Here is a 115,343-nt window from a genome sequence, read left to right on the forward strand (position 1 = left end):
TGACCTGCCCCCACGATTAGATACAACACTCAGTTAGTAACGTCGGAATCTTCATTCTCAGAATGACCCTTTCTCCAGCCCGCTGCAAATTCAGACGGTGTCTGATAATTCAGCGTGGAGTGCGGGCGGCATTCGTTATAATCCTGCCGCCAGTCATTAATAATTTTCCTGGCATGAACGATATCGCTGAACCAGTGCTCATTCAAACATTCATCGCGAAATCGTCCGTTAAAGCTCTCAATATATCCGTTCTGCGTTGGCTTGCCCGGCTGGATTAAGCGCAACTCAACACCATGCTCAAAGGCCCATTGATCCAGTGCACGGCAAGTGAACTCCGGCCCCTGGTCAGTTCTTATCGTCGCCGGATAGCCTCGAAACAGTGCAATGCTGTCCAGAATACGCGTGACCTGAACGCCTGAAATCCCAAAGGCAACAGTGACCGTCAGGCATTCCTTTGTGAAATCATCGACGCAGGTAAGACACTTGATCCTGCGACCGGTGGAAAGTGCGTCCATGACGAAATCCATCGACCAGGTCAGATTGGGCGCCGCCGGACGGAGCAGCGGCAGACGTTCTGTTGCCAGCCCTTTACGACGTCTTCTGCGTTTTACGCCCAGGCCACTGAGGTGATAAAGCCGGTACACGCGCTTATGATTAACATGAAGCCCTTCACGGCGCAGCAACTGCCAAATACGACGGTAGCCAAAACGCCTGCGCTCCAGTGCCAGCTCAGTGATGCGCCCTGATAAATGCGCATCAGCAGCCGGACGGTGAGCCTCATAGCGGCAGGTCGACAGGGATAAACCTGTAAGCCTGCAGGCACGACGTTGCGACAGACCGGTCGCATCACACATCAACATCACGGCTTCCCGCTTCTGGTCTGTCGTCAGTACTTTCGCCCAAGAGCCACCTGAAGCGCCTCTTTATCCAGCATGGCTTCGGCAAGCAGCTTCTTGAGTCTGGCGTTCTCTTCCTCAAGCGACTTCAGGCGCTTAACTTCAGGCACCTCCATACTGCCATACTTCTTACGCCAGGTGTAAAACGTGGCATCGGAAATGGCATGCTTGCGGCAGAGTTCACGGGCGGGTACCCCAGCTTCGGCTTCGCGGAGAATACTGATGATCTGTTCGTCGGAAAAACGCTTCTTCATGGGGATGTCCTCATGTGGCTTATGAAGACATTACTAACATCGGGGTGTACTAATCAACGGGGAGCAGGTCAGTAGGCGTCTCAAATCCTATTTGGATTATGAAAATGCGCTAGGTGACGGCATAGGAGTGGGCTATGGCCAAAGTTATCAGCCCTGGCTTAGAGCTCAGGACGTTAAATCCCGTGGAAACCGTTCGATAGTCTTTGGCCTTAAGACGTTTCGAAACCATCATCTCCTTTCTTCTGTCGAAAGTAACTTTTTCTATCTGGCTGAGTTTAATGACTCGGTGATTGATATCCGGGAACAATTCCCACTCTTTCCTCTCCGGCTTACCCAACAAATAGCAAATCATCTACATTTTCAACATCCTATGGTGAGGGGAGTAAGAGGAGTACCTGTCGAAGTTCTGAATGTTATGACAACCGATTTTTTACTGACCTTGAGAACTCCTGAAGGCGGACTTCGATACAAAGCTATAGCAGTAAAACATAACGAGAGCATACCTGAACGCGAAGCCCAAAAACTTGAAATAGAGAGGATGTTTTGGCAGTTGATTGATGTTGAGTTTCAAATTTATGTTGGCTCGGAACTCAATAACGTCGTCGGTAAAAATATTTGCTGGGCTACTTCTGTATTAAGAGATGGTTCTGAATTTTATGATAAATATCCTCTTGATAAAATCCTATGGAAGCTTAAACCAGATGTTTATCCCATAGTAGGACTACGTGCAATGATTTCATCAATCTTTAGGGTAGATGCACAAGAAGCGATGATGTTATTGCAGGCAATGATTGGATTAAAAATGATAAATGTTGATTTATCATATCCAATACTCGAAACCGGTCTGATAAAGATAATTTCCAATGACCACTATATAGGACTGAACGCAAATGGATATTATTAGGAATTCAGTCTGGCTCTCTCAAGGCACTGATTTGCTTGCAGAGGGACTTTACCGTGTTTTGGATTTTGACAGAAAGGTCGATTTGTTAATTTTGTTTAAAATAAAATCAGAAAGAACGGGTAAGCCAATCCCTTTCTCATTTTCAATGTTTAAATATTATATTGAATCAAATAGCATAACTTGTAAAGATTATATATATCCTTCATATATGTTAGTAGATGAGAAAGAATTAACAGATAAAGACAGAGGAAGGCGAGATGAAAATTACAATATCATTAAAGATCTTGTAGATGACAGAATGTTTCTGTTCGACTATGCATTACATAAAAAGTCGCACCTTTTAATGGATTACTCAAGAAATAAAAAAATATCACAATATACTATCAGAACGCTTCTGGCGTTGTATTGGCGACATGGGCAGGATATTTATGCATTGCTACCCGCATTCTCGAACTGTGGCGCCGCTGGGAAAAGTAGAATCAAACATGAAATTAAACTTGGGAATTCCAAAAAAAACAGAGCATTACCTAATGAACGATCACGTGTTTTCATTCTTAATGAAAGAGATATAAATAATATTAGAAAATCTCTCATTACGTATCATTATAAAGTTAACGGAGATACGATAAAGAAAACATTAGAGAGACATATTGATTTGTATTTTAGGGATGAAATTAAAACAGCAAACCTAGAAAATAGAGCTCCATATGTTCCTTCTTTAAAACAATTTTCATACTGGAATAAAAAACTCTTCACTAAAGATTTCTCGATAAATAAGAAGAACACGAAAAAAGAAATAGACCTCAAAATGCGGGCGCTTTTAGGTAGTGTGGCTAATACAACTGTTTTGCCGGGTGATGTTTTCGAAATAGACTCAACTGTCGCTGATGTACATCTTATTTCGAGTTTAAACAGACGAAAAGTCATTGGGCGTCCTACTATTTATACAGTGGTGGATCGTGCAACAAGAATGATTGTTGGCCTTCATGTTTCTTTATACCATGCTTCATGGCGAGCCGCCCGACAAGCGTTAGCAAATTGCTTTATGCCAAAAAAAGAATATTGTAGATTATTTGGAATCTCTATTACTGATGATGATTGGCCTTGTTCTCACATTCCATTAACATTGATGTGTGACAACGGGGAGATGATTGGTCTTAAACCTCAGGAAGAGATGACCCCCCTGACAAAACTTGAGTTTGCGCCAGTCGGTAGAGGCGACAGAAAAAGCATTGTTGAACGCTGTTTCGGCATTCTGAATGATGAGGTTATTCATAGGCTTATTGGAACAACACGAAGGGGAAAGATTGTTAAAGGAGAGCCAACACCGCAATCCAGGGCTTGTTTAACGATTCAGGAGGTCACGTCTTTACTGATTCGGGAGATACTTGCACATAATCAGAGAACGTATGAGGAACTGGCTTATATCAATCCCTTACTGATTGAAAATGATCTCGTAATATCACCAAAAAATAGTTGGATGATAAGCTTAAAGCACGGGAGATTCAGCGCAAGAGCCGTTGGGGCCGACGAAGTGATCGCACGATTGTTAATCCCTGTGAACGCTAACATTACCGCCGGTGGGATTCAGTACAATAATCTTTTTTATGAATGTGATCCTGAAATTGCATCAGGTGTCAGAGTATTTGGAAGAACCACTTGTGAAGCAAGAATAGATGACAATTGCGTAGATTATATATATGTAAGATTTGACAAAAATAGCATTTTCAAAAAACATTACCTACTTAAGAAAAGAGATGTATTTAAAGGGAAAGCTCATCTTGATACAGATGTAATGGCTGATTGGGTAGATACTCAAAAAGAAATTAATTTATTTACTCTGGATTCGCTCAGCAATATCAATAATAAAGATGAATTTAACAGGAAAGGTAACGAAAGATTAAATGAAATATACGAATCTCGCCGGGTACATGGTAAAGATATTAAAAAGAACAGGAAAAATGAACTTGATTCATTAGGGCGAACTCATGTTGCTAATGGAAGATCTGAACCCCTACTTCCTTCATCCAGTAATGTTCTGCTTTTGCCTGGCCGGGAGGAGAAACAAAGATGGTTAAAAGGTAAGAAGAAGACTGAGGACGCAGAATAATGAACCTTATACGGCGCGTTTCAGCGATATATAAAGAACAGGAGTTACCTGAGTATCGTGGCAATCCCTTAATTGAAGCACTTCCTGAAGCGCTTACGGAAGATGAAGTACTTCTGGAAATGAGTTATTTCCCCGAAATTGACGAAAAAATCCGCTGGACTGCCCCGGCGAATGTTAGAGAGCAGTATGTCGAACGTATAAAGAAATTCCGTTGCCCTCAAACCAATCTTATCCAGGCTTATAAGATGATCTTACGGGCACTTAGGGAAAGCTATGCAGCTCGTAATCCTTTAAAAAGCGGAACAATTCAATATCTTCATTACTATGGAAATGAGCGTCCTGATATTGAGCCAGAAAGTGGATATTTTAAATCCCAGGCTGAAACTATTACGATAGTTGGAATGAGTGGTTCTGGAAAAACTACCATGATTGAGCAAGTCATGGATCATTTCCCTCAGATTATAGAACACAGCAGCTATAAAGGAGTTTTTCCCGGCTTCAGTAAGCAAATTGTATGGGTAAAGATTAATTGTCCATACAATTCAAGTGTGAGAGACCTTTGTGAAGAGATTTTACAAAAATTAGATGATGCAATTGGTATTGAACGAACTACACCTGAGATTAGAAATGGTGCTCTGGCTCGCCAGATTGCACAAAGAATTAAATCATCATTTTTGGGTATCCTTGTTATTGATGAAATGCAGAGGCTTAAATTTTCAAGAACCGGGGGTGAGAGTAAGTTGATTGATTTTTTACATGAAATTGTAGATTCCATGGGGGTATCTATGGTTTTTTGTGGAAATCATCCTTTTGACGAGACGCTGACAAAGAAAATGAGAATTGCCAGGCGGGCAGAGTCTGGTGGTTACATGAAAATTAAGAATGTTAGATACGATTCACAAGACTGGCAATCGTTTATTCATTATTTATGGCCATTACAATGGACAAATGTTGAAACTCCATTAAATGATGAGTTAAACGAAAAATTATTCATTTTATCTAAAGGCAATATTGGATTGGCTCAGATGATTTATCGGGGGGCACAATTAAAGGTTATCGGTAGCGGCAATGAAATCATCACTGGCGCAGTCTTGTCGGCCTCTGTACCGGTACTCGTGAGTCATACGGAGGAATATAAGGATACTCCACTCCCGGGGGCCGCGACTGAAGATGAGGAAGCTAAATGGCTCTCTGCATCTAATGAGGGTGATGCTTCGGCTAAAATCATGGCAGAGAAGTCCCTAAAGTCTTTGATCCCTGGGGATATAGACAGGCCACAGCACAAGGAATTCGTAGGAAAAATAGACGAGGTTTTGCGCAATTTCGACGAGAAAATACTGTCTCTTGACCACGATCTTGTTATCAACAGAACAGCTGAAAAGAAAAATACCTACGATGCTCTTCAGCGTTGCGGGCTTATAAATATAGATCCACTTAATAAATTGTAATGAGGTAACAGTTCGTAACGGTCAAAGAGAGGTGTGGGAAATGAGAATGTTGCCTGTTTTGCCTGATGAATCCTTGTTCAGCCGGTTTTGTCGGACAACTACCGTGTACGGTATGTCCCCATCTTCTCTGTTAACGATCATTTTCAACAAACCTGATATGAACGTCCATCCAATTCTCAATTCAGGATTAAAGGCTATTTCTCTTCATACATCCGAAAGTGCAGATCAGCTCTGGCATGAACAGACTTTACTCCCTCTTTTTGCCTGGGCACTACCAATCAGTCGTAATGAAATTATGGATTTCAACACGACCCCTGCCAGGCTTAATCGATTGTGCCGCCTTAGTAATTTTTCACTAGGGCAGCGCACACTATTGAAGTTTTGCCCGGTTTGCGCTCGTGAAGATACTTTTCATTATGGTGTTACTTATTGGCATCTGGCGCATCAGCTTCATGGGGTTACAACCTGCCATCGGCATCCGGTAGCGCTTGAAAGCATCCATGTCCCTTCTTCACCGCACATACGTATTGGACTGATGCCTCCTGTTTCGTATACAGAACAACTTAGCAATGAGATAGACTTCGATTTTGCTAAGTTTTGTTATGAGTCCCTAAATATAATCAGAAGAAAAGATATTACACACCCCAATTACATGGATGTACTTAAAAAGTTGAATTTATTATCATTGGATGGAAATTTAAAGAAAAATGTATTCTACGCACATGTTTATGCTAAGTGCCAGTTATTTGGGGAGGGTTCATCGGGACTTATACCAACATCCCTAACTGATTATCATTACTGGGAGCCTATACTCAAAGACAAATGTTGTCAGCATCCCACAAAGCATCTTTTGCTTTGTTATTGTTTGTTAAATACTTGCTGGCCAACGTATGCAGGAAGTCGTACTAATAAAAAGAAAGAAATCTTTAAAAGTCATAAGAAATACAGTTTTCATATAGTTGAAAATAATACTAGTGTTAGCAACCTTGGGAAGGAATTTAGTCGCAGCAGATGTTACATTAAAACACTTATTTATAAAAAATACCTGAGGGCGTTTAAGCGAAACACAAAAATTAATATATTCACTGAATTGCTTATCAAGTCTATGGCTGTAAGGGGGTTTAGTCTGGCATCCATAGCTGAGAAAAACTCATTATCGGAAGGAGCTGTATCCTCTGTAATTTCATCTTGTTACGGTTTATGCTCATGGCGTAAAAAATGTAAAAAAGATTCTTTAAGACGGCGTCATAAGCAGAAAATATTAAGATTTATACATAATCAATCCGTTTCTATAACACGAAAGTTAGTCAAAGAAAGTTGTTATGCAAGTTTCTATTGGCTAAATAAACATGAATGTGACTGGCTTAATTCCTGTCTTCCTAAAACAATACGATGCTATAAAAATAAAAGAGTAGACTGGAGCGAGAGAGATATTATCTCATCATCATTAATAAATGATGTTTTATCTCAGGGGCAGTACTCGATGTCACTTACAAGTCTAGATGCTTTACTGGGAGGGCATGGCTGGCTTTTGAAATACAGAGATAAACTACCAATGACAATGATACTTCTCAGAAAAATGGAACTAATTAAATAAGAGGGAGTTATATGGTTTACGAAAATGAATTGTGGCACAGTTTTCTTCTGCGTTCACAGATAATGTATAACTTATCCAATTGCAGGAACATAATATCAAAGCATGGCGCACTAAGGTACGATGCCTTTCCTCGTTTCGAACTGATTGATATGTACAAATTGCATAGCTTGCAGGATATATATGACATTCTTGCCACTAGAAATGGTTATATACTAACTTCCAATATAGTGTCGTTATCTTCTGGTGTTTACGGGTATTTTAACGCTGTTGAAGATGCCTGTCGGAAAAATTTTCACATAACTAATTCATATCCATTGGTAAACATCTCAAACATTCGTTACTGTCACAAATGTATTGTTGAAGATATACACTCTAAAGGTATTGGTTATCTGCGTCATAGATGGTTGTTTGAATCTAAATGTGCAGTTCATAGTACCAGTTTATATGAGGTTTGTTTTGATAACTATTTGAATGCAGTGAAAGGACTTAGTGACTTAATTATAAGTGGAATAAATCCTCATGGTTATTGTTCCCTTGTGGTTGACGTTTCAAACCCTTTCAAAAATCCAGTGTATATATTACCATGTGCACGTAATAAAATTTTAAAATGGATTTCGGACAATAAAAATATGCTGATTTACTTTCTCTTTGATCTCTTCAAATGTAAGTCGCATTCAAGTTTATCTAAGGTTATCGAAGTCAAGATAATGCATGATAGATATATTTCTGCGGTGTTCAAGATGTTAAGTGAAGTTAATTTTTGTAATTTCAACTCATTTATTTCTGATATTTTTGAGGACGTAAGTTATGCCTCTATCGGACTTGATGATTATTCTGTTAATGTGCATTTTCTCAGGCTAAGGGCTGCAGATTGTAAATTTTGCCAGTTGAATGGTAAATATTTTTGCTCACTTTACAATGTAAAACTTCTTCGCTAATTTCACTTCATTTATAAAATACTAAGAAAGCTAGTTAGATAAGGTTTTATATTTTGACTGGGGCAGGAATAAATTATCACTCATAGAGTTTCCCTGGGGGTTACCACCTGTGTATGATGCCGGTTAGCAACAACGTCTAAAAGACCTGCGATCACGTGGGTCCCTCTCCAGCAAAGGGGCAAGGGGTGCTATATAACGGTGTACTGCTTACCCAATACGGCCTTGTATTTGAAAGATGCCGCATCTTGGCAAGATTCGTATTACAGCCTATAGTCTGTTAATGAGCATTACAGCCTATATGCTGTAAATCCCTGCGTTATGCTTGTTAACCCGTCGATACGGAAGGTCACTTATGAACACTCAATACGCTTTGAAGACTTTGAATCAGTTACGTCCTGTTTTAATCGGCTTTCGCAAAGCCAATGGACTGACGCAAAAAGATGTTTCTGAACGTTTGGGTATAACACAGCAAACTTATGCCCGACTAGAGGCCAACCCTGCAAGTGCGGGTTTTGAGCGTTTGTTTAGGGTGTTCAGCGTCCTTGGAGTGGAGATCGTACTTTCATCCAGGGAACCATTGTCAGATGCAAAGCCCGAATACGGAGCTATGCACAATTATTCTTCACTTCCAGCCAGGCGGGAGAAATGGTGACGCCTGGCGCTTCCCGGTCTAATTTTTCTTCAACAAGATTAACCCCTTAGCGGCCTGAAGTATCAGGTTGCGATAGAGCCTTTCATTTCTTCTGTTATGTTAAATACACCATTTTGAGCTATTTCGCTCGGCCTTAAATTATCTCTTCATTCTTCAGTGAAAATTTTATGTCGATCACATTATTGATGAATTTAGGAAATAATCCGTAAATGAAAATCTATCTTCTTTTAAATTCATCAGTGTCAGTAGCAAATATTACGCATAAAAGAATGGTTATTATTATCATTTAAATTATAAAGCTCATGAGTCAATTCCAAAAAATATAATAAGCATTGAAATCATTACCCGTGATTCTGGAGTTTTAACTTTGCCATGTAACCAACCACAAGTTAGTTTCCGGTGTTTTGAGGGGCAGTAAAGTTCTGAAAGCGCGACCAGATCATAATCCCGAAATGTCGTTAAGATATTCTGAATAACGGTTATCCCTGCTTGTTGGCAGGCATTTGAAAATATATTTTGTATTCAGGTTGCAGCAAAACGCTTTCTTACACACAGGACTTCATATGCGGCTCAGAAAATTAAAACTGAAAAACTTCAGAGGCTACAGAAACTCTACTGAAATCATTATTGATGAAAGCATGACGGGTATTGTCGGTCGTAATGACTTTGGGAAATCAACGCTTCTGGAAGCGCTGGCTATTTTTTTTGAAACAGAAGGAATGAAGGCTGACAAGAATGACATGAACTGTTTCAGCCTAAGAGAAGGGGACGGCCGTTTTGAAATAGCCTGTGAATTTGATGACCTGCCCGATTTTATCATGATCGACGACAGGGTGCAGACCACGCTCGCCTCAGAACATCTGCTGAATGAGGACGGCAATTTTGAAATCGTCAAAACGTTTAAAGCAACGACCTCAGGAAAACCGGAGCAGACCTGCATCCGCTGCATCCACCCGGATGAGGAGCCCCTGAGAAATTTACTGGGCATGAAAATTTCTGAGCTCAAGGCGGTGGGAAAAGAAGTTGAAAAAAATGTGGCGGATAAACGCACTGCATCGTTATGGCGTCAGGCCATCAGGGAAGCCGCAGCCCCCTATACCTGTTCGGAAATTATGCTGGATGTCGATAAAGAGTTCGGAACCGACACAAAATCATTATGGGGTAAGATCCTCGATTTGCTGCCCACGTATGCGATTTTCAAAGCCGACAGGGAAAGCAGCGACGGGGATTCCGAAGCTAAAAACCCCTTACAGCAGGCCGTAAAAGACGCTCAGGCTGCGCTGCAGGACAAAATTACAGCGCTGGAAAATGAGATTCAGGACAGCGTCCTGGATGTCGCACAGAGAACGCTGGATAAATTACGTGAAATGGCCCCCGAACTCGCCAGTGAACTGACTCCACGATTTAAGGAGAAACCCAAGTGGACCTTCAATTTCACCCTGGACGGGGAAAATGGCATCCCCATCAATAAGCGCGGCAGCGGGATAAGGAGGCTTATCCTGTTGAATTTTTTTCGGGCTGAGGCTGAAAAGAATGTCGCGGGGACGCCCAGAAATGTGATTTATGCCATAGAGGAGCCTGAAACGTCACAGCATCCGAACTATCAGATGATGCTGATGAAAGCGTTACTGGCACTGGCAGGCCAGCCGCACCGTCAGATTATCGTCACCACCCATGTCCCGGCGCTGGCCGGATTAATCCCTGTCGAAGGCGTACGTTATGTTACCCGAAATGAGGCGGGTGAACCCGTAGTAAAAATGCCGGATGACGCAGTGCTGAAGGAAGCCACTGAAAGCCTGGGGGTGCTGCCAGAGACCGGTATGGAAAGGGCGCAGGGGATTGTTCTGGTAGAGGGAAAGTCGGATGTTACTTTCCTGAGGCATGCGGCCAGTTCATTAAAACAGTCAGGTGCGCTGCCAGCCTCTCTGGAGGACGTGAAAATAGTGCCAGTCCTCATAGGAGGGTGTGGTAGCGTCAAACACTGGGTTACATTGAATCTGGCCAAAGATCTGGGGCTTCCCTGGTGCGTATTTCTGGACTCCGATATTGGGGGAGACCCTGCACAGGTTCTGTCCATCCAGAAGCGTAAAAAAGAAGTAGAGGAGGCCGGTAAGGTATTTTTCGCTACGCGCAAACGTGAGATAGAAAACTATCTGTGCCCGGATCTTATCGAGGAAATTACTGGTGTAGCCGTCACGTTTACGGACACCTGTGACGCTAAAAAAATAATCGGCCGGGCTGTGGGAATGAAACCCGATAATGTACTAGATAAATTCTGGCCTCAGATGACATCAGAAAGAATCATCTCAAGATCAACCTATCATGACGGAACGCAGGAGAGAAGCGAGCTGGTTGAGATCCTGAGCGACATTGTATCCATGACGAGATAATGTATTAAATAAGCATCTCAGGTGCATATATTCCGGTCCTCAACAAAGGACCGGAGTACAGAGTAGTAAAAACCCGAAATTAATCGGGTTTGAATTATATAAAGATTAACCGACTCCCGCGCCCAGGAACGATGTAAAATCACGCTTGTCGTGACATTTCTACAATGTTTACTTTTGACTATCAAGCCATTTATTCATCTGCTCAATTTCACCTTTTTGAGCTTTAATGATGTCCTGCGCGAGCTTTCTCATTTTCGGATCTTTTCCGTATTTGAGCTCGGTCTCAGCCATTGCTATTGCCCCTTCATGGTGCGCTACCATGCCTTTCGCAAAAGCCTTGTCGGGATCGGACTCATTTACGGCAGCCATCATTTTGTCATGCATGTCTTTCATGCCAGCCATATATTCCTGTGACGAAGCCGAGGTAGACATATCAGTCATTTTCATTTCTGAATGTTCTGCTGAAATCGCTGGCAGGGATAACATTAATACTGCAAATAAAGTGTTTCTGGCTTTCATAAAAAATATCCTTTTAGCGTTGATGCCCGTTAACTGTAGCAGAATCTGATAAAAATGCCCCCTGTAGGGGGCAAAGATGTTGCCATATATCCGGTTACGGAAAAATCTATCAAGGAAATAAGGACAGCACAGATACTTCCCTCGCCGTCAGCCTGCACTGAGCATGCGACGATGCGCTTCGGCCATGGCCTGATGTGGGCCAGACTGACCGTTATTCATAAATTCATGGGCAACTGCAGCTCTTTCATGCTCATTCATTGCCGCTAATGACTTCGACGGCCCGGTAGGGGAAACGGTCTGACTTCCCATCATCCTCTGATGACTTTCCACCATTTTCTGGTGCGCATCCGCCGACCCGTTCGTCATGGTTTCATGAGCAATAATGGCCTGTTCATGCTGGTCCATACCGGCCATACGAGGTGCAGTCCCCTGGATCCCGACAGGAGCCGCAGCAGACTGCATCTGGTGAGCAGGTGCCTGTGCATTGTTGACCCGCTCATGGATATTCACGGTTTCAGTGGCCCAGGCCGAAGAAATTAAGCCAAAGCCCAGCAAGGATGCTAATACGATATTTTTCATGATAACTCTCCATTTCTTAATTAGTGATGTCCGGGGGAGTACAACCGGTGTTTTCAGTTCCATAACTGAAACAGGTTCGGAAGTGTTTATTTCTCCGGGAGGGGACTGGATATTCATTTCCTGGCGTCCACTGACGCCGGATATTGATAAAGCAATCCAGCCTTCCTGATAAGTTGCACTAATTATATCGAATGGCTTCTGTTTGCTGCATGTCAGGCTAATGACATCTTTGTCATTTAAATCTTTATTCCCAGCACTGGGTGTCCGGAATCATTTTCTCCAGTCTGGGCACGGATAAGATAAAACGCGTTGAGTGTACGTCCGATTCCACCTGCACTCTTCCGTGATGTGCTTCCACGATTGACTTCACAATCGCAAGGCCGATGCCGCTGCCTTCTCCTTTTCGTTGTCTGGACGGATCCACCCGATAAAAACGGTCAAACAACCTTGATAAATGCTCTTCAGGGATTGGTTTCCCCGGATTTTCAATCACAAGGTCAAAAAAGCTCTCCTGCTCTCTTATTGAGACGGTGATTGCCTGTCCCTCTGGGGTATAACGCAGGGCGTTGGATAACAGATTATTGATCGCTCTTCTGAACATTTGTGGATCTCCCTCAACCAGGCAGGGCATCCCGTTAAATTTGAGCATAATATTGCGTTCTTCGGCCCAGGCTTCGAAAAACTCGAAGACTTTCATGACTTCTGCTCTGAGGTCAAACCGAACCCTGTCAGGTATCAGCTGATTATTGTCCGCCTGTGCCAGGAACAGCATGTCGCTGACCATTTTGGTCATCCGGTTATACTCTTCAAGGCTGGAATAGAGGACATCCTCAAGTTCCTTCTGCGTTCGATCCTGACTCAGAGCGATTTCAGTCTGCGTCACCAGATTGGTGATGGGTGTTCTGATCTCGTGCGCGATATCGGCAGAGAAATTGGCCTGGCGGGTAAAAACATCCTCAATCTTTCCAATCATATGATTGAACGAGATAACCAGCTGCTCCAGCTCAATGGGAACGCGTGTCGGTTCCAGCCGCGCATCAAGATTCTCGGAGGTGATGTTTTTAATGGCATTGCTGACATTACGAAGGGGCAGGTGCCCCTGACGGACAGCAATGCGAATGATCAGAACAATCAGCAGGCTTATCACGACGGCAATCGCAATCAGATTTTTTTTCAGCGCATCGAGGTAATGGAGATGGAAATTAATGGAGAGGCCAGTCAGCATGACATAGTTCTGCTGTTTGCCCTGAAATGTCGCCTGGCCAGAGGAGGCGATAATCCGGTACGTTTCCATCTTCATTCCGGACCCGGTATCCATCGCTCTCGCAGTATCCTCCACCGTCCAGAGAAAGACATCCCGTGCGCGGCTGTGCTCGCTAAAATCGGCTGAATTCACGGCCGGGCGTAGTGCTGCCCCCTGCGCAGAGCTGTACAGCACCTCACCCCGGGGATTGAGGAGCAAAAGGGCAACGTTGCGGTAGCTGGCGATCGATTCCTTTATTTTGCTTACTTTTTTTTCATCCGGATCTGCCGGGGACTGGAGTATACGGCTCAGTGTGGTGCTGATTTGTTGCAGATCGCTGACATCCTGCTCGGCAAAATGCTTTTCAACAGAATGCAGCATAAACCAGGTGAAGGCGATAAACGCCAGTATTGTGGACAGGCTGATAAAAAAGGTCAGCCGCAGAGCGAGTGAGAAAGGTCGTCTGGACGGTTTGCTATGCATCCGGGATCTCCAGCATGTAGCCCACGCCCCGCACTGTCTGGATCAGTTTTGTCCCGTAATCGTTGTCTATTTTAGCGCGGAGTCGCTTTACTGCGACATCAATCGCGTTAGTGTCGCTGTCAAAATTCATGTCCCAGACCTGAGAGGCAATCAGGGAGCGGGGAAGAACTTCTCCCTGATGGCGAATGAAGAATTCCAGCAGGCTGAACTCTTTACTGGTGAGCACAATGCGGTTCCCGGCGCGGCTGACTTTTCTGGATACGAGATCAACCGAGAGGTCAGCCACTTTAAGCTGGCTTTCCGTGATCATCGTGTTTCCCCGCCTGAGGAGGGTTCTTACCCGGGCGAGCAGTTCAGCAAACGCAAAGGGCTTCACCAGATAATCGTCCGCACCCAGCTCAAGTCCTTTGACCCTGTGTTCAATCGTGCCAAGGGCCGTCAGCAGTAATACCGGCATCCCCTTTCCGGCACTGCGCAGCATACGGATGATATCCCAGCCGTTTACATCAGGCAGCATGATATCCAGGATGGCTAAATCATACTCGGCTGTCATGGCAAGATGATATCCGGTCAGACCATTATCAGCGTGATCCACGACGAACCCCGCCTCTGTCAGCCCCTTGCTGAGATATTCACCTGTTTTAATTTCGTCTTCAACGATTAATATTTTCATCATGCTCCCCGGCTGGCTGCTAATGTCATTTTATTGCGCCCACGATCGTTATCAACGGATTACAGCAAAAATGACAACATTGTCATTATCCTGTCACCCGGCAAACAGAGAGCGTTCGGTAAAGTATCCCTATCAATACTCTGGACTTCGTTTGAACCATTTACCAGGTCTGCCTGTACGAGAAGCGTTATGTTCAAATTAAAATTACTCAGCATCAGTACCATATTCATCCTGGCTGGTTGTGTTTCTCTGGCACCTGAATATCAGCGTCCGCCAGCTCCGGTTCCCCAGCAGTTTTCATTGTCTAAAAACAGTCTGACGCCTGCGGTAAACAGCTATCAGGATACGGGCTGGCGAAACTTTTTTGTCGATCCCCAGGTCAGCAGGCTGATCGGTGAAGCCCTGAATAATAACCGTGATTTGAGAATGGCTGCCCTGAAGGTTGAAGAGGCTCGGGCCCAGTTCAACGTCACGGATGCAGATCGTTATCCCCAACTGAATGCCTCATCCGGGATCACATACAACGGTGGTCTGAAAGGTGACAAGCCGACCACACAGGAGTACGACGCGGGTCTGGAGCTCAGCTATGAGCTCGATTTTTTTGGCAAACTTAAGAACATGAGTGAGGCTGATCGCCAGAACTACTTTGCCAGCGAAGAAGCCCGTCGTGCCGTACACATCCTGCTGGTCTCCAACGTTTCACAGAGCTATTTCAGCCAGCAACTGGCGTACGAACAACTCCGTATTGCGCGGGAAACGCTGAAAAATTATCAACAGTCTTATGCATTCGTTGAGCAACAACTGGTGACCGGGAGTACGAACGTTCTGGCGCTTGAACAAGCCAGGGGGCAAATCGAAAGTACCCGCGCCGAAATAGCCAAACGAGAAGGCGATCTGGCTCAGGCAAACAATGCCCTGCAACTGGTGCTGGGAACGTACCGCGCAGTTCCGTCAGAAAAAGGGATTAAAGGTGGGGAGATCGCACCAGTAAAATTGCCACCAAATCTGTCGTCACAAATATTGCTGCAGCGTCCGGATATTATGGAAGCGGAATACCAGTTGAAAGCGGCTGATGCCAATATTGGCGCAGCGCGAGCGGCTTTTTTCCCGTCCATTACCCTGACCAGTGGTCTCTCCTCAAGCAGTACGGAGCTGTCCAGCCTCTTTACGTCAGGAAGTGGAATGTGGAATTTTATTCCTAAAATTGAAATTCCTATATTTAATGCTGGCAGGAACAAAGCCAATCTGAAGCTGGCTGAAATTCGCCAGCAACAGTCCGTGGTTAATTACGAACAAAAAATTCAGTCAGCCTTTAAGGATGTTTCCGACACGCTTGCGCTGCGCGACAGCCTTAGCCAGCAACTTGAGTCACAGCAGCGTTATCTTGATTCACTTCAGATAACTCTACAGCGTGCCAGAGGATTGTATGCAAGTGGTGCTGTCAGTTACATCGAAGTGCTGGATGCAGAACGTTCCCTCTTCGCGACGCAGCAAACCATTCTCGATCTTACCTATTCCCGACAGGTTAACGAAATTAATCTGTTTACCGCGCTGGGTGGCGGTTGGGTAGAGTAAATTTATTCAATTAATCAGGAAATTAAAATGCGTAATTCACTTAAAGCCGTTTTATTTGGTGCCTTCTCTGTCATGTTTTCTGCCGGTCTTCATGCTGAAACACATCAGCATGGCGATATGAATGCTGCCAGTGATGCTTCGGTACAGCAGGTTATCAAGGGCACCGGTATCGTTAAAGGCATTGATATGAATAGTAAAAAGATTACCATTTCGCACGAAGCAATCCCGGCGGTGGGCTGGCCTGCAATGACCATGCGCTTCACTTTTGTTAATGCAGACGACGCTATCAATGCCCTGAAAACCGGCAACCATGTCGATTTCTCGTTTATTCAGCAGGGCAATATCTCCTTACTCAAAAGCATTAACGTTACGCAATCCTGATTAACAGTCCGGAGCGAATACATCCAGTGCGCCTGAACATTCATTATGGGATTACTGTGAATGAATAATCGTGCGCATATGCCAGGTGTTTTGATTTTTCAGCGAGAAATTGTATGGCTTCTTTAAAGATAAAATATGCTGCAATAATTATCAGCAGCCTCATAGCAGGGGGGCTGATATCGGTTACTGCCTGGCAGTATTTAAACTCATCACAAAAAACAGTACCAGCAGAACAAAAGGCACCGGAGAAAAAGGTACTTTTCTGGTATGACCCTATGAAACCGGATACCAAATTTGATAAACCCGGAAAATCGCCTTTTATGGATATGGACCTTGTGCCGAAATATGCTGATGAAAGTGGCGATAAAAGCAGTGGCGGGATCCGTATCGATCCAACTCAGGTTCAGAATCTGGGATTAAAAACGCAAAAAGTCACGCGAGGAATGCTGAATTATTCTCAGACAATCCCGGCTAATGTCAGTTACAACGAATATCAGTTTGTCATTGTGCAGGCGCGTTCTGACGGTTTCGTCGAAAAAGTGTATCCCCTGACGATTGGCGATCATGTGAAGAAAGGCACTCCGCTTATCGATATCACCATTCCTGAATGGGTTGAGGCACAAAGTGAGTTTCTGCTGTTATCCGGTACAGGCGGTACGCCAACCCAGATAAAAGGGGTTCTGGAGCGACTTCGTCTGGCTGGTATGCCGGAAGAGGATATTCAAAGGCTGCGTTCAACCCGCACAATCCAGACCCGTTTTACCATTAAAGCACCTATTGATGGTGTCATTACTGCATTTGACCTGCGCACCGGCATGAATATTTCCAAAGATAAGGTGGTGGCTCAGATTCAGGGGATGGACCCGGTCTGGATCAGCGCTGCAGTGCCAGAATCTATCGCCTATCTGCTGAAAGATACGTCGCAGTTTGAAATTTCGGTACCGGCTTATCCGGATAAAACATTCCATGTCGAAAAATGGAACATTCTTCCCAGCGTGGATCAGACAACCCGCACGCTTCAGGTCCGCCTCCAGGTTACTAACAAGGATGAGTTTCTCAAGCCGGGCATGAATGCCTATCTCAAACTGAATACCCAAAGTCAGGAGATGCTGCTGATACCAAGCCAGGCCGTTATCGATACCGGCAAAGAACAGCGCGTGATTACTGTTGATGATGAAGGCAAGTTTGTGCCGAAACAGATCCACGTTCTGCATGAATCACAGCAACAGTCCGGCATTGGCTCCGGTCTTAATGAAGGCGATACCGTGGTGGTCAGTGGCCTGTTCCTCATTGACTCCGAAGCCAATATTACGGGCGCGCTGGAACGTATGCGCCACCCTGAAAAAACAGAAAACAGTATGCCAGCAATGTCTGAGCAGCCTGTAAATATGCATTCAGGGCACTGAGGAGACGACGATGATTGAATGGATTATCCGGCGCTCTGTCGCCAACCGTTTCCTGGTCATGATGGGCGCACTGTTTCTCAGCATCTGGGGCACATGGACGATAATTAACACGCCGGTCGATGCGCTGCCTGACCTGTCAGATGTGCAGGTCATTATTAAAACCAGCTATCCCGGACAGGCTCCGCAGATTGTAGAAAACCAGGTCACCTATCCGCTTACCACCACCATGCTGTCCGTACCTGGCGCAAAAACCGTGCGTGGCTTTTCACAGTTCGGTGATTCGTATGTGTATGTCATTTTTGAAGACGGGACCGATCTGTACTGGGCCCGTTCGCGCGTGCTGGAATACCTGAATCAGGTTCAGGGCAAACTGCCTGCGGGTGTGAGCTCTGAAATCGGTCCGGACGCCACGGGAGTGGGCTGGATATTTGAATATGCCCTGGTCGATCGCAGCGGAAAACACGACCTTTCAGAACTGCGTTCTTTGCAGGACTGGTTTCTGAAATTTGAACTGAAGACCATCCCGAACGTGGCTGAGGTAGCCTCGGTTGGTGGCGTGGTGAAGCAGTACCAGATTCAGGTCAATCCGGTAAAACTGTCCCAGTATGGGATCAGCCTGCCCGAAGTGAAACAGGCTCTTGAATCGTCTAACCAGGAGGCCGGTGGTTCATCCGTTGAAATGGCCGAAGCGGAGTATATGGTCCGTGCCAGCGGTTATCTTCAGAGCATTGATGATTTTAATAACATCGTCCTGAAAACAGGTGAGAACGGCGTGCCGGTTTATCTGCGGGATGTTGCCCGCGTGCAGACCGGGCCCGAAATGAGGCGTGGTATTGCCGAGCTGAACGGCCAGGGAGAAGTCGCTGGCGGCGTGGTGATCCTGCGGTCGGGTAAAAATGCGCGCGACGTTATCACGGCAGTGAGGGATAAACTGGAGACGCTGAAGGCCAGCCTGCCGGAAGGCGTTGAAATCGTGACCACCTACGATCGCAGCCAGTTAATCGACCGGGCGATTGATAACCTCAGTTCCAAACTTCTGGAAGAGTTTATCGTGGTGGCCATCGTCTGTGCTCTGTTCCTGTGGCACGTACGTTCTGCCCTGGTGGCGATTATCTCTCTGCCGCTTGGCCTGTGTATCGCCTTTATCGTCATGCACTTCCAGGGACTGAACGCCAATATCATGTCGCTGGGAGGGATAGCGATTGCCGTCGGTGCGATGGTGGATGCCGCCATTGTGATGATTGAAAATGCGCACAAACGGCTTGAGGAGTGGGATCATCAGCATCCGGGTGAGCAGATTGACAACACCACCCGCTGGAAGGTGATTACCGACGCCTCCGTGGAAGTGGGACCCGCGTTGTTCATTAGCCTGCTGATCATCACCCTGTCCTTTATTCCTATCTTTACCCTGGAAGGGCAGGAAGGTCGTCTGTTTGGCCCGCTGGCATTCACGAAAACGTACTCCATGGCGGGAGCGGCCGCACTGGCCATCATCGTCATTCCTATTCTGATGGGATTCTGGATCCGGGGGAAAATTCCTGCAGAGACCAGTAACCCCCTGAACCGGGTGCTGATCAAAGCGTATCATCCTTTGCTGCTGCGGGTCCTCCACTGGCCAAAAACAACCCTGCTGGTTGCGGCCTTGTCCATTTTCACGGTTATCTGGCCACTGAGTCAGGTGGGCGGTGAATTTCTGCCGAAGATTAACGAGGGCGATCTGCTGTATATGCCGTCGACCTTGCCTGGCGTCTCTCCGGCAGAAGCTGCAGCGCTCCTGCAGACAACAGACAAGTTAATCAAAAGCGTTCCTGAAGTGGCTTCTGTATTTGGCAAGACCGGTAAAGCAGAGACCGCAACGGATTCCGCGCCGCTCGAAATGGTGGAAACCACGATCCAGCTCAAACCTGAGGATCAGTGGCGTCCCGGCATGACAATTGACAAGATTATTGATGAACTCGACAGGACAGTCCGTTTACCGGGTCTGGCAAACCTCTGGGTGCCGCCTATCCGTAACCGTATTGATATGCTCTCAACCGGGATCAAAAGCCCGATAGGTATCAAAGTGTCCGGGACTGTTCTGTCCGATATCGACGCGACGGCGCAGAGTATCGAGGCGGTAGCCAAAACCGTGCCTGGCGTGGTGTCTGTCCTGGCTGAGCGACTTGAGGGCGGGCGCTACATCGATATCGATATCAACCGGGAGAAAGCCTCCCGCTACGGGATGACGGTAGGTGATGTCCAGCTGTTCGTCTCTTCAGCAATCGGAGGTGCTATGGTGGGTGAGACAGTTGAAGGGGTGGCCCGGTACCCTATTAACATTCGCTACCCGCAGGATTACCGGAACAGTCCGCAGGCGCTGAAACAGATGCCGATCCTGACCCCGATGAAGCAGCAGATCACGCTGGGCGATGTCGCGGATATTAACGTCGTTTCTGGACCAACCATGCTGAAAACCGAAAATGCCCGGCCAGCCAGCTGGATTTATGTTGATGCCCGCGGCAGGGACATGGTGTCGGTGGTTAACGACATTAAGACGGCCATCAGCGAGAAAGTGAAACTGAGACCGGGAACCAGTGTGGCATTCTCCGGACAGTTTGAACTGCTTGAGCATGCCAACAAGAAACTGAAGCTGATGGTGCCGATGACGGTGATGATCATTTTCATCCTGTTGTATCTGGCATTCCGCCGGGTTGACGAAGCCCTGCTGATCCTGATGAGCCTGCCGTTCGCCCTGGTTGGCGGAATATGGTTCCTGTACTGGCAGGGCTTCCATATGTCAGTGGCGACCGGAACCGGGTTTATCGCCCTGGCCGGGGTGGCAGCAGAGTTTGGCGTGGTCATGCTGATGTATCTGCGTCATGCCATTGAAGTGCACCCGGAATTGTCCCGTAAAGAGACGTTCACACCGGAAGGTCTTGATGAAGCCCTTTATCATGGTGCCGTGCTGCGTGTCCGGCCGAAAGCCATGACCGTGGCGGTGATCATCGCGGGTCTGCTGCCGATACTCTGGGGAACCGGCGCAGGTTCAGAAGTCATGAGCCGTATTGCGGCCCCCATGATTGGCGGGATGATCACAGCTCCGCTGCTGTCCCTGTTCATTATTCCTGCCGCCTATAAACTCATCTGGCTGCGCAGACATAAAAAGAGCGTGTCATAACCCTGAAAGGACACCCCTGCGGGTGTCCTTTTGCATAAATTCACCCTGACGTCAGGGTTTACATCGATAACATACAGAGGTGAGTATGAAAAAAATAATTTTAATGGCCCTGGCTTTTGGCCTTTCACTTCCGGCAATGGCAGGTGAAAAAGTAATAGACATGTACAAGTCTGAAAACTGTGGTTGCTGTTCCCTGTGGGGCAAGGCGATGGAAAAGGACGGGTTTGAGGTACGGACCCACGTCATGAATGATCAGGCTCTGTCAGCCCTGAAAGAAAAATATGCTGTTCCTGCTGAGCTGAGAAGCTGTCATACCGCAGTTACTGGTAATTTGATCATTGAAGGTCATGTGCCTGCCACAACGATACATAAGGCAATGCAGTCTGGTTCAGGGATTTATGGCCTTGCCACCCCCGGTATGCCTGCGGGAAGCCCGGGAATGGAGATGGGGGCCCGTAAAGAGGCTTACGATGTTATCGCATTCTCTCCGGAGGGCAGTAAAAAGATCTTCCAGCGAATCGAATAGTCAGCGGAACGGCTGATAACGGGACGTCGGCAGCAGGCACTCCTGTGCCGGCGACATTCGTGGTAATCGCATCCATGACATACCCTGAAGACAGAAAATGCTTCAGGCATGCATAAGGAGAGTTACTGTGAAAAATGACAATGTAGTGCAACACAACAACCAGACTGCTTCTGAACAGACATTATCCCCGGACGAGAGCCACGTATTGCATAAGGTGAGAGATCCCGTGTGCGGGATGGCATTCCTGCCCGACAAGGCGCACAGCAGCATTCGATACCAGGACCATCAGCTTTATTTCTGCTCTGCCAGCTGTGAGAGTAAATTTACAGCCCATCCCGACCGTTATCTTACCGAAGATGCCAGTGAACATTCCCACCACCACCACGATCACCACGAAGTCAGCCCAGACCAGATAAAACAGCCTCACCATCAGGCGGAGAAAGATATTTCTGAAGGTGTGTGGACATGTCCGATGCACCCGGAGATACGCCGCAGTGGTCCCGGAAGCTGTCCTGTCTGTGGAATGGCACTGGAACCGCTCGTAGCCACGGCATCGACGGGGCCGAGTGATGAACTTCGCGACATGACAAGACGCTTCTGGCTGGGGTTGTTGCTGGCGTTTCCGGTTCTGATACTCGAAATGGGATCTCATCTGTTTCCCGCCTTGAGGAATACAGTACCGCCACAATACAACACATGGCTGCAACTGCTTCTGGCCTCTCCAGTCGTGTTGTACTGCGGCTGGCCATTCTTCGCCCGGGCCGGAATGTCGTTGCGTAACCGCTCCCTGAATATGTTTACCCTTGTTGCAATGGGGACCGGCGTAGCCTGGGTTTACAGCGTCATTGCAACCGTCTTCCCCTCCTGGTTTCCTGCATCGTTCAGAAACATGGATGGCCTGGTGGCCGTTTATTTTGAAGCCGCAGCAGTAATTACGGTGCTTGTTCTGCTGGGACAGGTTCTTGAACTGCGGGCACGGGAACAAACCTCAGGTGCCATTACTGCGCTTCTGAACCTTGCCCCCAAAACAGCCAGGCGGCTGGATCATGACGGTCATGAAACGGATATTAATGCAGAAGATGTCCTGCCTGGCGATAAGCTCCGCATCAGACCTGGAGAGAGTATTCCGGTCGACGGTATCGTGGTCGAAGGCAAAACAACTGTTTATGAATCGATGGTGACCGGGGAGTCTATGCCGGTTACCAAAAAAGAGGGTGAACCTGTCATTGGGGGGACGATTAATCAGACAGGTAGTCTTATCATCCGAGCAGAGAAAGTCGGTGATGAAACGATGCTCTCACGAATTGTTCAGATGGTCGCTGATGCACAGCGTTCGCGAGCCCCCATCCAGAGAATGGCTGACAGCGTTTCAGGCTGGTTTGTTCCTCTGGTGATACTTATCGCGGTTGTTGCTTTCGTGATCTGGTCTGTCTGGGGGCCCGAGCCCAGGATGGCGCACGGTCTGATTGCGGCTGTGTCGGTCCTGATTATTGCCTGTCCCTGCGCGCTGGGGCTGGCCACGCCGATGTCGATAATGGTGGGGGTGGGCAAAGGAGCCCAGGCCGGGGTGTTAATCAAAAATGCCGAAGCCCTTGAGCGTCTTGAAAAAGTGGACACGCTGGTTGTCGACAAAACAGGCACGCTCACGGAAGGTTCGCCTACGGTGACAGGAATTATCAGTCTCAGTCCGGGTGGGGAAGCCTCTCTTTTGCGTGTAACGGCCGCAGTGGAAAAAGGCTCGCAGCATCCGCTGGGTATGGCAGTCGTCAGAGCAGCACAGGAAAAGGGGATCGCAATACCCGCAGTCACTCATTTCGATGCGCCGTCGGGTAAAGGTGTCACAGGCGATGTCGAAGGTCAACGGATTGTTATTGGTAATGAACTGGTTATGCAGGAAAACAGTATCGTTGTTGATAATCAAAAGGCCGTTGCGGATACGTTGCGGATGGAAGGCGCTACCGTTATCTATGTGGCCACGGACGGGGACCTTGCAGGCCTGATAGCTATTTCGGATCCCGTGAAAGCAACCACGCCGGATGCACTTAAAGCGTTGCGTCAGGCGGGGATCCGCATCGTTATGCTCACCGGGGATAACCAGCTTACCGCTGAAGCAGTCGCACGGAAACTGGGAATAGATGAGGTTGAAGCCGGGATTCTGCCGGATGGCAAAAAAGCAGTGATAACCCGACTGAAAGCGTCTGGCCATGTGGTTGCGATGGCCGGAGACGGTGTGAATGATGCCCCGGCGCTGGCAGCGGCTGACGTGGGAATAGCCATGGGAACGGGTACAGATGTGGCAATTGAAAGTGCCGGAGTCACCCTTCTCAAAGGCGACCTGATGATACTGAACAGGGCCCGTCATCTGTCAGAGATCACCATGAAAAATATCCGACAGAATCTGTTTTTTGCATTTATCTACAACGCACTTGGTGTGCCGGTGGCTGCAGGCCTGCTTTATCCTGTGTATGGAATACTGCTGTCGCCAGTTATTGCGGCGGCGGCCATGGCTCTTTCTTCCGTCAGCGTCATTGTGAATGCGTTGCGTCTGAAAAGTGTCAGGCTCGGGAAATAACACTGAGTGAAGGGTCTGTTATGAACAGAAGGAGTCCAGTATGAAAAGTACCACCTATGCGCTTATTGCTGTCGCCGCGATCGCGGCATTTGCCCTCCTGCGAGAACACTGGTCACATGTGGCAGGTTACTGGCCATATCTGTTATTGCTGGTCTGCCCGCTAATGCATCTTTTCCACGGCCACGGAGGGCATGGGGATCACCAACATCACGGAAGTGAAAACAATAAAAAAAATTAATCCGGCAAACGGGGCCGCGTCGCGGTCCCGTTATCAGTCCAGGTATCGTTCGTAGTCTCTGGCATGCGCAAAGGCATGCTGTTCGAGTTTGTTATCAGCGGGTGCCGATGCCCGGAACGCCAGTGAATTAACAGGATTGTTATTGATGACCAGCTCGTAATGTAAATGAGGACCGGATGAACGTCCGCTGTTACCGGATAACGCAATAGCACCTCCCCGGGTAACTCTGGCCCCTTTAGTAACGAGTATTTTATTGAGGTGGAGATAGCGAGTTTTAACACCGGCTTTTCCCGTTACTTCAACAAAATATCCCATGGTACTGTTGTATTCGGCCCGGGTGATTTTTCCGTCGATGACGCTGACTATTTTCGTGTTCATGGGCATGGAATAATCAATGCCATTATGGGGACTCACTTTTCCCGATACCGGGTTAAGTCTTGCAGGATTGAAAGGTGAACTGAGTCTTGCTGTGGCTGGTAACGGATAATCGAGACTGCCTTTCCCGGAAGTATCGGAAAGATTATAGAACTTTTTGTCTGATATACGATACGCCGTGTAATTAAATGAGCCGGACGTAAATTTATAAGCCACTACACGTGATTTTCCCGCTTTCTTTTGCAGTACGAGTTTTAATGATTCATTTTTTTTCAAATGCCGAAGATTAAAGCGGGAAGGCAAAGAGCGCTGAAGGATAGCGATCTCGTTCGATTCCAGCACCGAGCGGGTGGCTGAAAGGTAAGCATTTTCTTTTACGACATCGGTAGAATACATTTACTGGAATTCGCCGTTAGCATGAACACTGCGGCGTATGCTAGGGGTTTTCAGGAGGCGTGTCATCTGCCAGTTAATCGGGAGCACCGTTGATGGTCGTCATTTTTGTAACATATCTTGTTTCCCGTTTGCTCCTGAAGATCTGGGAACTGTATGACCAGCCTGACGGTGATGATTAACGGGACTGAAACAGGTTACGGCAGAGCAATATGGGGCTCATGTCCTGCTACGTAACCCGTCAGTAAAGCCCTGCTAAGCACTAACCCGCCTGCAGTTACCTGGAGGAATACAGGCCGCGAAGCTTTCTTGCCTGTGTCTGATGAGCTTCCGCACCGGCATTATTGACCTGCTCATGCATGAGGGCGGCTTTCTCTCCGGCATTCAGTTCGTTAAAAGAAGAAGAGGAGGTCTTTGAATTTGCACCACTGTCGGACAGCATTTTTTTATGTTCCTCAATCATTTTCTGATGTGCATAGGACGCGCTGTTGTTCATAAATGAATGAGCAACAATGGCCCTTTCATGTTCATTCATTTCAGAGAATGAGGGCGTGTTGTTTTTATTAACCCTGTCCGGTAAGTTTTCATGCGTCGAGGAATTCACATGACTGACGGCTGAGGCATTATTAACAAATCGATGTGCTTCATGGGCAATATCACTGGACTGAGCAAAAGCTGCCCCACAAAATAAAGCTGTAAACGCAGTGGCCGTGATTAATATATTCATGTGTAATTACCTTCTGAGGTACATAAAAGATGTCCTTATGATCATATATAAAAATAATCAACCTGTGGGGAAGATGACGTAAATGTAATACAGCTATGTACATTACACGATTGTAATGAATTTGTTTCTTAAGGTGTGCTAGATTCATTTCATTGTAAGTGGATGAACCAGTAATTTAATTTAAATCGGTTCTCGAATTCTGTCAGTAACCATACTTTAAATAAGGGAATGCGCATGCTGTTGAAAACGTCTCGACGAACTTTCCTGAAGGGGTTAACCCTCTCTGGCGTAGCCGGAAGTCTTGGCGTATGGAGTTTCAATGCGCGTTCCAGTCTGAGCCTGCCAGTTGCCGCATCCCTGCAGGGTACTCAGTTTGACCTGACCATTGGTGAAACGGCCGTCAATATCACGGGCAGTGAGCGTCAGGCCAAAACAATCAATGGAGGCCTGCCGGGGCCCGTTCTTCGCTGGAAAGAAGGTGACACCATTACCCTGAAGGTCAAAAACCGTCTTAATGAACAGACGTCCATTCACTGGCACGGCATTATTCTTCCGGCCAATATGGATGGTGTTCCGGGGCTGAGTTTTATGGGCATAGAGCCTGATGATACCTACGTTTACACCTTTAAGGTTAAGCAGAACGGGACTTACTGGTACCACAGCCATTCCGGTCTGCAGGAACAGGAGGGGGTATACGGTGCCATTATCATCGATGCCAGGGAGCCAGAACCGTTTGCTTACGATCGTGAGCATGTGGTCATGTTGTCTGACTGGACCGATGAAAATCCTCACAGCCTGCTGAAAAAATTAAAAAAACAGTCGGATTACTACAATTTCAATAAACCAACCGTTGGCTCTTTTTTCCGCGACGTGAATACCAGGGGGCTGTCAGCCACCATTGCCGATCGGAAAATGTGGGCTGAAATGAAAATGAATCCGACTGACCTCGCGGATGTCAGTGGCTACACCTACACCTATCTCATGAACGGGCAGGCCCCGCTGAAAAACTGGACCGGACTGTTCCGTCCCGGTGAAAAGATACGCTTACGGTTTATCAACGGCTCGGCAATGACCTATTTCGATATCCGTATCCCCGGGCTGAAAATGACGGTCGTGGCTGCAGATGGCCAGTATGTAAACCCGGTTACCGTTGACGAATTCAGGATTGCCGTTGCCGAAACCTATGATGTCATTGTGGAGCCTCAGGGTGAGGCCTATACCATCTTCGCACAATCCATGGACAGGACCGGTTACGCTCGAGGGACACTGGCCACGAGAGAGGGGTTAAGTGCTGCCGTTCCCCCCCTCGATCCCCGTCCTCTGTTGACCATGGAAGATATGGGTATGGGGGGAATGGGACATGATATGGCAAGAATGGACCACAGCCAGATGGGAGGCATGGATAACAGCGGAGAGATGATGTCTATGGACGGTGCTGACCTTCCGGATAGCGGGACATCCTCCGCGCCCATGGATCACAGCAGCATGGCCGGTATGGATCATTCCCGGATGGCCGGAATGCCGGGTATGCAAAGTCATCCTGCGTCAGAAACGGATAACCCACTGGTTGATATGCAGGCGATGAGCGTCTCTCCGAAATTAAATGATCCGGGTATTGGTCTTCGAAATAACGGAAGAAAGGTTCTCACGTACGCGGATTTGAAAAGCCGCTTTGAGGATCCTGACGGACGTGAACCTGGCCGTACCATAGAACTGCATTTAACCGGCCACATGGAAAAGTTTGCCTGGTCATTTAACGGAATCAAGTTTTCAGATGCCGCACCGGTGCTGCTGAAATACGGTGAGCGGCTCAGGATCACGCTGATCAACGATACCATGATGACTCACCCCATTCACCTGCATGGTATGTGGAGCGATCTGGAAGATGAAAACGGTAATTTCATGGTTCGTAAACACACAATAGATGTTCCCCCTGGTACAAAACGCAGTTACAGAGTGACAGCAGATGCGCTTGGCCGCTGGGCGTATCACTGCCATTTGCTCTATCACATGGAAATGGGAATGTTTCGTGAAGTCCGGGTGGAGGAATGATGCGAATGAAGAGAAATTTGAAGGCCATACCTGTTCTGGTCGCCGGTTTGTTTACCTCACAGCTTTCTATTGCGGCGGGCTCCGTCTCTGCAGATCCCCACGCCGGGCACGACATGTCTGCCATGCAGATGCCAGCAGATGAGAATTTCACTGAGATGACGTCAATGGAGCCCATTGTAACTGAGAGCAGAACGCCAATTCCGCCTGTTACCGATGCCGACCGGAAGGCTGCATTCGGCAATTTACAGGGGCATGCGATTCACGACAGTGCGATTAATTATCTGGTTCTGCTGGATCAACTGGAATGGCAACGGTCGGATAACACCAACAATTTCAGCTGGAGTGTTAACAGCTGGATTGGAGGCGACACAGATCGGATTTGGCTAAAGAGTGAAGGTGAACGAAGCAATGGGGAAACGGAGGCGGCTGAAGCGCAGTTACTCTGGGGACATGCGGTTGGCCCATGGTGGGATTTGGTTGCGGGTGTCAGGCAGGATTTCAGACCTGCTTCTGCCCGGACCTGGGCTGCTGTCGGTTTTCAGGGGCTGGCACTCTATAATTTTGAGTCTGAAATTACGGGTTTTGTCAGTAATGGCGGAAAAGCAGCCCTTCGTCTGGGAGGAGAATACGACGTTTTACTGACTAACCGGCTCATACTCCAGCCATCCTATGAGGTGAATTTCTACAGTCAGGATGATGAATCGCGGGGTCGCGGCAGGGGACTGACTGACACAGAGCTGGGGCTCCGGCTGCGCTATGAAATACGCCGTGAGTTTGCACCCTATATAGGCGTTTCCTGGAATCAACTTTACGGGAAAACATCCGATATGGCGAAAAGAGAAGGTGAGAAAGACCATCAGGTAGTATTCCTGGCGGGAGCCAGAATCTGGTTTTAACGCACTGATATAAAACACTCAACTAAACAGGTAAATAAAATGTCGATTTTAAATAAAGCCATTCTTACAGGTGGCCTCGTTATGGGCGTTGCTTTCTCTGCTATGGCCCATCCGGAATTAAAAAGCTCTGTGCCACAGGCTGATTCAGCCGTAGCGGCCCCGGAAAAGATTCAGCTTAATTTCTCGGAAAATCTGACCGTGAAATTCTCAGGTGCAAAATTAACGATGACGGGTATGAAAGGCATGTCATCACATTCTCCGATGCCGGTCGCGGCAAAAGTGGCGCCAGGCGCTGACCCTAAATCGATGGTCATTATTCCGCGAGAGCCTTTACCCGCTGGCACTTATCGTGTTGACTGGCGCGCGGTTTCTTCAGATACGCACCCTATTACCGGTAATTACACCTTTACAGTGAAGTAATATTATGAACGACCTGATTATGATTGTTATTCGTTTTCTTCTTTATCTGGATTTGATGGTAATATTTGGATTGCCATTTTTTCAGATATATGGAATAAGCGGTGTCAGACATGAAACCTATAACCTGACTAATTTCAGGTCGTTTATAACCTTTGCTGTTGTTACAGGCATCATTCTTACTGGCATTAATATGCTCCTGGTATCTAATGCCATGAGTGGAGTAACTGACCTCAGAGAATTATCCATCCATGTTATCGAGATGGTGATAGAAGAAACTGATGTGGGTATTAGCTGGATTGTCAGGCTCTGTGCCCTGTTTACCACACTCGGTGCTTTGTTCCTTTACACTAATAAGAGAGTATTGTCCTGCCTGCTGATGACGATGAGTGGGGGCGTGGCGCTGGCTACACTTGCCTGGGGAGGACACGCCGTTATGCATGACGGTCTGCATTACTATCTCCATTTACTGAGCGATCTGACCCATCTCGGCGCTGCAGGTGCCTGGACAGGTGCTCTGGTTGCATTTGCTATCCTGCTGATGCGCAGAAACGAGCATAATGCACAGAGCGTCATTGTGATATCTGACTCCCTGGCAAAATTTGCCACGGCAGGAACGGTGATTGTTGTAGCCCTGATCCTGAGTGCGCTGGTCAACTATCTGTATATTGCTGAGGGTAACTTAACTCCCTTATTCAACAGTTCCTGGGGGAGGATATTGCTTGCCAAGACGGCTCTGTTTGTTCTGATGCTTCTTCTGGCTGCAGCAAACCGGTTTCACCTGGGTCCCCGGCTTGAAGTTATGGTCAGGGAAGGGAATTATGATCGCAGCGTTGCCCTGATGCGAAACAGCATCCTGACAGAATTCGTTGTTGCGATTATCATTCTGGGCGCCGTAGCGTGGCTCGGAATGCTTGCTCCGTCTCAGGTCAGCTAGGGGACAGCCAAAGCTCATGCGTGAGATTTTTACTTTCATATCAGCGAGTTGACCATGCAGCGTATTTTAATCGTTGAAGACGAACAAAAAACAGGTCGTTACCTGCAGCAGGGACTGGTTGAGGAAGGCTATCAGGCCGATCTCTTTAATAATGGCCGCGATGGTCTCGGGGCCGCGTCGAAGGGACAGTATGATTTGATAATACTGGACGTGATGCTGCCTTTCCTCGACGGGTGGCAAATCATCAGCGCACTGAGGGAGTCCGGGCACGAAGAACCGGTCCTGTTTTTAACCGCAAAGGACAACGTGCGGGACAAAGTGAAAGGACTGGAGCTTGGCGCAGATGACTACCTGATTAAGCCCTTTGATTTTACGGAGCTGGTTGCACGTGTAAGAACCCTACTGCGCCGGGCACGCTCGCAGGCCGCAACAGTCTGCACCATCGCCGATATGACCGTTGATATGGTGCGCCGGACCGTGATCCGTTCGGGGAAGAAGATCCATCTCACCGGTAAAGAATACGTTCTGCTTGAGTTGTTGCTGCAACGCACCGGAGAAGTGTTACCCAGGAGTCTTATCTCGTCCCTGGTCTGGAACATGAATTTTGACAGTGATACGAATGTGATTGATGTCGCCGTGAGACGTCTGAGAAGTAAAATTGATGATGACTTTGAGCCAAAACTGATCCATACCGTTCGCGGTGCCGGATATGTCCTGGAGATCAGAGAAGAGTGAGGTTCAAAATTTCCCTGACCACACGCCTGAGCCTGATTTTTTCTGCGGTGATGCTTACGGTATGGTGGTTATCAAGTTTTATCCTGATTAGCACCCTTAATGGCTATTTCGATAATCAGGACCGCGATTTTCTGACAGGTAAACTTCAGCTCACCGAAGAGTTTCTTAAAACAGAGACGTTCAGGAACAAAACGGATATTAAGTCATTATCAGAAAAAATAAACGATGCGATGGTGGGGCACAATGGCTTATTCATTTCTATAAAAAACATGGAAAATGAAAAAATTGTTGAACTCTATGCCAAAAATTCTGTTGTTCCAGCGGCCCTGCTTAATAAGTCGGGTGATATTCTCGACTATATGATCCAGACGGAAGAAAATAACACCGTGTACCGCAGTATCTCGCGGCGGGTTGCCGTGACGCCGGAACAGGGTAAAAGCAAACATGTCATCATTACGGTTGCCACGGATACTGGGTATCACACCCTGTTTATGGACAAACTCAGTACCTGGCTGTTCTGGTTCAATATCGGTCTGGTCTTTATTTCTGTTTTTCTGGGCTGGCTGACCACACGTATTGGTCTGAAACCGCTACGGGAAATGACCAGTCTGGCTTCCTCCATGACCGTACACAGCCTGGATCAGCGTCTAAATCCCGATCTGGCTCCGCCGGAAATCTCTGAGACCATGCAGGAGTTCAATAATATGTTTGATCGCCTGGAGGGGGCATTCCGGAAACTGTCAGATTTCTCGTCTGACATCGCGCATGAGCTGCGGACACCAGTCAGTAATCTGATGATGCAGACGCAGTTTGCACTGGCTAAGGAAAGGGATGTTTCGCATTACCGCGAAATTTTATTCGCTAACCTGGAAGAACTGAAAAGGTTGTCACGAATGACCAGTGACATGCTTTTTCTGGCACGTTCAGAGCATGGTCTGCTGCGGCTGGATAAACATGATGTGGATCTGGCAGCCGAACTGAATGAATTACGTGAGTTGTTCGAGCCCCTGGCAGACGAAACAGGAAAGACAATCACGGTTGAAGGAGAGGGCGTTGTTGCCGGAGACAGCGATATGCTCCGACGTGCTTTCAGTAACCTGCTTTCCAATGCAATCAAGTATTCTCCCGATAACACCTGTACAGCGATACACCTTGAGCGTGACAGTGACTGTGTGAACGTGATGATTACGAATACGATGTCCGGCCAGGTTCCCGCTAATCTGGAACGTTTGTTTGACCGGTTCTATCGCGCAGACTCATCAAGGTTCTACAACACGGAAGGCGCGGGGCTGGGCTTATCAATTACAAGGTCGATCATTCATGCTCACGGCGGCGAGCTGTCAGCAGAACAGCAGGGGCGTGAAATTGTGTTCAAAGTGCGCCTGTTAATGGATTAATCCCGTTGTTCAGGAGAAACCTGGAAGGTGACAAAATTGTCATCATTCAGTCACGCGATAAACAGAGGCGGTTTTTTATAATTATTCATAAATCAGGAGCAGCGTGATAACACAATCACCTGGTTCCTGGAGTGATGATTAACCCGCCCTGAGATCAACTGCTTTCTCTGTTATAAGCCATTGATTGTTTGGGTATGTAAACACCGGAGACCCAACCATGAAAAAGATTCTCGTATCATTTGTTGCCATTATGGCTGCCGCTTCATCTGCCATGGCTGCAGAGACAATGAACATGCATGACCAGGTAAATAATGCACAGGCACCTGCCCACCAGATGCAGTCATCTGCTGAAAAAAGTGCAATTCAGGGAGACAGCATGACAATGATGGATATGAGCAGTCACGATCAGGCCGCAATGTCCCATGACATGATGCAAAACAGCAATTCTGCTGCCCACCAGGACATGGCTGAAATGCATAAAAAAATGATGAAAGCTAAACCCGGAGCTACCAACGAAACAGCAAAGTCATTTTCTGAAATGAGCGAGCATGAGAAGGCCGCAGCTGTACATGAGAAGGCGAATAATGGTCAGTCTTCCGTTGTTCACCAGCAGCAGGCTGATAAGCATCGCAGTCAGATCACCCAGAATTAACCCGCAGCTCCACTTGTTAGACCCTCATTTGACGCCGAAGTCACTGGCTTACGCTCCCGTCCGGGAGCGTTTTTTTTTCCCATATATCAAACTTTAACTCTGAAGAGGTGGAAGTATCTGACCAACACTGTCACGTAACGCCAGATAACTACAAAAACACCTTTTTCCTCCTGTAAATTGCAGTTCCTGCAAGAACATCAAGGCATAATGTTGGAACAGCGTGTGATACACACTTAGCATCATGTTTTGTATGTGTTTTTTTTAAAACTTTACAACTTTAAAGTCTTTTTCAGGTTAAAGGATACAACTTTAATGTCTCTACACAGGTATCTGGTGAGTGAATTTGTTTACCTCTGTTACAAGGAACTGACTCAGGCATGCGTTTCTTAACTCCGGGAATGATAAGATAAATCAGTTAAAAATCGTACACAGAAGGGAACGGGATGCACATGGTTATTCCTGAGGTAAAACAGGAGCGGCTCTATCAAAAGATAGCCAATCTCATCATTAAGCTCATCAACGATAGTATTTTTCCGCCGGGAAGCTTCTTGCCCCCTGAACGTGAACTGGCGAAGCAACTTGGCGTGAGTCGGGCATCGCTCAGAGAAGCGTTGATTGTGCTTGAGATCTCAGGGTGGATCACCATCCAGTCCGGTAATGGCGTGATTGTTACTGATAAAAAGCATTCTGCCAGTGATTATACGGTTGAAGAAATCCTCTATTCACGTGAGTTAGTCGACAGCCATTGTGCGCGTCTTGCTGCCCAGGCCGGGAAAGATGAGCTAATTAGCCAGCTTGAAGCGCTGCACCTCAGCATGGAAAAAGCCATTAGTGAAAACAATGTCCACGGTTTTTACTCTCTCGATAAGCTATTCCATTTAACGGTATCTGAAGCCAGTCAGAACCGCGTTTTGCTCGATATGTCGCGTATGTTGTGGGAGCAACGCGTTAACATCCCGTATGCCGGACTGGACAAACGCTCCGGCAACCGGGATGTGTTAACCAGTATGAATCAGCAACATAAAGCAATTGTGGATGCGATTCGCCAGGCGGATGCTGACGGCGCTTATCAAAAATCTCTGGAACATCTGGCTTACGTCAGGCAGATCGTGGGTCTTTGAAACAATAAGCGTTAATAACTCAGAGCGGCTACCGCTGCACGCGCGCCTAAGCTGTGCAATTGCTGACAGGCAGCGGTGACATGCTCAACAAAGTCGGTGTTATCGCGCAGATCCCGCCCAAAGATGGTGTCAATTGCCAGTAGTGCCCTGACACGCTCCCCAGTTGATGGATAGTGCTGATAAATAGCCCTAAACTGTTCCGCCAAAGGATCGACCACTTCAATTGGATTGCCTTTTTCATCTATACCACTGACGTAGCGTATCCAGCCTGCAACGCCCAGAGCCAGGCGACGGTAGTTGTCTCCTTGTTCAAGATGAAGCCGAATGGGGTCCAGCAAGCGTTGCGGTAATTTCTGACTGCCATCCATAGCAATTTGCCAGGTTCGGTGCTTCAACGATGGATTGCTAAACCTTGCGATCAGCAACTCCGCATAACCTGCCAGGTCTGTACCTTCAGGCATCGACAGCGTTGGAGCCTGTTCATCAAGCATTAACGCCAGCGCAGCGTTGCGATACGCCGGGTTTGTCATCGTATCGGCAATCGTCTCGTAGCCACCCAGATAACCAAGGTATGCGAGGAAAGAGTGACTGCCGTTGAGCATACGCAGCTTCATCATTTCAAACGGCACTACATCTTCCACAAACTGCGCGCCAACCCGATCCCAGTCCGGACGACCATTAACAAAGTTATCTTCGATAACCCACTGGCGGAACGGCTCGCAGGCAATGGCACAGGGATCGTACACGCCAAGCTGCCCGGCGATTTGCGCTAATGCCTCATCCGTTGCCGCTGGGACAATGCGGTCCACCATCGTACAAGGAAACGTAACATGCGCGGCTATCCAATCGGCCAGTTGCGGGTCGCGGGTCGCTGCCAGCCCCAGGACAGCTGCTTTCGCGACATGGCCGTTCTCTCGCACGTTGTCGCAGGAAAGCACGGTAAAGGCCTTTAATCCCTGCTTGCGACGCAATGCCAGAGCTTCGACAATATAGCCAATCGCCGATTTTGGTGACTGCGGGTTTACAATGTCATGCTGGATAAACGGGTGATTCAGATCCAGTTCGCCGCTGGCGGGATCGGTACAATAACCTTTCTCGGTAATCGTCAGTGAAACAATGGCGGTTTCCGGGCGCGCCATTGCGCGGATAATTGCATCTCCGCCATCGAATTCTGGATGCAGAGCTTCGTTCATCGAACCGATGATTTTAAGTTCTGTATTTTGCGCCCCACGCTCGGCAACGGTATAAAGCAGATCCTGCGCCTTTAGATTTTGAATTAGCGTGGCATCGTTTCCGGGCATCAGGTTAACCTCGCAGATACCCCAGTCGCTATCGCTGCTTTCCAGCAGATGATGGGTATAAAGTGCCTGGTGGGCTCGGTGAAAGGCCCCGCAGCCAAGATGTACGATTCGAGAAACCAGGCGTGAACGATCCCAGCATGGGCGCGGGGTGGAAATCTGAGCGTTGGCGAGATTTTGTTCCATGACAACCTCCTGTCATTGAAGATCTTCTTTGATGATGTGCTATCAAAGACCGGTCCTGACGGAATGAAAAACCGCATAGCGATGGACACCATGCGGCAATAATCTGATTAACTGAAAAAGGCGCGCCGGATAGCCAGCTCAACACCACGTACTTCAGCCAGACCTTTCAGACGCCCAATAGCGGAATAACCGGGATTGGTTTTCTTTTTCAGATCGTCAAGCATCTGGTGACCATGGTCTGGTCGCATGGGGATCAAGACGGCGTTACCATCATTTTTACGGCGCTCTTCTTCTTCGACTATCGCTTTCACCACGTTGTACATATCGACATCACCGGAAAGATGTGCCGCTTCATGGAAGGTTTTGGGATTATCTTCGCGTTGCGTGGAGCGCAGATGGGTAAAGTAAATCCGTGGGCCGAACTGTTTAATCATATCTACCAGATCGTTGTCTGCGCGCACCCCATAAGAGCCTGTACACATTGTGAAGCCATTCGCCATACTGTTGACGGTTTCCACCATCCACTGCATATCTTCGATGGTGGAGACAATACGCGGCAGACCAAGAATTGGGCGCGGCGGATCGTCTGGGTGCACGGCCATGCGTACGCCAACCTCTTCCGCAACCGGGATGATAGCCCGCAGGAAAAAGGCAAAGTGCTCGCGCAGGGCCGCTTTGTCGATATTTTGATAAGTCGCCAGGTGGCTACGGAATTGGTCCAACGTGTAACCTTCTTCGGCGCCTGGCAGACCGGCAATAATGTTTCGTGTCAGCCGCGCCTTGTCCTCTTCGCTCATGGTGGCGAAACGCTCACCCGCTTGAGCTATCTCATCCGCGGTGTAATCTGCTTCGGCTCCCGGACGTTTGAGAATATGCAGCTCAAAGGCGGCAAACTCAATCTGGTCAAAGCGCAGGGCTTTTGAGCCATCGGGCAATTCATATTCCAGATCTGTGCGCGTCCAGTCCAGAACCGGCATGAAGTTGTAACACACGGTATAGATGCCACATTGGGCAAGATTACGCAGCGTCTGCTGATAATTGCTAATCCAGAGATCGTATTGCCCCGTATGGGTCTTGATATCTTCATGAATCGGCACGCTTTCCACGACGGACCAGACCAGACCGGCTTTCTCTACGATCTCTTTGCGTTTGAGAATTTCTTCTACTGACCAGATTTCACCGTTTGAAATATGATGAAGCGCTGTTACTACGCCGGTTGCTCCGGCCTGACGAACATCGGACAACGACACGGGATCGTTCGGGCCATACCAACGCCAGGTTTGTTCCATTGTTTTATCTCCTGGGAAAATTAATGAAAGGTCGCATTGATCTTCAGATAGCGTTCCGGGTATTGATCGAGTTCTTTTACAGCGGCAGGAACCTCATCAATACTCACTACTTTGCTGACAACATCCGCAGGATTGATGTTCAGCGTTGCAAGCATCTGTAACGCTTCTTCAAACTCGCCTGCGCTGGTGCGGGATCCGCGAAGATCCAGTTCCTTAAACGTGATCAGATTGGTGGGTAACGATGTTTCCTGTTTTGGCCAGCCGGTGAAGGCAATACGACCAGCAAAAGAGGCCAGATCCAGCGTTTCGCGAATCGCGCTGTTAGCGCCAGAGGCTTCAACCACGACCTGGGCCATCGTGCCCTGCGTAATATCTTTTATCGCGTCAACAACCTGCGTATTCGAGGGATTGATAACGTACGGGACGCCTAGCGATTTGGCATACTGGAGTCTTTCTTCCACGATATCGATCAGGATAGGTGTCGCGCCATAACGTAATGCGCTCAGTGCCGCCATCAGACCTATCGCACCCGCCCCAATGATGGCGATATGTTCCCCTGCGGTGAGTTTGGCCCGATGTAGCGCATGTAGCGCAATGGTCAGCGGTTCTGCCAGCGGAGCCATCTCGGAGGCTACGTCATCAGGGATTTTGTGAATCAAATGCGCAGGGTGAGCAACCACCTCCTGCATTGCACCATCAATATGTACGCCAATTACTTTTAGATTCTCACAACAATTTGTTCTGCCTACCGAGCAGGGATAACAGTGACCACAATAGATATAAGGGTCAACAATTACGCGGTCTCCTTCTTTTATGTTGGCCGGCATACCATTGCCTTCTTTAATAACAACGCCGGTAACTTCGTGGCCAATAATACGTGGGTAGGTTACTAAAGGATTAGTTCCGCGAAATGCACCAATATCAGAACCACATATTCCGGCAGCATCAACTTTAATCAGCACTTCATTATCTTTCTTTTCAGGATAATCAACCCAGCGGGTTTCAATTTCACCGGGTTTATTGATGTAAACAGCTTTGACTTTCATTTTCTTTCAATCCTTTATTTTTGACAAATACGAATACCAGGCAGCTGGAAACAATCGCAATAGCACCAGCAAGATAGAATGCGTAATCATATTTACCGCTGAACTGAACGATGAATCCGGTGACCAGCGGGCCAATAATCCCGGAAATATTCGCTAGCCCATGCATGGCTCCGCCGACGCTACCAACTTTATCTTTATGCACTACATCCTGAATAACAGCCCAGTAAATTGGCCCGGTCAGATACAGCAGGAAGAGCGAGACAGACATCAGTCCAACGGCGCTGCTGATGGTGGTGACTGTGCCTGAAACACCAACACAAATCGCCGCACCAGCCAGGCACACGCCGAGAATAAGACGTCGAGAAAGCAGGGCATTTCCTGTAACGCGATAGATAAAATCAGAACATACGCCGCCCAGAACCATACCGATTGCGCCTATCACCCACGGGATCACGGTTGCAATACTAATTTCTTTAATATCAAGATGTAATGAGTGATTCAGGTAGCTTGGAAACCATGTCAGGAAGAAAAAGAGTATGTAGTTATAGCTAAAGAAGGCCAGCGTCGTTGCCCACACCATCGGCTGTTTCATGTAGTAGCCAAGAGAAGGCATTGCTTTACCGTCATCCGCTAAAATAATGTCGTCATGGTTTTCAAAATCGACACGCTCTTCCAGGGCAAGGTGTTTACTTTTGGAGGGTTTATCACTGGCAATGAAGTACCAGAGAATGACCCAGGCTAAACCAAACAGGAAAATAATCCCAAATGCCGGACGCCAGCCTAATGAAAGTGCCAACAGGCCAACGACCGGACCAGAAATTGCACCACCTAACGGTGAACCGGCGCTAAAAATACCAATCGCAGTGGCTGATTCTTTACGCGAAATCCAGTTATTGATGATTTTATTGCCGGCTGCGCTAACTGGTCCTTCGGCCATGCCAAATAATACGCGTACGGCCAGCATAGTCCATAAACCGGTAACTAAACTGGTCATCCCACAAAATACTGACCAAAGTAATGCGGCGACCAAAAATACTGTCTTAGGACCAAACTTGTCGCTGGCCCAGCCACCGATAAAGTTAAACAGTGCGTAGCCAACAAAGAATGCGCTGAAAATCATACCCATTTCAGCGGCATTAAATCCTAATTCCTTTTCAATGAGTGGAGCGGTGATCGACAATGCTGAACGATCCATATAGTTAAGCATGTAAACTATAAATAGAAGAAAAACGATAAGCCATCCCATTGTTTTTCTTTTCATGATATATCCTCTTATTGTGGTCTAGCGGCCTGACCACAATATTTAAATCCTATTTTAAGATCACCATCATTTTGATGTGAATGTGATCGACATAACGAAAATCAATGTGGAAAATAACGATAAGTAAAGAGAGTTAATCGTAATCTAATGAATTTAAATGACTTTATTTGTACCTTGGTAATTTGTGATAGATCTAATCGTATACTCAAGTCTATTTATTGCGGGTTTGCATTAACGATGCGCCGAGGAAACGACGTATGTTCAGCATAGGTCTGGTATTAGCGCTGAGGGGATGTCCAGCCATCGCATAGAGGCATGCAGGCATCAGCCAGAAATGCCACGGCAAACGTTGTTAATGTAATCATTTGTTAACAATTGTGCTACATATCACAAAATCAAAGTCAACCGGTAAAGTCGCTTTGACACGCTTTCCGTTACCTTCTAGAGTGGAAAAATACAGATTTTAGATAAGAGACTATCTGTGAAATTAAGATGGTCTCTTATTGCATTTTTTTAGCTAATGGCGACCTTCTTCCGAATATTATGAAGGGGAAAGCCATGTCCGCATGCTCATTCTCGAATCCGATAAAAATCCGTGGTGTTGATGATGTTATTCATTGCATCGACTCACGCGGAAAAATCAATGGCAGAGCCGGTGTTATTTGGTGGTTAGCGCTAGGTGGCCTGTTTCTTGACGCTTTTTCAAATTCAGCCCTCAGCGCTGGATTAAATCCAATGACCCGCAATTTAAATCTGAGCGCGACCGAAGTTGCGCTGCTGACCTCATTTTCATCGTGGGTTGCCATATTATTTAACCCCATCGGCGGCTGGATTGCCGATCGCTGGGGGCGTGTTCCACCGCTGATTATTGCCAAAATAATGGCGGTGATCGGTGCGTTGCTGGTGATGTCGTCCTCCAGTTTCAGCACTATTATCATAGGCCGCTTCTTCGTTGGCGTCTCTTACGGAATGGATTTTGCCGTGGCCATGGCGATGTTAGCGGAGTTCACCCCGGTGAAACTAAAAAGCCGTTTAAACACCTGGCAAGGGGTGTGGTATGTCGCTGTGTGTTTAAACCTGGCATTGGCGTTGATGTTTTATTCCTGGGATGTTGGAGATGCTATCTGGCGTTATTCTATTGCCGTAACAGCATTATGCGGACTGATTGTTCTGTTCTTCCAGTTTCGTTATTTAGTTGAAAGTCCGGTATGGCTGGCGAGAAAATCACGTCTTTCTGAGGCCGTGATCGCTATGAATAAAATATACGGTGAGAATTTTATTCTGGCACCAAAGACGGAGCAAAAACCGGTCATTGGGCAAGCGGAAAAAGGTGCAAAAAATGTTCTGCTAATATTCCGTGGTGTTTATTTATCGCGTACGATTCTGGCTTCTACGGTTCAGATCTGCCAGTCAATACAATATTTTGGTGTCGGCTGGTATTTACCGGTTATTAGCGCTGCGATGTTTGGTAAGAACTTTGTATATGCAACATTGTGCTCACTGTTTTTTAACGTTTTCGGTATCGTTGGCGGCTTCCTGTCGCCCGCTATAGGTCGCCGTCTGGGCTTGCGCCGTTCGTCGGCGATCGGTTTTGCCGTGGCTTTTCTCGTACTGCTTACGCTGGGACTGTTCAGCGACAGTATGCCGCTGTGGGCCTCTTTGCTGGTCCCTGCGCTGTTTATTCTTTGTCACTCTGGCGGGCCTGGCGCAAATGGGAAAAGCCTTTCATCACTCTCTTTTCGCAGTGAACTGCGGGCGGGTGCCAACGGTGTGGTGGGGGCGCTTGGCGCAATCGGTGCGGCGCTTGGGTTGTTTATTTTCCCCGTCTTCCGCGATCTGTACGGTCTGCAAACAACTTTCCTGATCATGTCCGCTGTTCCGCTATTTGCGAGCATCGTCTGTTTTGCGATCCCGTGGGATCCCACTCGCACGACCATCCAGCCGGATAACGAGCCTGGTGCTCCGCAGTTCGAATCACCCCATTCATCCTATCCCGAGTCGATGGCCCCCGAGTCAAACAGGAGCACGAAATGATTGAATATGAAGATGTCATTCTGGCGATAGATGAAGGGACATCTGGTACGCGCGCGGCAGTGGTGGCGCGAAATAGCCAGGTCCACTGCCTGGAATACCAACCGCTTCAGGTCAGTAGCCAGCGCCATGGCGTTGTTGAACAAGATGCTGATGAAATATTACAGGCCACCATTGCCGTGTGTCGCGCAGCGATTGCCAACGCCCAGCGTAGCAAGATGCGCATTGTGGCGCTGGCGATTGCTACGCAACGCTCCACGGCGGTGCTCTGGGATGCAGGCACTGGCAAGGCGCTGGCACCTGCGATGGTTTGGCAGGATGCACGTTTTACGGATGAACTGGCGCAACTAGCCCCCTACTGGGATGCGAAGCTGCTGCCGCTCATTGGTCGGCCGGTCGGGATACGCTCTCCTTACCTCTGGGCGTCATACCATATCACCAACACATCGGCAGTGAAGAAAGCGCACCAGGCCGGAACGCTGGTGTTTGGCACCGTTGACAGCTGGTTGCTCTGGCATCTGGCGCAAGAAAAAAAATGTGTCACTACCCCTACTAACGCCACGTCTGCTGGGGCGTATTGCCTTAACGAGCATCAGTATCATTTGCCCTGGCTGCAGGCGTTGAATTTCCCAGCATCATTGCTGCCATCATTACATGATGATGCTGATGATTTTGGCACCACGTGTGAAGATATCCTCGGAATTAGCGTCCCGATCCGGGCCTGCGCCGGAGATCAGTTTGCGGGGGCTATCGGCCTGGGCTGTACTGAACGCGGACAGGCTTTTTGTATGCATGGGACCGGCAGCTTTGTCGACTTGATGATGGGGCCGACGGTACCGACGCTGAATAAGAGTTGTGAAAGCACGCTCACAATGACGGCTCGCCGCCAAAAAGGGCGTTCACACTTCTCTGTAGAAACTTTCGTTCCAACTACCGGTTCGGCTTTGAACTGGGTGTGCGAAAAGCTGCACTGGTTTGACTCGCCCGAACAAATTAGCGAGTTGGCTGCGCAAGCCAGTGATTCTGGCGGCGTGAGTTTCATTCCGGCATTGACGGGTCTGCGTGTTCCTCATCTGCAACCGCAGGCCCGCGCCTCCCTTAACGGTATTTCAATCTCGACCACGCGCCCGCAGGTGGCTTACGCCATTCTGGAAGGTATCGCGCATTCGGTCGCTGCCTGTATTCGTGCGAATGAAGCGGCAACCGGCATACCCGCACAAGAACTGGTGGTTGGGGGCGGGTTATCCAATAGCGATACGTTATTGCAAATCCAGGCTGATGTTAGCGGGATCCCCGTACGGCGGATGGCCGAAACAGCACGGGCCAGCTTACGTGGTGCGGCATTTCTGGCAGGGGCCGATGGCCTGCTGTGGGACTCGTTGCCTGATGCCTGCGCCACGCTCAAAACAGCGCGCCTGTTTGAACCCAAAATCAGTCATGACCTTCGCGAACAAAAAATAAACCGCTGGGAGATGCGTATTGCGCTCGAAATAGATGCCGCCAGCAGCTTCACTTCAGCTAATCAGGAGCGTACCCACTCATGAAGTTTTTCCCCTCGCGAAAGCCTAACAAAACACGTAGTGAAATGTACGGCGCAGAGCCGTTGCGTCTGCATCGACCTGAGCAACTGGACCGACTGGAAAGCGAAACCTACGACATCCTGATTGTCGGCGGCGGCGTGACAGGAGCCTATGCGGCGCTGGATGCCAGCCTGCGTGGCTATCGGGTCGCGCTGATTGAAAAAAGCGATTTCGCTTCGGGGACGTCATCCAAGTCATCAAAAATGGTGCACGGTGGTCTGCGTTATATCGAGCAGGGGAACCTGGGGCTGGTGCGTCACTCTTTGCTCGAACGCCAGCGTATGCGCCGGAACGCTCGCCATCTGGTGCAGCGGCTTCCTTTTTTATTTCCGGTGCTTGATAAGAATGGCGTGTTTGATAAGCGCATGTCTTCGGCGTTTGAAAGTCTGCTCTGGACCTACGATCTCGCCGGCGGATGGCGGGAAGGTATCCTTCACCAAAAATTGACTCCGGCGGAAGTACTGTCGCACTGCCCAACGCTGAAAGAGGAACAACTCTCCGGTGGTTTTATGTATTTCGATGCCCGTGTTGACGATGCCAGATTAACGCTCGCCCTGGTGCGCACGGCGGCGTTTCATGGGGCGACGGTGACTAACCATGCCGAAGTCATTGAAACCACACGTGACCAGCACGGCAAAGTCAATGGGGCCATTGTGTATGCCGATGCCCGAGAAATTCGGATCAAAGCGCGGGTAGTCATTATGGCGACGGGCGTCTGGCTGCGTGACTGGAACGGGCTGAAAAAAGGGGAGGCGTCCCCTCTGAATATTCGCCCGGCGAAGGGAGTTCACGTCGCGATCCCATGGATGAAGATTCGCAATGATTGCACCGTGACCATCCCGGTTGCCGGACGCAGTCGACGCGCGACCATAACGCGCTGGGGTAACGTCTCCTATCTGGGCACCACGGATGAAGACTATCAGGGCGATCTGAACGATGTTAACTGTAATCGCACTGAGCTGGACTTTCTGCTGGAAGGGGCCAACTCGGCGCTGAAAACGGATCTGCGCCCGGAAGATGTGGTGGGAAGTATCGCCGGTTGCCGTCCTCTGGTGGGCGTGGCGGGTGGAAAGACCGTTGAGATGAAGCGTAACCATGAGATCCGGGTTTCAGCGGACGGGCTCATTACCATCGTCGGCGGCAAACTGACGACATCACGTCATATGGCGGAAGAAACCATCGACGCGGCCAGCAAAATACTGGGTCGTAAGAAGGCCTGCTCAACGAAAACTGCGTATTTGCTTGGCGCGGCGGGTTATGACCCGCAGGCCATTCTGGCCTCAGGTGGTCTGTCTGCGCATCTGGGCGAGCGCTACGGTACTGAAGCCCATTTTGTCAGTGACATTATCCAGGCCGATCCGTCGCTCATGAAGCCTATCGTCGCAGGGCTTCCCTATACCGAAGCGGAAGTGGTGTACGCCGTGCGCCATGAGCTTGCCAGCACTGTTGACGATGTGCTGTCGCGCCGAATTCGTGCTCGCCTGATGGCGCGCGATGCATCAGCCGCTGCCGCTGAACGCGTTGGGGAAATACTGCAACAAGAACTCCGATTACATCCTGAGCACGTGGCTAAACAGGTCGCCAGCTATCAGGCCGCAATTAAACATGAAAAATCAATGCTTATGGGGACATCAGAATGATCAGTAAAGAAGCGATTAAACGTGGTTACAACCGTGGAAATTATACCGTTGGCGCACATACTCGTCCCGCATGGGCAACGGATATCACCCGCAGCGGTGGCGCAAAAGGAATGCAGGTTGATCCCGTTGCAATAAGCGAAGCAACGTTTGACCGTCTGCGGGTCATTGCCGATGAAGTGCTGACGTCTGAGGCCGATGTGATTTCCTGGACCCGTGACTGGTGGGCCGGTTCGATGATTGCGGAAACCCAGGGCGCCCCCGCCACCTCAAAAGGGGTGATTGTGCGCGTTTCCACCGTGGAACAGATTCAGGACGTGATGCGTCTTGCCAGTGAATCCGCCATCCCGGTCACGGTTTCTGCCGGGCGGAGTAACGTTACCGGAGCCGCCTTGCCGTTGCGTGGGGGGATCGTGCTGGATGTTTGCGAACTCAATAAACTTATCGACTTTGACCCGCAAAGTCAGATTGTTGAGGTAGAAGCCGGCATGTTTGGCGATGTTTTCGAACAAACCATCCAAAAAGAGTACGGTATGACGATGGGCCACTGGCCGTCTTCGTTTGGCATTAGTACCGTGGGTGGGTGGGTCGCCTGTCGTGGTGCGGGGCAGCTTTCTACCCGCTATGGCAAAATTGAAGATATGGTTTTTGGGATGGATGTGGTACTTGCCGATGGGCGCTTAATCACCGTGGGCGGTTATGCACGCAGCGCTATCGGACCGGATTTACAGCAAATGTTCATTGGTTCGGAAGGCACGCTGGGTGTGATTGTGCGTGTGCGTTTGAAGCTGCATCGCCTGCCGGATTATGGCCGCGCCATCGCCTGGGGTTTTTCCAGTTTCGCCAGTGGACTGGAGGCATGTCGCGAAATCTTACAGCATGGCGCGAATCCGGCGGCACTACGTTTGTACGATAATCTGGAAAGCGGCGTGCAGTTTGGTCTGCCAGAGACCAATGTCCTGCTAATTGCGGACGAAGGACAGCCAGACATGGTCGACGCGGTGCTGGCTATCAGTGAGCGTGTTTGTAAGCAGAGCGGAGAGGAACTTGACGGTGAGGCCATCTTTGAACGCTGGCTGGATACCCGGTATCTGACGGGCAAAAGCGCTGAAGGCTTTAAGAAAAGCCCCGGCCTGGTGGCGGACACGCTGGAAATGGTGGGACGCTGGCGCGATCTCAGCGCGGTATATGATGATGTGGTGGCTGCGATTAACGCTGTACCGGGGACGCTGGCTGGTTCAGCGCACCAGTCTCACGCCTACGTCGATGGCGCATGCCTTTACTTTTCGCTGCGTGGCGATGTGGCCGTTGAGCAACGCGGGGCGTGGTATCGTGCCGCATGGGACGCGGCAAATGCGGTGCTGATTAAACACAATGCCTCCCTCAGCCATCACCATGGCGTTGGGCTGCTTCGTTCCCCCTATATGCAGGCCTCATTAGGCGAATCGCTTTCGGTTTTGGCCGATATTAAAAAGGCGCTGGATCCGCAGAATATCCTGAACCCGGGAAAACTGGGGTTAAGCGCTGAGCTTCACTCACATCGGGCAGGTCAATCATGATCAAAAACCTTGGCGTGCTTCTGGCACGCCATCCAATCATCATGGCGATTTACGGCATTGAGCAACTGAAAACCGCGCTGTCCAGCAAAGCTGAAGTCTGCATTATTGCCAATATTGATCTGATTAAGCTCCAGCCAGTGATCGAACTGCTGTCGAAGGCGGGAAAGTACGTCATCGTCAATATCGACAGTTGTAATGGGCTGTCGCAGGATAAAGGTGGCATCGATTATGTGGCTGAAACAGGGGCGATGGGGCTGCTCTCTACGCGTTTGCAAACCGTACAGCGTGCGAAAAAATGTGGGCTGGTGACCATGCAGAAAATCTTTGTCACTGACCGTTCCACCTGGCTACGCAGCCTGAAAGCGGTGGAGCAAAGCGAACCTGATTATGTGCAACTGATGCCCGCGCAGATGCTGCCGTTGCTCCCGCAGGCCGATCGTAATGTGTTGCCGCCGATTGTGGCGTCCGGGTTTGTCTGCAATGAGGAGCATGCTCAGACAGCACTGTTGCACGGCGCGATAGCCGTCTCAAGCAGCGACAGTGCGTTATGGGATGTGAATCTTCTACGTTAACCACCGGGAGCCAAAAATGGAAAATACGCAGCTGTTTGTTGTCGCACATTATTTTGCCCAACCGACGATGGGCGACAAGGTAAACGATGCGCTCAGCATGCTGGCGGAGGCGACGCGTAGCGAGCCTGAAAATATCACCTATGAGTTTTTCCGTTCCACGGAAGACGGCGATCGCTTTGTGATTGTTGAGACTTATCGTTGCGCACAAGGTCTTGAACTTCACCGACAAACGGAACATTTTCAACGCATTGGCATTGGAATTATTACTCCGCTGTTGGAGCGTAAAGAGGTGAAAAGCTTTCACATTCCTCCCGATGAACCGCGTAGGTAAACGCTGTCTTTCTTACTACAAGGAATACATCAATGAACCATGTTATGAAGGATTTTTCGTTTACGACGGTAGCGGAGATCATCGTCGAATGGGCGGGTGCGGCACGATTAGGAGAGATCCTTCAGCAGCGGTTTAGCGCGCGTCGTGTATTGCTGGTAACCGACCCAGGACTGGTCAAAGCAGGGATTCTGCCGCCTGTTCTGCATAGCCTGCAAGACGCAGAATTTCAGGTGACGGTTTATGATCGGGTTCAACCCGATCCGCATGAACACTTTGTTCGCGAAGCCATACAGGTAGCACGCGATAGCCACTGTGACATGGTTATTGGCCTGGGCGGCGGCTCCTCGCTGGATGTCGCGAAGCTGGTGGCTGTGTTAATCAACTCTGAACAAGAGCTGCCGGAGCTTTACGGGATTGGCAAGGTTATCGGCCAACGTTTGCCGCTGGTAAATATTCCCACTACGGCAGGTACGGGGTCTGAAGTCACCAATATTGCCATTTTAACGACGCATGATGACAGCAAAATGGGCATTGTCTCCCCGCAGCTGTATGGTGATTTGGTGCTGCTGGATGCGCAACTGACGCTGGGGTTACCGCCGGTCCACACCGCTGCCGCCGGGATAGATGCGATGGTGCATGCGATAGAGGCCTATACCGGCAAGCATAAGAAGAACCCGCTTTCGGATGCGTTGGCCCGAGAGGCGTTACGTTTAATCAGTCGCCATCTGGTGACCGCATGTCGTGACGGGAACAACCGTGAAGCACGAGAAAATGTTCTGCTGGGCGCGATGCTGGCAGGCCAGGCTTTTGCCAATTCCCCTGTGGCGGCAGTGCATGCGCTGGCTTATCCCTTGGGCGCACGACACCATATTCCACATGGGTTGTCGAATGCGCTGATGTTGATTCCAGTGCTGCAGTTTAACGCGTCAGCGGCGGCTCCACTTTATGGTGAGCTGGCAGCCGTCATTGGGGTGAAGGTGACAGGGGACGTGGCAAACGATGCCCGGTCGTTTATTGCCGGGATGGTGAAGATTATTGCCGCAACCGGCGCACCGAACAGGCTGCGTGACGTCGATGTACCTGAAAAGGACCTGCCGCTGTTGGCCCACGATGCTATGCAGCAGACCCGTTTACTGGATAACAATCCCGTGACGCTTACTGAAGACGATGCGTTGCGACTTTATCAGCAGGCTTTTTAAGCACTACAGGTGTCCGGTGAAGGAATTGCCGGGCACGATTTTCTGCCTGCAACATACCTGCTACAACCGAATAGACATATTGAATCCAGGTGGTAGTATTCAATAGACAGCAGTAATGAGTATGCGTGTTTCATTTCCGGCCAGGAACGCTGATGATGACAACATTACTACCCGATTTCACAGCATTTTCATCATTCACTTCCTTCGCGGCGCAGGTTGCTTACATGCCTGTCTGCTCTCTGGCCATTGTTTCTCATTCCTTCTTATCCCGGATGGAATCTCCCGCTGAATAGCTGTTCAGTGGGCTTTGTGACACGCATCGTTTGATAACAGGGATTACGGCGGGTCGAATATGGATAAGTTTAAACGTCATATGATGTGGTGGGTGGCGGGCATCCTGGTCGTGGTGGCCGCGATAGCATGGTGGATGCTTCGTCCTGCGGGAATACCGGAGGGGTTTGCAGCCAGCAACGGCAGAATTGAAGCCACTGAAGTGGATATTGCCACCAAGATTGCCGGGCGAATTGACACGATCCTCGTGTCGGAAGGGCAGTTCGTCCGTCAGGGTGAGGTGCTGGCGAAAATGGATACCCGCGTGCTGCAGGAGCAGCGGCTGGAAGCGGTAGCCCAAATCAAAGAGGCCGAAAGTGCGGTGGCGGCGGCGCGGGCGCTGTTAGAGCAGCGGCAAAGTGAAATGCGCGCCGCGCAGTCGGTGGTAAAACAGCGTGAGGCGGAACTGCAGTCGGTCTCTAAACGCCACGTCCGCTCCCGTTCGCTATCTCAGCGTGGGGCTGTGTCTGAGCAACAGCTGGATGACGACAGGGCTGCGGCAGAAAGCGCACGCGCTGCACTGGAATCCGCAAAGGCGCAGGTCTCTGCGGCAAAAGCCGCCATTGAAGCCGCTCGTACCAGTATCATTCAGGCGCAAACCCGCGTAGAAGCCGCGCAGGCTACCGAACGTCGTATTGCGGCTGATATTGATGATAGCGAGCTGAAAGCCCCGCGGGATGGTCGCGTACAGTACCGCGTAGCTGAACCTGGCGAGGTGCTTTCCGCAGGCGGTCGCGTGCTGAATATGGTCGATCTCAGCGATGTCTACATGACGTTCTTCTTGCCAACCGAACAGGCTGGTTTACTGAAGATTGGCGGAGAAGCGCGGCTGGTGCTGGATGCTGCGCCGGATCTGCGTATTCCGGCGACCATCAGCTTTGTGGCTAGCGTCGCGCAGTTCACGCCGAAAACGGTCGAAACCAGCGATGAACGGCTGAAACTGATGTTTCGCGTCAAAGCGCGTATCCCGCCAGAGCTGTTGCAGCAGCATCTGGAGTACGTGAAAACCGGTCTGCCGGGCATGGCGTGGGTGCGTGTTGATGAAAGTCGCGCCTGGCCTGACGACCTGGTGGTGAGGTTGCCGCAATGACGCATCTGGCGCTGGTTCCCGTTCCTCCCGTGGCGCACCTTGACGGCGTGAGTCAGCATTACGGGAAAACGGTAGCGCTGAACAATATCACGCTGGATATCCCTGCCCGCTGTATGGTGGGGTTGATTGGCCCGGATGGCGTCGGAAAATCGAGCCTGCTGTCGCTCATCTCCGGCGCGCGGGTCATTGAACACGGCAACGTGATGGTGTTGGGTGGCGATATGCGCGACCCAAAACATCGCCGGGATGTCTGCCCGCGCATTGCCTGGATGCCGCAGGGGCTGGGGAAAAACCTGTATCACACGCTGTCGGTATATGAGAACGTCGATTTCTTTGCCCGCCTGTTTGGGCATGACAAAGCGGAGCGTGAGGCGCGGATTACCGAGCTGCTGAATAGCACCGGACTGGCACCGTTTCGCGACCGTCCTGCCGGGAAACTCTCGGGCGGGATGAAGCAAAAGCTGGGGTTGTGCTGCGCGTTAATCCACGACCCGGAACTGTTAATTCTCGATGAACCCACCACCGGGGTCGACCCGCTGTCCCGCGCCCAGTTCTGGGATCTGATTAACAGCATTCGCCAGCGGCAGACCAACATGAGCGTGCTGGTGGCGACCGCTTACATGGAAGAAGCTGAGCGCTTTGACTGGCTGGTGGCGATGAACGCCGGGGAGGTGTTAGCCACCGGGAGCGCGCAGCAGCTACGTGAGCAAACCAACAGCAACACGCTGGAGCAGGCGTTTATCGCGCTGTTACCTGAAGCCCAGCGCCAGGCGCATAAACCGGTAGTGATCCCGCCGTATCACGCTGAGCAGGAAGAGATTGCCATCGAGGCGAAAAACCTGACCATGCGCTTCGGTAAATTTGTGGCGGTGGACCACGTTAACTTCCGCATTCCGCGCGGGGAAATCTTCGGTTTTCTCGGCTCCAACGGCTGCGGTAAATCCACCACCATGAAAATGCTCACCGGACTGCTGCCCGCAAGCGAAGGCGAGGCGTGGCTGTTTGGACAAGCGGTTGATCCGAAGAATATCGATACCCGCCGCCGGGTAGGCTATATGTCGCAGGCATTTTCGCTCTACAGCGAGCTGACCGTCCGGCAAAACCTCGAACTACATGCGCGGCTGTTCCATATCCCCGAATCAGAAATCCCTGGTCGGGTGCAGGAGATGAGTGAGCGCTTTTCGCTGACCGATGTCGAAGATGCGCTGCCCGGTGCACTACCGTTGGGGATCCGTCAACGCCTGTCGCTGGCGGTGGCGGTGATCCATCGCCCGGAGATGCTCATTCTTGATGAACCGACCTCCGGGGTCGATCCGGTGGCGAGGGATATGTTCTGGCAACTGATGGTTGATCTGTCGCGTCAGGACAAAGTGACCATTTTTATCTCCACCCACTTTATGAACGAAGCGGAGCGCTGCGACCGCATGTCGCTGATGCACGCCGGAAAAGTACTGGCCAGCGGTACGCCGCAGGAGCTGGTGAAACAGCGTGGAGCTGCCAGTCTGGAAGAGGCGTTTATCTCCTGGTTGCAGGAAGCGGCAGGCCCGGCGCCGGAAGCTCAGTTAGCGCCAGCCAATGTCCCGACAGTGCATGAAAACAGTAAGCCGCCGCGGCAAGGCTTTAGCCTACGACGCTTGTTCAGCTACAGCCGCCGCGAGGCGCTGGAGCTACGACGTGACCCGGTACGCTCCACGCTGGCGCTGATGGGCACAGTGATCCTGATGCTTATCATGGGCTACGGCATCAGCATGGATGTAGAAAACCTGCGTTTTTCGGTGCTCGATCGTGACCAGACCGTCAGCAGCCAGGCGTGGACGCTGAATCTGGCGGGATCGCGCTATTTTATCGAGCAACCGCCGCTCACCAGTTATGACGAGCTGGACAAACGGATGCGTTCAGGCGAAGTTGCGGTAGCAATTGAAATTCCGCCAAATTTTGGCCGCGACATCGCGCGTGGAACGCCGGTGAAGATTGGCGTCTGGGTCGATGGCGCAATGCCAAGCCGTGCTGAAACGGTCAGGGGTTACGTGCAGGCGATGCACCAGACCTGGCTGCAGGATGTGATGGCGCGTCAGCCAAATGCCAGCGGGCAAAACGGGCTGATGACCATTGAAACTCGCTATCGTTACAACCCGGATGTGAAGAGTCTGCCGGCGATTGTTCCGGCGGTGATCCCACTGCTGTTGATGATGATCCCTTCCATGCTCAGCGCCCTCAGCGTAGTGCGTGAGAAAGAGCTGGGGTCGATTATCAACCTGTACGTTACGCCCACGACCCGCAGCGAGTTTTTACTCGGCAAACAGTTGCCGTACATCGTGCTGGGTATGCTGAACTTCCTGCTGTTGTGCGCGCTGTCGGTGTTTGTGTTCGGCGTCCCGCATAAGGGGAGCTTTGTGACCCTGACGCTGGCAGCGCTGCTGTACGTCACCATTGCCACCGGGCTGGGGCTGTTAATCTCCACGTTTATGAAAAGCCAGATCGCGGCCATTTTTGGTACGGCGATTATTACATTGATCCCGGCGACGCAGTTTTCCGGAATGATCGATCCAGTTGCCTCGCTGGAAGGGCCGGGTCGCTGGATTGGTGAAATTTATCCGACCAGCCATTTTCTGACCATCGCGCGTGGAACGTTCTCTAAAGCGTTGGATCTGACCGATCTCTGGCCGCTGTTCATTCCGCTGGCGGTAGCCATTCCGGTGGTGATTGGTCTGAGCGTATTACTGCTGAAAAAACAGGAGGGGTGATGCGCCGATTACGCAATATTTATAACCTCGGCATCAAAGAGTTGCGCAGCCTGCTGGGTGACAAAGCGATGCTGACGCTGATCGTCTTCGCCTTCACGGTTTCGGTTTATTCTTCCGCGACCGTCCTGCCGGGTTCGCTGCATCTGGCACCGATTGCTATTGCCGATATGGACCAGTCGCAGTTGTCGAATCGGATTGTGAATAGCTTTTATCGCCCGTGGTTTTTACCGCCGGAGATGATCACTGCCGATGAAATGGATGCCGGGCTGGACGCCGGGCGCTATACCTTCGCCGTAAACATTCCGCCTGACTTTCAGCGTGATGTGCTGGCCGGACGACAACCGGATATACAGGTTAACGTCGATGCCACGCGGATGAGCCAGGCGTTTACCGGCAACAGCTATATCCAGAATATCATCAGCGGCGAGGTAAACAGCTTTGTGGCGCGTTACCGCGATAACAATGAGCCGCCGGTGGCACTGGAAATGCGCATGCGCTTTAACCCTAATCTGGAACCCGCCCGTTTTGGCGCGGTGATGGCGATCATCAATAACATCACCATGCTGGCGATTGTGCTGACCGGTTCGGCGTTGATCCGCGAACGCGAGCACGGGACTATTGAGCATCTGCTGGTGATGCCGGTGACGCCGTTTGAGATTATGATGGCAAAAATCTGGTCGATGGGGCTGGTGGTGCTGGTGGTTTCCGGTCTGTCGCTGATGCTGATGGTGAAAGGCGTGCTCGGGGTGCCGATTGAAGGTTCAATTCCGTTGTTTATGCTGGGCGTGGCGCTGAGCCTGTTCGCCACCACCTCGATCGGCATTTTTATGGGCACGCTGGCGCGTTCCATGCCGCAGTTGGGACTGCTGATGATTCTGGTGCTGCTGCCGTTACAGATGCTCTCAGGTGGCTCCACACCGCGTGAAAGCATGCCGCAGGCGGTGCAGGACATTATGCTGACCATGCCAACGACCCATTTTGTCAGCCTCGCGCAGGCGATACTTTACCGCGGCGCAGGGTTTGACATTGTCTGGCCGCAGTTTCTGACGCTGCTGGCGATTGGTAGCGCGTTCTTCCTGATAGCACTGCTGCGTTTCAGAAAGACGATTGGCACGATGGCGTAATCATTATTGCCGGGGGCGCTTCGCTTGCCTGGCCTACAGACGGTAACAGACGTAGGCCGGATAAGGCGTAGCCGCCATCCGGCATCCCGCAACGAAACAGGCAATTACTCTTCTTTCGGCAGGCACTGTAAATGGCCGTGGCGCACGCCGCGCTGGGAAATCACGTCATCGGCAAAATGCTGCACATCGCCCATGTCGCCTTTTAGCACGGCGATTTCCAGGCAGTCGTCATGGTTGATGTGCACGTGCAGTGTGGCGACCGATAAATCGTGATGGTGGTGTTGGGTAGAAACAATACGGCTGGCCAGATCACGCTTCTCATGCTCATAAACATACGAGAGCACCGCGAAGCCCTGAGTGCCGTGTTCAAGGGTAGTTTCCTGCGCCAGTGCGCCACGCAGAATATCGCGGATCGCTTCGGAACGGTTGTTGTAGCCACGGCGCTGACTCAGGCCGTCAAGCGTTTCCAGTAAATCGTCATCGAGGGTAATGGTGACTCGTTGCATCTGCAGTTAACCTTTCATGTGGCGCGTTGGCGCACAGGGAGTAAGGGGAATAGCGTATTTTGTAACACACGTCCGGCATCCGGGGAAAAGGTTAATGTTCTCGCAATAAACGCAGCAGAGTACTGACCTGTTCATCCAGCGGGGCAAGCGTATCTTTAACGATCAGATGCAAAGGCGTGGCGCGGCGAGCACCATGGCTTAACGGCAGTGGGCGTAAAAGCCCCTGATCAAGCTGCGTCTGAATACGTTCCTCAGGCAGCCAGCCGTAACCGACCTGATACATCACCGCATCAATCGCGGCATCAATGGTCGAGAAGGTCCAGGCATCACGCGCCGGTTGTTGTGGGTTATCGCGATCGGCAATGCGAATCAGCGGCCAGGCGCGTAATGCGTCTTCATTCAGCGGCGCATCCAGCATGCAGAGTGGGTGATCGCGGTGGGCCACGGCCACGAAGTCAATATTCATCAGCCATTCGCCGCGTCCGGTGACATCCTGACGCCGGGTCAGGACCATTACGTCCGCATCGGCATGTGCTGCCAGTCGAGCATCACCATTCTCCAGGACTTCGGTCAGACGCACCTGCGTTTGCGGCCAGGCCTGCTGAAACTGTTTGAGAATGGCGAACAGGCGTTTGCGTGGGAAGATGCTATCTACCATCAAATCCAGCCGCGTTCGCGTACCGTTTTGTAACGTTGCGGCCCGGGTTTCCACCCATAAAAAGGCCTTCAGTAACGGTTTGACCTGATTGAGCAATAGCTCTCCGGCCGGGGTCAGGACAGCCCTGCGTCCTTCCGGGGTCAGCAGCGTTACGCCAAGTCGCTCCTGTAACAGTGCCAGATTGTAGCTTACCGAAGACTGGCTACGGTTGGTCTCTTCCGCTGCTTTAGCGAAGCTGCCCAGCTCCACCACTTTCTCCAATAGGGCCCACTGCTCGAGGGTTGTTTTGTGCATAACTCATCTAATAATTGAATGAATTTGATGCAAATATAGCGTTATTCATCCAATTTTTGAAGCGTTAAGATCCTCGCATCAAGTAAGAGGAGAACGAATATGAGCGCGTTTGATAAACATGATTTGAGGGGATTTGTCGGCAAACATCTGGTCTATACCTACGATAATGGCTGGAATTACGAGATCTACGTGAAAAACGACACTACGCTGGATTACCGCATTCACAGCGGTATTGTGGGAAATCGTTGGGTGAAAGATCAGCGGGCCTATATTGTGCGGGTCGGGGAGAGCGTTTATAAAATTTCGTGGACCGAACCGACCGGGACCGACGTCAGCCTGATCGTAAACCTGGGTGACAAACTCTTTCACGGCACCATCTTTTTCCCTCGCTGGGTGATCAATAATCCGGAAAAAACGGTCTGCTTCCAGAATGACCATATTCCGCTGATGATGTCGTACCGCGATGCCGGCCCGGCGTATCCCACCGAGGTGATTGATGAGTTCGCGACCATCACTTTCGTACGTGACTGCGGCGCGAACAACGATGACGTTATTGCCTGTGCGGCGAGCGAGCTGCCGAAAAACTTCCCGGAAAATTTACGCTAAGGCTTCCAGGCGCTGCACGGCGTCTGCGGTCAGGGTAAACGGCGTGGGGGTGCACACCGCCAGGCTCAGGGTATCGAGCTGGCACTGGCTGACGGAGAGTGAGGAAGTTAGCGCGGTACTGTCGACGCTGACGATTTGCCAGGCGCTACCGCCGCGCTGTTTCACGATAGCTTCTTTACGCGTCCAGATGCGCCAGAACGCCGCCAGCTGTTGCTCTGGGCGTTCGGCCTCGACTTCGGCATGCTCACCAAGACTGAATACCGTATTTGCCAGCGTTTGCCAGTTATCGCGCGGGCGCACGACTTCTATATCGCAGCCGACTTCCCCTTCGTCGCTGAGCAGCAGGGCGATATCATCACCGCTGTGGCTGAGATTGAACCACAGCGGCGTGTCAGCAGAAAAGGCCGGTTTTCCTTGCTCGCCATAGACGATGTCTGGTAATGGCGAAAGGGCATGGGAAAGCAGCACGCGACCGGCCAGCCAGCGCGCACGGCGAGCACCTTGCGGCGCTTGCTCACTCAGTGCGGCAGGCAGTGCGCCAGCGCTTAAAACAGAAACTTTCCCAAGAACGATCCGGTACATATCACGGCCAACGTTTAATGATGATAGAAGTATTTATGCCGCCAAACGCAAAGTTGTTGCTCTGCAAAAACTCGCAATCAATCTTGCGGGCTTCACCCATAATGTAATCCAGCGCGCCACAATTGGCATCTGGCTGACTCAAATTTAGCGTAGGCGCAAACCAGCCTTCACGCATCATTTGCAGACTCATCCAGGCCTCTAGTGCGCCACAAGCGCCAAGGGTATGTCCAAAATAGCTTTTAAGCGAGGATAGCGGAACATTATCACCATAAATTGCAGAGGTTGCCTGACTTTCTGCAACATCACCACGATCGGTTGCGGTTCCGTGCGCTGAAATATAGCCGATATCCCGGGCACTAATACCTGCCATATTCAGTGATTTTTCCATGCAAATCTGCATTGTTTCGCGCTGCGGCTGGGTGATATGGGCAGCATCGCAGTTAGTGGCAAAGCCAACGATTTCACCATAAATCGTTGCTCCGCGCGCTTTAGCGTGTTCCAGCTCTTCCAGCACTAGCGTACCTGCACCTTCTCCGATGACCAGACCATCGCGTTTTTCATCGAACGGGGATGGGGTGGTTTTCGGCTCGTCGTTGCGCTGGCTGGTTGCGAATAACGTATCAAACACGGCGGCTTCGGAAGGACACAGTTCTTCTGCGCCGCCGGCGACCATCACCGTTTGATAACCGTGTCGAATGGCTTCCCATGCATAACCAATTGCCTGGCTACCGGATGTGCAGGCGCTGGATGTCGGGATGACTCGCCCACGCAGACCGAAAAACAATCCGGTGTTAACGGCAGTGGTATGCGGCATCATTTGCACGTAGGTCGTGCCGGTGATGTTATTGGTGTGTTTCTCGGTCAGCATGGTCGCGAACTCGCTCACTGGACCGGTACTACCGGTTGATGAACCATAAGCGATCCCGGTTTCACCGTTAGTCAGTACCCGATCGCCAATCAGCCCGGCCTGCTCAAGCGCCAGCTCTGTTGCGCGGGTGGACATCAGCGATACGCGCCCCATGGCGCGAATTCGCTTGCGGGTATAGTGTTCCGGCAGAGTGAAGTCGTCGATCGGCGCTCCCAGCAGTGTGTGCAGTCCGTCATAAACCTGCCACTCCGGCATTTTGCGTACCGCATTTTCATATGCCAATAACCTGGCGGAGACAGCCTGCCAGTTTTCCCCAAAGGCGGTGACGCCGCCCATGCCTGTAATCACGACACGACGTGTCATAACATCCCTCCATTGATGGAAATCACCTGGCGAGTTACATAGCCCGCCACATCCGACATTAAATAACTGGCAAGCCCGGCGACTTCTTCAGCCTGACCTATTCGTTTCATGGGAATCATCGACATCGCCTCTTTCAATGCGGCTTCTTCCATCTCGATCATCCCGGTATCAATGAGTCCCGGCGCAATGCAGTTTACGGTAATTTTGCGTTTTGCCAGTTCGATAGCCAGCGCTTTGGTGGCACCAATAATTCCGGCTTTTGCCGCACTGTAATTGACCTGACCGCGGTTGCCCATCACGCCCGAAACCGAAGACAGTGTGATGATACGGCCCCCCTGGCGTGCGCTGATCATCGGCATAATGCACGGATGAATGACGTTGTAAAAGCTGTCGAGGTTGGTATGGATCACCGAATCCCAGTCGTTATCACTGAGCGCAGGGAAAGCGGCATCCCGAGTGACTCCAGCGTTGCTGACAATGCCGTACCATGCGCCGTTTGCCTCAATATCTTGCGACAGTATTTCACGGCACTGCTCGCGATTGGCAACGTCAAATGTCAACAGGCGCCCTGCGCCGTCAGCGGCGAGGATAGCATCCAGCGTTTCTTGTGCTCCTTGCACATCGCGATGATAGTGTACGCCGACCACAAAACCGTCCGCGGCCAGTTGTCTGGCGATGGCGCGACCGATACCTTTGCTGGCACCCGTAACTAAAACTGAACGGCTCATGTGGACGCTCCTTGTTGAAATAGCGTGTTAATTTCTTCTGATGTCGGCTGGAAGGTGTTGACTCGACCGGTTGCCAGCGTCTCGTTGTCTGCCTGGATGGCACATTCAAAGCTACCGAATCGTGCATCCTGCATCAGCAATTTGACATGGATGCTCAGCTTCTTCCCGGCAGGCAGAACACCTGTAGCACAGACTAACTCACGTGCGCCCAGTACCATGCCTAACGTAATACTCGCCTGACCTTGTTGCTGGCGGTGCCAGCCAGACCAGACGCCAATGGTCTGCGCCATCAGTTCTAGTGCGAACCAGCCAGGCAGATTGCCATCAGGGTCGAGAAAAGGGGCCAGTACGCTGTTTGCTGATACCGTCACGTGGCAGGTGGCGGTTTCGTCCGCCACACTGACGACCTCTTCAAGAAGCAGCATCGGCGCATCATGCGGTAAATAGTTACCCGGTGGTAAAAAGTGGCTCATGAGGTTCTCCCGAGCAGGATGCTGGCATTATTGCCACCGAAGGCAAATGAATTAGACAAGATAACCGGGCGAGTCAGCGACTGCGGCTGTTCAATGATGCCGCAGGCTGGCAATGTTTCATCGCGTGGCGATTGGCTAAAATCCTGCGGTGGCAGCGGCAGTTCGCGTTGCAGAATCAGCATACTGATCGCTGCTTCGGTGATCCCCGCAGCGCCCAGCGTGTGCCCGGTCAGATGTTTGGTTGAACTGCACGGGATCGTTTCGCCAAATAGCGCGCTCACGACGTTGGACTCAATCTGATCATTTAACGGTGTGGCGGTTCCGTGCAGATTGATATAGCCCACGTGTTCCGGCGTCATTCCTGCGTCGTTAAGCGCCTGGCCGATGGCGCGAATGGCACCTTCCCCCTGTGGATGGGGAGCCGAAATATGGTACGCGTCGCTGGATTCGCCGACGCCAAGGAGCGCGATAGGCTGTGGCTCGCGGGTTAATACCATCAATGCGGCGCCTTCGCCAATGGTGATCCCACAACGGTCGCGGCCAAACGGCTGACACAGCGTTGGGGAGAGTGATTCCAGACTGTGGAATCCGTTGATTGGCATTCGGCTTAGCGTATCCGCACCGCCGACAATGGCGATATCGACCAGACCTGATTCGATCAAACGACGTCCGCTCATGATAGCCCTTGCACTGGACGAGCAGGCGGTTGAGAGCGTAAAGGCCGGGCCATCCAGCGCCAGCCAGTGGCTAAGAAAACGCGACGGATCGCCCAGTTCCTGTTGCGGATAGCGCCAGTCAGTGCTCTCTTTGCCGTTGAGCATCAAATCTACGTGAACGTCACCCTCATCCAGACCGGAGGTGCTGGTGCCGAGAACAACAGCAATACGATCGCGACCAAATCGGGCGATAGCGTCGTCCACCTGTGGCTGGATTTGCATCAGTGCTGCCAGCAATAGCTGGTTGTTGCGCGAACGATGAGCGCTAAAGTGCTGAGGAATAGCGGGCAGCTCACCGTCAACGCCTGCTAACACTGCGGATGGGTGTCCTTGCAGCCAGCCCGTGCGCGGGCGCATTCCCGGCGCTACGCCACGAGTGAGGTTGGCTGCGATTTCATCAGTGTTATTGCCCAACGCATTAATCATGCCAACGGCAGAAATGTAGATCATCTCAGTCACCCAGGTATTGAATGGTGATGTGGTATTTAAAAACGTGCTGTTCAATGCTGATCGGTTCGCGTTTTCCTTTTCGATTCAGATACGTGATTTCCGTGACCACTTTGCCGCGGGCATTGCGCAGCTCACGCGTGTCACCCGTATCGACGAGCGTCCAGCCTGTGGGTAATTGCGGTTGCCAGGCGCTAATCGGCCAGTGACTGAGCATCACGTCAGCCAGCACCTGGCTGGCTGGCGGCAATTGTGGAACGATGATCGATTGCTCGGTGTGCAGTCCTTTTTCATCGTAAGTCACGAGGAACAGGCGAATGCCGACTGATGACAGCCCGGCAAGTGTGATTTTCTTGTCATCAGCATTGAGCATGACCAACAGTGACTGAGTTTTGCCGTTGAAACTTCCGGTTAGTAGCTGTTGTGAATTCACCGCGGGAGAAATCCCCGGGGCAGGTAGCGTTACACGAGTCCCCGGCTCTAACCAGGCTTGCGGGCGGCCTTTCTGTTCCGGCTGCGAGTGGCTGCAACCGGCCAGCAGCAACGTGGCGACGAGCGCAGCGGTACGCCAGAATGTCTGTTTAATCATCTTCTTTTTTTCTCTTTTTTTCCTGGCATAGCCAGCGGTGACAGCAGGAAGGCGGTGAAAATACCGCTCACTAGCACAATGCCAAAACTGCTGATTGCCTGAGTGGCGCTAAAGACCAGCATGCCGAGCGTCAGGAGCGTGGTCATCATCGCCAGCGTGATAGCCAGCAGCGATGTCAGTGGCGTACCGCGTGGATTACTGAAAAACAGCGTGTAGTTAATGCCAATTCCCAGTACCAGCACCAGTGCCAGCAGCGAGAACAGGTTGAGCGCATGACCGCTCAGGGCCAGTACCGCCAGACCGCAACCTAAAGACAGCACTGAGGGGACCAGGCTAATTAAGCCCTTACGCCAGCCAAGCCGAATGACGGCGCCACAGGCAATCACCGCCAGCGCAATGCACAGCAGACCGGTCAGAATATGGCGATAAAGGGCAAACAGGTTGTCAAAGCTGCTCTTACGATCCACCCACGCCACGCCGGAATATTTCGCGCTGAGCGTATTTAAAGCATCACTTTGTTTCACCCCTTCAACGGGAACCAGTACGCTGCTTTCGCCATCAGCCAGAGACAACCATAGCAAGCGCCAGCCTTCACTGGCCGGGCTGGCAAGCCAGGCATCGACGGTTACGGGCATGGCGCTAAGATCGGGGTTCACCGTTGCCAGACCGGCGTTGTTTAAGGCTTTCGTGATGGCGGGCGCGGCATCTTTTAGCAGAGACAGATCCTGCTGTTGCCGGGCGAGTGAATTGAGCGGAATGGTGCGATATCCGCTGAGTAACCCGTCTTTTTTTGCCTGTTCCAGCGCGGGGATAAAGGTTTCCAGCCGCTCCAGCGTTTGCTGAGCGGATTTGCCGTACACCACAAACCACTTCTGGTCGACGCTTTGCCCGGTCAGGGCGGTAATCGCTTTTTCCTGAGCAAGAATTTCCTGCGGCAGCGCCTGTAACTGGGAGATATCATCGTCTACGCGTAGCGTCGCCATACCTGCCAACGAGAACAACGCCAGCACCACCGGCAGGCCAACGGATAATTTCTTATTCCGCCGCCATGCAGCAAGCCAGCGTAGCATGAGTACCATTGCCGGCACTGGGCGTACCGGCAACCGACGACACAACCACGGGTGCCAGAAAATGACCGTCAGGCAGGAGGCGCTCAGACCTACCGCCGCGAATACCGCCATCTGGCGAATACCGGGGAAGGGGGCAAGCATCATAATCAGATAAGCCGCTACGGTGGTGAGTAGAGCCAGGAGCAGGGCATTGCGCACTTTGGCAAGGCTTTGCCATGGCGATGTTTCCGCACCGTGCACCATCCGTTCGGTCAAATAGTAGAGCGTATAGTCGGCGGAAATACCGATGATGCTCATGCTCATCACCAGCGTCATCAGATGGAGCTCGCCAAAAATCAGCAGCGTGACGACGGTCCCCGCCAGCGCACCAATGCCAATCGAAATCAGGCACAGCAGCAGCGGACGCAGCGAACGAAATACAGCCACGATGAGCAGGATCACCCCGAGCACAGTGGCTATGCCGAGGGTAGAGATATCTTGTTTCGCCTGCTGGCTGGCGTAATCGCTATAGAACAGCGTCCCGCGAGACAGCAGTTGAGCCTGTGGATAGTGGGCTTTGAGCTCACTTTCCAGCGTATTCAGCGTGGTGACCAATTGATGCGTCTGTTGCATATCAAACGATGAGCCGGTCAACTCGCCATGTAACAGATACCAATAGTTGCCTTGCTCATCCTGGGTGACAAGCCAGCCGTCCATCAGGCGCAGACGCTGCCCGGTTTTGGCCATGGCCAGCTGCGAGCCTCGCATCAGCATGAAGGGATCGTTTTGTAGCTCTTTGCCACTGACGCCGGAGAATGTGGAGTAAAGTTGGGACAGGATCCACTGGGCCTGTGCTTCGCCGCCGTTTTGCAGCCGGGCGCGGGTCTCGTTATCTATCAGTCCGTTACGATGTTGCCAGAAGAATGCCCCCCAGGCCTGCTGGCTGTCGGCATCCATTGGACCTTTTACCTGGGCTAGCGCGTGCGATTTTTGCAGTAAAGCCAGCCAGTCCCGGGCTATCGCTGGGTCCGGTTGCTTACCGGGACTCACCAGCCAGACCACCTGACGGTCAAGGCGCTGCATAAATCCCTCGTTCAGATCCGGAGGTATAGCGCCCAGCGTCTGCTTTGGCAACATGGCCAGCACGCTGCTGTTAAGGCGGGCCTGAGGTAGCAACGTCAGAAAGATGCCCAGCAGAAGCAGGCAGACGACTCCCCATAACAGCGCGGGGCGTTTACTGGGCGGCAAAGCGTTGGCGTTCGTCATCGGTCAGTTGCGCTGGCGTTAGTTGGTGTTGGGAAAGCGCGATATCGGTGCGATCCCCCTGCTTATCGTTGAGATGAATGCTCTCCAGGTAAGTCTTTCCGGCTAAATCAATCGTCGCAAAAATCTTATCCAGCGGTGTGGTGATTGGCGTCAGGCGTAGCGTCCAGCGACCTTCTCCTAAGTCTGCAAACTCCACGCGGAAGTTTTGTTCCAGCACTTTACGATCCGCCTGGAATAACGCCCGTAGCAGATGATTAAACTGGAACATTTGCGGGTTATTCTCAGCGGTAATGGTCTGCGGTGGTTGACCGTTAATTGCCTGAACCATCCGTTTGTCGTCCAGCAGCAGCTGCATCGGGAACGGGGAGGTTTGATCCCACAGCAACCCCTGGTCGCGGGCGATCAACATCTTGCCCTGAGATCGCAGCGGCTGCGGCAGATCCTTTATCGTCCGGGTTTGATCGAAGTGGGCGCGAACCACCGGTTGTTCGGTAAAACGCTGTTGTAGGGAGTCGAGCGTCAGGGCACTGACGAAAGGGCTGACGAGCAGCACGAGCAATGGCCATAATTTCATGGTGTCACTCCCATCCGTTCAAACAGAATATCCGGGCTGACAAAGCACAGTTCACGGCTTTTTTCGTCGACGGCGACCTGGATGGTGTAGCCTGTTGTGGCGCGTTTACCTGTTTCGGCATCAAAAATTTCGTAGCCGATACGCAGGCGATTTTCGTACTCTTTAATTTGGGCGCGTACACGGATACGCTGCTCGAAAGTCAGCGCATTGCGATACTTCACCCGAGTGTCGACCACGGGCCACAGATAGCCAGATTCTTTCATCTGCCGATAGCCATAATCGAATTGGTTCAGCAGTGCCTCACGGGCAATCTCGAAGTAACGGAAGTAGTTACCATGCCACGCTACGCCCATCATATCGACGTCGTGAAACGGAATAGTTAGCTCGACTTCAGCCGTAAAGCGGGGATCGTTAAGCACCCTTTACTCCTTGTCATTGGTATCCGGCAGTTGCCAGAAATCGAAAAAGTTAAACCAGTCGAGGGGCGACTGAAGCGCATAGTGCTCAAGGCGTTCGGCGTAGCGATCGACAGTATTCTGTAATGCCTGTTGTCGTGTGGCGCGCGGTAAGAGCAGTGGGTCGGCAAACGGTTCGCAGTAAATGTGGAGTTTCTCCTGCTGGCGCAGGGCAAAAATCAGATCTACAGGGCAGCGTAAAATAGACGCGAGAATAAACGGGCCCTGAGGGAATGGCGCGTTTTGCCCCATAAAGCGGCTCCAGCACACGCGCCACTCGCCGCCGCGTTGGGGATTGACTGCGATGCGATCGCCTACGATGGCTACCCATTCACCGCGCTCCAGTTTCTCTTTGAGCAGAATGGCAGTATCTGGACCAATACTGTTCACCGGGAGCAGATTTAATCCAGCCTGCGGGGCCATCTCTTGCATGATTTGTTTAAAGCGTTGGGCGTTATCGCTAAATACCAGCGCATTGATTGTTTTACTGCCCTGTAGCTGGGCCAGTGCCCGACAGGCCTCGACATCGCCAAGATGTGAAGCCAGTAGCAGTTTTCCCCGAGGATCGCTGATATTCAGCGTCGTTTCTGCACCTGGTGCAAAAATCACATCGCGACCGAAGTGCAGCTCACCGCGCCAGCTGGCAATCTTATCCAGCATCGCGCCGCCAAAACGCAGGAAATGCTGATAACTGGTCAGGTTTGGCGGTACTGGCATCCTCCGTGTGATCAGTTGCGCCCTTACGCGGCTAATCCAGCGTTGAGAGGCTTTTCGGGCAGTTGAAGCGCTGAGCCAGTATACGCCGACGACAGGATACAGCAGCAGGGAGAAGGCTTTGCGACCCAGTACACGCCAGACCAGTAGCATCAGGCGCATTCCCCACAACCCTTTGACTTCCTGTTGCTGCGCCCAGTGTGTCGATGAACGACGACAAAGCAGGGAGGGGATGCGTGGCAACATGCCAAAGAACAGGCGAGTGTGCATCAATGAAATGTGCAAATTGTCTTTAAGCGCGTCGAAATGGGATAGCCCGTCCTGCGGATAGGTGACTCGCGTGGGGATAAAATAGCTGGTGTTGCCTTGCCAGTAGAGGCGCACCATCACTTCAGTATCAAAATCCATCCGTTTGCCGAGCGTTACGCGCTGTGCCAGTTGCAGCGTAGGGGCCACCGGATATACCCGAAAGCCGCACATACTGTCTTTGAGTTGCAACGAGAGCGTTTCTATCCACACCCAGATATGGGTTACCCAACGACCGTACAGGCGCGAGCGAGGAACAGAATCATCGTAAATCGGTTGTCCGGAAATCAGTGCTGTCGGATGTTCTTTTGCCAATGCAAGCAGCCTGGGAATATCTTCAATGGCATGTTGCCCGTCGGCATCGACCTGCACGGCATGACTGAACCCGGCATCTGCCGCCGTCTGCATTCCGCGAATAACCGCTGCGCCTTTGCCTGCGTTGATGGGCAGGCGAATTAACGTCAGATTGCTGTATTCTGCCGCCAGGCGTGCCAGTTCATCTCGTGTAGTCTCGTCGCTGCCATCGTCCACCACAATGCAGGGGAGATTGAACGGCCGAAGACGATCCAACACGTCTGACATCATCGCGCCGTGGTTGTAGCAGGGGATCAACACGCATGGGGAAAAGGTCAGCGGCATAACCGAATCTTCCCGCTGCTGGCGGTATGGCGCACGTCACCGTCGTGGCGCTGGTAGCTAAAAGAGAGCATCTGACGCGCTTCCTGCCAGCTCAGACTCAGGGTGACAGTGGCCTCTGGCAATAGCGGTGACTGGAACTTCACGTTTTGAATACTGTGAAAACGCCAGCCTGGGACCAGCAGCGTGGTGGCGTAATCCATCGCCCAGTTCAGCTGTGCAACGCCCGGCAGCAGTGGCTGCACGCTAAAATGCCCGCTGAACCAAAACAGAGACGGGTCGAGTTGTAAAACAATCTCAGCCTGATGAGGCAGTGCCTGATGGCGCTCGATTTCATGGGGTTTCATGAAATAACTCCTGTAATTGCGCATAGACACGCTTGTTCATACTGTTGACCGGAATCTCATCAATCACCCGCCAGTAGCGGGGAACCGCGACAGGCTCCAGCCAGGGCAGCAGCGAACGTCGCCAGGTCAGTTCTTGCGGTTTACCACCGCACTCAAGCCAGCGTTGCCGGGCTTCGTCATTCAGTACCAGCAGGACGCCAACGCCCTGACGTCCTCCACGTGAGACCGGCAATGCCGCGACTTCACAGATACCATCCAGTGCCAGTAAACGTTGCTCCACTTCGCTGAGTGAAATGCGTTTCTCTTCAATTTTGACCACCCGCCCGCGTCTGCCCATCAGGCGGAACTGTCCGTTTTCGATAAACTGCAGAACATCATCGAGTAACAGGCCATCATCAGCGTTAATTAGCGGTGAAAACACACGAAATGCGTCGTCTTCTGGCTGGAATCTGACGCCGGGAAAAGGCAGCCATGCCACATCATCCTGGTGGCGATAGCGCCACGCAAGGATCCCGGTTTCAGTGCTGCCGTAGATCTCATCGGGCCAGACATTAAGCCAGTCAGCAGCCTGCGTGACGTCCTGCCAGGGCAGCATACCGCCCGCAGACAGAATCAGTTCTACCGGCGGCGGTGTCAGGTTGTGGTCGAGGCGTTTCAGAAACGCCGGGCTGCTGATAAACGCATACCGATGCTCAGCGCTCAGTGCCGCCAGTTGTTCGGCATACCAAAGCATCGCCGCGTGCAGCGGCAGGCCTAAGGCCATCGGCAAAAATATACGGAACGTCAGGCCATACAGGTGTTGCGGTACCACTGACGCGACCACCCGGCAACCTGCCAGACGATCGGCAAAGCGTGTAGCGAGCAATGCCGCTTCGCTATCCAGACGAGCGATCGGTTTGATCACGCGTTTCGGCTGGCCGGTCGAACCGGAAGTGAATAGCTCCACAAAGGCGTCACTGCGTATTGCCGGGAACGTGATGTCGTGAGCCACGGATGTCATGGCGGAGCCGACCACCCGCAGCGTTCCCTGCCAGTCCATCGCTTTATCGCTCAGTACGCCGTCAAACAGCAAGTGCTGCTCGTTTAACAACGAAACGCGACAATGTCCTGGGATCACCGGTGTTTTGCCGGCATGGAGTGTTGCCAGCAGTGCGACGATGAATAAATAGCTGTTCTCGAAGCACAATGCCCAGCGTTCACCTTCCTGCTGTCGCAGATATGCTATCAAATGGGCCACATCATGGCGCAGATGGCCAAGCGTCCAGGTATGCTCTTCCTGCCACGCAACAGGAACGTCGTCCGGACGTGGGGCACAGAGCCATTGAGCGAGTGTGAGGGGCTGCTTCATTGGGTATCTCGTTTTATCACCAGTTGGCGAATTAACCACTCGCCTACCATCAATGTTCCCATTAGCAGATAGGAAACCATGCCGTTCCAGGTGGTCCACAGGGTCATATCGCCATTCAGTGCGGTAAAGAGCGCAACGCTGCCATTGATGATGAAAAAGGCGCACCAGATTTGTGTCACACGGCGCGTGTAGCGCACGCCCGCATCGGGCAGATTTGGGTCGCGCAGTCGTGCCAGACGTTCAACAATGGGCATTGCTGACCATAACGATCCACCAAAAACCGACAGCATAACGGCGTTTACCACTACCGGATAAAACAGCAGCAGCTGGTGCGTTTTGAGCAGATAACTGGCAATGCACAAGGTTACACCCGCGACCGCCACTACCTGTGTCACGACGCGCAGCGGCCCCGCCTGTCGCCGGGTCTGGCGAAAGCGTAAAAAAAGGAGTAGCGCCATCAACGGTAGCAACCAGTGCAGACTGTTATGCGCCAGGCCAAACCAGATCAAAAACGGCCAGGCCAGCAACAGTAGACCTGTCAGCAGTTGTACGACTGGCAACGAGCGTGTGCCCGACACGGAGAATTACGCTTCTTTGAGAAGGCGTTCTACCGCATCGACGACATCTTGTACGGTGCGTACTGCTTTGAACTCTTCCGGCTTGATTTTCTTACCGGTTTTCTTTTGCAGATGCACGATCATGTCGACGGCATCGATGCTATCGAGTTCCAAATCTTCGTACAGGCGCGCCTCAGGCTTGATATCTTGCGGATCAACTTCAAACAGCTTGACCAGCAGCGAGGAAACTTCAGCGTAAATGGCTTTTTGTTCGGTCATAACGGACTATCCTCAGGCACGTTGCGCGTGAATGAAAGATGCCAGCGTGGCGACGGAGAAGAAGTGCTGACGCATTTCTTCGCTCTCTGCTGAGAGGATCACGCCATACTCGTTTTTCACCGCCAGACCCAGCTCCAGGGCATCGATTGAGTCCAGACCTAAGCCATCGCCAAAGAGTGCCGCTTCGGTTTCAATATCATCAGCTGTCAGTTCGTCGAGATTCAATGTCGTTATAATGAGATTTTTGATTTCAAGATAAAGCGCTTGCATCATTAATTCCTGAAAGAGGTAAAGTACCTGGTTGTAATTGAAGCAAAAGATGCCGGTTCAACTGCCTTGCGGCCAGCGCCGGTTCTTGTGAGTTTGCGTCGTAAAATTGGTCGATCTTAACCCGTTCGTGTACTGAAATGGTAAACATCGGTTTTACAGATGGGACGTTGTACCATTGGCTTTCTTTATCCAGCATTTGTTCGCTGCAGTTAATAGTCACTATGCGTAAATCACTGCTGCAGCGCACGGCGATATTTGCTGCACCACGTTGTAACGTCATTGTTTCTCCGGGGCGTGTACGGGTTCCCTCGGGGAAAATTAAAATGGTATCGCCTTGCTCAAGACGTTGCTGGCAAGCGGGCAATAGCGCATCAGCCTGGCTGTTAATCAGATAATCTGCGGCCCGGACTACGCCGCCGAGAAAAGGATTTTTTAGTAGTGCACTTTTCACCAGACAGTCGGTTTCTGGCATGACCGAGGCCAGTAGGACATAGTCGATGAGCGTCGGGTGGTTGGCGACGACAAGACACCCTTGTTCGTTGCGTAAAATGTCTCGTCCTTCAATTTGGTAATCCAGCACGCCTAGCCGCTTCGCCACGGTTAAGAAGAGACGAAAACTGGCAGCGATACTGCGTCTGGCGATACGCCGACGTCGGGCTTTATCCCATACCGCGATCAGCAGGACGTTAAACCAAATCGTAGACAGGAGGAGCCCGCCGAGGCCAAACAGGGCAAAGCAAAAACCGGTCATCACCAGTCGCCATACCCGGTTAAGCCGCAGGATCATCGTGCTCATCCCTGACTCCACTGCCACTGTACGCGTTCGCCAGGCAGGGTAAACGCCCTGGCATCTTGTAAGTAATGTTGTAAAAACAACAGGCTTTGCGGCAATGTTGTCTCGCTCTGTGCGCTGTGTGGACGGGTTTCACATTGCCAGCTATCACCGGATTCAATAACCAGCGCGACGGCAAACGGCCATGTTGGCATGTCTGGTGGTAACTGTGGGTGATAAAACTCGGGCAGAAAACCGTCGAAATCGACCATCAATACGCGCTGATATCCCGCCTGCAACAGCCCGATGACTTCGCATAACCCCTGCTGGAATGTATCCCTGCCAGCAGAAAGCGAGGAGGAGACAATCGGTTTTTTCGCGGCGATGGTCAGGTTACCCACAGCAGAGTTATGGACAGAGAGGGCGAAATCGGTCGGTGAGAGCGCCTGCTCAGTCGCGAGAGCGTGCAGGATCCTGTAGTTACGCTCCAGTTCACCATGGCGGCTGGTATACAAAACGGCATTGATATCATGACGACGTAACATCGCCAGACCGCAATCGACGGCCAGTTTGCTGCCGGAACTGAGGCGGCGAGCTGTCATCATCGGTAACTCATTGAGCTTAGCCAACGGCGCGGTGGGATCGATGGCGTGCGAAAGCCGTGACCATTCATGCCACTGTTCTGTTTCGCTTAACCCAGGCGCCCTGGCCTGCCAGTCGATAATATTGAAAGCAAATTTCATCAACGCGTATCCGCGGTAAATCGGTTGTTCCGATTGTTTCTTATTTTTTCTTCTGACATATCAATAAAGTATGCCCAACACCTAAGTTATCGTGGCGTTCATCTACCTGAAAACCTGCCTGATTCAGATAGTGATAAAACTTCTCTACGCTGTAGAAACGGCTGTTGCCATTCGCCATACAGGTAAAATAAAGCGAAGACGCATTCAGGCTAAATGAGGCAGCCTCAAATTTTTGGGCATCCCAAAACAGCTCCATAATGCACAGCTTCGCGCCTGGCTTCATCACCCGAGCAACGTTGCTTAGCATAGCGATAATTTGTTCCGGGGAAAAACAGTCCAGGAATTGACTCATCCACCAGATATCAGCGCCGTCAGGTAAAGGCGAGTCGCTAAGCATATCCACAGCATGGAAATTTATGCGATGAGATAATCCTGCATTTTCTATATTTTCGCGGGCAAGTGCAATTTGTTGCGGCAAATCTAAGAGGGTGACTGTAATATTGTCATCATGCTGACAACAACGTAATGCCCATTTTCCGGTATTTCCGCCGACATCGTACAGGGTTGCAGGGGCGCTGGCGAATACATATGGCAATGCGGCATCAAATGCGCCATCTGAATAGTAATGATCAAAAGCAAACCAACTTTCACGCGCAGCCAGCGGTAATTGTGATAGCGCAGGATAGATTGTTGGCCAGTCGCCAAAAATTTTTAGTCCCGCGGGTTTTCCATCTTTCAACGCATTTTCAAGATAGAACAATCCTTGGTAGCAAACATCCTGAGTGAAGTCCATATTCACGCGCGTCATCGTGTCATGTAAAAGAAAATGACCGACTTTAGCGAGGTAATAATATCCTTCTTTGTGGGTAATGATTCGCCCACTTAACCCCATATCCAACAGGATGCTGGCGGCATATTCGTTGATGGTGCTGTTTTCGGTAATTTCGTCGAGCGTGGCGCCGCGTTTACCTTGCTTGTCTAGCCAGGTGAGTACTCCCGCATTTCGCAGACACAACGCGGTTTGAAAAAGCATAGGGGCAAAGGCGATACGTTGTGCTTCAGTAATGGCATCCAGTGCGCTAAGCGAATCCTGTTCGTACATGTGGGGACAACCTGTTAAATGGCAGATAATAAGAGTATCGGGCCTTTTCGGCCCGACTTTAGGCATAATTACAGATTGGCACCGGCTGACAGATTAAGCTGGATGTCTTTATCCAGATTGCGTACCCAGCGGTTATAGTTTTTGTGAATTTTTCCACCAGAGGCCTGCAGGTTGAGGCTGCTGTCGTATTTGATGTCATAGCTGGTGGCGGTATAAGTGATACGGACTTCAGCCACATGATCGCGGGTTTGTTGGCGAGCTTTAATAACACCTGGTCCGGCTTCAGACATGACCCATTGGCGTTGAATACCGGCTTTAAGGATCGCGGTTTTAACCTGGTCCTGAGTATGTCCCGCGCTCACACTGGTATGAACTTGATCAATCGGCGCAGTACGTGCGCAACCCGCCAGAGCACCGACAACGGCAATGGCCGCAAACCACTTAATATAATGTTTCATTAAAGCTCCCTATCAAAGTACCGTTTATACGTGTTAAATAATAAACTCCGAAATCATGGGCACCTTGTATTGCCTATGATTATATTTAAGCTAAATTAGCATTTTATTTCATATGATTGGTAGCAAGGTAATGAGATGACCGGATAGTAATACCCCAGGACTTTCTTCAACGGAAATTTTTCAGCATCATCATTGGCGAGAAGTATAGATTTTTAGAGAAAATGTATCAAATAAAATAACCTTTAAAGATAAGTAGATAGTTTACGTTAAATGCTTTGGGGGGATTCATTTTTTTTATGCGTTTTGGCAAAGAAACCATCATCTTGGCTTATGTATTTTCTTTATAAAGAATGAAATCCCTTTCACTCTTTATTTAAGATAAGCTTCTATATATAACTACGTTGGCGTCATTTTAACGGTCATATAAAAATATAAAAACTACCTCGGTTGGTAGTTTTTCAGGGAAGCCGACTTTTGGACCTGCCTGGCCCCAGCAAAATGGCCAGTTTGCTGCCGCCTGTGGTCGTTTCCATCCAGATTTTACATACGCTGGTTAACGGCACGGAGAGCAACATGCCGACCGGACCGAGCAGCCATCCCCATACCAACAGAGAGAGGAAGACGATTAGCGTCGATAATCCCAGCCGATGCCCCATCATTCGGGGTTCGAGAATGTTGCCAATCACCATATGCACCACCAGAAACAGTGCGCCAACCAGCACGCATTCGTAAATGCCATTAAATAGCAGTGCCTGGATCATGGGCGGGACGGCGGAAATGACCGAGCCAATGTTGGGCACGTAGTTCAACAGGAATGCCAGTACACCCCACATCAGAGCAAACTGAATCCCCATCAGTGCCAGTCCCAGCCAGATTATGGCACCGGTCCATAAGCTGAGCAGCGTTTTCAGCGCCAGATAGTGTGACACGCCCTTCAGCGCCCGATGTAGCCCCGCAATGTGGATTTGCGGATTATTCAACGCAAAACGCATCTTATAGGGGACATGACGCACCTCAAACAGCATAAAAACTACCGTCATCACCAGCAGAAAGACGCTGGCCATGGCACCAGAAAGACTCGTCATCAGCGTGGTTGTGAAGGTCATCAGCTTGTCAGAGTCCATGCGTTGCAGCATGCGCTCCGGGGACATATGCAGATTCAGAAAAGGCACCATCTCTTGCAAATACAGAACCTTGCGCGTTAGCTCCTTATTGTATTTTGGCAGCAGGTCCATAAATTCAGTGATTGATGACGCCAGCACGCCAACCAACGCCGTAAGAACGATCAGCATCACCACCACGACTAAGGTAATAGCGATTGGGCGACCGACTCCCCGGCGGATAAACCAGGTGACAAGTGGATTCAATACAATGGCAAAAAAGAGGGCCAGCAGCAGCTGCACAATGATATCCGCCGCAGCATGGATACCTGCGAGGATCACCACCAGAGCGGCCAGTTTGAGCAAAATGTGCAAACCCGTTTTATCGGGCTGGGTGGTTATCATGTCTTCTTCCTGTTTGCGTTTTTGCATTAAGTGTAGCGGCTGGCTTGCGACTGATATTCCTAAACTGGCTACTGATTTCTGCTCTGCAACATGGTAGAAATGAAACACTGTTGTGAAAACGTGGTGACCCTCCATGCCCGAACCCGTCGCTGAACCGACGCTTAGCGGTTTACGCCTGAACCTGCGTATTGTTTCTGTGGTGATGTTTAACTTCGCCAGCTACCTGACCATCGGCCTGCCGCTCGCGGTGTTGCCTGGCTACGTCCATGATGTAATGGGATTTAGCGCTTTCTGGGCTGGGCTGGTCATCAGCCTGCAATATTTCGCTACGCTGCTGAGCCGTCCGCATGCCGGTCGCTATGCCGATCTGCTGGGGCCAAAGAAAATTGTGGTATTTGGGCTGTGCGGCTGCTTTTTAAGTGGCCTGGGCTATTTACTGGCGGGATCAACGAACGGCTGGCCGTTGGCCAGTTTGCTGCTGCTATGTCTGGGGCGCGTGATTCTCGGGATCGGGCAAAGCTTTGCCGGGACCGGATCTACGCTGTGGGGCGTGGGGGTGGTTGGCTCAATGCACATCGGACGGGTGATTTCCTGGAATGGCATCGTGACCTATGGCGCGATGGCGATAGGCGCGCCGCTGGGTGTTCTGTTTTATGCCTGGGGTGGCTTACAGGGGCTGGCGCTGACCGTGATGGGCGTGGCGCTGTTGGCAATCCTGCTGGCGCTCCCTCGTCCGGCGGTGAAGGCCAGCAAAGGCAAACCGTTGCCATTTCGCGCGGTGCTTGGGCGCGTCTGGTTGTACGGCATGGCGCTGGCCCTGGCCTCCGCTGGATTTGGGGTAATCGCTACCTTCATTACCTTGTTCTATGATGCCAAAGGCTGGGATGGCGCCGCATTCGCGCTGACGCTTTTTAGCTGCACGTTTGTCGGTACTCGTTTGTTGTTCCCAAATGGTATCAACCGCTTAGGCGGGCTGAATGTGGCGATGATCTGCTTTAGCGTCGAGATTGTCGGGCTGTTACTGGTCGGGATGGCTTCGATGCCGTGGATGGCGAAAATCGGCGTTCTGCTGGCTGGGGCTGGGTTCTCACTGGTTTTCCCGGCGCTGGGCGTGGTGGCGGTAAAAGCCGTTCCTCAGCAAAATCAGGGCGCTGCGCTGGCGACCTACACGGTGTTTATGGATTTATCGCTGGGGGTTACCGGGCCGCTGGCCGGGCTGGTCATGACGTGGGCGGGTGTGCCGGTTATCTATCTGGCGGCGGCAGGGCTGGTAGCGGTGGCGTTATTGCTGACCTGGCGGTTAAAAAAACGGCCTCAGGTGGTGTCACCGGAGGCCGCGTCATCGTCTTAACCGTTACTGGATAACCAGCGTGTTAATGATGTTTTCTGCGGTAGTCTGCGCTTTTTGCTGATCGTCAGCAGGCAGCGTGATTTGCAGCGTCAGCAGTTGGTTGTCCACTTTACCCAACACCACGGAAGAGTATGCGGTCTGGCCTTTGGCCGAGATGATGCTGTCTAACTGCTGCAGCGTGTGGCCTTTCAACTCAATAGATTTATTGGTGACGACCTGCAGCTGAGGGTCACGGCTACGCTGCTGATCTTCCAGACGTTTTGCCAGCACAGCCAGATCTTCGTTGGTGTTGTCGCCAACAATCACAATCACCGCTTTCTGGCCGGTTGCGTCAGAATATACGTGCATATTGTTCGCCTGGGTGCCCAGCTTGCCGCTCTGATCGGTCATATCAGCTGGCAGGGAAAAACTGAGTTTGCCGTCCAGCAGGCTGACCGGTTGTCCGGTGGCGTTACTTTCTGCGGCAGCACCCTCGGCTGGCGCTTTTGTATCGCTATTATCACAGGCCGCAAGCCCCATAACCAGCAGGCCAATACCGACATATTTAACCAGATTGCGCATTGACTTCTTCCTTTCGATAAACGGCCATAACGGCTCATTCGTCCATCTTATCACAACTCGGAAAATGAACCTTTAACTCGTCTGCAATGCAGAGATTTCAGATTTATCTGCCAGCCTTTTCAGTAACATATTCAGCAGCACGCCATACATTGGCAGGAAGAAAATAATGCTGATCAGCACTTTGAAGCAGTAATCGACCAGTGCGATTTCCATCCAGTGCTCGGCCATAAAGGCATCCGGGCTGCGCCAGAAGGCGATAAAGAAGAAGGCCAACGTATCGCTGATATTGCCAAACAGCGTGGACGCCGTCGGTGCCAGCCACCAGCGACGGTTCTGACGCAGGCGGTTAAAGACATGCACATCCAGAATTTGTCCCAGCGCGTAAGCCATAAAGCTGGCAGCGGCGATACGGGCGACAAACAGATTAAAGTGCAGCAGTGCGCCGAATCCTTGCCACGATCCCATATAGAACAGTGATGAAACGACATAGGAGATCAGCAGCGCGGGGATCATAACCGCAAAGATGATACGTCGAGCCAGCGGCGCGCCAAAAATACGCACGGTCAGGTCGGTCGCGAGGAAAATAAACGGAAAGCTAAACGCGCCCCATGTGGTATGGAAACCAAAAATGGAGATTGGAAGCTGCACCAGATAGTTGCTGGAGGTGATCACCAGCAGATGAAATAGCGATAGCCAGAACAACGCTTTTACGCGCTGAGTTTGTGTAAACGGAGTCATATTGTGACCTTTTTGTTGGATGGGGTGAGGGAACCCAATAAAAAACCGTCGCATGATACTGCTTTAAGAGCACATTGCAATGGTTGTTTTTCACGCAATCGTTAACCTGATTGGCTTACGCCACAACAGAGCGTAAAATAACACCGTTTTTGTATGAATGAGACGACGATGAGCGACCTGTTTACTTCCCCCGACCATACTCTTGATGCCCAGGGGCTGCGCTGCCCGGAACCGGTAATGATGGTGCGTAAAACCGTACGCGGCATGCAGGCCGGTGAAACGCTGCTGATTGTCGCCGACGATCCGGCAACAACCCGCGATATTCCTGGCTTCTGTACCTTTATGGAACATGAGTTGGTGGCCAAAGAGACCGACTCGCTGCCGTACCGCTATCTGGTGCGCAAAGGGCAGTAATCTTGTTATGCCGGATGGCGCTAACGCTTCTCCGGCCTATAAAGACTGAGTAACCTGTAGGCCTGATAAGCGAAGCGCCATCAGGCGAGAAACAGGCACTACCCTTTACGCAATAATCGCAGCGCGTTAGCGGTCACCAGTACCGTTGCCCCCGTATCCGCCAGCACCGCCAGCCACAATCCGGTTATCCCGAGCAGCGTGGTGACGAGGAAAATCCCTTTCAGACCCAGCGCAATCGCAATGTTCTGGCGAATATTGGCATGGGTAGCCCGCGCCAGCTGAATCATTTGCACCAGACCACGCAGGCGGTTGTGGGTCAGGGCTGCATCGGCGGTTTCCAGCGCGACGTCGGTCCCGCTTCCCATCGCAATACCAATTGTGGCCGCTTTCATTGCCGGAGCGTCGTTGATGCCGTCGCCGACCATCGCCAGCGGCGACTGTTGGTTAAGATGGGTAACGGCCTGCACCTTATCTTCCGGCAAGAGTCCCGCTTTGAATTCGAGGCCCAGTTCACCGGCAATGGCGGCCGCCGCACGCGGGTTATCGCCGGTCAGGATCACACCTTTCACGCCAATCTGATTAAGCTCGCTGATGGCGCTGCGAGCGTCATCGCGCAGCGTGTCCTGTAGGGCCAGCACGCCGAGAACAGCATCGTTACGTAGCACCAGCACCACCGTTTGGCCCGCGCTTTCCAGCTCGCTAATCTGTCCGGCAAAGGCGTCGGCAGGCTGTTTGCCTGCGGCGCAAATTAGCACGCGCTCGCCGTCGACCAGCGCTTCAATTCCAGAGCCAACCAGCGCCCGTTGCTCTTTTGCGACAGGAATAGTCAGTTCGCGCGTTTGCGCTTCCCGAACAATTGCTTGTGCCAGCGGGTGCGTCGCGCCTTGCTCTACCGCTGCCGCCAGTGCCAGCAGTTCAGCCTCACCAATACCGCTTGCCGGATGAATCGCCGTGACGCGTGGTTTACCGATGGTCAGGGTGCCGGTTTTATCAAACGCCACCTGCGTGACTCTACCTAACTGTTCCAGCGCGGCCCCGCCTTTGATTAACGCCCCACGACGCGCCGCGGCGGCCAGACCAGAGGTAATGGCTGCGGGCGTTGAAATCACCAATGCACAAGGGCAGCCAATCAGCAGCAGCGTCAACCCTTTATAAATCCACTCCTGCCAGGATGCGGCAAACAGCAGTGGCGGTACGAGGGTGACCAGCAGCGCAACCGCCATAATGGCTGGAGTGTAAATCCGGCTGAAACGGTCAATAAAGCGCTCAATGGGAGCGCGGCGTTCTTCCGCTTCTTCAATCAGCTTCAGAATACGGTCAATGGCGCTGGCACCCGGTTCTGAGAGCACTTCCAGCGTTACCAGACGATCCACGCTGGTGGCACCCGCCGGGACTTTCTCGCCGGTGGCGCGTTCAACCGGGATCGATTCGCCGGTCAGGGCGCTCTCATCAAAGCTGGCAAAGCCGGAGACCAGTTTGCCATCGGCAGGTAAACGCCCACCCGCGGCAACTTCAATAACATCGCCAGGGCGGAGGGTATTGATAGCCACCTCTTCGCGCTCGCCGTTACGCAGGCGTGTGGCGGTTTCCGGTTTGAGCGCCATCAGTGCGCTGACACCTTTACGGGCGCGGCTGGCGGCCCAACCTTCCAGACGCTCGCCAATTAAAAACAGCAGCAGCACCATAGCGGCTTCCGCCGTCGCGCCGATAAACAGTGCGCCAATGGCGGCGACGCTCATCAACGTTTCAATGGCAAAGTAGCTGCCGGTTTTCATCAGACGCAGGGCCTGACGGGCAATGGGATACAGGCCGACCAGCGTGGTGGCGATAAACGCTATCTGACCGAAGGGGTGATTGAACTGCTCCAGCCCCCAGCTAATCGCCATCATGATAATCAGCGAAATCAGCGGCAGGTTTTCTTTAAAACGTGACTCGGGGGCGGCTTCCGTCGCGTGCTCATCGCGCAGGGTATAGCCTGCTTTTTGCACCGCGTTTTCAACTTGCTGGCGGATATCGGAACCGGCATCGACCACCAGTTTTTCAGTGGCGAACAGAACCTGGACCTGGTTGACGCCGCTGACCTGGCGGACCGCATTCTCTACTTTGCGGGCGCAAGCTGCACAGTCCATGCCCGCCACTTTCCAGGAATAGCGGGTACCTATTACGGTATCGGATACGGTTGGTGTTGTGGAGCAGCTTCCTTCGCAGCAGCAGTCATCCACCTTTTGTGGCGCAGGCGCTGGCTTGAAAGAAGAGAATTGTGGGACTTTTTTGCCACGGGTATCGGGTGTCGACATGGCATCCTCCGGTTGATAATCATTTCGTATTAACCGGAGGATACACTCTGGAGTCGACTCCAGAGTCAAGCGTTTTAAAGATACAACGAACGAACAATCAGGAAATGCCCGGCGAAGTAGCAGGCGGCGGCAATGGCGTTATCGGCCCGGAAGCGGCGACGGTAATGGCTACCCAGCCAGACAATGTTGCCGATGAACAGGAGGGATGCGCCCATAAATGCCGACAGCGCCGGGGCGGTCGGTCGAAAGAACCACAGCTCACCGGCCATCCAGACCATCATCAGCGTGATGCCGATGAAGGTGCAGATAGCGACACGCAGCTCTTCCAGACGCGTCCAGATCACGGCGATCAGCAACGCCCCCAGCACTACCAGCACCAACGGCAAAGGCCAGAAGAACGACAGCGTCATTTGGCTGGCGAAGTAAATGGTATACAGCAGATGCGACAGGAAGAATGCTCCCACGGCGTACAGCAGGCGTTGGCGCGGTAACAGCGTCAGCGCATCGCCCAGCAGCGAGGCAAGCAGGCCAGCCAGCACCAGATAGCTGATAGCGTTAAACATTGGCGCCTGCCAGGCCAGCAGTGCCAGCAGGAGTAACGTCAGGGGCTTAAAGACCCAGCGTTGCCAGGCAGGTCCACGATAGGAAGCATCCACGAACAACCATGCGGAAAGACAGACAGCGATAAACGACCAAAGCATCTTAGTTCCTTGAATTCGTTATTTTTTCGTAAGCGGGGTGCTCACGGCTCTACTGTCCAGTGTAGAGGTCGACACAGCCAGATGACAACACCATAACAGGCGATGTATGCTTATTTCCGCATTTTCTGATGGGTTAATAATATGAGCAAGCCACCACTTTTTTTCATTGTTATCATTGTCTTAATCGTTATCGCTGCGTCGTTTCGCTTTGTTCAGCAGCGGCGAGAAAAAGCCGATAATGATACGGCACCGCTGATGCAAAAGCAGGTGGTGGTAAGTAACAAACGGGAAAAACCGCTTAACGATCGGCGATCCCGCCAGCAGGAAGTGAGCCCGGCAGGTACCAGCATGCGCTATGAAGCCAGCTTTAAGCCACAAAATGGGGGGATGGAGCAGACGTTTCGTCTTGATGCGCAGCAGTACCACGCGTTAACGGTCGGGGATAAAGGCACGCTGAGTTACAAAGGTTCGCGATTTGTTGATTTTACGCTTGAACGCTAAGGTGTCATCTGACTGATGCCGGATGGCGGCATACGCCTTATCCGGCCTACAGATTTTTCGCCCCAGCCCGCAACGTGCCGCCGGGCGAAAAGATCACAGCTACTTCTTCAACTGATCTTTAATCTTCTTCTGCCACACCAGTAGCTCAAAGACGCCGAACAGAAAAATACGGATTTTCTCTCCGTTGGTCATCTGCGGGCCATCTTTAGGCATGGTGCTTTTTAGCAGCGCCAGCTGCATGCCATGCATCAGCACCATAAATATCAGTGCGACGTTAACGAAGATGTTAAGCGGGCGTGGAAAGGGTTGGAAAATATTCAGTAGTAAAAATGCCCAGACGCACAGCATCAGCAGGCGTCCCAGGTTAATCAGCATCGTGCTCTCCTCGTGCTTCACGTTGGTACAGGCGATAGGCGACCTGTCCGGCGACTTTCTCACGGTATAGCGACCAGTTCACCGGAACCGGCGGTAAGCCGTTTTCTACTTCGCTCTCAACGTAAATATACGCTTCATTTGCCAGCCAGCCATGAGTTTCCAGAAGAGTTAATGTTTCTTCCAGTAATCCTTTGCGAAACGGCGGGTCAACAAATACCACGTTATGCGGCGTACCTGCCTGAGCCAAAAATGTCAGCGTATTGGTATTGACGACGCGGGCATGGGAGGCTTTTAGCGTGGCGAGATTCTTTTGTAGCTGCTGAGATACCGCGCGATCCATCTCCAGAAGCGTCGCATTTGCCGCATAGCGAGAGAGGGCTTCCAGCCCCAGCGCGCCGCTGCCGGCGAAGCAGTCCAGACAGTGAGCATCGACCATTACCGGGGCCAGCCAGTTAAACAATGTTTCGCGCACACGGTCGGTGGTCGGACGTAAGCCGGGGCTGTCCGGAACCGGGAGTTTACGGCCACGCCATTGCCCGCCAATAATGCGGATCTGGCCGCTACCAGAGTGATTCGGTTTTTTCATTTCAATTATTGCTCAATCCGCTGCTGACGTGTCATTCCAGGCGGTGATGTGAGTTAAGTTAAGTGATAGACTATTTCATCATTTTTTTAGCTGCTATGTACATAGCGTTGACGCTGTGCCATGAAGCAACAGCGGGGGAGTGTAGTCGCAAATGGCGAAAGAGAAAAAACGTGGCTTTTTTTCCTGGCTGGGCTTTGGTCAAAAAGAGCAGGCACCGGAAAACGAGACAGAAGTAAAAAATGAAGAACAACAACCGGTTGCTGAAGAAACTACCGTCGTTGACGAACAGCCGCACGTTGAGGAAACCCGTAGCGAGGCTGAAACGCAAGCCTTTGCAGCTGAAGTCGTTGAAGTAACTGAACAGGTTGCGGAAATCGAAAAACTGCAGCCGGAAGAAGAACCTGTCGCCGAACAAGCGCAGCCGGAGATTGAGCCGGTTGCTGAATCCGTTGCTGAAACTGTAGTGGAAACGCCAGCTGCGGTGGTTATCGAACGCGAAGAATTGCCGCTGCCGGAAGAGGTGAAAACCGAAGAAGTTACTGCCGAAGAGTGGCGGGCCGAAGCGGAAACCGTGGAAATCGTTGAGGCGGCTGAAGAAGCGGTTATGGTGGTGCCGGTAGAAGAACCTGCTGTAGAAGAACCGGTAGAAGAAGAGGTGGTCCAGGAGCAGGAAAAACCAACCAAAGAAGGTTTCTTTGCGCGTCTGAAACGCAGCCTGCTGAAAACAAAAGAAAACCTCGGTTCCGGATTTATCAGTCTGTTCCGTGGTAAAAAAATCGACGATGATCTGTTTGAAGAGCTGGAAGAGCAGCTGCTGATCGCTGATGTGGGTGTAGAAACGACCCGCAAGATCATTGCGAATCTAACGGAAGGCGCCAGCCGCAAGCAGCTTAAAGATGCGGAAGCGCTGTACGGTCTGTTGAAAGAAGAGATGGGCGAGATTCTGGCGAAGGTTGACGAACCGCTGAACGTTGATGGCAAAACACCATTTGTTATCTTAATGGTTGGTGTCAACGGTGTGGGCAAAACCACCACTATTGGTAAGCTTGCGCGTCAGTTTGAGCAGCAGGGTAAATCGGTAATGCTGGCGGCAGGTGATACTTTCCGTGCGGCGGCGGTAGAACAGCTGCAGGTTTGGGGTCAGCGTAACAACATCCCGGTGATTGCTCAGCATACTGGCGCGGATTCCGCGTCCGTTATCTTTGATGCCATCCAGGCGGCGAAGGCGCGTAACGTAGACGTGCTGATCGCTGATACCGCAGGGCGTTTGCAGAATAAATCGCACCTGATGGAAGAATTGAAAAAAATCGTTCGCGTCATGAAGAAGCTGGACGAAGATGCGCCGCATGAAGTTATGCTGACTATCGACGCCAGCACCGGGCAGAATGCGATAAGCCAGGCCAAACTGTTCCATGAAGCGGTGGGCTTAACCGGTATCACCCTGACCAAGCTGGACGGTACGGCGAAGGGCGGGGTTATCTTCTCGGTTGCCGATCAGTTTGGCATCCCTATCCGCTATATCGGTGTGGGTGAACGTATCGAGGATTTACGTCCGTTTAAAGCGGACGATTTTATAGAGGCACTTTTTGCCCGAGAGGATTAACAATGATTCGCTTTGAACATGTCAGCAAGGCCTATCTCGGTGGGAGACAAGCGCTGCAGGGAGTGACCTTCCATATGCAGCCTGGCGAGATGGCGTTTCTGACCGGCCACTCCGGCGCGGGGAAAAGTACCCTGCTGAAGCTGATTTGTGGAATTGAACGGCCCAGCGCCGGGAAAATCTACTTTAGCGGGCATGACATCAGCCGTTTGAAAAACCGTGAAGTGCCGTTTCTGCGTCGTCAGATTGGCATGATTTTTCAGGATCACCACCTGTTGATGGACAGAACCGTGTTTGACAATGTGGCAATCCCGCTGATCATCGCGGGCGCCAGCGGGGATGATATTCGTCGCCGCGTGTCAGCGGCGCTGGATAAGGTCGGGCTGTTGGACAAAGCGAAAAACTTCCCGATTCAACTCTCCGGCGGTGAACAACAACGCGTCGGCATCGCCCGCGCGGTGGTGAACAAACCTGCGGTGCTGCTGGCGGATGAACCAACGGGGAACCTGGATGACGCGCTGTCAGAAGGGATCCTTCGCCTGTTCGAAGAGTTTAACCGCGTCGGGGTCACGGTATTAATGGCCACGCACGATATTGGCCTGATCTCCCGTCGCTCCTATCGCCAAATGGTTCTGAGCGATGGACATCTGCATGGAGGCCTGGCGCATGAATAGACGTGACGCTATTAACCAAATCAAACAGTTCGGTGGCCGACTGGATCGCTTTCGTAAATCGGGCGGTGCGTCGGGTGACGGCGGTCGCAACGCGCCAAAGCGTGCGAAAGCCGCGCCAAAGCCGAATTCGCGTAAAACCAATGTCTTTAACGAGCAGGTACGTTATGCGTTTCAGGGCGCGTTACAGGACCTGAAAAGCAAGCCGCTGGCGACGTTTCTGACGGTGATGGTCATTGCCATCTCCCTGACGCTGCCTAGCGTGTGCTACATGGTTTATAAGAACGTAAACCATGCGGCAAGCCAGTATTATCCGTCTCCGCAGATCACCGTTTATCTGCAAAAAACGCTGGATGATGATGCGGCGGCGCGGGTGGTTGGTCAGTTGCAGGCCGAGCAGGGCGTGGAGAAAGTGAATTATCTTTCTCGTGACGACGCGCTGGGCGAATTCCGTAACTGGTCTGGCTTTGGCGGCGCGCTGGATATGCTTGAAGAGAACCCGCTTCCGGCCGTGGCGGTTGTTATCCCGAAACTGGACTTTCAGGGTACGGAGTCGCTGAACACGCTGCGTGACCGCATCGCACAAATCAACGGTATTGATGAAGTGCGAATGGATGACAGCTGGTTCGCTCGCCTGGCGGCGCTGACGGGCCTTGTCGGACGCGTTTCCGCGATGATCGGCGTGCTGATGGTGGCGGCGGTCTTCCTCGTCATCGGTAACAGCGTGCGGCTGAGTATTTTTGCGCGTCGCGATACCATTAACGTACAGAAACTGATTGGCGCGACGGATGGCTTTATCCTGCGTCCGTTCCTCTACGGCGGTGCACTGCTCGGTTTTTCCGGTGCATTTCTTTCACTGATTTTGTCAGAAATTTTGGTGATGCGTCTGTCGTCAGCGGTGACTGAGGTGGCACAGGTATTTGGAACTAAGTTTGATATCAATGGCTTATCATTCGATGAGTGCCTGTTATTGCTGCTGGTGTGCTCAATGATTGGCTGGGTGGCAGCCTGGCTTGCCACGGTTCAACATTTACGCCACTTTACCCCCGATTAAAAAATCTCTGGTATAATCTTTCCCTGCACTGAGTAGTTCGCTCTGCAGGGAAAGAGTCCCTGTGATCTCTTCCCGGCGTATTCATTGTGATGTCACATTTTGTGCGTAATCTATACACATTACGACATGGAACTTGTGGATAAAATCACTGTCTGATAAAAGATTGAATGATATTCTCGTTGCTCATAAGCTCTGGCATGGTTGTTGCTACTGGTTTTTGTTAATTAGTTTTTAGCCAATGCGCCAGATGAAAAGATTGAGAGGATTTGAATGACCAAAGAAATGCAAAATTTAGCTTTAGCCCCTGTTGGTAACCTGGAATCTTATATCCGGGCTGCGAACGCGTGGCCGATGTTGTCGGCTGACGAGGAGCGGGCACTGGCTGAAAAGCTGCATTACCAGGGCGATCTGGAAGCAGCTAAAACGCTGATCCTGTCTCACCTGCGCTTTGTTGTTCATGTTGCTCGTAATTATGCGGGCTATGGCCTGCCGCAGGCGGATCTGATTCAGGAAGGTAATATCGGCCTGATGAAAGCCGTGCGCCGTTTCAACCCGGAAGTGGGTGTGCGCCTGGTTTCCTTCGCCGTGCATTGGATCAAAGCTGAGATCCACGAATACGTTCTGCGTAACTGGCGTATCGTTAAAGTCGCGACCACCAAAGCGCAGCGTAAGCTGTTCTTTAACCTGCGTAAAACCAAACAGCGTCTGGGCTGGTTTAACCAGGACGAAGTTGAAATGGTTGCTCGCGAGCTGGGTGTTTCCAGCAAAGACGTGCGCGAAATGGAATCCCGTATGGCGGCACAGGACATGACGTTTGACATGTCTTCAGACGATGAGTCTGACAGCCAGCCGATGGCCCCGGTGCTGTATCTGCAGGATAAATCTTCTAACTTTGCCGACGGCATTGAAGAAGATAACTGGGAAGATCAGGCCGCGAACAAACTGACCCACGCAATGGAAGGTCTGGACGAGCGTAGCCAGGACATCATTCGTGCCCGTTGGCTGGACGAAGACAACAAGTCGACGTTGCAGGAACTGGCCGATCGCTACGGCGTTTCCGCTGAACGTGTTCGTCAGCTTGAAAAGAACGCCATGAAAAAACTGCGCGCGGCGATCGAAGCGTAATCTTCCAGCCGCCCTGGAAATGCTGATAAACCCTGGATGAAAATCCGGGGTTTTTTGTTTTTATCTCTCCCCCTCTCTCCTGACGTTTATGCTTTTTGTCATCAAGTTGTTATCTGCATGTCAAATTTAGCTATTCCAAAATAATAAAAATCGGGTATGTTTTAGCAGAGTATGCTGCTAAAGCACGGGTGGCTATCCAATAATCGAAATAAAGTGCTGAACAACAACATCACAACACACGTAATAACCACAATAATGGGGATTGTCAGGATGAATATGAAGGGTAAAGCGTTATTGGCAGGATGTATCGCCCTGTCTTTGAGCAATATGGCGTTTGCTAAGGATATTAAAGTTGCCGTCGTCGGCGCGATGTCCGGTCCGGTAGCGCAGTATGGCGATCAGGAATTTACTGGCGCAGAGCAGGCGATTGCAGATATCAACGCCAAAGGCGGGGTGAAAGGCGACAAACTGGTCATGGTGAAATATGACGATGCCTGTGACCCGAAACAAGCGGTAGCGGTAGCTAACAAAGTGGTCAACGACGGGATTAAATATGTTATCGGCCACCTGTGCTCGTCTTCCACTCAGCCTGCGTCAGATATCTATGAAGACGAAGGCATTCTGATGATCACCCCAGCGGCAACGGCGCCGGAGCTGACCGCGCGCGGTTATAACCTGGTGATGCGTACCACCGGTCTGGATTCCGATCAGGGCCCAACCGCTGCCAAATATATCGTTGAAAAAGTGAAGCCGAAGCGCATTGCGATCGTTCACGACAAACAACAGTACGGTGAAGGCCTGGCGCGTTCCGTGCAGGACAACCTCAAGAAAGCCAACGCTGACGTGGTGTTCTTCGACGGGATCACCGCTGGCGAGAAAGATTTCTCTACGCTGGTGGCGCGTCTGAAGAAAGAGAATATCGATTTCGTTTACTACGGTGGTTACCACCCGGAAATGGGGCAGATTCTGCGCCAGGCACGCGCTGCGGGTCTGAAAACCCAGTTTATGGGACCAGAAGGGGTAGCGAACGTGTCGCTGTCTAACATCGCGGGTGAGTCTGCAGAAGGCTTACTGGTAACGAAACCGAAGAACTACGATCAGGTTCCGGCGAACAAACCGATTGTGGACGCGATCAAAGCCAAGAAACAAGATCCGAGCGGTGCATTCGTATGGACCACCTACGCCGCGCTGCAATCCTTGCAGGCCGGTCTGAACCAGTCTGACGACCCGGCTGAAATTGCCAAATACCTGAAAGCAAACTCAGTGGAAACCGTCATGGGGCCGCTGTCATGGGATGCGAAGGGCGATCTGAAAGGCTTCGAATTCGGCGTGTTTGACTGGCATGCAAACGGGACGGCGACCGACGCCAAATAATTTTCCTGGCGCCTTTCGCGCTGCAGATGCGTTGGCTACGTTATTCAACCCCGGTTACTTACTTATGTAAGCTCCCGGGGACTTCATAACTTGCCGCCTTCCTGCAACGTGAAATTCTTGGAAAATTGCGAGGTGGTTTTTTATTTTTTCTCCCAGCATGTAGGCCGGATAAGCGTCAGCGCCATCCGGCTTTTTTATCTTTTTTCCCAGCCATTCTCCTGGGCTGTAAACCCTAACGCCTGCATAAACGCGGCCATCACGCTGCGGTCTTCAACGCCGACGTCGGCCATCCACCATGAACTCACATCAGGGTTTTCCCGGATGACTTCTTCGATCAAATACTGCCCGACGCCGCGACGGCGGGTGATATCGCGTACGCGCAATGAATCTAATGCACCTTGCGTGCCGCTCAGGGTTACGCGAACTGCGCCTAACAGACGCTCGTTAAAGCGTGCAGCGTAGATCCGGTGCGTTTCATCTACGCTTAACGATGAGGCGGAATATTCCGGCCAGATTTTGCCCAGATCAATCTGGTCCTGGTCGCTAAAGTTATCTAAACGAACGATGGTCAGCTTCATTAACAGCATGTCCAAATCACAAAAGATGGAATGAGTGTACCGAAATAATTCACCCGGATGCTTTCTCTTTTTTATGTGAATAACCAGATTAATAATTTTGTAACAACGGTAATGACAGTTTGAAACCGTAGAGATTGAAAAATAGGCAGAATAATACCCTGGGATGCAGCATTTTATTCGGCTCTTTGTGCCGTTATTTTATGCTGACAAACGTGCTTTTTTTTGTTTATCTATAGTGAAAAGCAGAATATTATCTTTTCTTAATCGACTGAAAAATAGAGATTTTAGCCTGATTTTGCTTAAAAAACTGCGCTAAACCATTAATGAGACTGGTAAAAATAGTGCAGTTCAAAAAAAGCACAGACTGCTTTTTAACCACATAAATACAAAATATTAATTACGTCACGAATGGGGATTCAGGTAATGAAACGGAATGCGAAAACAATCATCGCAGGGGTGATAGCACTGGCAATGTCACACGCGGTCATGGCGGAAGATATCAAGGTCGCTGTTGTCGGCGCGATGTCAGGTCCGGTCGCGCAGTGGGGCGATATGGAATTTAATGGCGCACGTCAGGCCATTAAAGATATCAATGCCAAAGGCGGGGTCAAAGGCGACAAACTGGTTGCTGTGGAATATGACGACGCCTGCGATCCGAAACAGGCCGTTGCGGTAGCGAACAAAATCGTCAATGACGGCATTCAGTACGTTATTGGTCATCTGTGCTCATCTTCCACGCAGCCCGCATCAGATATCTATGAAGATGAAGGCATTCTGATGATTTCTCCGGGTGCCACAAACCCGGAACTGACCCAGCGCGGTTACGCTCACATTATGCGTACAGCGGGCCTGGACTCCTCTCAGGGGCCGACCGCCGCGAAATACATTCTGGAGAAGGTGAAGCCACAGCGTATCGCCATCATTCACGATAAACAGCAATACGGTGAAGGCCTGGCGCGTTCGGTGCAGGACAGCCTGAAAGCGGGCAAAGCCAACATCGTTTTCTTTGACGGTATCACCGCCGGGGAAAAAGATTTTTCTGCGCTGATCGCTCGCCTGAAAAAAGAAAATATCGACTTTGTTTATTACGGCGGCTACTACCCGGAAATGGGGCAAATGCTGCGCCAGGCGCGTTCCGTCGGGCTGAAAACCCAGTTTATGGGACCTGAGGGCGTCGGCAATGCGTCGCTGTCTAACATCGCCGGTGATGCTGCTGAAGGCATGCTGGTAACCATGCCAAAACGCTATGACCAGGATCCGGCGAATAAGGCTATCGTCGATGCGCTCAAAGCTGACAAGAAAGATCCAACCGGACCATACGTGTGGATCACTTATGCAGCCGTCCAGTCATTGGCGACAGCAATGGATCGCAGCGGTAGCAAAGAGCCGTTGGACCTGGTGAAAGATCTGAAAGCACACGGGGCTGATACCGTGATTGGGCCGCTGAAATGGGACGAAAAAGGCGATTTGAAGGGATTTGAGTTTGGTGTCTTCCAGTGGCATGCAGACGGTTCTTCGACCGTTGCGAAGTAATACCTGAAGACGAGTTATCCCACCGCCCGTGCAAAACGGGCGGGTTTAAAAAGGTTACCTTATGTCCGAGCAGTTCCTCTATTTCTTGCAGCAGATGTTTAACGGCGTCACGCTGGGAAGCACCTACGCGCTGATCGCCATCGGTTACACGATGGTGTACGGCATTATCGGCATGATCAACTTCGCCCACGGCGAGGTGTATATGATCGGCAGCTATGTCTCCTTTATGATCATCGCAGCGCTAATGATGATGGGCATCGATTCCAGCTGGCTACTGGTCGCGGCGGGCTTCGTCGGCGCGATTGTGATTGCCAGCGCCTACGGCTGGAGCATTGAACGCGTGGCGTATCGGCCCGTGCGCAGCTCCAAGCGCCTGATCGCGCTGATTTCCGCTATCGGGATGTCCATCTTCCTGCAAAACTACGTCAGCCTGACAGAAGGTTCGCGCGACGTGGCGCTGCCCAGCCTGTTTAATGGCCAGTGGACTGTCGGCAGTAGCGATAACTTCTCTGCTTCAATCACCACCATGCAGTTGGTTATCTGGATCGTAACCTTCCTGGCGATGCTGGCGCTGACGCTGTTTATCCGTTACTCCCGTATGGGCCGCGCCTGCCGTGCCTGTGCAGAAGACCTGAAGATGGCCAGCCTGCTCGGCATCAATACCGATCGCGTGATTGCGCTGACCTTTGTGATTGGCGCGGCAATGGCGGCGGTAGCGGGCGTGCTGCTCGGTCAGTTCTATGGTGTAATTAACCCATACATCGGCTTTATGGCCGGGATGAAGGCCTTTACCGCGGCGGTACTGGGCGGCATCGGCAGCATTCCAGGGGCGATGATCGGCGGCCTGATTCTGGGCGTTGCGGAAGCGCTTTCCTCTGCTTATCTGAGTACTGAATACAAAGACGTCGTTTCATTCGCGCTGCTGATTCTGGTGCTGCTGGTGATGCCGACCGGTATTCTGGGTCGCCCGGAGGTAGAGAAAGTATGAAACCGATGCATTTTGCAATGGCGCTGCTCTCTGCCGCTATGTTCTTCGTCCTGGCGGGCGTCTTTATGGGTGTTCAGTTAGAGCTGGACGGTACCAGGCTGGTAGTCGATACCGCCGCGGATATCCGCTGGCAGTGGGTATTTATCGGCACTGGCGTGGTCTTTCTTTTCCAACTGCTACGTCCAGCCTTCCAGAAAGGCCTGAAGAGCGTCTCCGGACCGAAATTTATTCTGCCGGCGATTGACGGCTCCACCGTTAAACAGAAGCTGTTCCTGGTGGCGCTGCTGGTGATTGCCGTGGCGTGGCCGTTTATGGTGTCACGCGGTACGGTGGATATCGCCACGCTGACGATGATTTATATCATCCTCGGCCTCGGCTTAAACGTGGTGGTGGGGCTTTCCGGCCTGCTGGTGCTGGGCTACGGCGGCTTCTATGCCATCGGCGCTTACACCTTCGCGCTGCTGAACCACTATTACGGTCTGGGCTTCTGGACCTGTCTGCCGCTGGCGGGGCTGGTTTCCGCTGCAGCAGGCTTCCTGCTCGGCTTCCCGGTATTGCGCCTGCGTGGTGATTATCTGGCGATTGTGACCTTAGGCTTCGGCGAAATCGTCCGTATTCTGCTGCTCAACAACACCGAAGTAACCGGCGGTCCAAACGGTATTAGCCAGATCCCGAAACCGACCTTTTTCGGTCTGGAGTTCAGCCGTACCGCCCGTGAAGGCGGCTGGGATACCTTCAGCAACTTCTTTAACGTCAAGTACGATCCGTCTGACCGCGTCATTTTCCTCTATCTGGTGGCGCTGCTGCTGGTGGTCTTCTCGCTTTTTGTTATCAACCGTTTGCTGCGTATGCCGCTGGGTCGCGCGTGGGAAGCGCTGCGTGAAGATGAAATTGCCTGTCGTTCTCTGGGCTTAAACCCTACGCGTATCAAGCTGACAGCCTTTACCATCAGCGCCGCGTTTGCCGGTTTTGCCGGTACGCTGTTTGCCGCGCGCCAGGGCTTCGTCAGCCCGGAGTCCTTCACCTTTGCCGAGTCGGCCTTTGTGCTGGCGATTGTTGTACTGGGCGGAATGGGCTCACAGTTTGCGGTGATCCTCGCGGCCATCCTGCTGGTGGTGTCACGCGAGCTGATGCGTGATTTCAACGAATACAGCATGTTAATGCTGGGTGGTTTAATGGTACTGATGATGATCTGGCGTCCGCAGGGCTTGTTGCCGATGACCCGTCCACAGTTGAAGCTGCAAAACGGGGAAGCAAAAGGAGAGCAGGCATGAGTCAGCCATTATTATCCGTTAACGGCCTGATGATGCGCTTCGGCGGTCTGCTGGCGGTAAACAACGTTGAACTGGAACTGCGACCGCAGGAGATCGTTTCGTTAATCGGCCCGAACGGTGCGGGGAAAACCACGGTCTTTAACTGTCTGACCGGTTTTTATAAGCCGACCGGCGGGACGATTAAGCTGCGCGACCAGCACCTGGAAGGGCTGCCGGGTCAGCAAATCGCGCGTATGGGGGTGGTACGTACTTTCCAGCACGTGCGTCTGTTTCGCGAAATGACGGTGATTGAAAACCTGCTGGTGGCGCAACATCAGCAACTGAAAACCGGCGTCTTCTCCGGCCTGTTGAAAACCCCGTCGTTCCGTCGCGCGCAGAGTGAAGCGTTGGATCGCGCCGCCACCTGGCTTGCGCGTATTGGCTTGCTGGAGCATGCCAACCGTCAGGCCAGTAACCTGGCCTATGGCGATCAGCGCCGTCTGGAAATTGCGCGCTGCATGGTGACCCAGCCGGAAATCCTGATGCTCGACGAACCCGCTGCTGGACTCAACCCGAAAGAGACCAAAGAGCTGGACGAGCTGATTGCTGAACTGCGTAACCATCACAACACCACCATTTTGTTGATTGAGCACGACATGAAGCTGGTGATGGGGATTTCTGACCGTATTTACGTGGTGAACCAGGGCACGCCGCTGGCGAATGGGACGCCGGAACAGATTCGTAATAATCCGGATGTTATCCGCGCCTATTTAGGTGAAGCATAATGGGGGCGAGGCTTAATATGGATAAAGCGATGTTATCGTTCGACAAAGTCAACGCCCACTACGGCAAGATACAGGCGCTGCACGACGTCAGCTTGTATATCAACCAGGGTGAAATCGTTACTCTGATTGGTGCCAACGGTGCGGGAAAAACCACGCTGCTCGGCACATTGTGTGGCGACCCGCGAGCGACCAGTGGGCGAATCGTCTTTGATGGTAAAGACATTACCGACTGGCAGACGGCGAAAATCATGCGCGAAGCGGTAGCGATTGTGCCGGAAGGGCGTCGCGTGTTTTCCCGTATGACGGTGGAAGAGAACCTGGCGATGGGCGGCTTCTTTGCCGAAAAGGACCAGTTTCAGGAACGCATCAAATGGGTGTATGACCTGTTTCCCCGTCTGCATGAACGTCGTATTCAACGTGCGGGAACGATGTCCGGCGGTGAACAGCAGATGCTGGCGATAGGCCGTGCGCTGATGAGCCAGCCGAGGCTGCTGCTGCTTGATGAACCGTCGCTGGGTCTGGCGCCGATTATCATCCAGCAGATTTTTAACACCATCGAACAGCTGCGCGAACAGGGGATGACCATCTTCCTCGTCGAACAGAACGCTAACCAGGCGCTGAAGCTCGCCGATCGCGGCTACGTGCTGGAAAACGGTCATGTGGTGCTGGAAGACACCGGTGATGCGCTACTGGCTAACGAAGCGGTGCGAAGCGCGTATCTGGGCGGTTAATCATTCTCTGAATAGACAAGGGGCCTGCTGTGGCCCCTTTTTATTGCTCTATGTTATTATTGAGAATAGTTATCAATAATAAAAATGAACATGGAGAAAGGATGATTCGTTCAGGTACCTGCATGATGATTGGCAGTTTGTTTTTGACGCTTTCACTAACCACCCAGGCCTCAACACCGCCAGCGTTTGACCCGCGCGATCCCGCTATCTGGGAAGAGAAACCGGACAACCCGTTAGCGCAATCCGACTCGCCCTGCGAAGTGTTTACCAGCTCGGTATGCCCAGGCTGGGATGATGATAAATCGGATATCCAACGTGAACGTGAGCGGCGAGAGCAGCAGCGTTTACAGAATGAATATGAACGACGCTGGCGTCGGGATTAATCTTCCTTGCTGGAGCAGCAGATAACGCCATCAAGGCCGGAGAAGGTATAGCGATATCCGGCTTTGTTGTGCACCACCCCGCATTTTCCTGTCACTACGCTTTCACCGCCTTGCCATCTGTTTGTCGCCTTACTATCTTTTTTTGTAATAAAAAAGTTATTTTTCTGTCATTCGAGCATGTCATGTTACCCCCGCGAGCATAAAACGCGTGATATCGCGCATCCGGCACAACAAGAGAGATAACCGATGATATCGTTACGACATACAGCTTTAGGACTGGCACTTAGCCTGGCATTTGCAGGTCAGGCACTGGCGGTCACCACTATCCCGTTCTGGCACTCAATGGAAGGCGAACTGGGTAAAGAAGTTGATTCACTGGCGCAACGTTTTAATGCAGCCAATCCCGACTACAAAATTGTTCCGCAGTACAAAGGCAACTATGAGCAGAGCCTGAGTGCAGGAATTGCTGCTTTCCGTACCGGAAACGCGCCTGCGCTGCTGCAGGTTTATGAAGTGGGCACGGCAACCATGATGGCCTCAAAAGCCATTAAACCGGTCTATGAAGTATTCAAAGAGGCTGGCATTAACTTCGATGAGTCTCAGTTCGTACCGACCGTTTCCGGTTACTACACCGACTCTAAAAGCGGACACTTGCTCTCCCAGCCGTTTAACAGCTCCACTCCGGTGCTGTACTACAACAAAGATGCCTTCAAAAAAGCCGGTTTAGACCCGGAGCAGCCGCCGAAAACCTGGCAGGATCTGGCGGAGTACACCGCGAAGCTGAAAGCCGCAGGCATGAAGTGCGGTTACGCCAGCGGCTGGCAGGGATGGATTCAGATTGAAAACTTCAGCGCCTGGAACGGTCTGCCGGTAGCAACCAAAAACAATGGCTTTGACGGTACTGACGCGGTGCTGGAGTTCAATAAACCGGAACAGGTGAAACACATCGCTCTGCTGGAAGAGCTGAACAAAAAAGGTGATTTCAGCTACTTCGGGCGTAAGGACGAATCCACTGAGAAGTTCTACAACGGGGATTGTGCCATTACCACCGCCTCTTCCGGTTCGCTGGCGGACATCCGCCACTACGCTAAATTCAATTATGGCGTCGGGATGATGCCGTACGATGCCGATGTGAAGGGCGCGCCGCAGAATGCGATTATCGGTGGGGCCAGCCTGTGGGTGATGCAGGGTAAAGATAAAGCAACCTACGAAGGCGTGGCGCAGTTCCTCAACTTCCTGGCGAAGCCTGAAATTGCTGCCGAATGGCACCAGAAGACCGGCTATCTGCCGATCACCACCGCTGCCTACGACCTGACCCGTGAACAGGGCTTCTATGAGAAGAACCCTGGGGCTGATATCGCCACCCGCCAGATGCTGAACAAGCCGCCGTTGCCATTCACCAAGGGACTGCGTCTGGGCAATATGCCGCAGATCCGCACTATTGTGGATGAAGAGCTGGAAAGCGTCTGGACCGGGAAGAAAACCCCGCAGCAGGCACTGGATGCCGCCGTTGAGCGTGGCAATCAGTTACTGCGCCGCTTTGAGCAATCGACCAAGTCTTAAGTGTATAAGTGCCGGATGGCGCTGCGCTTATCAGGCCTACAAGTTCGTAGTTTGTAGGCCGGATAAGGTGCTTGCACCGCCATCCGGCACCTTCCAGGAAAAGAACCTACATGTCTTCATCCCGTCCGGTATTCCGCTCGCGTTGGCTTCCCTATTTGTTGGTGGCTCCGCAGCTGGTTATCACCGTTATTTTCTTTATCTGGCCCGCCGGTGAAGCGCTGTGGTACTCGCTACAATCCGTTGATCCGTTTGGTCTTTCCAGCCAGTTTGTCGGACTGGGAAACTTTGTCGCGCTGTTTCATGACCCGTACTACCTCGACTCATTCTGGACCACCATTAAGTTCAGTACGTTAGTCACGGTAAGTGGTCTGCTGGTGTCGTTATTTTTTGCGGCGCTGGTGAATTACGTGGTGCGCGGCAGCCGTTTTTACCAGACGCTGATGCTGTTGCCATACGCCGTCGCGCCTGCCGTCGCCGCCGTATTGTGGATCTTCCTGTTTAACCCAGGACGTGGGCTGATTACCCATTTTCTCGGTGAGTTTGGCTATGACTGGAACCATGCGCAAAACAGCGGTCAGGCGATGTTCCTGGTGGTGTTTGCATCGGTCTGGAAGCAGATTAGTTACAACTTCCTGTTCTTCTTTGCCGCACTGCAGTCTATCCCGCGATCGCTGATCGAAGCTGCTGCGATTGATGGCGCAGGGCCGGTTCGCCGCTTCTTTAAGCTGGCGCTGCCGTTGATAGCCCCGGTCAGCTTCTTTCTGCTGGTGGTGAATCTGGTTTATGCCTTCTTTGATACCTTCCCGGTGATTGATGCCGCCACGGCGGGTGGGCCGGTGCAGGCGACCACGACGTTGATTTATAAGATCTATCGCGAAGGCTTTGTCGGGCTGGATCTCTCCGCCTCGGCCGCGCAATCGGTGGTGCTGATGTTGCTGGTCATTATTTTGACGGTGGTGCAGTTCCGCTATGTGGAAAGTAAGGTGCGTTACCAATGATTGAGAACCGTCGTGGGCTGACAATATTCAGCCATGCCATGTTGATTATGGGGATCATGGTGATCCTGTTTCCGCTGTACGTCGCGTTTGTCGCGGCGACGCTGGACAACAAAGCGGTGTTTGAAACGCCGATGACGCTGGTTCCCGGCACGCAGTTGCTGGAGAACATGAAATACATCTGGGTCAACGGCGTGGGCGTCAACAGCGCGCCGTTCTGGTTGATGATGCTTAACAGCTTCATCATGGCATTCAGTATTACGGTAGGGAAAATCACCGTCTCCATGCTTTCCGCATTTGCCATCGTCTGGTTCCGCTTTCCGCTGCGCAACCTGTTCTTCTGGATGATTTTTATCACCCTGATGCTGCCGGTTGAGGTGCGAATCTTCCCCACCGTGGAGGTTATCGCCAACCTGAAAATGCTCGACAGCTATGCGGGTCTGACGCTGCCGTTGATGGCATCGGCTACTGCGACCTTCCTGTTCCGTCAGTTCTTTATGACCCTGCCGGATGAGCTGGTTGAGGCGGCGCGAATTGACGGTGCGTCACCGATGCGTTTTTTCCGCGATATCGTACTACCACTGTCAAAAACCAATCTGGCGGCGCTGTTCGTTATTACCTTTATCTACGGCTGGAACCAGTATTTGTGGCCGTTGTTAATTATTACCGACGTCAATTTGGGCACTGCGGTGGCGGGTATCAAAGGCATGATCGCCACCGGTGAAGGCACCACGCAGTGGAACCAGGTAATGGCTGCCATGCTGCTGACGCTCATCCCTCCGGTAATCATCGTGTTAGCCATGCAGCGCGCCTTCGTACGCGGTCTGGTCGATAGTGAGAAATAAAAATGGCTGGTTTAAAACTACAGGCAGTAACCAAAAGCTGGGACGGCAAAACCCAGGTAATTAAACCGCTGACGCTGGACGTCGCGGACGGGGAATTTATCGTGATGGTTGGGCCATCCGGTTGCGGAAAGTCTACGCTGCTGCGGATGGTCGCCGGGCTGGAGCGGGTGAGCGGTGGCGATATCTGGATTGATAATAAACGCGTCACCGAGATGGAGCCGAAGGATCGCGGCATAGCGATGGTCTTTCAAAACTACGCGCTCTACCCGCATATGAGCGTGGAAGAAAACATGGCCTGGGGGCTGAAAATCCGCGGGATGGGCAAGGAGCACATTGCTGAACGGGTAAATGAGGCGGCGCGTATTCTCGAGCTGGGTGAGCTGCTCAAACGTCGTCCGCGCGAACTTTCTGGCGGTCAGCGCCAGCGCGTAGCGATGGGGCGAGCGATTGTGCGTGACCCAGCGGTCTTCCTGTTCGATGAGCCGCTTTCTAACCTTGATGCCAAGCTGCGAGTACAGATGCGTCTGGAGTTACAACATCTGCATCGCCGCCTGAAAACCACTTCGCTATACGTGACGCACGACCAGGTTGAAGCGATGACCCTCGCCCAACGGGTGATGGTGATGAACAAAGGCATTGCCGAGCAGGTAGGTACGCCGGTTGAAGTGTATGAAAAACCTGCCAGCCGCTTTGTGGCGAGTTTTATCGGCAGCCCGGCGATGAACCTGCTGGACGGGTGCATCAGTACCTCGGGCACCCATTTTGAACTGGAGGGCGGCATGACGCTACCCATCGGCAGAAGCGCGAGAGAGTCTATTGGCCGTAACATGACGTTGGGTATCCGCCCGGAGCATATTGCGCTAAGCTCGCAGGCCGAAGGCGGTGTGCCGTTGGTTGTTGATACACTGGAAATGCTGGGCGCAGATAACCTGGCACACGGACGCTGGGGCGAGCAAAAGCTGGTGGTGCGACTGGCGCATCAGCATCGCCCAACGGCAGGCAGCACGCTGTGGCTGCATTTGCCAGAAAATCATCAACATCTTTTTGATGGCGAAACAGGACAACGCGTATGAGTAACTGGCCTTACCCCCATATTGTCGCCCATCGTGGCGGCGGTAAGCTGGCCCCGGAAAACACCCTGGCGGCGATCGACGTGGGGGCGCGATACGGGCATACCATGATCGAGTTTGACGCTAAATTGTCGAAAGACGGTGAGATCTTCTTACTGCATGACGACAACCTGGAGCGAACCAGCAACGGCTGGGGCGTGGCAGGCGAGCTGAACTGGCAGGATTTATTGCGCGTGGACGCCGGCGGCTGGTTTAGCGGTGAGTTTAAAGGTGAACTGCTGCCGCTGCTCTCGCAAGTGGCCGAGCGCTGCCGTCAGCATGGAATGATGGCAAATATTGAAATTAAACCCACAACCGGTACCGGAACGTTAACCGGCAAAGTCGTGGCGCTGGCTGCGCGGGAACTGTGGGCGGGAATGACGCCGCCACTATTGTCATCCTTTGAAATTGATGCACTTGAAGCGGCGCAGCAGGCGGTACCTGAACTGCCGAGAGGCTTGCTGCTTGATGAATGGCGCGAGGACTGGCGCGAGCTGACCACACGGCTTGGATGCGTCTCTATTCATCTTAATCACAAACTGCTGGATGAAGCGCGTGTGGATGCGCTGCGCGATGCGGGGCTACGTATTCTGGTATATACCGTCAACCGACCCCAGCGCGCGGCGGAACTGCTGCGCTGGGGCGTGGACTGCATCTGTACCGATGCCATTGATACGATTGGTCCGGATTTCCAACCTTTTTAAGGCCCAATCGTTTTTAACGGAACGTTAGGCTGCGGCGTGCTGGAGGGCTTCAGCATGTCGCCGTTCTTTTTCTCTGACAGCATATGTTGCTTATTCAGAGAGCTGTCCGGGTTACGGGTTCCACTCAACATCCCACCGTTGCTGTTGGGCAGCATTTGCTGCTGACCGGAATTTAGCTCGCCTGGCTGAGACTGAAGGACCCGCTGGGAGTTGGTGTTAATTTGGTTTTCCAGATGCTGTTGCTGCATACGCGTCTGCGTTTGCAACTGCTGGTTGAGCATCCCTTTCTGCTGAATTTGCTGCGTTTGCATTTGGGTTTGCATACGCTGCTGACTCGGGATCTGATAACCGGGTTGGTTCGGGTTATTCATGGTGTTGATGGGCTGTGCAAAGCCTGCAAACGGCAACAGCATGGCTAAAAGTAAGAGTCGTTTCATCGCTTTTCTCCTCTCGGGGATCTCTTAAGTTTACTCCTTTCTCGCCGTTACGATGATTATTTCAGAGTTATGCACCAGGCTTAGTGGGGGCCGACCCCCATACATCTGGAGAATAACGATGATAAAACCGACGTTTTTACGCCGGGTAGCCATTGCTGCTCTGCTCTCAGGAAGTTGTTTTAGCGTTGCTGCCGCGCCGGCTGCACCACCACCGGTATCTTACGGAGTCGAGGAAGATGTGTTCCATCCCGTACGTGCTAAGCAAGGGATGGTGGCCTCTGTGGATGCTTTAGCTACCCAGGTTGGTGTGGACATTCTTAAACAGGGTGGGAATGCCGTCGATGCCGCCGTGGCCGTTGGCTATGCGCTGGCGGTGACGCATCCCCAGGCGGGCAATCTGGGCGGCGGTGGTTTTATGCTGCTGCGTACCAAAGACGGTAACACCACAGCGATCGATTTTCGTGAAATGGCGCCTGCTGGCGCGACCCGTGACATGTTCCTCGATGAGCAGGGCAACGCCGATGCGAAAAAGTCGCTGACGTCGCATCTGGCATCCGGTACGCCGGGTACCGTGGCGGGTTTCTCGCTGGCGCTGGAGAAATACGGCACGATGCCGCTGAACAAAGTGGTGCGCCCGGCGATGAAGCTAGCGGAAGAGGGCTTTGTGGTTAATGACGCGCTGGCCGACGATCTGAAAACCTATGGCAGCGAAGTGCTCCCTAATCACGAGAACAGCAAAGCCATTTTCTGGAAGGACGGCGAGCCGCTGAAAAAGGGCGACAAGCTGGTGCAAAAGAATCTGGCGAAAAGCCTGGAAATGATTGCCGAGAATGGCCCGGATGCGTTTTATAAAGGGGCGATTGCCGATCAGATAGCCGGGGAAATGCAGAAGAACGGCGGGCTGATGACCAAAGAGGATTTAGCCAGCTATAAAGCCGTGGAGCGCACGCCGATAAGCGGTGACTATCGCGGGTATCAGGTCTTCTCCATGCCGCCGCCGTCCTCTGGCGGTATTCACATCGTGCAGATCTTCAATATTCTCGAAAACTTCGATATGAAGAAGTACGGATTTGGCAGCGCCGATGCTATGCAGGTTATGGCTGAAGCGGAGAAATATGCTTACGCCGACCGTTCAGAGTATCTGGGCGACCCGGATTTTGTGAAAGTGCCGTGGCAAGCGCTGACCAACAAAGCCTATGCTAAAACGCTTGCCGATCAGATTGATATCAACAAGGCTAAGCCTTCCAGCCAGATCAAACCTGGCAAACTCGCCCCGTATGAAAGCAACCAGACTACGCACTTCTCGGTAGTGGATAAAGACGGCAATGCCGTGGCGGTAACGTATACCCTGAATACCACCTTCGGGACCGGCATCGTGGCGGGTAACACCGGCATTCTGCTGAATAACGAAATGGACGACTTCTCCGCTAAGCCAGGCGTGCCGAACGTTTATGGACTGGTGGGCGGTGATGCTAACGCGGTTGGGCCGAAGAAGCGTCCGCTGTCATCGATGTCGCCGACTATCGTGGTAAAAGACGGGAAAACCTGGCTGGTGACCGGCAGCCCAGGTGGAAGCCGAATCATCACTACTGTGCTGCAAATGGTGGTCAACAGCATTGATTTCGGGATGAACGTCGCCGAAGCGACCAACGCGCCACGTTTCCATCATCAGTGGTTGCCGGATGAACTGCGCATCGAGAAGGGCTTCAGCCCGGATACAATCAAGCTGCTGGAGCAAAAAGGACAGAAAGTGGCGCTGAAAGAGGCGATGGGCAGCACGCAGAGCATCATGGTTGGACCGGATGGCGCACTGTATGGTGCTTCTGACCCGCGTTCCGTGGATGATTTAACGGCGGGATACTGATTTTTGATTAATAGCCCGGTGTCAGGCACCGGGCGTTTTGTTGGCTATGCCGTGAGTAACCGCGCTGGATTATCAATACAGAGCTTGCGAAGAGTATCGTTGTCTACTCCACGGGCAGCCAGATAGGCGAGGAAAACATTCGGGACAAACCCCCAACCGTTCCCCCCATTTTTTGCCCACATCTGTTTGAGAAAAACATCATGGCTTAAAACTATCTGATCGGCGTAACCCAGTTCAATCAGATGAGCTACCGCATCTGCGGTCTCCTGAACGCCTGGGGCGATACCTTCTTTAGGGAAGGTAATGTCCAGACCAATCATGTCAAATTCAAGCCACACGCCGCGGTCGAGCATTTTACGTTGATAGGCAACATCTTTTCCTGACGGGTCCGAGTGTGCCAGCGAAACTTTTGCCGGAGAGACGTTCATCTCTTCAAGGACAATATCCAGTACCTCATCACCCAGCCGCAGCCACCCTGGCATATGGATATTCATCGCCGTATGGGGATTATTACGTTGTGCCAGAGACGCCGCCCGCAGACTGTTACGTTCCGCTTGGGTAAATGCGGGTGACACGCCAATTTCACCGATCATACCGGCGCGAATATCCGTCTCGCCAATCCCCTGATTCAGTTCCTTATCAATCAGTGCGGCTAATGAATCGACAGGTTTATGGATCCTGGTGCTTTCAAACTTCTCCAGATAAGGTCCTGATGAAGCAACGATATTCAAACCGGTTTTTATTGCCACTTCCCGTAACGATGAAGCGTCCCGACCGATAGACTCAGAACCCGTCGCGTCGACAATCGTTCTGCCTCCTAGTGACATAAAATTATTGATTTCAAAGATGACATCATCAATCTCTTTTCTGTCCATGTTATCGGCGCAGCAGTATGGGTCGTGTTTCAGTCCCCACTGAAGGTCAGCACTGACTTTTTTTCCTACCAGTTGCTGTGAAAAAGCATAATGTGGTTCATCAACAACGGATGACAGATCGTTAAACAGATGCTCATGCGGGAGCGTTAGCCCCATATCAGTGTGCGCCACTGGGCCTGTCACGGTTTGCAGGAAACCTTTCATCCTGACACCTCCATTTTTTGCGCCATTTTGGATGCTCTGTATTCAGGAATGGTGGTAACAATTGCGCCCACTAACGCGAACAACGTGCCGATGATGGTGACCAGATAGACCGTATTGCCTAAGGATGGGATCAATTCATCAATCAATACCGACCCAAGCAACTGGCCTGCGGTAGATGCTACACCCAGCATTAGCAGACCTAAGCCTCTGACCAGAATCGCCATCAGCCCGATGGACAGCAGACCCAGCGGGCCACCGAGATACATCCACCACGTATCGGGTAACTGGACGGTGACATGGCCTAATGCGACACGTATCGCCAGTGCAGCGCCCAGCACACAAAAGCCGACAATGAAGTTCCAGGTAATGGAAACCAGCATAGAGCCCGTGGCCTCGGCAACTTTGGCATTTCCAGCAGGCTGCCAGCCAGCGAGTAATCCTGCCAAAAATGGAAGGATAGCGAGCAGGATAAAGGAGGTTGAATGCCACTGTGGCGACACGACAAAAATCGTGGCAATAACCGCGAACAATGCGCCAGCAACGCGCCATGGGGTGAAATATTTCTTCTCATCCACACCGACACCAAAACGGTCGCACAGTAGGCCGGAAAGGAGCAGGGCGGAAATTAATGCAGTTTGAAACGTGGCAACGCCCAACGCGCTGGCTGATGCCCCTTCCGAAAATACAACCATCGCTCCACATAATCCGGCAAACCAATTCCACAGCGGGATTTTTCTCTTTTTAATCAGCGTCGGGATCGATGCGAATTGCTGGCGTGTTTCTTTACGCGCAATAATAATGAAAAACATGACGACCAGACCGCTGGCGAACGAGATTACTGCACAAGCATTACCATCTTGCAACCAGTGTCCCAATTGCCCATTAACGGCAGACTGCATTGGGGAAAGCATACCGGCTAAGATGGTTGCAAGCATCAGTAAGGGAGTTGAGTACTTATTTTTGTTCATACATCAATCCTTGTATTTTATAAAAGGAGTAACTTTCGTTACTCCATTGTTTTTTATTTTCTGGCGATGAATTGAAGCGTGTTAACCCACAGGTCGGTATAAAACGGCCAGGACATAAATTGCTGTGTTCCCCAGTGTGGAGAACAGTCGCTCATGAAGCAGGCGGTTTTACCCTGTTGGTATTCACCGAACACTAACAGCGGGTCATTATTTATTGTTAAAACAACATCGGCATCTTCTCTGGCGACAACCTGGTTATATCCAAGAAATACCGGGTAGTCTGAGAATCCGTTAACGACAGGATGTTCCGGGGAGATAGCCTCAGCGCAGATACCCTCTGGTTTTTCTACCCGGTCATCGCCGTCAAGCATAATAACTGGCAAAACCTCGGCAAGAATGGTGTTCTTGTAATTAGCCTTGGCCTCAATGCCCATAAATGACAGATAGCCGCCAATCATGAGCAGACCACCACCATTTCTGACATACTCTTTAATTGATTCCAGAGCATTTGGCTTTATTTTTAGCTGATAGAACGTCTCGTTTTGCAACAGGAACGTATTGCTGCCGATATCGCTAATAACAATGACATCATAACGGTTTAGTTCATCAATGCTTTCTGGAAATGCAATTTGCACGGTGTGAGCCGGCATATAATCAATTTCTACACCACCTTTCTTTAAGCATTCAAGCAACCATGTAGCACCTTCTTCATATTTACTGGAGGTAAAACTGTCATAGCCTTTTGAATGAATCATGTGAATATGCCAGGATTCTCCAATAAAGAGCACCTTTAGTTTTTTCTGCGTATTGTTCATAGTCTGCTCCTTGATTTAGTGAGTAGAGATAGTTTGTTTGTAATGTGAGCCCTGAATGCGATGAAGAACGGATTCGTTTTCTGGCATGTCAGAGGCATTGGGTGTTTCAACAGCAAGCGAGGCGAATGCGCTCGCGTAGCACAATGCAGATGCCAGTGATTTTCCTTTAGCAAGGCCAGACGCGAGTGCGCCATTGAAGGCATCGCCAGCGCCAGCCGTATTTTTTACAACGGCCGGAAATGCCGGAGAATAGATGAATTGCGTTCCGTCATAAGCGAGAGAACCTTTGCTACCCAATGTGATAATGGTATTTTTGACACCTTTTTGATGAATAATCTTTGCTGCACATTTGGCTGATTCAATATCGTTGACGGACATGTTTGCCAGCAGACCAGCTTCGGTTTCATTTGGCGTGATATAATCGATGTCATCAATGATGGTATTAACCATTTCATTATATGGCGCTGGGTTAATAATGACCGGGATATCATTTTTCTGTGCGAGACGAATGGTTTGTTGAAGTGCCTCGTAATTTGTCTCCAGTTGTACGAGAACAATATCTGAATGAACGATGGCTTCTTTTTGTATGGTGATTTCATCAGGTGAAATTGTCATGTTAGCACCTGGATAGATAGCGATGACGTTATCCCCGGTATCTCCATTCACCATAATAGTCGCTGTACCTGTCTGTGTTTCTTTGGTCTGATAGATAACGCTTTTATGGATTTTTGATGAGTTTATAAAATTAATGGCGTAATAACTGAAATGGTCTGACCCTACTTTAGTAATAAAATGCACATCAGAATCGGCATAGCTTGCCGCTAATGCCTGATTGCATCCTTTACCACCGGGCGAAAAAATAAATTTATCGGCAAGCAATGATTCGCCTGTCGAGGGTAGCCTCGGTAGGTAACTGATAATATCAACATTGAACGAGCCAATAACACATACATTATTCTTCATGGCAGAGAGACCTTTTTTTATTTTCTGCGCTGATTCATATTTTTCCAGCACATAAGCAATTTCGTTTTTTGCAACGTTATCAAGAGAGTCAAGGGTAATAAATGCACCACCATGACAGCGAGTGAGATATCCCTGCCCGGCAAGTTCATTGAGATCTGAGCGAATAGTTTCCTTTGTTACCTTGAGACTTTTCGCCAGATTTGAAACTTTTACAACTCCCGAAATACTGATTTCTTTCAATATTCTATGATGGCGTTCAAATTTCATTTTTTACCTCACCGTGGTTAAGTTAGTCCCAGGGGAAGTATATTGTTGTGATTGTCACCATAAAGTGATGGCAGAAACCAAAAAAAAACAAAAATGTAATATTAATATTATTAAAGTTACGAAAAATAGCGATGAAGATAGAAAGCTGAATAACCATATAATTCAGGTGGTTGTTAAGCCGGAACATGGCGGTGGGGGAAGGCGATAGGCTGTAATCAACAACTCTATGCCAGGACTGGATGGCGCTTCCGTTCTTGAATTTTTCGGTGGGATATAAAATAGATTGGCCTACAGCGTTCTGAACGATGTAGGCCTGACCGGTAGGTTATGGCGCATATCCCTGCAGTGATTCGGACCAGCGGAATATTTGGCTGCTTTTATCCTGTAGGCTAACGCGCTCTAAGTCATAAAATCCGTGCGTCTTTGCCGAGCGCATTTTGAGAATGTACTTACTTTCGCTGATGTCGTGCTGCCTTGTGCCGTCTTTATTCCAGTCTCCAGCAATGTCCGAATAGTAATAAACAAGGTCAGAAAACACGTTGATTATCTTGCTGTCTTTGATGGTGTAGAGTTCCAGCACTTCATAAAATGCGCCGCCGCCGGAATACGCATCAGAGTATCCACCCCGCACCCCGAATGCCAGGGTATCGGGTGCTATCCGGTACGGTGCCAGATCCAGCTTTGTATAATAAGCCAGCGGTCTGACGGACTCATCATCGCTCTCTTTTTCAGCGGCTTTATTCCACTCTGAGAGCTGGTTTAACGGTTTTTCCGAGCGTGCAATCGGCGTTAGCTGTGGATTCTGCCAGGAAAAAACGCCGAGATATAATTTATTAGCGTGCCCGTTGCTGTAGTTTTCCGGGCAGGTGTTATCCGCGTATTTTTTTGCTTGCACGGCGTCAGCCTTATTATCGGCGAAACAGGCAATGCCAATATATTTACCGTCTTTTCCCCAAGATTTAGCACCAGTCAGGATCAGGTTGTCAGGATCTTCATTCGGTGCAACCCAGGCAATCCACTGCTTTTCAGATAAGCCCTGAGGAAGCTCACCAAATCCTTTCGCGGGTGTTGCTCCCGCCATTTGTTCAGCGAAAATCTGTTTACCTTCCGGATGTTGGATGGCACTGGGTACAGAATCGAGATTTTGTACGGTAGTGGCAAAAGCAGGGGAGAGCGAGGCCAGCAACACCAGGGGAAGGTACTTTTTCACTATTGCGTCCTTTCAATAAGCAGGGCGATATGACTCGCCCTTAAATTTATTTCACGCGCGCCATAAAGTAGGCATCAACATACTCACCGTTGCGCAGGCCGTATTTCTTACCGGTGCCTTCGATTTCAAAGCCGTACTTCTTATAGACTGCTACAGCAGGCTCATTATCAACAAATACCGTCAGCTCAATGCGCTCGACGCGCAGCCAGTTGTCGCACATGTCGATCATCGTACGAATCAGCGCGCTGGCAACGCCACGATTGTGCCACCTGGCATCCACGCAGATACCAAAATCGGCCACGTGGCTGCGGCGCGGGCGCTGCGCGACCTCAATACAGAGATGCCCCACGACGATACCGTCAATGCAGGCAACCAGTTGTTTGACACCGGCTTGCTCGGTTAGCCGCGCTTGCCACATTTCGAGAGAAGGATGAGGAACCTGTAGCGTGTTGTGGTACACCTCCGGCTGGGCGTGGATCTGACGAATTGCGTCGTAATCTTTCGGTTCAGCGTGGCGTATCACTATCTCACTCATTCCTTATCTCCTGCAGGGTTAATTGTGCATTTACACTCGCTGAGAAAGAAAAATCCGTCAACTGCATTTTTTTGCAAAAAGAAGTAGACAAGTGCGAATGAGAATGATTATTATTGCTCTGCGTTCAGGGGAACCCCTACGGAGAACCTGAAAGCACGACATTGCTCACATTGCTTCCAGTATTACTTTAGCCAGCTTTTGCTGGCTTTTTTTTTGGGTTTTGTTTCAGCCTGGCTTACTTGTCATTTTGTCCCCGGGGTGGGGCGACTGATGCCGGATGGCGCTTGCGCTTATCCGGCCTACAGCTGAGACCTGGGTTTTGTAGGCCGGATAAGGCAACGCCGCATCCGGCATGATGACAGGATGGATTCAGTCTCCAGCCGCTTTGCGCTATGGTGTAGACAATCATCTTCAAAAGGATCGTCTCATGACCTTACACTGCGCATTTATTGGTTTTGGTAAAAGCACCACCCGCTACCATTTGCCGTACGTCCTCAACCGCAAAAATAGCTGGCACGTCGCGCATATTTTCCGCCGCAACGCCAGGCCGGAAGAGCAGGCGCCGCAGTATTCACATATTCACTTCACCAGCGATCTCGACGAGATCTTAAACGATCCGCAGGTGAAGCTGGTGATCGTCTGTACCCATGCTGACAGCCATTTTGAATACGCCAAACGCGCGCTGGAAGCGGGTAAAAATGTGCTGGTTGAGAAACCCTTCACCCCAACGCTTGCGCAAGCAAAAGAGTTGTTTGAGCTAGCGCAAAGCAAAGGGCTGACCGTTACGCCGTATCAGAATCGTCGTTTTGACACCTGTTTCCTCACCGCTAAAAAAGCGATTGAGAGCGGCAAGCTCGGCAAGATTGTTGAGGTTGAAAGCCATTTCGATTACTACCGTCCTGAAGCAGAAACCAAGCCGGGACTGCCGCAGGACGGCGCGTTTTATGGTCTGGGCGTACACACCATGGATCAGATTATCTCGTTGTTCGGACGCCCCGATCATGTGGCCTACGACATCCGCAGCCTGCGCAACAAAGCGAACCCGGACGATACCTTTGAAGCGCAGCTGTTTTACGGCGACCTGAAAGCCATTGTTAAAACCAGCCATCTGGTGAAAATCGACTATCCGAAGTTTATCGTGCATGGCACCAAAGGCTCGTTTGTGAAGTACGGTATCGACCAGCAGGAAACCAGCCTGAAGGCTAATATCATGCCGGGTGAGCCAGGTTTCGCTGCCGATGATTCCATTGGAATGCTGGAATATGTCAACGATGACGGCATCACGGTGAAAGAAGAGGTGAAGCCGGAAGTGGGGGACTACGGCCGCGTCTATGATTCGCTGTACCAGACGCTGACCGCCGGTACGCCTAATTACGTCAAGGAATCTGAAGTTCTTACCAACCTGGAGATCCTCGAACGCGCCTTTGAACAGGCAACGCCTGCCACGATAACCCTCGCCAAATAGCCTGCACAGACTCCTCTGGTCTTGTTCATATTTTTTGAACAGAGGAGTCAATTTTCACCCTCTATGATCCCAGACGGATTGAGTCCACACTTACTCCATCGAAAACATCTGGGGGTGAACACAATGATCTACTTACGCAAAGCTAACGACCGTGGCCACGCTAATCATGGCTGGCTTGATTCTTGGCATACCTTCTCTTTTGCCAACTACTATGACCCGAACTTTATGGGGTTCTCGGCACTGCGCGTGATTAACGATGACGTGATCGATGCAGGCCAGGGCTTTGGCACCCACCCCCATAAAGACATGGAAATCCTGACCTACGTGCTGGAAGGCGCGGTAGAGCATCAGGACAGCATGGGCAATAAAGAGCAGGTTCCGGCCGGTGAGTTTCAGATTATGAGCGCCGGGACGGGGATCCGTCACTCGGAGTACAACCCGAGCAATACTGAGAAGCTGCATCTGTATCAGATCTGGATCATGCCGCAGGAGAACGGTATTACTCCGCGTTATGAACAGCGTCGTTTCGATGCCGCTCAGGGTAAACAACTGGTGCTGTCGCCGGATGCTCGTGATGGTTCACTGAAAGTGTACCAGGATATGGAGCTGTACCGTTGGGCGCTGGTCAAAGATGAGCAGTCTGTGCATCAAATTGCTGCCGAACGCCGCGTCTGGATCCAGGTGGTAAAAGGTAACGTGACGATTAACGGGACTAAAGCGACCACCAGCGACGGTCTGGCAATCTGGGATGAACAGGCAATTTCTATTCATGCCGACAGCGACAGTGAAGTGTTACTGTTTGACCTGCCGCCAGTATAAAAATACACGTCATCCTTCAAGTCGCATCTGTGTTGGCTTTCCTCGCTCACCCCGGTCGCGTACTTAATGTACGCTCCCGGGGATTCACTGCGTCGCCGCCTTGATGCAACTCGAATGATTTTGTGTATTTATCACAATAAAAACTCCTTTTTTTCTCTGCAAAGGTTCACGCACGTCCGTGGTAAACTGGGAGAATCTATCCCTTTTTAACGCTTCAGGACGATGAAAAAGAAAAGACCCGTACTTCAGGATGTAGCCGACCGCGTGGGCGTGACCAAAATGACGGTCAGTCGCTTTTTGCGTAACCCGGAGCAGGTCTCCGTGGCGCTGCGGGGCAAAATTGCCGCTGCACTTGATGAGCTGGGTTATATTCCCAATCGCGCTCCTGATATCCTTTCTAACGCCACCAGCCGCGCTATCGGCGTGCTGTTACCGTCTCTCACTAACCAGGTTTTTGCTGAAGTGCTACGCGGCATTGAGGCCGTCACCGACGCCCATGGTTATCAAACCATGCTCGCGCACTACGGCTATAAGCCTGAGATGGAACAAGAGCGCCTGGAATCGATGCTGTCGTGGAATATCGATGGCCTGATCCTCACCGAACGTAGCCATACGCCCCGTACGCTGAAAATGATTGAGGTTGCTGGTATCCCGGTGGTTGAATTGATGGACAGCAAGTCTCCGTGTCTGGATATCGCCGTCGGTTTCGACAACTTCGAAGCCGCGCGTCAGATGACTGCCGCTATTATCGCCCGCGGGCACCGTCATGTAGCCTATCTTGGCGCACGTCTTGATGAGCGTACTATCATCAAACAGAGAGGCTACGAGCAGGCAATGCGCGATGCCAACCTGGTGCCGTACAGCGTGATGGTGGAACAGTCTTCTTCCTACTCCTCCGGTATTGAACTCATCCGTCAGGCGCGGCGCGAATACCCGCAGCTCGACGGCGTTTTCTGTACCAACGATGACCTGGCGGTAGGGGCGGCCTTCGAATGCCAGCGTTTAGGGCTGAAAATCCCGGATGACATGGCGATTGCCGGATTCCACGGTCACGACATCGGGCAGGTGATGGAGCCGCGTCTGGCGAGTGTGCTCACGCCGCGTGAACGGATGGGCAGCATTGGCGCAGAACGCCTGCTGGCGCGCATTCGTGGTGAAGCAGTCACGCCTAAAATGTTAGATTTAGGTTTCACCTTGTCACCGGGCGGATCTATTTAAGCCAACAACTTTGAAGTAGCTCACACTTATACACTTCGAGCACGAATGGATATTGCTTCTCTATTTATCCGGCTGGACAATGTTACCGATAACAGTTACCCGTAACAATTTCCTGATTCTTGTACCAGTGGGGGCAACGCTTTGAGCACGACTAATCATGATCACCACGTTTACGTTCTGATGGGCGTATCGGGCAGCGGTAAATCTGCTGTCGCCAGCGAAGTGGCGCATCAACTGCAGGCCGCGTTTCTTGATGGCGATTTTCTCCATCCGCGCAGCAACATCATGAAAATGGCTTCCGGTGAGCCACTCAACGATGACGACCGTAAACCGTGGCTACAGGCGCTTAATGACGCCGCTTTTGCGATGCAGCGTACCAACAAGGTTTCGCTGATCGTCTGTTCTGCCTTGAAAAAAGTCTACCGCGACCAGTTACGCGACGGTAACCCGAACCTCTCTTTCATTTATCTGAAAGGGGATTTTGACGTTATCGAAAGCCGTCTGAAGGCGCGTAAAGGCCACTTCTTCAAAACACAGATGCTGGTTACCCAGTTTGAAGCGCTGGAAGAACCGGGTGCGAATGAAAACGATGTACTGGTGGTCGATATCGATCAACCACTGGACGGTGTGGTCGCCAGCACCATTGAGGTTATTAACCAAGGCAGTAAGTAGTGAGCACATTAACGCTTGTTTTAACAGCAGTAGGGTCCGTTTTATTACTGCTGTTTTTAGTGATGAAGGCGCGTATGCACGCCTTCGTTGCTTTGATGGTGGTATCCATTGGTGCAGGTCTCTTTTCCGGTATGCCGCTCGATAAAATCGCGGCGACCATGGAAAAAGGGATGGGAGGCACGCTCGGTTTCCTGGCGATTGTGGTGGCGCTGGGGGCGATGTTCGGCAAGATTTTGCATGAGACCGGCGCGGTCGATCAGATTGCCGTCAAAATGCTGAAATCCTTCGGTCACAGCCGCGCACATTACGCGATTGGCCTGGCCGGTCTGATTTGCGCGCTGCCGCTGTTCTTTGAGGTGGCGATTGTGCTACTGATTAGCGTAGCGTTTTCAATGGCACGCCATACCGGTACTAACCTGGTTAAGTTGGTCATTCCGCTGTTTGCGGGCGTGGCGGCTGCCGCAGCGTTCCTGCTGCCGGGGCCTGCGCCGATGCTGCTGGCCTCTCAGATGCACGCCGACTTTGGCTGGATGATCCTGATTGGCCTGTGCGCTGCGATTCCGGGCATGATTATCGCCGGGCCGCTGTGGGGTAATTTCATCAGCCGTTACGTTGAGCTGCATGTACCGGAAGACATTACCGAGCCGCACCTGGGCGAAGGCAAAATGCCCTCCTTTGGCTTCAGCTTATCGCTTATCCTGCTGCCGCTGGTGCTGGTGGGTCTGAAAACCATCGCCGCACGCTTTGTTCCGGTCGGTTCTTCAACCTACGAATGGTTCGAGTTTATCGGTCACCCGTTTACCGCGATTCTGGTTGCCTGTCTGGTGGCGATTTACGGTCTGGCGGTGCGCCAGGGCATGCCAAAAGACCGCGTGATGGAGATCTGCGGCCATGCGCTGCAGCCAGCGGGGATTATTCTGCTGGTGATTGGCGCGGGCGGCGTGTTCAAACAGGTGCTGGTAGATTCCGGTGTTGGTCCTGCACTGGGCGAAGCGTTAACCGGTATGGGCTTGCCGATCGCTATCACCTGCTTCGTGCTGGCGGCGGCGGTGCGTATCATTCAGGGGTCCGCGACAGTGGCCTGCTTAACGGCGGTCGGTCTGGTGATGCCAGTGATTGAGCAACTGAACTACTCCGGTGCTCAGATGGCGGCGCTGTCTATCTGTATCGCGGGCGGCTCTATCGTGGTCAGCCATGTTAACGACGCTGGTTTCTGGTTGTTCGGTAAATTTACCGGCGCGACTGAAGCGCAAACGCTGAAGACCTGGACGATGATGGAAACCATCCTCGGTACGGTTGGCGCGATTGTCGGTATGATTGCTTTCCAGCTGTTGAGCTGATGGAATTGCCCGGTGGCGCTTGCGCTTACCGGGCCTGGAAACGAGCACATATCGACACCGTAGGCCGGGTAAGGCGAAGCCGCCACCCGGCATAAAGTGAGTGCGTTACCCCTTCATCCACATCCTTACACCGTCGAGGAACATCTGGGTTGCCATCATCACCAGAATCAGCCCCATCAGGCGCTCCAGCGCGTTAACCCCTTTCTCTCCCAGCAGACGTAAAAACAGCGAAGACTGCAGCAAAATCACGAATGTGCCGCCCCAGGCGATCAGCAGCGCAATCACCAGGTGCCCCATCTGGTTTGGATACTGATGCGACAACAACATTAATGAGGCCAGGATTGTCGGCCCGGCTACCAGCGGAATCGCCAGCGGTACGATAAACGGCTCTTCACCAGCCGGAAGCCCGGTGCTATTCCCGGTGGCGCTGGGGAAAATCATCTTAATGGCGATCAGGAACAGAATGATGCCCCCGGAGATCGATACGGTTTCTGCACGCAGGTTAAGAAATGCCAGAATTTTCTCGCCCGCAAACAGGAATATCAGCATCACCAACAGCGCAATAAACAGCTCGCGAATCATAATCGCGCGGCGACGTTTTGGTTCGGTATGTTTCAATACGGACATGAAAATGGGCAGATTTCCGAGCGGATCCATAATCAGGATCAATAAAACTGCCGCTGAAATGATTTCATTCATAACTCAAATTCCCTGATAATTACCGCGGACTTTCTGCTTGCTTGCGCAGCGGGATAAGTCGCATTACTGATGGCTTCGCTATCATTGATTAATTTCACTTGCGACTTTGGCTGCTTTTTGTATGGTGAAGGATAGGCCAGTAGGATACTGGTTAGCATACACAGCACACATCTCTGCAGGAAAAAACGCTATGAAAAATGTTGGTTTTATCGGCTGGCGCGGTATGGTCGGCTCTGTTCTCATGCAACGCATGGTTGAGGAGCGTGACTTCGACGCCATTCGCCCTGTTTTCTTTTCTACTTCCCAGCTTGGGCAGGCGGCACCGACGTTCGGTGGCACCGCGACCGGCACACTTCAGGACGCTTTTGATCTGGATGCGCTGAAGGCGCTCGATATCATCGTGACCTGTCAGGGCGGCGATTATACCAACGAAATCTATCCAAAGCTTCGTGAAAGCGGTTGGCAAGGTTACTGGATTGACGCAGCCTCTTCGCTGCGGATGAAAGACGATGCCATCATTATTCTCGATCCGGTTAACCAGGATGTCATCACCGACGGCCTGAATAAAGGTATTAAGACCTTTGTCGGCGGCAACTGTACCGTTAGCCTGATGCTGATGTCTCTCGGTGGCCTGTTTGCCAATGACCTGGTTGACTGGGTTTCCGTGGCAACCTATCAGGCGGCTTCCGGCGGCGGCGCGCGCCATATGCGTGAGCTGCTGTCTCAGATGGGTCATCTGTATGGCCATGTGGCCGAGGAACTGGCGACCCCTTCCTCTGCTATTCTCGACATCGAACGTAAAGTGACGACCCTGTCCCGCAGCGGCGAACTGCCGGTTGATAACTTTGGCGTACCGCTGGCCGGTAGCCTGATTCCGTGGATCGACAAACAGCTCGATAACGGTCAGAGCCGCGAAGAGTGGAAGGGACAGGCGGAAACCAATAAAATTCTCAACACGTCTTCCGTGATCCCGGTTGATGGTCTGTGCGTGCGCGTCGGCGCGCTGCGCTGCCACAGCCAGGCGTTCACCATTAAACTGAAAAAAGATGTGTCTATTCCGACCGTGGAAGAACTGCTGGCGGCGCACAATCCGTGGGCCAAAGTTGTACCAAACGATCGGGATATCACCATGCGTGAGCTAACCCCGGCGGCCGTCACCGGCACGCTGACCACGCCAGTAGGCCGTCTGCGTAAGCTGAACATGGGACCGGAGTTCCTGTCAGCCTTTACCGTGGGCGACCAGTTGCTGTGGGGTGCTGCGGAGCCATTGCGCCGTATGCTGCGCCAATTGGCGTAATAGTTTGTTAACGATCAAGGGGTGAGGAATCACCCCTTTTTTTGCGTAATACAGGAGTAAGCGCAGATGTTTCATTTTTTACCAGGAGTAAGATAAAGCATTGGCTATTCTTTAAGGGTGACTTAGTACCGGAGGTATTAAGTTGTTGCCTGAAGGTGGGACGACGCAGAGAGGATGCACAATTGTGCTGCGCCGTTCAGGTCAAAAAAAGTGTCACTACCTGATGTCGAAAATCAGTTGGAAGGGGTGACACCATAAAACAGGATGACAACCATGTCCGTTCGTATCGATAGAGACGTGATTAATGCGCTAATTGCAGGCCATTTTGCGGATCCTTTTTCCGTACTCGGTATGCACCAAACTGATGCTGGACTCGAAGTCCGCGCCCTATTACCTGACGCCACCGAAGTGTGGGTGATCGAACCCAAAACCGGACGCAAAGTCGGCAAGCTGGATTGCCTCGACTCTCGCGGTTTTTTCTGTGCAGTACTTCCCCGCCGTAAAAATTTCTTTCGCTATCAGCTGGCCGTTGTCTGGCATGGACAGCAGAATCTGATTGATGACCCTTATCGTTTTGGTCCGCTGATCCAGGATATGGATGCATGGCTGTTATCTGAAGGTACGCATCTGCGACCTTACGAAACGCTGGGTGCGCATGCGGATACCATGGATGGCGTCACCGGTACGCGTTTCTCCGTCTGGGCACCCAACGCCCAGCGTGTTTCGGTGGTTGGTCAGTTCAACTATTGGGATGGCCGTCGCCACCCGATGCGCCTGCGTAAAGAAAGCGGTATCTGGGAGTTGTTTATCCCCGGTGCGCAGCATGGTCAGCTGTATAAATACGAGATGATCGATGCCAACGGTAAGCTGCGGATTAAAGCCGACCCTTACGCGTTTGAAGCGCAAATGCGCCCGGAAACCGCGTCACTTATTTGCGGTCTGCCGGAAAAAGTGGTGCAAAGCGAGGAGCGTAAAAAAGCCAATCAGTTTGATGCGCCGATCTCTATCTATGAAGTACATCTGGGTTCATGGCGTCGTCATACCGATAACAACTTCTGGCTGAGCTACCGCGAGCTGGCGGATCAGTTAGTGCCTTACGCCAAGTGGATGGGCTTTACCCACCTCGAACTGTTGCCGATTAACGAGCATCCGTTCGACGGTAGCTGGGGTTACCAACCCACCGGCATGTATGCGCCGACCCGTCGCTTCGGGACTCGCGATGATTTCCGCTATTTCGTGAATGCCGCGCATCAGGCGGGGCTGAACGTCATTCTCGACTGGGTGCCGGGCCATTTCCCATCGGACGACTTTGGTCTGGCAGAGTTTGATGGCACTAACCTTTATGAGCACAGCGACCCGCGCGAAGGGTATCACCAGGACTGGAACACGCTGATCTACAACTACGGTCGCCGTGAAGTCAGCAACTACCTGGTGGGTAATGCTCTGTACTGGATTGAACGTTTTGGGATCGACGCGTTGCGCGTGGATGCCGTGGCGTCGATGATTTATCGCGACTACAGCCGCAAAGAAGGGGAATGGATCCCAAACGAATTTGGTGGTCGTGAAAACCTTGAAGCCATTGAGTTTTTGCGCAATACCAACCGCATTCTTGGCGAGCAAGTTCCGGGCGCGGTGAGCATGGCGGAAGAGTCCACCGACTTTGCCGGCGTTTCAAGACCACAGGATATGGGCGGTTTAGGGTTCTGGTATAAGTGGAACCTCGGCTGGATGCACGACACGCTGGACTACATGAAGCTGGACCCGATTCATCGTCAGTACCATCACGACAAGCTGACCTTCGGCATGCTGTACAACTACACCGAAAACTTTGTCCTGCCGCTGTCGCATGATGAAGTGGTACACGGTAAAAAATCCATTCTCGATCGCATGCCGGGAGACGCATGGCAGAAGTTTGCCAACCTGCGCGCCTACTACGGCTGGATGTGGGCCTTCCCGGGCAAAAAACTGCTGTTTATGGGCAACGAGTTTGCGCAGGGACGTGAATGGAACCATGACGCCAGCCTCGACTGGCACCTGCTGGAAGGTGGCGATAACTGGCACCACGGCGTACAGCGTCTGGTGCGCGATCTGAACCACACCTACCGTCATCACAAAGCGCTGCACGAGCTCGACTTTGACGCCTATGGCT

108 protein-coding genes and 1 pseudogene (1 of these 109 running past the window's edge) are annotated in these 115,343 nt (G+C 51.5%); 60 read left to right on the forward strand and 49 right to left on the reverse strand.

The annotated features are described in order from the left end of the window. Window positions 1–29: 29 nt before the first annotated feature. Window positions 30–1,150, reverse strand: a protein-coding gene (locus tag OGY06_RS16690) for an IS3-like element ISSen4 family transposase (RefSeq protein ID WP_103015411.1) whose coding sequence is annotated in 2 segments (ribosomal slippage) — window positions 30–892 and window positions 892–1,150 — 1,122 coding nt in all. Because the reading frame shifts where the segments join, the coding sequence is not laid out codon by codon here. A 52-nt stretch (window positions 1,151–1,202) separates the two neighbouring features. On the opposite strand from OGY06_RS16690, the gene OGY06_RS16695 reads away from it, so the two are divergent. The 7 genes from OGY06_RS16695 to OGY06_RS16725 all read left to right on the forward strand — a co-directional run bounded on the left by OGY06_RS16695 (window position 1,203) and on the right by OGY06_RS16725 (window position 11,189). After that, entirely contained in the window at window positions 1,203–2,054 is an 852-nt protein-coding gene (locus OGY06_RS16695) for a TnsA endonuclease N-terminal domain-containing protein (RefSeq protein ID WP_286605800.1), read from the forward strand. After that, a complete protein-coding gene (locus OGY06_RS16700) occupies window positions 2,041–4,164 on the forward strand; it encodes a TnsB C-terminal domain-containing protein (protein ID WP_000351437.1) in 2,124 nt (707 codons plus the stop codon). Before OGY06_RS16695 ends, OGY06_RS16700 begins: the two co-directional genes overlap by 14 nt. Beyond that, window positions 4,164–5,612: an ATP-binding protein gene (locus tag OGY06_RS16705; protein WP_001049180.1), complete on the forward strand. Its 1,449-nt coding sequence runs from the start codon at window positions 4,164–4,166 to the stop codon at window positions 5,610–5,612. Before OGY06_RS16700 ends, OGY06_RS16705 begins: the two co-directional genes overlap by 1 nt. Window positions 5,613–5,652: 40 nt before the next feature. Then, complete coding sequence (locus tag OGY06_RS16710; protein ID WP_001324699.1) at window positions 5,653–7,209, forward strand: TnsD family Tn7-like transposition protein; 1,557 nt, start codon at window positions 5,653–5,655, stop codon at window positions 7,207–7,209. Between the two features lie 11 nt (window positions 7,210–7,220). Continuing rightward, on the forward strand, window positions 7,221–8,147 hold the full coding sequence (locus tag OGY06_RS16715; RefSeq protein WP_000262423.1) for a hypothetical protein: 927 nt from the start codon (window positions 7,221–7,223) through the stop codon (window positions 8,145–8,147). Between the two features lie 352 nt (window positions 8,148–8,499). Then, a complete protein-coding gene (locus OGY06_RS16720) occupies window positions 8,500–8,799 on the forward strand; it encodes a helix-turn-helix domain-containing protein (protein WP_001097216.1) in 300 nt (99 codons plus the stop codon). Window positions 8,800–9,362: 563 nt separating this feature from the next. Then, complete coding sequence (locus OGY06_RS16725; RefSeq protein WP_001239419.1) at window positions 9,363–11,189, forward strand: AAA family ATPase; 1,827 nt, start codon at window positions 9,363–9,365, stop codon at window positions 11,187–11,189. A gap of 168 nt (window positions 11,190–11,357) precedes the next feature. On the opposite strand, the gene copM is transcribed toward OGY06_RS16725, so the two are convergent. From copM to silR, 4 genes are all read right to left on the reverse strand, one after another. Further along, window positions 11,358–11,708 carry a CopM family metallochaperone gene (gene copM / locus OGY06_RS16730; RefSeq protein ID WP_000647571.1) on the reverse strand — a complete coding sequence of 117 codons (351 nt, stop codon included), beginning with the start codon at window positions 11,706–11,708 and terminating at the stop codon, window positions 11,358–11,360. A 147-nt stretch (window positions 11,709–11,855) separates the two neighbouring features. Continuing rightward, complete coding sequence (gene silE, locus OGY06_RS16735) at window positions 11,856–12,287, reverse strand: silver-binding protein SilE (RefSeq protein ID WP_000790485.1); 432 nt, start codon at window positions 12,285–12,287, stop codon at window positions 11,856–11,858. 244 nt (window positions 12,288–12,531) lie between these two features. Continuing rightward, window positions 12,532–14,013, reverse strand: a complete 1,482-nt coding sequence (gene silS, locus OGY06_RS16740; protein WP_000555733.1) for a copper/silver sensor histidine kinase SilS — start codon at window positions 14,011–14,013, stop codon at window positions 12,532–12,534. Then, entirely contained in the window at window positions 14,006–14,686 is a 681-nt protein-coding gene (silR, locus tag OGY06_RS16745) for a copper/silver response regulator transcription factor SilR (RefSeq protein WP_000697966.1), read from the reverse strand. Before silR ends, silS begins: the two co-directional genes overlap by 8 nt. A 189-nt stretch (window positions 14,687–14,875) precedes the next feature. On the opposite strand from silR, the gene silC reads away from it, so the two are divergent. From silC to OGY06_RS16780, 7 genes are all read left to right on the forward strand, one after another. Then, on the forward strand, window positions 14,876–16,261 hold the full coding sequence (gene silC / locus OGY06_RS16750; protein ID WP_000475513.1) for a Cu(+)/Ag(+) efflux RND transporter outer membrane channel SilC: 1,386 nt from the start codon (window positions 14,876–14,878) through the stop codon (window positions 16,259–16,261). A 27-nt stretch (window positions 16,262–16,288) separates the two neighbouring features. After that, a complete protein-coding gene (gene cusF / locus OGY06_RS16755) occupies window positions 16,289–16,642 on the forward strand; it encodes a cation efflux system protein CusF (protein WP_016246647.1) in 354 nt (117 codons plus the stop codon). A 113-nt stretch (window positions 16,643–16,755) separates the two neighbouring features. Further along, window positions 16,756–18,048 (forward strand): Cu(+)/Ag(+) efflux RND transporter periplasmic adaptor subunit SilB, encoded by a 1,293-nt coding sequence (gene silB, locus OGY06_RS16760; protein ID WP_001446341.1) that lies wholly within the window; start codon window positions 16,756–16,758, stop codon window positions 18,046–18,048. A 10-nt stretch (window positions 18,049–18,058) separates the two neighbouring features. Then, the gene (gene silA, locus OGY06_RS16765; protein ID WP_016246646.1) at window positions 18,059–21,205 is read left to right on the forward strand and encodes a Cu(+)/Ag(+) efflux RND transporter permease subunit SilA; all 3,147 of its coding nucleotides are present in this window, start codon (window positions 18,059–18,061) and stop codon (window positions 21,203–21,205) included. Between the two features lie 85 nt (window positions 21,206–21,290). Beyond that, window positions 21,291–21,731, forward strand: a complete 441-nt coding sequence (locus OGY06_RS16770; RefSeq protein WP_000720618.1) for a DUF411 domain-containing protein — start codon at window positions 21,291–21,293, stop codon at window positions 21,729–21,731. 97 nt (window positions 21,732–21,828) lie between these two features. Continuing rightward, complete coding sequence (gene silP / locus OGY06_RS16775) at window positions 21,829–24,303, forward strand: Ag(+)-translocating P-type ATPase SilP (RefSeq protein ID WP_137473392.1); 2,475 nt, start codon at window positions 21,829–21,831, stop codon at window positions 24,301–24,303. Between the two features lie 40 nt (window positions 24,304–24,343). Continuing rightward, complete coding sequence (locus OGY06_RS16780; RefSeq protein ID WP_000843496.1) at window positions 24,344–24,541, forward strand: DUF2933 domain-containing protein; 198 nt, start codon at window positions 24,344–24,346, stop codon at window positions 24,539–24,541. Window positions 24,542–24,574: 33 nt separating this feature from the next. On the opposite strand, the gene OGY06_RS16785 is transcribed toward OGY06_RS16780, so the two are convergent. Then, a complete protein-coding gene (locus tag OGY06_RS16785; protein ID WP_286605739.1) occupies window positions 24,575–25,312 on the reverse strand; it encodes a peptidoglycan DD-metalloendopeptidase family protein in 738 nt (245 codons plus the stop codon). A 274-nt stretch (window positions 25,313–25,586) separates the two neighbouring features. Next, complete coding sequence (locus OGY06_RS16790) at window positions 25,587–26,036, reverse strand: PcoE/SilE family metal-binding protein (protein ID WP_286605742.1); 450 nt, start codon at window positions 26,034–26,036, stop codon at window positions 25,587–25,589. Between the two features lie 234 nt (window positions 26,037–26,270). Here OGY06_RS16790 and pcoA point away from each other — a divergent pair, with 234 nt between their 5' ends. The 8 genes from pcoA (at window position 26,271) to OGY06_RS16830 (ending at window position 34,243) form a co-directional block, all read left to right on the forward strand. Next, entirely contained in the window at window positions 26,271–28,088 is a 1,818-nt protein-coding gene (pcoA, locus tag OGY06_RS16795; protein WP_000925243.1) for a multicopper oxidase PcoA, read from the forward strand. Window positions 28,089–28,093: 5 nt separating this feature from the next. Then, window positions 28,094–28,984, forward strand: a complete 891-nt coding sequence (gene pcoB / locus OGY06_RS16800; protein WP_001378118.1) for a copper resistance outer membrane transporter PcoB — start codon at window positions 28,094–28,096, stop codon at window positions 28,982–28,984. Between the two features lie 39 nt (window positions 28,985–29,023). Beyond that, window positions 29,024–29,404, forward strand: coding sequence for a copper resistance system metallochaperone PcoC (gene pcoC / locus OGY06_RS16805; protein ID WP_000025662.1), 381 nt, complete (start codon window positions 29,024–29,026; stop codon window positions 29,402–29,404). Between the two features lie 55 nt (window positions 29,405–29,459). Further along, a complete protein-coding gene (gene pcoD, locus OGY06_RS16810; protein ID WP_229692861.1) occupies window positions 29,460–30,338 on the forward strand; it encodes a copper resistance inner membrane protein PcoD in 879 nt (292 codons plus the stop codon). Between the two features lie 54 nt (window positions 30,339–30,392). Continuing rightward, window positions 30,393–31,073: a copper response regulator transcription factor PcoR gene (pcoR, locus tag OGY06_RS16815; RefSeq protein ID WP_001188930.1), complete on the forward strand. Its 681-nt coding sequence runs from the start codon at window positions 30,393–30,395 to the stop codon at window positions 31,071–31,073. After that, window positions 31,070–32,470, forward strand: a complete 1,401-nt coding sequence (gene pcoS / locus OGY06_RS16820; protein WP_016246642.1) for a copper resistance membrane spanning protein PcoS — start codon at window positions 31,070–31,072, stop codon at window positions 32,468–32,470. The genes pcoR and pcoS overlap by 4 nt, the downstream gene beginning before the upstream one ends. A gap of 217 nt (window positions 32,471–32,687) precedes the next feature. Beyond that, window positions 32,688–33,122, forward strand: a complete 435-nt coding sequence (pcoE, locus tag OGY06_RS16825; protein ID WP_000723069.1) for a copper resistance system metallochaperone PcoE — start codon at window positions 32,688–32,690, stop codon at window positions 33,120–33,122. 443 nt (window positions 33,123–33,565) lie between these two features. Beyond that, window positions 33,566–34,243: a FadR/GntR family transcriptional regulator gene (locus OGY06_RS16830; protein WP_003827476.1), complete on the forward strand. Its 678-nt coding sequence runs from the start codon at window positions 33,566–33,568 to the stop codon at window positions 34,241–34,243. An 11-nt stretch (window positions 34,244–34,254) separates the two neighbouring features. Here OGY06_RS16830 and OGY06_RS16835 read toward each other — a convergent pair whose 3' ends face one another. The 4 genes from OGY06_RS16835 to OGY06_RS16850 form a co-directional block, all read right to left on the reverse strand. Then, window positions 34,255–35,727 (reverse strand): fructuronate reductase, encoded by a 1,473-nt coding sequence (locus OGY06_RS16835; protein WP_193134819.1) that lies wholly within the window; start codon window positions 35,725–35,727, stop codon window positions 34,255–34,257. Window positions 35,728–35,834: 107 nt separating this feature from the next. Continuing rightward, entirely contained in the window at window positions 35,835–37,016 is a 1,182-nt protein-coding gene (uxuA, locus tag OGY06_RS16840) for a mannonate dehydratase (protein WP_003827479.1), read from the reverse strand. Window positions 37,017–37,036: 20 nt separating this feature from the next. Next, entirely contained in the window at window positions 37,037–38,062 is a 1,026-nt protein-coding gene (locus OGY06_RS16845) for a zinc-binding dehydrogenase (protein WP_003827481.1), read from the reverse strand. After that, window positions 38,034–39,323, reverse strand: coding sequence for an MFS transporter (locus OGY06_RS16850; protein ID WP_164562417.1), 1,290 nt, complete (start codon window positions 39,321–39,323; stop codon window positions 38,034–38,036). The genes OGY06_RS16845 and OGY06_RS16850 overlap by 29 nt, the downstream gene beginning before the upstream one ends. Before the next feature lie 558 nt (window positions 39,324–39,881). On the opposite strand from OGY06_RS16850, the gene OGY06_RS16855 reads away from it, so the two are divergent. The 10 genes from OGY06_RS16855 (at window position 39,882) to OGY06_RS16900 (ending at window position 53,520) form a co-directional block, all read left to right on the forward strand. Beyond that, complete coding sequence (locus OGY06_RS16855) at window positions 39,882–41,357, forward strand: MFS transporter (protein ID WP_286605745.1); 1,476 nt, start codon at window positions 39,882–39,884, stop codon at window positions 41,355–41,357. Further along, the gene (locus OGY06_RS16860) at window positions 41,354–42,898 is read left to right on the forward strand and encodes an FGGY family carbohydrate kinase (RefSeq protein WP_240389441.1); all 1,545 of its coding nucleotides are present in this window, start codon (window positions 41,354–41,356) and stop codon (window positions 42,896–42,898) included. Before OGY06_RS16855 ends, OGY06_RS16860 begins: the two co-directional genes overlap by 4 nt. Further along, on the forward strand, window positions 42,895–44,574 hold the full coding sequence (locus OGY06_RS16865; protein ID WP_003827489.1) for a glycerol-3-phosphate dehydrogenase/oxidase: 1,680 nt from the start codon (window positions 42,895–42,897) through the stop codon (window positions 44,572–44,574). Before OGY06_RS16860 ends, OGY06_RS16865 begins: the two co-directional genes overlap by 4 nt. Continuing rightward, window positions 44,571–46,130, forward strand: a complete 1,560-nt coding sequence (locus OGY06_RS16870; protein ID WP_003827490.1) for an FAD-binding oxidoreductase — start codon at window positions 44,571–44,573, stop codon at window positions 46,128–46,130. The genes OGY06_RS16865 and OGY06_RS16870 overlap by 4 nt, the downstream gene beginning before the upstream one ends. Next, window positions 46,127–46,702 (forward strand): glycerol-3-phosphate responsive antiterminator, encoded by a 576-nt coding sequence (locus OGY06_RS16875; RefSeq protein ID WP_003827492.1) that lies wholly within the window; start codon window positions 46,127–46,129, stop codon window positions 46,700–46,702. The genes OGY06_RS16870 and OGY06_RS16875 overlap by 4 nt, the downstream gene beginning before the upstream one ends. Before the next feature lie 16 nt (window positions 46,703–46,718). Then, window positions 46,719–47,033, forward strand: coding sequence for a putative quinol monooxygenase (locus OGY06_RS16880; protein WP_003827494.1), 315 nt, complete (start codon window positions 46,719–46,721; stop codon window positions 47,031–47,033). 32 nt (window positions 47,034–47,065) lie between these two features. Continuing rightward, a complete protein-coding gene (locus tag OGY06_RS16885; RefSeq protein ID WP_286605748.1) occupies window positions 47,066–48,232 on the forward strand; it encodes an iron-containing alcohol dehydrogenase in 1,167 nt (388 codons plus the stop codon). A 352-nt stretch (window positions 48,233–48,584) separates the two neighbouring features. Continuing rightward, a complete protein-coding gene (locus OGY06_RS16890) occupies window positions 48,585–49,652 on the forward strand; it encodes an HlyD family secretion protein (protein WP_003827499.1) in 1,068 nt (355 codons plus the stop codon). Next, entirely contained in the window at window positions 49,649–52,396 is a 2,748-nt protein-coding gene (gene rbbA / locus OGY06_RS16895) for a ribosome-associated ATPase/putative transporter RbbA (RefSeq protein WP_126956433.1), read from the forward strand. The genes OGY06_RS16890 and rbbA overlap by 4 nt, the downstream gene beginning before the upstream one ends. Continuing rightward, complete coding sequence (locus OGY06_RS16900) at window positions 52,396–53,520, forward strand: ABC transporter permease (RefSeq protein WP_063941408.1); 1,125 nt, start codon at window positions 52,396–52,398, stop codon at window positions 53,518–53,520. Before rbbA ends, OGY06_RS16900 begins: the two co-directional genes overlap by 1 nt. Window positions 53,521–53,624: 104 nt before the next feature. Here OGY06_RS16900 and nikR read toward each other — a convergent pair whose 3' ends face one another. Together nikR and OGY06_RS16915 are read right to left on the reverse strand one after the other, a co-directional pair. Further along, window positions 53,625–54,026 (reverse strand): nickel-responsive transcriptional regulator NikR, encoded by a 402-nt coding sequence (gene nikR / locus OGY06_RS16905; RefSeq protein ID WP_003827507.1) that lies wholly within the window; start codon window positions 54,024–54,026, stop codon window positions 53,625–53,627. A 91-nt stretch (window positions 54,027–54,117) separates the two neighbouring features. Next, on the reverse strand, window positions 54,118–54,978 hold the full coding sequence (locus tag OGY06_RS16915) for a LysR family transcriptional regulator (RefSeq protein ID WP_003827509.1): 861 nt from the start codon (window positions 54,976–54,978) through the stop codon (window positions 54,118–54,120). A 99-nt stretch (window positions 54,979–55,077) separates the two neighbouring features. Between OGY06_RS16915 and OGY06_RS16920 the strand changes: the two genes are divergently transcribed. Next, window positions 55,078–55,584: a phenolic acid decarboxylase gene (locus tag OGY06_RS16920; protein WP_003827511.1), complete on the forward strand. Its 507-nt coding sequence runs from the start codon at window positions 55,078–55,080 to the stop codon at window positions 55,582–55,584. Here OGY06_RS16920 and acpT read toward each other — a convergent pair. The 20 genes from acpT to OGY06_RS17020 form a co-directional block, all read right to left on the reverse strand. Then, the gene (acpT, locus tag OGY06_RS16925; protein ID WP_003827514.1) at window positions 55,576–56,166 is read right to left on the reverse strand and encodes a 4'-phosphopantetheinyl transferase AcpT; all 591 of its coding nucleotides are present in this window, start codon (window positions 56,164–56,166) and stop codon (window positions 55,576–55,578) included. The genes OGY06_RS16920 and acpT overlap by 9 nt on opposite strands. Window position 56,167: 1 nt before the next feature. Continuing rightward, window positions 56,168–57,397, reverse strand: a complete 1,230-nt coding sequence (locus OGY06_RS16930; protein WP_003827516.1) for a beta-ketoacyl-ACP synthase — start codon at window positions 57,395–57,397, stop codon at window positions 56,168–56,170. Continuing rightward, window positions 57,394–58,125 (reverse strand): 3-ketoacyl-ACP reductase FabG2, encoded by a 732-nt coding sequence (locus OGY06_RS16935; RefSeq protein ID WP_128316468.1) that lies wholly within the window; start codon window positions 58,123–58,125, stop codon window positions 57,394–57,396. The genes OGY06_RS16930 and OGY06_RS16935 overlap by 4 nt, the downstream gene beginning before the upstream one ends. Then, window positions 58,122–58,598 (reverse strand): hotdog family protein, encoded by a 477-nt coding sequence (locus OGY06_RS16940; RefSeq protein ID WP_164562421.1) that lies wholly within the window; start codon window positions 58,596–58,598, stop codon window positions 58,122–58,124. Before OGY06_RS16940 ends, OGY06_RS16935 begins: the two co-directional genes overlap by 4 nt. After that, entirely contained in the window at window positions 58,595–59,764 is a 1,170-nt protein-coding gene (locus tag OGY06_RS16945; RefSeq protein ID WP_164562422.1) for a beta-ketoacyl-[acyl-carrier-protein] synthase family protein, read from the reverse strand. The genes OGY06_RS16940 and OGY06_RS16945 overlap by 4 nt, the downstream gene beginning before the upstream one ends. Window position 59,765: 1 nt before the next feature. Next, window positions 59,766–60,350: a DUF3261 domain-containing protein gene (locus OGY06_RS16950; RefSeq protein WP_003827523.1), complete on the reverse strand. Its 585-nt coding sequence runs from the start codon at window positions 60,348–60,350 to the stop codon at window positions 59,766–59,768. Continuing rightward, a complete protein-coding gene (locus OGY06_RS16955) occupies window positions 60,347–62,665 on the reverse strand; it encodes an MMPL family transporter (RefSeq protein WP_003827525.1) in 2,319 nt (772 codons plus the stop codon). The genes OGY06_RS16950 and OGY06_RS16955 overlap by 4 nt, the downstream gene beginning before the upstream one ends. Continuing rightward, window positions 62,634–63,239 (reverse strand): LolA family protein, encoded by a 606-nt coding sequence (locus OGY06_RS16960; RefSeq protein WP_003827526.1) that lies wholly within the window; start codon window positions 63,237–63,239, stop codon window positions 62,634–62,636. Before OGY06_RS16960 ends, OGY06_RS16955 begins: the two co-directional genes overlap by 32 nt. Beyond that, on the reverse strand, window positions 63,236–63,658 hold the full coding sequence (locus OGY06_RS16965) for an acyl-CoA thioesterase (RefSeq protein ID WP_003827529.1): 423 nt from the start codon (window positions 63,656–63,658) through the stop codon (window positions 63,236–63,238). Before OGY06_RS16965 ends, OGY06_RS16960 begins: the two co-directional genes overlap by 4 nt. A gap of 3 nt (window positions 63,659–63,661) precedes the next feature. Next, window positions 63,662–65,353, reverse strand: a complete 1,692-nt coding sequence (locus OGY06_RS16970; protein ID WP_003827531.1) for a glycosyltransferase family 2 protein — start codon at window positions 65,351–65,353, stop codon at window positions 63,662–63,664. Beyond that, window positions 65,344–65,697 carry an ApeI family dehydratase gene (locus tag OGY06_RS16975; protein ID WP_003827533.1) on the reverse strand — a complete coding sequence of 118 codons (354 nt, stop codon included), beginning with the start codon at window positions 65,695–65,697 and terminating at the stop codon, window positions 65,344–65,346. Before OGY06_RS16975 ends, OGY06_RS16970 begins: the two co-directional genes overlap by 10 nt. After that, window positions 65,684–67,045: an AMP-binding protein gene (locus OGY06_RS16980; RefSeq protein ID WP_286605752.1), complete on the reverse strand. Its 1,362-nt coding sequence runs from the start codon at window positions 67,043–67,045 to the stop codon at window positions 65,684–65,686. The genes OGY06_RS16975 and OGY06_RS16980 overlap by 14 nt, the downstream gene beginning before the upstream one ends. After that, window positions 67,042–67,623, reverse strand: coding sequence for a COG4648 family protein (locus tag OGY06_RS16985; RefSeq protein ID WP_240389439.1), 582 nt, complete (start codon window positions 67,621–67,623; stop codon window positions 67,042–67,044). The genes OGY06_RS16980 and OGY06_RS16985 overlap by 4 nt, the downstream gene beginning before the upstream one ends. A 6-nt stretch (window positions 67,624–67,629) precedes the next feature. Next, window positions 67,630–67,881: an acyl carrier protein gene (locus OGY06_RS16990; RefSeq protein ID WP_003827536.1), complete on the reverse strand. Its 252-nt coding sequence runs from the start codon at window positions 67,879–67,881 to the stop codon at window positions 67,630–67,632. A gap of 12 nt (window positions 67,882–67,893) precedes the next feature. Then, on the reverse strand, window positions 67,894–68,151 hold the full coding sequence (locus OGY06_RS16995) for a phosphopantetheine-binding protein (protein ID WP_003827537.1): 258 nt from the start codon (window positions 68,149–68,151) through the stop codon (window positions 67,894–67,896). Continuing rightward, entirely contained in the window at window positions 68,132–68,947 is an 816-nt protein-coding gene (locus OGY06_RS17000; RefSeq protein WP_286605755.1) for a lysophospholipid acyltransferase family protein, read from the reverse strand. Before OGY06_RS17000 ends, OGY06_RS16995 begins: the two co-directional genes overlap by 20 nt. Beyond that, entirely contained in the window at window positions 68,944–69,666 is a 723-nt protein-coding gene (locus tag OGY06_RS17005) for a beta-ketoacyl synthase chain length factor (RefSeq protein WP_003827539.1), read from the reverse strand. The genes OGY06_RS17000 and OGY06_RS17005 overlap by 4 nt, the downstream gene beginning before the upstream one ends. A gap of 40 nt (window positions 69,667–69,706) precedes the next feature. Beyond that, window positions 69,707–70,768 (reverse strand): class I SAM-dependent methyltransferase, encoded by a 1,062-nt coding sequence (locus OGY06_RS17010; RefSeq protein WP_003827540.1) that lies wholly within the window; start codon window positions 70,766–70,768, stop codon window positions 69,707–69,709. A gap of 68 nt (window positions 70,769–70,836) precedes the next feature. Beyond that, entirely contained in the window at window positions 70,837–71,214 is a 378-nt protein-coding gene (locus OGY06_RS17015; RefSeq protein ID WP_122973906.1) for a hypothetical protein, read from the reverse strand. Window positions 71,215–71,684: 470 nt separating this feature from the next. Continuing rightward, window positions 71,685–72,731, reverse strand: coding sequence for an AI-2E family transporter (locus OGY06_RS17020; RefSeq protein ID WP_286605757.1), 1,047 nt, complete (start codon window positions 72,729–72,731; stop codon window positions 71,685–71,687). A gap of 133 nt (window positions 72,732–72,864) precedes the next feature. Here OGY06_RS17020 and OGY06_RS17025 point away from each other — a divergent pair, with 133 nt between their 5' ends. Next, window positions 72,865–74,082: an MFS transporter gene (locus tag OGY06_RS17025; RefSeq protein ID WP_003827545.1), complete on the forward strand. Its 1,218-nt coding sequence runs from the start codon at window positions 72,865–72,867 to the stop codon at window positions 74,080–74,082. A gap of 3 nt (window positions 74,083–74,085) precedes the next feature. Here OGY06_RS17025 and OGY06_RS17030 read toward each other — a convergent pair whose 3' ends face one another. Beyond that, window positions 74,086–74,643 carry a DcrB family lipoprotein gene (locus tag OGY06_RS17030; protein ID WP_003827547.1) on the reverse strand — a complete coding sequence of 186 codons (558 nt, stop codon included), beginning with the start codon at window positions 74,641–74,643 and terminating at the stop codon, window positions 74,086–74,088. Between the two features lie 72 nt (window positions 74,644–74,715). Next, the gene (locus OGY06_RS17035; protein WP_003827549.1) at window positions 74,716–75,381 is read right to left on the reverse strand and encodes a 7-cyano-7-deazaguanine/7-aminomethyl-7-deazaguanine transporter; all 666 of its coding nucleotides are present in this window, start codon (window positions 75,379–75,381) and stop codon (window positions 74,716–74,718) included. A gap of 168 nt (window positions 75,382–75,549) precedes the next feature. Here OGY06_RS17035 and tusA point away from each other — a divergent pair, with 168 nt between their 5' ends. Continuing rightward, window positions 75,550–75,795, forward strand: coding sequence for a sulfurtransferase TusA (tusA, locus tag OGY06_RS17040; RefSeq protein ID WP_003827551.1), 246 nt, complete (start codon window positions 75,550–75,552; stop codon window positions 75,793–75,795). Between the two features lie 98 nt (window positions 75,796–75,893). On the opposite strand, the gene zntA is transcribed toward tusA, so the two are convergent. After that, window positions 75,894–78,092: a Zn(II)/Cd(II)/Pb(II) translocating P-type ATPase ZntA gene (gene zntA / locus OGY06_RS17045; RefSeq protein WP_003827555.1), complete on the reverse strand. Its 2,199-nt coding sequence runs from the start codon at window positions 78,090–78,092 to the stop codon at window positions 75,894–75,896. Between the two features lie 74 nt (window positions 78,093–78,166). Further along, the gene (locus OGY06_RS17050) at window positions 78,167–78,793 is read right to left on the reverse strand and encodes a lysoplasmalogenase (RefSeq protein WP_003827558.1); all 627 of its coding nucleotides are present in this window, start codon (window positions 78,791–78,793) and stop codon (window positions 78,167–78,169) included. Window positions 78,794–78,934: 141 nt separating this feature from the next. Here OGY06_RS17050 and OGY06_RS17055 point away from each other — a divergent pair, with 141 nt between their 5' ends. Further along, window positions 78,935–79,294 carry a DUF2500 domain-containing protein gene (locus OGY06_RS17055; protein WP_003827560.1) on the forward strand — a complete coding sequence of 120 codons (360 nt, stop codon included), beginning with the start codon at window positions 78,935–78,937 and terminating at the stop codon, window positions 79,292–79,294. Window positions 79,295–79,393: 99 nt separating this feature from the next. Here the strand turns inward: OGY06_RS17055 and OGY06_RS17060 are convergent, their stop codons facing one another. Together OGY06_RS17060 and rsmD are read right to left on the reverse strand one after the other, a co-directional pair. Beyond that, window positions 79,394–79,669 carry a DUF1145 family protein gene (locus tag OGY06_RS17060; protein ID WP_003023415.1) on the reverse strand — a complete coding sequence of 92 codons (276 nt, stop codon included), beginning with the start codon at window positions 79,667–79,669 and terminating at the stop codon, window positions 79,394–79,396. After that, complete coding sequence (gene rsmD / locus OGY06_RS17065) at window positions 79,659–80,255, reverse strand: 16S rRNA (guanine(966)-N(2))-methyltransferase (protein ID WP_003827565.1); 597 nt, start codon at window positions 80,253–80,255, stop codon at window positions 79,659–79,661. Before rsmD ends, OGY06_RS17060 begins: the two co-directional genes overlap by 11 nt. Window positions 80,256–80,406: 151 nt before the next feature. Between rsmD and ftsY the strand changes: the two genes are divergently transcribed. The 5 genes from ftsY to livJ all read left to right on the forward strand — a co-directional run bounded on the left by ftsY (window position 80,407) and on the right by livJ (window position 86,079). Next, complete coding sequence (gene ftsY, locus OGY06_RS17070) at window positions 80,407–81,858, forward strand: signal recognition particle-docking protein FtsY (RefSeq protein ID WP_286605759.1); 1,452 nt, start codon at window positions 80,407–80,409, stop codon at window positions 81,856–81,858. Window positions 81,859–81,860: 2 nt separating this feature from the next. After that, on the forward strand, window positions 81,861–82,529 hold the full coding sequence (gene ftsE / locus OGY06_RS17075; protein WP_003023420.1) for a cell division ATP-binding protein FtsE: 669 nt from the start codon (window positions 81,861–81,863) through the stop codon (window positions 82,527–82,529). Continuing rightward, window positions 82,522–83,580, forward strand: coding sequence for a permease-like cell division protein FtsX (ftsX, locus tag OGY06_RS17080; RefSeq protein ID WP_003827568.1), 1,059 nt, complete (start codon window positions 82,522–82,524; stop codon window positions 83,578–83,580). Before ftsE ends, ftsX begins: the two co-directional genes overlap by 8 nt. 270 nt (window positions 83,581–83,850) lie before the next feature. Beyond that, window positions 83,851–84,705 (forward strand): RNA polymerase sigma factor RpoH, encoded by an 855-nt coding sequence (rpoH, locus tag OGY06_RS17085; protein WP_003023425.1) that lies wholly within the window; start codon window positions 83,851–83,853, stop codon window positions 84,703–84,705. 270 nt (window positions 84,706–84,975) lie between these two features. Next, window positions 84,976–86,079, forward strand: a complete 1,104-nt coding sequence (gene livJ, locus OGY06_RS17090) for a branched chain amino acid ABC transporter substrate-binding protein LivJ (RefSeq protein ID WP_139153507.1) — start codon at window positions 84,976–84,978, stop codon at window positions 86,077–86,079. 83 nt (window positions 86,080–86,162) lie between these two features. On the opposite strand, the pseudogene OGY06_RS17095 reads toward livJ, so the two are convergent. Next, window positions 86,163–86,289, reverse strand: a pseudogene (locus OGY06_RS17095) (hypothetical protein). Then, window positions 86,274–86,657, reverse strand: coding sequence for an aspartate 1-decarboxylase autocleavage activator PanM (gene panM, locus OGY06_RS17100; RefSeq protein WP_003827573.1), 384 nt, complete (start codon window positions 86,655–86,657; stop codon window positions 86,274–86,276). Before panM ends, OGY06_RS17095 begins: the two are co-directional and overlap by 16 nt. A 423-nt stretch (window positions 86,658–87,080) precedes the next feature. Between panM and livK the strand changes: the two genes are divergently transcribed. The 11 genes from livK (at window position 87,081) to ugpQ (ending at window position 97,546) form a co-directional block, all read left to right on the forward strand. Continuing rightward, window positions 87,081–88,190, forward strand: coding sequence for a high-affinity branched-chain amino acid ABC transporter substrate-binding protein LivK (gene livK / locus OGY06_RS17105; protein WP_003023433.1), 1,110 nt, complete (start codon window positions 87,081–87,083; stop codon window positions 88,188–88,190). A 61-nt stretch (window positions 88,191–88,251) separates the two neighbouring features. Then, window positions 88,252–89,178, forward strand: a complete 927-nt coding sequence (livH, locus tag OGY06_RS17110; RefSeq protein WP_003827575.1) for a high-affinity branched-chain amino acid ABC transporter permease LivH — start codon at window positions 88,252–88,254, stop codon at window positions 89,176–89,178. Continuing rightward, window positions 89,175–90,452, forward strand: a complete 1,278-nt coding sequence (gene livM / locus OGY06_RS17115; RefSeq protein WP_286605762.1) for a branched chain amino acid ABC transporter permease LivM — start codon at window positions 89,175–89,177, stop codon at window positions 90,450–90,452. The genes livH and livM overlap by 4 nt, the downstream gene beginning before the upstream one ends. Beyond that, window positions 90,449–91,216: a high-affinity branched-chain amino acid ABC transporter ATP-binding protein LivG gene (gene livG / locus OGY06_RS17120; protein ID WP_003827578.1), complete on the forward strand. Its 768-nt coding sequence runs from the start codon at window positions 90,449–90,451 to the stop codon at window positions 91,214–91,216. The genes livM and livG overlap by 4 nt, the downstream gene beginning before the upstream one ends. Before the next feature lie 17 nt (window positions 91,217–91,233). Continuing rightward, window positions 91,234–91,947: a high-affinity branched-chain amino acid ABC transporter ATP-binding protein LivF gene (livF, locus tag OGY06_RS17125; RefSeq protein WP_003827581.1), complete on the forward strand. Its 714-nt coding sequence runs from the start codon at window positions 91,234–91,236 to the stop codon at window positions 91,945–91,947. A 101-nt stretch (window positions 91,948–92,048) separates the two neighbouring features. Next, window positions 92,049–92,330: a hypothetical protein gene (locus OGY06_RS17130; protein WP_003827582.1), complete on the forward strand. Its 282-nt coding sequence runs from the start codon at window positions 92,049–92,051 to the stop codon at window positions 92,328–92,330. Window positions 92,331–92,576: 246 nt separating this feature from the next. Continuing rightward, window positions 92,577–93,893, forward strand: coding sequence for a sn-glycerol-3-phosphate ABC transporter substrate-binding protein UgpB (gene ugpB, locus OGY06_RS17135; protein ID WP_003827583.1), 1,317 nt, complete (start codon window positions 92,577–92,579; stop codon window positions 93,891–93,893). Window positions 93,894–94,003: 110 nt separating this feature from the next. Beyond that, window positions 94,004–94,891: a sn-glycerol-3-phosphate ABC transporter permease UgpA gene (gene ugpA, locus OGY06_RS17140; protein WP_164562428.1), complete on the forward strand. Its 888-nt coding sequence runs from the start codon at window positions 94,004–94,006 to the stop codon at window positions 94,889–94,891. Further along, window positions 94,888–95,733, forward strand: coding sequence for a sn-glycerol-3-phosphate ABC transporter permease UgpE (gene ugpE, locus OGY06_RS17145; RefSeq protein ID WP_003023450.1), 846 nt, complete (start codon window positions 94,888–94,890; stop codon window positions 95,731–95,733). Before ugpA ends, ugpE begins: the two co-directional genes overlap by 4 nt. Window positions 95,734–95,735: 2 nt before the next feature. Further along, complete coding sequence (locus tag OGY06_RS17150; RefSeq protein WP_286605764.1) at window positions 95,736–96,806, forward strand: sn-glycerol-3-phosphate import ATP-binding protein UgpC; 1,071 nt, start codon at window positions 95,736–95,738, stop codon at window positions 96,804–96,806. Further along, window positions 96,803–97,546 carry a glycerophosphodiester phosphodiesterase gene (gene ugpQ, locus OGY06_RS17155; RefSeq protein WP_191219654.1) on the forward strand — a complete coding sequence of 248 codons (744 nt, stop codon included), beginning with the start codon at window positions 96,803–96,805 and terminating at the stop codon, window positions 97,544–97,546. Before OGY06_RS17150 ends, ugpQ begins: the two co-directional genes overlap by 4 nt. Here ugpQ and OGY06_RS17160 read toward each other — a convergent pair. Next, window positions 97,543–97,983, reverse strand: a complete 441-nt coding sequence (locus tag OGY06_RS17160) for a DUF2756 family protein (RefSeq protein ID WP_003827591.1) — start codon at window positions 97,981–97,983, stop codon at window positions 97,543–97,545. The genes ugpQ and OGY06_RS17160 overlap by 4 nt on opposite strands. 118 nt (window positions 97,984–98,101) lie before the next feature. Here OGY06_RS17160 and ggt point away from each other — a divergent pair, with 118 nt between their 5' ends. Beyond that, window positions 98,102–99,847 (forward strand): gamma-glutamyltransferase, encoded by a 1,746-nt coding sequence (gene ggt, locus OGY06_RS17165; protein WP_286605766.1) that lies wholly within the window; start codon window positions 98,102–98,104, stop codon window positions 99,845–99,847. A 44-nt stretch (window positions 99,848–99,891) separates the two neighbouring features. On the opposite strand, the gene OGY06_RS17170 is transcribed toward ggt, so the two are convergent. From OGY06_RS17170 to yhhY, 6 genes are all read right to left on the reverse strand, one after another. Further along, complete coding sequence (locus OGY06_RS17170) at window positions 99,892–100,926, reverse strand: phosphotriesterase family protein (RefSeq protein WP_003827595.1); 1,035 nt, start codon at window positions 100,924–100,926, stop codon at window positions 99,892–99,894. Beyond that, window positions 100,923–101,894: a DMT family transporter gene (locus tag OGY06_RS17175; protein WP_079934302.1), complete on the reverse strand. Its 972-nt coding sequence runs from the start codon at window positions 101,892–101,894 to the stop codon at window positions 100,923–100,925. The genes OGY06_RS17170 and OGY06_RS17175 overlap by 4 nt, the downstream gene beginning before the upstream one ends. A gap of 53 nt (window positions 101,895–101,947) precedes the next feature. Then, the gene (locus tag OGY06_RS17180) at window positions 101,948–102,709 is read right to left on the reverse strand and encodes a glutamine amidotransferase (protein WP_003827597.1); all 762 of its coding nucleotides are present in this window, start codon (window positions 102,707–102,709) and stop codon (window positions 101,948–101,950) included. A 15-nt stretch (window positions 102,710–102,724) separates the two neighbouring features. Next, on the reverse strand, window positions 102,725–103,939 hold the full coding sequence (locus OGY06_RS17185) for a PfkB family carbohydrate kinase (RefSeq protein WP_218667121.1): 1,215 nt from the start codon (window positions 103,937–103,939) through the stop codon (window positions 102,725–102,727). Window positions 103,940–104,264: 325 nt separating this feature from the next. Then, window positions 104,265–105,149 carry a hypothetical protein gene (locus OGY06_RS17190; RefSeq protein WP_267440798.1) on the reverse strand — a complete coding sequence of 295 codons (885 nt, stop codon included), beginning with the start codon at window positions 105,147–105,149 and terminating at the stop codon, window positions 104,265–104,267. Window positions 105,150–105,195: 46 nt separating this feature from the next. Then, window positions 105,196–105,684: an N-acetyltransferase gene (gene yhhY / locus OGY06_RS17195; protein WP_003827604.1), complete on the reverse strand. Its 489-nt coding sequence runs from the start codon at window positions 105,682–105,684 to the stop codon at window positions 105,196–105,198. Between the two features lie 427 nt (window positions 105,685–106,111). Here yhhY and OGY06_RS17200 point away from each other — a divergent pair, with 427 nt between their 5' ends. The 5 genes from OGY06_RS17200 to gntU all read left to right on the forward strand — a co-directional run bounded on the left by OGY06_RS17200 (window position 106,112) and on the right by gntU (window position 111,198). Beyond that, window positions 106,112–107,149 (forward strand): oxidoreductase, encoded by a 1,038-nt coding sequence (locus tag OGY06_RS17200; RefSeq protein ID WP_267440799.1) that lies wholly within the window; start codon window positions 106,112–106,114, stop codon window positions 107,147–107,149. Between the two features lie 123 nt (window positions 107,150–107,272). Next, a complete protein-coding gene (gene yhhW / locus OGY06_RS17205) occupies window positions 107,273–107,968 on the forward strand; it encodes a quercetin 2,3-dioxygenase (protein WP_003023472.1) in 696 nt (231 codons plus the stop codon). A 222-nt stretch (window positions 107,969–108,190) separates the two neighbouring features. Continuing rightward, a complete protein-coding gene (gene gntR / locus OGY06_RS17210) occupies window positions 108,191–109,186 on the forward strand; it encodes a gluconate operon transcriptional repressor GntR (protein WP_126956393.1) in 996 nt (331 codons plus the stop codon). 141 nt (window positions 109,187–109,327) lie between these two features. Continuing rightward, window positions 109,328–109,858: a gluconokinase gene (gntK, locus tag OGY06_RS17215; protein WP_003023475.1), complete on the forward strand. Its 531-nt coding sequence runs from the start codon at window positions 109,328–109,330 to the stop codon at window positions 109,856–109,858. Next, window positions 109,858–111,198, forward strand: a complete 1,341-nt coding sequence (gene gntU, locus OGY06_RS17220; RefSeq protein WP_003827609.1) for a gluconate transporter — start codon at window positions 109,858–109,860, stop codon at window positions 111,196–111,198. Before gntK ends, gntU begins: the two co-directional genes overlap by 1 nt. Before the next feature lie 105 nt (window positions 111,199–111,303). On the opposite strand, the gene yhgN is transcribed toward gntU, so the two are convergent. Continuing rightward, window positions 111,304–111,897, reverse strand: a complete 594-nt coding sequence (gene yhgN / locus OGY06_RS17225; RefSeq protein ID WP_003023480.1) for an NAAT family transporter YhgN — start codon at window positions 111,895–111,897, stop codon at window positions 111,304–111,306. A 190-nt stretch (window positions 111,898–112,087) separates the two neighbouring features. On the opposite strand from yhgN, the gene asd reads away from it, so the two are divergent. After that, complete coding sequence (gene asd, locus OGY06_RS17230; RefSeq protein WP_003827614.1) at window positions 112,088–113,194, forward strand: aspartate-semialdehyde dehydrogenase; 1,107 nt, start codon at window positions 112,088–112,090, stop codon at window positions 113,192–113,194. Between the two features lie 273 nt (window positions 113,195–113,467). Further along, window positions 113,468–115,343: the 5' portion of a 1,4-alpha-glucan branching enzyme gene (glgB, locus tag OGY06_RS17235; RefSeq protein ID WP_003827616.1), read on the forward strand. 308 nt of this gene lie beyond the right edge of the window; only the first 1,876 of its 2,184 coding nucleotides appear in the window; its start codon is at window positions 113,468–113,470; its stop codon lies off the right edge, out of view.

Source organism: Citrobacter sp. Cpo147 (assembly GCF_030332405.1).
GTDB classification, from domain to species: Bacteria; Pseudomonadota; Gammaproteobacteria; order Enterobacterales; family Enterobacteriaceae; genus Citrobacter; species Citrobacter portucalensis.

Bases quoted from the DNA above. Each gene is read 5' to 3' on its own strand.
- OGY06_RS16700 (WP_000351437.1), top strand. From the start codon at position 2,041: ATGGATATTATTAGGAATTCAGTCTGGCTCTCTCAAGGCACTGATTTG.
- OGY06_RS16705 (WP_001049180.1), top strand. From the start codon at position 4,164: ATGAACCTTATACGGCGCGTTTCAGCGATATATAAAGAACAGGAGTTA.
- OGY06_RS16710 (WP_001324699.1), top strand. From the start codon at position 5,653: ATGAGAATGTTGCCTGTTTTGCCTGATGAATCCTTGTTCAGCCGGTTT.
- OGY06_RS16715 (WP_000262423.1), top strand. From the start codon at position 7,221: ATGGTTTACGAAAATGAATTGTGGCACAGTTTTCTTCTGCGTTCACAG.
- OGY06_RS16720 (WP_001097216.1), top strand. From the start codon at position 8,500: ATGAACACTCAATACGCTTTGAAGACTTTGAATCAGTTACGTCCTGTT.
- OGY06_RS16725 (WP_001239419.1), top strand. From the start codon at position 9,363: ATGCGGCTCAGAAAATTAAAACTGAAAAACTTCAGAGGCTACAGAAAC.
- copM (WP_000647571.1), bottom strand. From the start codon at position 11,708: ATGAAAGCCAGAAACACTTTATTTGCAGTATTAATGTTATCCCTGCCA.
- silE (WP_000790485.1), bottom strand. From the start codon at position 12,287: ATGAAAAATATCGTATTAGCATCCTTGCTGGGCTTTGGCTTAATTTCT.
- silS (WP_000555733.1), bottom strand. From the start codon at position 14,013: ATGCATAGCAAACCGTCCAGACGACCTTTCTCACTCGCTCTGCGGCTG.
- silR (WP_000697966.1), bottom strand. From the start codon at position 14,686: ATGAAAATATTAATCGTTGAAGACGAAATTAAAACAGGTGAATATCTC.
- silC (WP_000475513.1), top strand. From the start codon at position 14,876: ATGTTCAAATTAAAATTACTCAGCATCAGTACCATATTCATCCTGGCT.
- cusF (WP_016246647.1), top strand. From the start codon at position 16,289: ATGCGTAATTCACTTAAAGCCGTTTTATTTGGTGCCTTCTCTGTCATG.
- silB (WP_001446341.1), top strand. From the start codon at position 16,756: ATGGCTTCTTTAAAGATAAAATATGCTGCAATAATTATCAGCAGCCTC.
- silA (WP_016246646.1), top strand. From the start codon at position 18,059: ATGATTGAATGGATTATCCGGCGCTCTGTCGCCAACCGTTTCCTGGTC.
- OGY06_RS16770 (WP_000720618.1), top strand. From the start codon at position 21,291: ATGAAAAAAATAATTTTAATGGCCCTGGCTTTTGGCCTTTCACTTCCG.
- silP (WP_137473392.1), top strand. From the start codon at position 21,829: ATGCTTCAGGCATGCATAAGGAGAGTTACTGTGAAAAATGACAATGTA.
- OGY06_RS16780 (WP_000843496.1), top strand. From the start codon at position 24,344: ATGAAAAGTACCACCTATGCGCTTATTGCTGTCGCCGCGATCGCGGCA.
- OGY06_RS16785 (WP_286605739.1), bottom strand. From the start codon at position 25,312: ATGTATTCTACCGATGTCGTAAAAGAAAATGCTTACCTTTCAGCCACC.
- OGY06_RS16790 (WP_286605742.1), bottom strand. From the start codon at position 26,036: ATGAATATATTAATCACGGCCACTGCGTTTACAGCTTTATTTTGTGGG.
- pcoA (WP_000925243.1), top strand. From the start codon at position 26,271: ATGCTGTTGAAAACGTCTCGACGAACTTTCCTGAAGGGGTTAACCCTC.
- pcoB (WP_001378118.1), top strand. From the start codon at position 28,094: ATGAAGAGAAATTTGAAGGCCATACCTGTTCTGGTCGCCGGTTTGTTT.
- pcoC (WP_000025662.1), top strand. From the start codon at position 29,024: ATGTCGATTTTAAATAAAGCCATTCTTACAGGTGGCCTCGTTATGGGC.
- pcoD (WP_229692861.1), top strand. From the start codon at position 29,460: ATGGTAATATTTGGATTGCCATTTTTTCAGATATATGGAATAAGCGGT.
- pcoR (WP_001188930.1), top strand. From the start codon at position 30,393: ATGCAGCGTATTTTAATCGTTGAAGACGAACAAAAAACAGGTCGTTAC.
- pcoE (WP_000723069.1), top strand. From the start codon at position 32,688: ATGAAAAAGATTCTCGTATCATTTGTTGCCATTATGGCTGCCGCTTCA.
- OGY06_RS16830 (WP_003827476.1), top strand. From the start codon at position 33,566: ATGCACATGGTTATTCCTGAGGTAAAACAGGAGCGGCTCTATCAAAAG.
- OGY06_RS16835 (WP_193134819.1), bottom strand. From the start codon at position 35,727: ATGGAACAAAATCTCGCCAACGCTCAGATTTCCACCCCGCGCCCATGC.
- uxuA (WP_003827479.1), bottom strand. From the start codon at position 37,016: ATGGAACAAACCTGGCGTTGGTATGGCCCGAACGATCCCGTGTCGTTG.
- OGY06_RS16845 (WP_003827481.1), bottom strand. From the start codon at position 38,062: ATGAAAGTCAAAGCTGTTTACATCAATAAACCCGGTGAAATTGAAACC.
- OGY06_RS16850 (WP_164562417.1), bottom strand. From the start codon at position 39,323: ATGAAAAGAAAAACAATGGGATGGCTTATCGTTTTTCTTCTATTTATA.
- OGY06_RS16855 (WP_286605745.1), top strand. From the start codon at position 39,882: ATGTCCGCATGCTCATTCTCGAATCCGATAAAAATCCGTGGTGTTGAT.
- OGY06_RS16860 (WP_240389441.1), top strand. From the start codon at position 41,354: ATGATTGAATATGAAGATGTCATTCTGGCGATAGATGAAGGGACATCT.
- OGY06_RS16865 (WP_003827489.1), top strand. From the start codon at position 42,895: ATGAAGTTTTTCCCCTCGCGAAAGCCTAACAAAACACGTAGTGAAATG.
- OGY06_RS16870 (WP_003827490.1), top strand. From the start codon at position 44,571: ATGATCAGTAAAGAAGCGATTAAACGTGGTTACAACCGTGGAAATTAT.
- OGY06_RS16875 (WP_003827492.1), top strand. From the start codon at position 46,127: ATGATCAAAAACCTTGGCGTGCTTCTGGCACGCCATCCAATCATCATG.
- OGY06_RS16880 (WP_003827494.1), top strand. From the start codon at position 46,719: ATGGAAAATACGCAGCTGTTTGTTGTCGCACATTATTTTGCCCAACCG.
- OGY06_RS16885 (WP_286605748.1), top strand. From the start codon at position 47,066: ATGAACCATGTTATGAAGGATTTTTCGTTTACGACGGTAGCGGAGATC.
- OGY06_RS16890 (WP_003827499.1), top strand. From the start codon at position 48,585: ATGGATAAGTTTAAACGTCATATGATGTGGTGGGTGGCGGGCATCCTG.
- rbbA (WP_126956433.1), top strand. From the start codon at position 49,649: ATGACGCATCTGGCGCTGGTTCCCGTTCCTCCCGTGGCGCACCTTGAC.
- OGY06_RS16900 (WP_063941408.1), top strand. From the start codon at position 52,396: ATGCGCCGATTACGCAATATTTATAACCTCGGCATCAAAGAGTTGCGC.
- nikR (WP_003827507.1), bottom strand. From the start codon at position 54,026: ATGCAACGAGTCACCATTACCCTCGATGACGATTTACTGGAAACGCTT.
- OGY06_RS16915 (WP_003827509.1), bottom strand. From the start codon at position 54,978: ATGCACAAAACAACCCTCGAGCAGTGGGCCCTATTGGAGAAAGTGGTG.
- OGY06_RS16920 (WP_003827511.1), top strand. From the start codon at position 55,078: ATGAGCGCGTTTGATAAACATGATTTGAGGGGATTTGTCGGCAAACAT.
- acpT (WP_003827514.1), bottom strand. From the start codon at position 56,166: ATGTACCGGATCGTTCTTGGGAAAGTTTCTGTTTTAAGCGCTGGCGCA.
- OGY06_RS16930 (WP_003827516.1), bottom strand. From the start codon at position 57,397: ATGACACGTCGTGTCGTGATTACAGGCATGGGCGGCGTCACCGCCTTT.
- OGY06_RS16935 (WP_128316468.1), bottom strand. From the start codon at position 58,125: ATGAGCCGTTCAGTTTTAGTTACGGGTGCCAGCAAAGGTATCGGTCGC.
- OGY06_RS16940 (WP_164562421.1), bottom strand. From the start codon at position 58,598: ATGAGCCACTTTTTACCACCGGGTAACTATTTACCGCATGATGCGCCG.
- OGY06_RS16945 (WP_164562422.1), bottom strand. From the start codon at position 59,764: ATGATCTACATTTCTGCCGTTGGCATGATTAATGCGTTGGGCAATAAC.
- OGY06_RS16950 (WP_003827523.1), bottom strand. From the start codon at position 60,350: ATGATTAAACAGACATTCTGGCGTACCGCTGCGCTCGTCGCCACGTTG.
- OGY06_RS16955 (WP_003827525.1), bottom strand. From the start codon at position 62,665: ATGACGAACGCCAACGCTTTGCCGCCCAGTAAACGCCCCGCGCTGTTA.
- OGY06_RS16960 (WP_003827526.1), bottom strand. From the start codon at position 63,239: ATGAAATTATGGCCATTGCTCGTGCTGCTCGTCAGCCCTTTCGTCAGT.
- OGY06_RS16970 (WP_003827531.1), bottom strand. From the start codon at position 65,353: ATGCCGCTGACCTTTTCCCCATGCGTGTTGATCCCCTGCTACAACCAC.
- OGY06_RS16975 (WP_003827533.1), bottom strand. From the start codon at position 65,697: ATGAAACCCCATGAAATCGAGCGCCATCAGGCACTGCCTCATCAGGCT.
- OGY06_RS16980 (WP_286605752.1), bottom strand. From the start codon at position 67,045: ATGAAGCAGCCCCTCACACTCGCTCAATGGCTCTGTGCCCCACGTCCG.
- OGY06_RS16990 (WP_003827536.1), bottom strand. From the start codon at position 67,881: ATGACCGAACAAAAAGCCATTTACGCTGAAGTTTCCTCGCTGCTGGTC.
- OGY06_RS16995 (WP_003827537.1), bottom strand. From the start codon at position 68,151: ATGCAAGCGCTTTATCTTGAAATCAAAAATCTCATTATAACGACATTG.
- OGY06_RS17000 (WP_286605755.1), bottom strand. From the start codon at position 68,947: ATGAGCACGATGATCCTGCGGCTTAACCGGGTATGGCGACTGGTGATG.
- OGY06_RS17005 (WP_003827539.1), bottom strand. From the start codon at position 69,666: ATGAAATTTGCTTTCAATATTATCGACTGGCAGGCCAGGGCGCCTGGG.
- OGY06_RS17010 (WP_003827540.1), bottom strand. From the start codon at position 70,768: ATGTACGAACAGGATTCGCTTAGCGCACTGGATGCCATTACTGAAGCA.
- OGY06_RS17020 (WP_286605757.1), bottom strand. From the start codon at position 72,731: ATGATAACCACCCAGCCCGATAAAACGGGTTTGCACATTTTGCTCAAA.
- OGY06_RS17025 (WP_003827545.1), top strand. From the start codon at position 72,865: ATGCCCGAACCCGTCGCTGAACCGACGCTTAGCGGTTTACGCCTGAAC.
- OGY06_RS17030 (WP_003827547.1), bottom strand. From the start codon at position 74,643: ATGCGCAATCTGGTTAAATATGTCGGTATTGGCCTGCTGGTTATGGGG.
- OGY06_RS17035 (WP_003827549.1), bottom strand. From the start codon at position 75,381: ATGACTCCGTTTACACAAACTCAGCGCGTAAAAGCGTTGTTCTGGCTA.
- tusA (WP_003827551.1), top strand. From the start codon at position 75,550: ATGAGCGACCTGTTTACTTCCCCCGACCATACTCTTGATGCCCAGGGG.
- zntA (WP_003827555.1), bottom strand. From the start codon at position 78,092: ATGTCGACACCCGATACCCGTGGCAAAAAAGTCCCACAATTCTCTTCT.
- OGY06_RS17050 (WP_003827558.1), bottom strand. From the start codon at position 78,793: ATGCTTTGGTCGTTTATCGCTGTCTGTCTTTCCGCATGGTTGTTCGTG.
- OGY06_RS17055 (WP_003827560.1), top strand. From the start codon at position 78,935: ATGAGCAAGCCACCACTTTTTTTCATTGTTATCATTGTCTTAATCGTT.
- OGY06_RS17060 (WP_003023415.1), bottom strand. From the start codon at position 79,669: ATGCTGATTAACCTGGGACGCCTGCTGATGCTGTGCGTCTGGGCATTT.
- rsmD (WP_003827565.1), bottom strand. From the start codon at position 80,255: ATGAAAAAACCGAATCACTCTGGTAGCGGCCAGATCCGCATTATTGGC.
- ftsY (WP_286605759.1), top strand. From the start codon at position 80,407: ATGGCGAAAGAGAAAAAACGTGGCTTTTTTTCCTGGCTGGGCTTTGGT.
- ftsE (WP_003023420.1), top strand. From the start codon at position 81,861: ATGATTCGCTTTGAACATGTCAGCAAGGCCTATCTCGGTGGGAGACAA.
- ftsX (WP_003827568.1), top strand. From the start codon at position 82,522: ATGAATAGACGTGACGCTATTAACCAAATCAAACAGTTCGGTGGCCGA.
- rpoH (WP_003023425.1), top strand. From the start codon at position 83,851: ATGACCAAAGAAATGCAAAATTTAGCTTTAGCCCCTGTTGGTAACCTG.
- livJ (WP_139153507.1), top strand. From the start codon at position 84,976: ATGAATATGAAGGGTAAAGCGTTATTGGCAGGATGTATCGCCCTGTCT.
- panM (WP_003827573.1), bottom strand. From the start codon at position 86,657: ATGAAGCTGACCATCGTTCGTTTAGATAACTTTAGCGACCAGGACCAG.
- livK (WP_003023433.1), top strand. From the start codon at position 87,081: ATGAAACGGAATGCGAAAACAATCATCGCAGGGGTGATAGCACTGGCA.
- livH (WP_003827575.1), top strand. From the start codon at position 88,252: ATGTCCGAGCAGTTCCTCTATTTCTTGCAGCAGATGTTTAACGGCGTC.
- livM (WP_286605762.1), top strand. From the start codon at position 89,175: ATGAAACCGATGCATTTTGCAATGGCGCTGCTCTCTGCCGCTATGTTC.
- livG (WP_003827578.1), top strand. From the start codon at position 90,449: ATGAGTCAGCCATTATTATCCGTTAACGGCCTGATGATGCGCTTCGGC.
- livF (WP_003827581.1), top strand. From the start codon at position 91,234: ATGGATAAAGCGATGTTATCGTTCGACAAAGTCAACGCCCACTACGGC.
- OGY06_RS17130 (WP_003827582.1), top strand. From the start codon at position 92,049: ATGATTCGTTCAGGTACCTGCATGATGATTGGCAGTTTGTTTTTGACG.
- ugpB (WP_003827583.1), top strand. From the start codon at position 92,577: ATGATATCGTTACGACATACAGCTTTAGGACTGGCACTTAGCCTGGCA.
- ugpA (WP_164562428.1), top strand. From the start codon at position 94,004: ATGTCTTCATCCCGTCCGGTATTCCGCTCGCGTTGGCTTCCCTATTTG.
- ugpE (WP_003023450.1), top strand. From the start codon at position 94,888: ATGATTGAGAACCGTCGTGGGCTGACAATATTCAGCCATGCCATGTTG.
- OGY06_RS17150 (WP_286605764.1), top strand. From the start codon at position 95,736: ATGGCTGGTTTAAAACTACAGGCAGTAACCAAAAGCTGGGACGGCAAA.
- ugpQ (WP_191219654.1), top strand. From the start codon at position 96,803: ATGAGTAACTGGCCTTACCCCCATATTGTCGCCCATCGTGGCGGCGGT.
- OGY06_RS17160 (WP_003827591.1), bottom strand. From the start codon at position 97,983: ATGAAACGACTCTTACTTTTAGCCATGCTGTTGCCGTTTGCAGGCTTT.
- ggt (WP_286605766.1), top strand. From the start codon at position 98,102: ATGATAAAACCGACGTTTTTACGCCGGGTAGCCATTGCTGCTCTGCTC.
- OGY06_RS17170 (WP_003827595.1), bottom strand. From the start codon at position 100,926: ATGAAAGGTTTCCTGCAAACCGTGACAGGCCCAGTGGCGCACACTGAT.
- OGY06_RS17175 (WP_079934302.1), bottom strand. From the start codon at position 101,894: ATGAACAAAAATAAGTACTCAACTCCCTTACTGATGCTTGCAACCATC.
- OGY06_RS17180 (WP_003827597.1), bottom strand. From the start codon at position 102,709: ATGAACAATACGCAGAAAAAACTAAAGGTGCTCTTTATTGGAGAATCC.
- OGY06_RS17185 (WP_218667121.1), bottom strand. From the start codon at position 103,939: ATGAAATTTGAACGCCATCATAGAATATTGAAAGAAATCAGTATTTCG.
- yhhY (WP_003827604.1), bottom strand. From the start codon at position 105,684: ATGAGTGAGATAGTGATACGCCACGCTGAACCGAAAGATTACGACGCA.
- OGY06_RS17200 (WP_267440799.1), top strand. From the start codon at position 106,112: ATGACCTTACACTGCGCATTTATTGGTTTTGGTAAAAGCACCACCCGC.
- yhhW (WP_003023472.1), top strand. From the start codon at position 107,273: ATGATCTACTTACGCAAAGCTAACGACCGTGGCCACGCTAATCATGGC.
- gntR (WP_126956393.1), top strand. From the start codon at position 108,191: ATGAAAAAGAAAAGACCCGTACTTCAGGATGTAGCCGACCGCGTGGGC.
- yhgN (WP_003023480.1), bottom strand. From the start codon at position 111,897: ATGAATGAAATCATTTCAGCGGCAGTTTTATTGATCCTGATTATGGAT.
- asd (WP_003827614.1), top strand. From the start codon at position 112,088: ATGAAAAATGTTGGTTTTATCGGCTGGCGCGGTATGGTCGGCTCTGTT.